This is a genomic window from Rhizobium sp. A22-96 (assembly GCF_053521805.1).
The window spans coordinates 687,435-802,777 of sequence record NZ_JBNWDQ010000001.1; the positions used below are offsets into that span (position 1 = coordinate 687,435).

Annotated in this window: 105 protein-coding genes, 1 pseudogene and 1 riboswitch (1 of these 107 only partly in view); of the genes and pseudogenes, 48 read left to right on the forward strand and 58 right to left on the reverse strand. The window is 59.7% G+C overall.

Features of this window, described 5'->3' with window-relative positions; all coding sequences use genetic code 11:
• Positions 1-695, forward strand: the 3' portion of a protein-coding gene (locus ACQZ6F_RS03095; RefSeq protein ID WP_449092604.1) for a GlxA family transcriptional regulator. Its footprint begins 244 nt before the window's first position; the window shows 695 of its 939 coding nt (coding positions 245-939); its start codon lies off the left edge, out of view; it ends in the stop codon at positions 693-695.
• A gap of 118 nt (positions 696-813) precedes the next feature.
• Complete coding sequence (locus tag ACQZ6F_RS03100; RefSeq protein ID WP_077467914.1) at positions 814-1,416, forward strand: inorganic diphosphatase; 603 nt, start codon at positions 814-816, stop codon at positions 1,414-1,416.
• Between the two features lie 678 nt (positions 1,417-2,094).
• Here the strand turns inward: ACQZ6F_RS03100 and ACQZ6F_RS03105 are convergent.
• The 6 genes from ACQZ6F_RS03105 to ACQZ6F_RS03130 form a co-directional block, all read right to left on the reverse strand.
• Positions 2,095-2,733 (reverse strand): hypothetical protein, encoded by a 639-nt coding sequence (locus ACQZ6F_RS03105; protein WP_449092605.1) that lies wholly within the window; start codon positions 2,731-2,733, stop codon positions 2,095-2,097.
• 494 nt (positions 2,734-3,227) lie between these two features.
• A complete protein-coding gene (gene fdhA, locus ACQZ6F_RS03110; protein ID WP_068393476.1) occupies positions 3,228-4,418 on the reverse strand; it encodes a formaldehyde dehydrogenase, glutathione-independent in 1,191 nt (396 codons plus the stop codon).
• Positions 4,419-4,643: 225 nt separating this feature from the next.
• A riboswitch (cobalamin riboswitch) is annotated at positions 4,644-4,845 on the reverse strand.
• Positions 4,846-4,960: 115 nt separating this feature from the next.
• Positions 4,961-5,965, reverse strand: a complete 1,005-nt coding sequence (locus ACQZ6F_RS03115) for an ABC transporter ATP-binding protein (RefSeq protein WP_449092606.1) — start codon at positions 5,963-5,965, stop codon at positions 4,961-4,963.
• A 45-nt stretch (positions 5,966-6,010) separates the two neighbouring features.
• Complete coding sequence (locus ACQZ6F_RS03120; protein ID WP_449092607.1) at positions 6,011-6,895, reverse strand: carbohydrate ABC transporter permease; 885 nt, start codon at positions 6,893-6,895, stop codon at positions 6,011-6,013.
• Between the two features lie 12 nt (positions 6,896-6,907).
• The gene (locus tag ACQZ6F_RS03125) at positions 6,908-7,795 is read right to left on the reverse strand and encodes a carbohydrate ABC transporter permease (RefSeq protein ID WP_136687300.1); all 888 of its coding nucleotides are present in this window, start codon (positions 7,793-7,795) and stop codon (positions 6,908-6,910) included.
• Positions 7,796-7,886: 91 nt separating this feature from the next.
• Complete coding sequence (locus ACQZ6F_RS03130; RefSeq protein ID WP_068393484.1) at positions 7,887-9,152, reverse strand: ABC transporter substrate-binding protein; 1,266 nt, start codon at positions 9,150-9,152, stop codon at positions 7,887-7,889.
• 187 nt (positions 9,153-9,339) lie between these two features.
• Between ACQZ6F_RS03130 and ACQZ6F_RS03135 the strand changes: the two genes are divergently transcribed.
• From ACQZ6F_RS03135 to ACQZ6F_RS03150, 4 genes are all read left to right on the forward strand, one after another.
• Positions 9,340-10,377: a Gfo/Idh/MocA family protein gene (locus ACQZ6F_RS03135; RefSeq protein ID WP_449092608.1), complete on the forward strand. Its 1,038-nt coding sequence runs from the start codon at positions 9,340-9,342 to the stop codon at positions 10,375-10,377.
• Positions 10,377-11,141: a GntR family transcriptional regulator gene (locus tag ACQZ6F_RS03140; protein WP_068393489.1), complete on the forward strand. Its 765-nt coding sequence runs from the start codon at positions 10,377-10,379 to the stop codon at positions 11,139-11,141. The genes ACQZ6F_RS03135 and ACQZ6F_RS03140 overlap by 1 nt, the downstream gene beginning before the upstream one ends.
• Before the next feature lie 128 nt (positions 11,142-11,269).
• Entirely contained in the window at positions 11,270-12,274 is a 1,005-nt protein-coding gene (locus tag ACQZ6F_RS03145; protein WP_449092609.1) for an SIS domain-containing protein, read from the forward strand.
• A gap of 12 nt (positions 12,275-12,286) precedes the next feature.
• Positions 12,287-13,198 carry an N-acetylglucosamine kinase gene (locus tag ACQZ6F_RS03150; protein WP_449092610.1) on the forward strand — a complete coding sequence of 304 codons (912 nt, stop codon included), beginning with the start codon at positions 12,287-12,289 and terminating at the stop codon, positions 13,196-13,198.
• A gap of 41 nt (positions 13,199-13,239) precedes the next feature.
• Here ACQZ6F_RS03150 and aptA read toward each other — a convergent pair whose 3' ends face one another.
• A complete protein-coding gene (gene aptA / locus ACQZ6F_RS03155; RefSeq protein ID WP_449092611.1) occupies positions 13,240-14,574 on the reverse strand; it encodes an omega-aminotransferase AptA in 1,335 nt (444 codons plus the stop codon).
• A 143-nt stretch (positions 14,575-14,717) separates the two neighbouring features.
• Between aptA and ACQZ6F_RS03160 the strand changes: the two genes are divergently transcribed.
• The gene (locus tag ACQZ6F_RS03160; protein WP_449092612.1) at positions 14,718-15,266 is read left to right on the forward strand and encodes a cupin domain-containing protein; all 549 of its coding nucleotides are present in this window, start codon (positions 14,718-14,720) and stop codon (positions 15,264-15,266) included.
• A 31-nt stretch (positions 15,267-15,297) separates the two neighbouring features.
• Here the strand turns inward: ACQZ6F_RS03160 and ACQZ6F_RS03165 are convergent, their stop codons facing one another.
• The 5 genes from ACQZ6F_RS03165 to ACQZ6F_RS03185 form a co-directional block, all read right to left on the reverse strand.
• Entirely contained in the window at positions 15,298-17,154 is a 1,857-nt protein-coding gene (locus ACQZ6F_RS03165) for a cytochrome c biogenesis protein DipZ (RefSeq protein ID WP_449092613.1), read from the reverse strand.
• A 17-nt stretch (positions 17,155-17,171) separates the two neighbouring features.
• On the reverse strand, positions 17,172-17,660 hold the full coding sequence (msrB, locus tag ACQZ6F_RS03170) for a peptide-methionine (R)-S-oxide reductase MsrB (RefSeq protein ID WP_068394058.1): 489 nt from the start codon (positions 17,658-17,660) through the stop codon (positions 17,172-17,174).
• Positions 17,661-17,813: 153 nt separating this feature from the next.
• Positions 17,814-19,052: a DUF2325 domain-containing protein gene (locus ACQZ6F_RS03175; RefSeq protein ID WP_449092614.1), complete on the reverse strand. Its 1,239-nt coding sequence runs from the start codon at positions 19,050-19,052 to the stop codon at positions 17,814-17,816.
• Positions 19,053-19,122: 70 nt separating this feature from the next.
• Positions 19,123-19,767: a pyridoxine/pyridoxamine 5'-phosphate oxidase gene (locus tag ACQZ6F_RS03180; RefSeq protein WP_449092615.1), complete on the reverse strand. Its 645-nt coding sequence runs from the start codon at positions 19,765-19,767 to the stop codon at positions 19,123-19,125.
• An 8-nt stretch (positions 19,768-19,775) separates the two neighbouring features.
• Complete coding sequence (locus tag ACQZ6F_RS03185; RefSeq protein WP_449092616.1) at positions 19,776-20,552, reverse strand: class I SAM-dependent methyltransferase; 777 nt, start codon at positions 20,550-20,552, stop codon at positions 19,776-19,778.
• A gap of 174 nt (positions 20,553-20,726) precedes the next feature.
• Between ACQZ6F_RS03185 and ACQZ6F_RS03190 the strand changes: the two genes are divergently transcribed.
• On the forward strand, positions 20,727-21,617 hold the full coding sequence (locus tag ACQZ6F_RS03190; protein WP_449092617.1) for a LysR family transcriptional regulator: 891 nt from the start codon (positions 20,727-20,729) through the stop codon (positions 21,615-21,617).
• A 14-nt stretch (positions 21,618-21,631) separates the two neighbouring features.
• Here ACQZ6F_RS03190 and ACQZ6F_RS03195 read toward each other — a convergent pair whose 3' ends face one another.
• From ACQZ6F_RS03195 to ACQZ6F_RS03225, 7 genes are all read right to left on the reverse strand, one after another.
• Positions 21,632-22,363, reverse strand: a complete 732-nt coding sequence (locus tag ACQZ6F_RS03195) for a molybdate ABC transporter substrate-binding protein (RefSeq protein WP_449092618.1) — start codon at positions 22,361-22,363, stop codon at positions 21,632-21,634.
• Positions 22,360-23,148: an ABC transporter ATP-binding protein gene (locus tag ACQZ6F_RS03200; protein ID WP_449092619.1), complete on the reverse strand. Its 789-nt coding sequence runs from the start codon at positions 23,146-23,148 to the stop codon at positions 22,360-22,362. Before ACQZ6F_RS03200 ends, ACQZ6F_RS03195 begins: the two co-directional genes overlap by 4 nt.
• On the reverse strand, positions 23,138-24,172 hold the full coding sequence (locus tag ACQZ6F_RS03205) for a FecCD family ABC transporter permease (protein ID WP_449092620.1): 1,035 nt from the start codon (positions 24,170-24,172) through the stop codon (positions 23,138-23,140). Before ACQZ6F_RS03205 ends, ACQZ6F_RS03200 begins: the two co-directional genes overlap by 11 nt.
• Positions 24,169-25,230, reverse strand: a complete 1,062-nt coding sequence (locus ACQZ6F_RS03210; RefSeq protein ID WP_449092621.1) for an ABC transporter substrate-binding protein — start codon at positions 25,228-25,230, stop codon at positions 24,169-24,171. The genes ACQZ6F_RS03205 and ACQZ6F_RS03210 overlap by 4 nt, the downstream gene beginning before the upstream one ends.
• A 217-nt stretch (positions 25,231-25,447) precedes the next feature.
• Complete coding sequence (locus tag ACQZ6F_RS03215) at positions 25,448-26,470, reverse strand: ABC transporter permease (RefSeq protein ID WP_068393508.1); 1,023 nt, start codon at positions 26,468-26,470, stop codon at positions 25,448-25,450.
• Complete coding sequence (locus tag ACQZ6F_RS03220; protein WP_449092622.1) at positions 26,454-27,989, reverse strand: sugar ABC transporter ATP-binding protein; 1,536 nt, start codon at positions 27,987-27,989, stop codon at positions 26,454-26,456. Before ACQZ6F_RS03220 ends, ACQZ6F_RS03215 begins: the two co-directional genes overlap by 17 nt.
• Positions 27,990-28,145: 156 nt before the next feature.
• On the reverse strand, positions 28,146-29,132 hold the full coding sequence (locus ACQZ6F_RS03225) for a substrate-binding domain-containing protein (protein WP_449092623.1): 987 nt from the start codon (positions 29,130-29,132) through the stop codon (positions 28,146-28,148).
• Between the two features lie 314 nt (positions 29,133-29,446).
• Here ACQZ6F_RS03225 and ACQZ6F_RS03230 point away from each other — a divergent pair, with 314 nt between their 5' ends.
• Positions 29,447-30,457, forward strand: a complete 1,011-nt coding sequence (locus tag ACQZ6F_RS03230) for a LacI family DNA-binding transcriptional regulator (protein WP_449092624.1) — start codon at positions 29,447-29,449, stop codon at positions 30,455-30,457.
• Here the strand turns inward: ACQZ6F_RS03230 and ACQZ6F_RS03235 are convergent.
• From ACQZ6F_RS03235 to ACQZ6F_RS03275, 9 genes are all read right to left on the reverse strand, one after another.
• A complete protein-coding gene (locus ACQZ6F_RS03235; protein WP_449092625.1) occupies positions 30,454-31,401 on the reverse strand; it encodes an isoaspartyl peptidase/L-asparaginase family protein in 948 nt (315 codons plus the stop codon). The genes ACQZ6F_RS03230 and ACQZ6F_RS03235 overlap by 4 nt on opposite strands.
• 132 nt (positions 31,402-31,533) lie before the next feature.
• On the reverse strand, positions 31,534-33,198 hold the full coding sequence (locus ACQZ6F_RS03240) for a Na/Pi cotransporter family protein (RefSeq protein WP_449092626.1): 1,665 nt from the start codon (positions 33,196-33,198) through the stop codon (positions 31,534-31,536).
• Positions 33,199-33,303: 105 nt separating this feature from the next.
• Complete coding sequence (locus ACQZ6F_RS03245; protein WP_449092627.1) at positions 33,304-34,947, reverse strand: NRAMP family divalent metal transporter; 1,644 nt, start codon at positions 34,945-34,947, stop codon at positions 33,304-33,306.
• A gap of 617 nt (positions 34,948-35,564) precedes the next feature.
• The gene (gene mnhG, locus ACQZ6F_RS03250) at positions 35,565-35,936 is read right to left on the reverse strand and encodes a monovalent cation/H(+) antiporter subunit G (protein ID WP_449092628.1); all 372 of its coding nucleotides are present in this window, start codon (positions 35,934-35,936) and stop codon (positions 35,565-35,567) included.
• Entirely contained in the window at positions 35,933-36,214 is a 282-nt protein-coding gene (locus tag ACQZ6F_RS03255; RefSeq protein ID WP_068393522.1) for a K+/H+ antiporter subunit F, read from the reverse strand. Before ACQZ6F_RS03255 ends, mnhG begins: the two co-directional genes overlap by 4 nt.
• Positions 36,211-36,687, reverse strand: a complete 477-nt coding sequence (locus tag ACQZ6F_RS03260; protein ID WP_077467889.1) for a Na+/H+ antiporter subunit E — start codon at positions 36,685-36,687, stop codon at positions 36,211-36,213. The genes ACQZ6F_RS03255 and ACQZ6F_RS03260 overlap by 4 nt, the downstream gene beginning before the upstream one ends.
• Positions 36,687-38,318 (reverse strand): monovalent cation/H+ antiporter subunit D, encoded by a 1,632-nt coding sequence (locus tag ACQZ6F_RS03265; protein ID WP_449092629.1) that lies wholly within the window; start codon positions 38,316-38,318, stop codon positions 36,687-36,689. Before ACQZ6F_RS03265 ends, ACQZ6F_RS03260 begins: the two co-directional genes overlap by 1 nt.
• Entirely contained in the window at positions 38,315-38,653 is a 339-nt protein-coding gene (locus ACQZ6F_RS03270; RefSeq protein WP_068393528.1) for a Na+/H+ antiporter subunit C, read from the reverse strand. The genes ACQZ6F_RS03265 and ACQZ6F_RS03270 overlap by 4 nt, the downstream gene beginning before the upstream one ends.
• Positions 38,653-41,574: a monovalent cation/H+ antiporter subunit A gene (locus tag ACQZ6F_RS03275; protein WP_449093126.1), complete on the reverse strand. Its 2,922-nt coding sequence runs from the start codon at positions 41,572-41,574 to the stop codon at positions 38,653-38,655. Before ACQZ6F_RS03275 ends, ACQZ6F_RS03270 begins: the two co-directional genes overlap by 1 nt.
• 78 nt (positions 41,575-41,652) lie before the next feature.
• On the opposite strand from ACQZ6F_RS03275, the pseudogene ACQZ6F_RS03280 reads away from it, so the two are divergent.
• Together ACQZ6F_RS03280 and ACQZ6F_RS03285 are read left to right on the forward strand one after the other, a co-directional pair.
• Positions 41,653-41,955 (forward strand): annotated as a pseudogene (locus ACQZ6F_RS03280) (helix-turn-helix transcriptional regulator); the annotation flags it as partial.
• A 289-nt stretch (positions 41,956-42,244) separates the two neighbouring features.
• A complete protein-coding gene (locus tag ACQZ6F_RS03285; RefSeq protein ID WP_449092630.1) occupies positions 42,245-42,802 on the forward strand; it encodes a cytochrome b in 558 nt (185 codons plus the stop codon).
• 31 nt (positions 42,803-42,833) lie between these two features.
• On the opposite strand, the gene ACQZ6F_RS03290 is transcribed toward ACQZ6F_RS03285, so the two are convergent.
• Both ACQZ6F_RS03290 and ACQZ6F_RS03295 read right to left on the reverse strand, forming a co-directional pair.
• A complete protein-coding gene (locus ACQZ6F_RS03290) occupies positions 42,834-43,712 on the reverse strand; it encodes an aminoglycoside phosphotransferase family protein (protein ID WP_449092631.1) in 879 nt (292 codons plus the stop codon).
• Positions 43,713-43,737: 25 nt separating this feature from the next.
• Positions 43,738-44,235 carry a GNAT family N-acetyltransferase gene (locus ACQZ6F_RS03295; RefSeq protein WP_449092632.1) on the reverse strand — a complete coding sequence of 166 codons (498 nt, stop codon included), beginning with the start codon at positions 44,233-44,235 and terminating at the stop codon, positions 43,738-43,740.
• A gap of 84 nt (positions 44,236-44,319) precedes the next feature.
• On the opposite strand from ACQZ6F_RS03295, the gene ACQZ6F_RS03300 reads away from it, so the two are divergent.
• Positions 44,320-45,240 carry an ornithine cyclodeaminase family protein gene (locus ACQZ6F_RS03300; RefSeq protein WP_449092633.1) on the forward strand — a complete coding sequence of 307 codons (921 nt, stop codon included), beginning with the start codon at positions 44,320-44,322 and terminating at the stop codon, positions 45,238-45,240.
• A gap of 40 nt (positions 45,241-45,280) precedes the next feature.
• Here the strand turns inward: ACQZ6F_RS03300 and ACQZ6F_RS03305 are convergent, their stop codons facing one another.
• A complete protein-coding gene (locus ACQZ6F_RS03305; protein WP_449092634.1) occupies positions 45,281-45,670 on the reverse strand; it encodes a VOC family protein in 390 nt (129 codons plus the stop codon).
• Between the two features lie 114 nt (positions 45,671-45,784).
• Here ACQZ6F_RS03305 and ACQZ6F_RS03310 point away from each other — a divergent pair, with 114 nt between their 5' ends.
• On the forward strand, positions 45,785-46,288 hold the full coding sequence (locus ACQZ6F_RS03310) for an NUDIX hydrolase (RefSeq protein WP_449092635.1): 504 nt from the start codon (positions 45,785-45,787) through the stop codon (positions 46,286-46,288).
• A gap of 123 nt (positions 46,289-46,411) precedes the next feature.
• The gene (locus ACQZ6F_RS03315; protein ID WP_449092636.1) at positions 46,412-46,942 is read left to right on the forward strand and encodes an adenylate kinase; all 531 of its coding nucleotides are present in this window, start codon (positions 46,412-46,414) and stop codon (positions 46,940-46,942) included.
• Positions 46,943-47,053: 111 nt separating this feature from the next.
• Here the strand turns inward: ACQZ6F_RS03315 and ACQZ6F_RS03320 are convergent, their stop codons facing one another.
• Together ACQZ6F_RS03320 and ACQZ6F_RS03325 are read right to left on the reverse strand one after the other, a co-directional pair.
• A complete protein-coding gene (locus ACQZ6F_RS03320) occupies positions 47,054-48,247 on the reverse strand; it encodes a phosphotransferase family protein (RefSeq protein ID WP_449092637.1) in 1,194 nt (397 codons plus the stop codon).
• 192 nt (positions 48,248-48,439) lie between these two features.
• Complete coding sequence (locus tag ACQZ6F_RS03325; RefSeq protein WP_449092638.1) at positions 48,440-49,126, reverse strand: GntR family transcriptional regulator; 687 nt, start codon at positions 49,124-49,126, stop codon at positions 48,440-48,442.
• A 180-nt stretch (positions 49,127-49,306) separates the two neighbouring features.
• Here ACQZ6F_RS03325 and ACQZ6F_RS03330 point away from each other — a divergent pair, with 180 nt between their 5' ends.
• The gene (locus ACQZ6F_RS03330; RefSeq protein WP_449092639.1) at positions 49,307-50,344 is read left to right on the forward strand and encodes a 4-hydroxythreonine-4-phosphate dehydrogenase PdxA; all 1,038 of its coding nucleotides are present in this window, start codon (positions 49,307-49,309) and stop codon (positions 50,342-50,344) included.
• A gap of 372 nt (positions 50,345-50,716) precedes the next feature.
• Positions 50,717-51,775, forward strand: a complete 1,059-nt coding sequence (locus tag ACQZ6F_RS03335; RefSeq protein ID WP_449092640.1) for an isopenicillin N synthase family dioxygenase — start codon at positions 50,717-50,719, stop codon at positions 51,773-51,775.
• On the opposite strand, the gene ACQZ6F_RS03340 is transcribed toward ACQZ6F_RS03335, so the two are convergent.
• A complete protein-coding gene (locus ACQZ6F_RS03340) occupies positions 51,759-53,441 on the reverse strand; it encodes an ABC transporter ATP-binding protein (RefSeq protein WP_449092641.1) in 1,683 nt (560 codons plus the stop codon). The genes ACQZ6F_RS03335 and ACQZ6F_RS03340 overlap by 17 nt on opposite strands.
• A 1,104-nt stretch (positions 53,442-54,545) precedes the next feature.
• Here ACQZ6F_RS03340 and ACQZ6F_RS03345 point away from each other — a divergent pair.
• Positions 54,546-55,550: a glycosyltransferase gene (locus tag ACQZ6F_RS03345; protein WP_449092642.1), complete on the forward strand. Its 1,005-nt coding sequence runs from the start codon at positions 54,546-54,548 to the stop codon at positions 55,548-55,550.
• A 170-nt stretch (positions 55,551-55,720) separates the two neighbouring features.
• On the opposite strand, the gene ACQZ6F_RS03350 is transcribed toward ACQZ6F_RS03345, so the two are convergent.
• Positions 55,721-55,972: a DUF1344 domain-containing protein gene (locus ACQZ6F_RS03350; RefSeq protein ID WP_449092643.1), complete on the reverse strand. Its 252-nt coding sequence runs from the start codon at positions 55,970-55,972 to the stop codon at positions 55,721-55,723.
• Positions 55,973-56,443: 471 nt separating this feature from the next.
• Between ACQZ6F_RS03350 and ACQZ6F_RS03355 the strand changes: the two genes are divergently transcribed.
• From ACQZ6F_RS03355 to ACQZ6F_RS03385, 7 genes are all read left to right on the forward strand, one after another.
• Positions 56,444-57,406, forward strand: a complete 963-nt coding sequence (locus ACQZ6F_RS03355; RefSeq protein WP_449092644.1) for an AraC family transcriptional regulator — start codon at positions 56,444-56,446, stop codon at positions 57,404-57,406.
• Positions 57,407-57,558: 152 nt separating this feature from the next.
• A complete protein-coding gene (locus ACQZ6F_RS03360) occupies positions 57,559-58,836 on the forward strand; it encodes an ABC transporter substrate-binding protein (RefSeq protein WP_449092645.1) in 1,278 nt (425 codons plus the stop codon).
• Positions 58,837-58,923: 87 nt separating this feature from the next.
• The gene (locus ACQZ6F_RS03365) at positions 58,924-59,790 is read left to right on the forward strand and encodes a carbohydrate ABC transporter permease (RefSeq protein WP_449092646.1); all 867 of its coding nucleotides are present in this window, start codon (positions 58,924-58,926) and stop codon (positions 59,788-59,790) included.
• Positions 59,787-60,608 (forward strand): carbohydrate ABC transporter permease, encoded by an 822-nt coding sequence (locus ACQZ6F_RS03370; protein ID WP_449092647.1) that lies wholly within the window; start codon positions 59,787-59,789, stop codon positions 60,606-60,608. Before ACQZ6F_RS03365 ends, ACQZ6F_RS03370 begins: the two co-directional genes overlap by 4 nt.
• A gap of 14 nt (positions 60,609-60,622) precedes the next feature.
• Positions 60,623-61,669, forward strand: coding sequence for an NAD(P)-dependent alcohol dehydrogenase (locus ACQZ6F_RS03375; protein ID WP_068393576.1), 1,047 nt, complete (start codon positions 60,623-60,625; stop codon positions 61,667-61,669).
• A 1-nt stretch (position 61,670) separates the two neighbouring features.
• Positions 61,671-62,777: an ABC transporter ATP-binding protein gene (locus tag ACQZ6F_RS03380; RefSeq protein ID WP_449092648.1), complete on the forward strand. Its 1,107-nt coding sequence runs from the start codon at positions 61,671-61,673 to the stop codon at positions 62,775-62,777.
• Between the two features lie 571 nt (positions 62,778-63,348).
• Complete coding sequence (locus tag ACQZ6F_RS03385; protein WP_449093127.1) at positions 63,349-63,957, forward strand: L,D-transpeptidase; 609 nt, start codon at positions 63,349-63,351, stop codon at positions 63,955-63,957.
• Positions 63,958-64,040: 83 nt separating this feature from the next.
• Here the strand turns inward: ACQZ6F_RS03385 and ACQZ6F_RS03390 are convergent, their stop codons facing one another.
• Complete coding sequence (locus ACQZ6F_RS03390) at positions 64,041-64,931, reverse strand: heparin lyase I family protein (protein WP_449092649.1); 891 nt, start codon at positions 64,929-64,931, stop codon at positions 64,041-64,043.
• A 412-nt stretch (positions 64,932-65,343) separates the two neighbouring features.
• On the opposite strand from ACQZ6F_RS03390, the gene serA reads away from it, so the two are divergent.
• Positions 65,344-66,582 (forward strand): phosphoglycerate dehydrogenase, encoded by a 1,239-nt coding sequence (gene serA, locus ACQZ6F_RS03395; protein ID WP_449092650.1) that lies wholly within the window; start codon positions 65,344-65,346, stop codon positions 66,580-66,582.
• Between the two features lie 11 nt (positions 66,583-66,593).
• Here the strand turns inward: serA and ACQZ6F_RS03400 are convergent, their stop codons facing one another.
• Positions 66,594-66,986, reverse strand: coding sequence for a hypothetical protein (locus tag ACQZ6F_RS03400; RefSeq protein WP_449092651.1), 393 nt, complete (start codon positions 66,984-66,986; stop codon positions 66,594-66,596).
• 169 nt (positions 66,987-67,155) lie between these two features.
• Here ACQZ6F_RS03400 and ACQZ6F_RS03405 point away from each other — a divergent pair, with 169 nt between their 5' ends.
• On the forward strand, positions 67,156-67,773 hold the full coding sequence (locus ACQZ6F_RS03405; protein WP_449092652.1) for an SMI1/KNR4 family protein: 618 nt from the start codon (positions 67,156-67,158) through the stop codon (positions 67,771-67,773).
• Positions 67,774-67,808: 35 nt separating this feature from the next.
• Here ACQZ6F_RS03405 and ACQZ6F_RS03410 read toward each other — a convergent pair whose 3' ends face one another.
• The 7 genes from ACQZ6F_RS03410 to ACQZ6F_RS03440 form a co-directional block, all read right to left on the reverse strand.
• Positions 67,809-68,363 (reverse strand): TonB-dependent receptor domain-containing protein, encoded by a 555-nt coding sequence (locus tag ACQZ6F_RS03410; protein ID WP_449093128.1) that lies wholly within the window; start codon positions 68,361-68,363, stop codon positions 67,809-67,811.
• A 131-nt stretch (positions 68,364-68,494) separates the two neighbouring features.
• Complete coding sequence (locus tag ACQZ6F_RS03415; RefSeq protein ID WP_449092653.1) at positions 68,495-68,617, reverse strand: hypothetical protein; 123 nt, start codon at positions 68,615-68,617, stop codon at positions 68,495-68,497.
• Between the two features lie 177 nt (positions 68,618-68,794).
• The gene (locus ACQZ6F_RS03420; RefSeq protein ID WP_449092654.1) at positions 68,795-69,913 is read right to left on the reverse strand and encodes a hypothetical protein; all 1,119 of its coding nucleotides are present in this window, start codon (positions 69,911-69,913) and stop codon (positions 68,795-68,797) included.
• Between the two features lie 156 nt (positions 69,914-70,069).
• Positions 70,070-71,191 (reverse strand): ABC transporter permease, encoded by a 1,122-nt coding sequence (locus ACQZ6F_RS03425; RefSeq protein WP_449092655.1) that lies wholly within the window; start codon positions 71,189-71,191, stop codon positions 70,070-70,072.
• Between the two features lie 2 nt (positions 71,192-71,193).
• Positions 71,194-72,345: an ABC transporter permease gene (locus ACQZ6F_RS03430; protein ID WP_449092656.1), complete on the reverse strand. Its 1,152-nt coding sequence runs from the start codon at positions 72,343-72,345 to the stop codon at positions 71,194-71,196.
• Positions 72,342-74,102 (reverse strand): ATP-binding cassette domain-containing protein, encoded by a 1,761-nt coding sequence (locus ACQZ6F_RS03435; protein ID WP_449092657.1) that lies wholly within the window; start codon positions 74,100-74,102, stop codon positions 72,342-72,344. Before ACQZ6F_RS03435 ends, ACQZ6F_RS03430 begins: the two co-directional genes overlap by 4 nt.
• An 11-nt stretch (positions 74,103-74,113) precedes the next feature.
• Entirely contained in the window at positions 74,114-75,124 is a 1,011-nt protein-coding gene (locus tag ACQZ6F_RS03440) for an efflux RND transporter periplasmic adaptor subunit (protein ID WP_449092658.1), read from the reverse strand.
• Between the two features lie 135 nt (positions 75,125-75,259).
• On the opposite strand from ACQZ6F_RS03440, the gene ACQZ6F_RS03445 reads away from it, so the two are divergent.
• On the forward strand, positions 75,260-75,922 hold the full coding sequence (locus tag ACQZ6F_RS03445; RefSeq protein WP_449092659.1) for a TetR/AcrR family transcriptional regulator: 663 nt from the start codon (positions 75,260-75,262) through the stop codon (positions 75,920-75,922).
• An 18-nt stretch (positions 75,923-75,940) separates the two neighbouring features.
• On the opposite strand, the gene ACQZ6F_RS03450 is transcribed toward ACQZ6F_RS03445, so the two are convergent.
• On the reverse strand, positions 75,941-76,861 hold the full coding sequence (locus tag ACQZ6F_RS03450) for a dihydrodipicolinate synthase family protein (protein WP_449092660.1): 921 nt from the start codon (positions 76,859-76,861) through the stop codon (positions 75,941-75,943).
• Positions 76,862-76,934: 73 nt separating this feature from the next.
• Positions 76,935-77,648: a FadR/GntR family transcriptional regulator gene (locus tag ACQZ6F_RS03455; RefSeq protein ID WP_068393616.1), complete on the reverse strand. Its 714-nt coding sequence runs from the start codon at positions 77,646-77,648 to the stop codon at positions 76,935-76,937.
• 212 nt (positions 77,649-77,860) lie between these two features.
• Here ACQZ6F_RS03455 and ACQZ6F_RS03460 point away from each other — a divergent pair, with 212 nt between their 5' ends.
• From ACQZ6F_RS03460 to ACQZ6F_RS03480, 5 genes are all read left to right on the forward strand, one after another.
• Entirely contained in the window at positions 77,861-79,804 is a 1,944-nt protein-coding gene (locus ACQZ6F_RS03460; RefSeq protein WP_449092661.1) for an ABC transporter substrate-binding protein, read from the forward strand.
• An 86-nt stretch (positions 79,805-79,890) separates the two neighbouring features.
• The gene (locus ACQZ6F_RS03465; protein ID WP_449092662.1) at positions 79,891-80,877 is read left to right on the forward strand and encodes an ABC transporter permease; all 987 of its coding nucleotides are present in this window, start codon (positions 79,891-79,893) and stop codon (positions 80,875-80,877) included.
• Positions 80,878-80,885: 8 nt separating this feature from the next.
• Positions 80,886-82,007, forward strand: a complete 1,122-nt coding sequence (locus ACQZ6F_RS03470) for an ABC transporter permease (protein ID WP_449092663.1) — start codon at positions 80,886-80,888, stop codon at positions 82,005-82,007.
• A gap of 7 nt (positions 82,008-82,014) precedes the next feature.
• Complete coding sequence (locus tag ACQZ6F_RS03475) at positions 82,015-83,736, forward strand: ABC transporter ATP-binding protein (RefSeq protein WP_449092664.1); 1,722 nt, start codon at positions 82,015-82,017, stop codon at positions 83,734-83,736.
• Between the two features lie 81 nt (positions 83,737-83,817).
• On the forward strand, positions 83,818-85,005 hold the full coding sequence (locus ACQZ6F_RS03480; RefSeq protein WP_449092665.1) for a galactarate dehydratase: 1,188 nt from the start codon (positions 83,818-83,820) through the stop codon (positions 85,003-85,005).
• A gap of 79 nt (positions 85,006-85,084) precedes the next feature.
• Here ACQZ6F_RS03480 and ACQZ6F_RS03485 read toward each other — a convergent pair whose 3' ends face one another.
• The 3 genes from ACQZ6F_RS03485 to ACQZ6F_RS03495 all read right to left on the reverse strand — a co-directional run bounded on the left by ACQZ6F_RS03485 (position 85,085) and on the right by ACQZ6F_RS03495 (position 87,470).
• Positions 85,085-86,395, reverse strand: coding sequence for an MFS transporter (locus tag ACQZ6F_RS03485; protein WP_449092666.1), 1,311 nt, complete (start codon positions 86,393-86,395; stop codon positions 85,085-85,087).
• 317 nt (positions 86,396-86,712) lie between these two features.
• Complete coding sequence (locus ACQZ6F_RS03490) at positions 86,713-86,919, reverse strand: KTSC domain-containing protein (protein ID WP_068393625.1); 207 nt, start codon at positions 86,917-86,919, stop codon at positions 86,713-86,715.
• Between the two features lie 122 nt (positions 86,920-87,041).
• On the reverse strand, positions 87,042-87,470 hold the full coding sequence (locus ACQZ6F_RS03495) for a VOC family protein (protein WP_449092667.1): 429 nt from the start codon (positions 87,468-87,470) through the stop codon (positions 87,042-87,044).
• Between the two features lie 69 nt (positions 87,471-87,539).
• On the opposite strand from ACQZ6F_RS03495, the gene ACQZ6F_RS03500 reads away from it, so the two are divergent.
• The 14 genes from ACQZ6F_RS03500 to ACQZ6F_RS03565 all read left to right on the forward strand — a co-directional run bounded on the left by ACQZ6F_RS03500 (position 87,540) and on the right by ACQZ6F_RS03565 (position 103,387).
• Positions 87,540-88,121 carry a TetR/AcrR family transcriptional regulator gene (locus ACQZ6F_RS03500; protein ID WP_449092668.1) on the forward strand — a complete coding sequence of 194 codons (582 nt, stop codon included), beginning with the start codon at positions 87,540-87,542 and terminating at the stop codon, positions 88,119-88,121.
• Between the two features lie 168 nt (positions 88,122-88,289).
• Complete coding sequence (locus ACQZ6F_RS03505) at positions 88,290-89,276, forward strand: BMP family protein (RefSeq protein WP_449092669.1); 987 nt, start codon at positions 88,290-88,292, stop codon at positions 89,274-89,276.
• 12 nt (positions 89,277-89,288) lie between these two features.
• On the forward strand, positions 89,289-90,713 hold the full coding sequence (locus ACQZ6F_RS03510) for an amidase (protein ID WP_449092670.1): 1,425 nt from the start codon (positions 89,289-89,291) through the stop codon (positions 90,711-90,713).
• The gene (locus ACQZ6F_RS03515; RefSeq protein ID WP_449092671.1) at positions 90,710-92,236 is read left to right on the forward strand and encodes an ABC transporter ATP-binding protein; all 1,527 of its coding nucleotides are present in this window, start codon (positions 90,710-90,712) and stop codon (positions 92,234-92,236) included. Before ACQZ6F_RS03510 ends, ACQZ6F_RS03515 begins: the two co-directional genes overlap by 4 nt.
• Positions 92,226-93,275 (forward strand): ABC transporter permease, encoded by a 1,050-nt coding sequence (locus ACQZ6F_RS03520; RefSeq protein WP_449092672.1) that lies wholly within the window; start codon positions 92,226-92,228, stop codon positions 93,273-93,275. The genes ACQZ6F_RS03515 and ACQZ6F_RS03520 overlap by 11 nt, the downstream gene beginning before the upstream one ends.
• Entirely contained in the window at positions 93,272-94,213 is a 942-nt protein-coding gene (locus ACQZ6F_RS03525; protein WP_449092673.1) for an ABC transporter permease, read from the forward strand. The genes ACQZ6F_RS03520 and ACQZ6F_RS03525 overlap by 4 nt, the downstream gene beginning before the upstream one ends.
• A 15-nt stretch (positions 94,214-94,228) precedes the next feature.
• Positions 94,229-95,521, forward strand: a complete 1,293-nt coding sequence (locus ACQZ6F_RS03530) for an amidohydrolase family protein (protein ID WP_449092674.1) — start codon at positions 94,229-94,231, stop codon at positions 95,519-95,521.
• Positions 95,522-95,643: 122 nt separating this feature from the next.
• On the forward strand, positions 95,644-96,528 hold the full coding sequence (locus ACQZ6F_RS03535; protein ID WP_449092675.1) for a dihydrodipicolinate synthase family protein: 885 nt from the start codon (positions 95,644-95,646) through the stop codon (positions 96,526-96,528).
• 21 nt (positions 96,529-96,549) lie between these two features.
• Complete coding sequence (locus ACQZ6F_RS03540) at positions 96,550-97,206, forward strand: GntR family transcriptional regulator (protein WP_068393646.1); 657 nt, start codon at positions 96,550-96,552, stop codon at positions 97,204-97,206.
• Positions 97,207-97,257: 51 nt separating this feature from the next.
• Complete coding sequence (locus ACQZ6F_RS03545) at positions 97,258-98,589, forward strand: ABC transporter substrate-binding protein (RefSeq protein WP_449092676.1); 1,332 nt, start codon at positions 97,258-97,260, stop codon at positions 98,587-98,589.
• The gene (locus ACQZ6F_RS03550; protein ID WP_449092677.1) at positions 98,589-99,524 is read left to right on the forward strand and encodes a carbohydrate ABC transporter permease; all 936 of its coding nucleotides are present in this window, start codon (positions 98,589-98,591) and stop codon (positions 99,522-99,524) included. Before ACQZ6F_RS03545 ends, ACQZ6F_RS03550 begins: the two co-directional genes overlap by 1 nt.
• A 1-nt stretch (position 99,525) precedes the next feature.
• Positions 99,526-100,341 (forward strand): carbohydrate ABC transporter permease, encoded by an 816-nt coding sequence (locus ACQZ6F_RS03555; RefSeq protein ID WP_449092678.1) that lies wholly within the window; start codon positions 99,526-99,528, stop codon positions 100,339-100,341.
• A gap of 141 nt (positions 100,342-100,482) precedes the next feature.
• Entirely contained in the window at positions 100,483-101,442 is a 960-nt protein-coding gene (locus ACQZ6F_RS03560; protein WP_449092679.1) for a sugar kinase, read from the forward strand.
• Positions 101,443-101,665: 223 nt separating this feature from the next.
• A complete protein-coding gene (locus tag ACQZ6F_RS03565; protein ID WP_449092680.1) occupies positions 101,666-103,387 on the forward strand; it encodes an ABC transporter ATP-binding protein in 1,722 nt (573 codons plus the stop codon).
• 45 nt (positions 103,388-103,432) lie between these two features.
• Here ACQZ6F_RS03565 and ACQZ6F_RS03570 read toward each other — a convergent pair whose 3' ends face one another.
• From ACQZ6F_RS03570 to ACQZ6F_RS03600, 7 genes are all read right to left on the reverse strand, one after another.
• Positions 103,433-104,731, reverse strand: a complete 1,299-nt coding sequence (locus ACQZ6F_RS03570) for an LLM class flavin-dependent oxidoreductase (protein WP_449092681.1) — start codon at positions 104,729-104,731, stop codon at positions 103,433-103,435.
• Between the two features lie 31 nt (positions 104,732-104,762).
• Positions 104,763-106,103, reverse strand: a complete 1,341-nt coding sequence (locus tag ACQZ6F_RS03575; protein WP_449093129.1) for an MmgE/PrpD family protein — start codon at positions 106,101-106,103, stop codon at positions 104,763-104,765.
• 11 nt (positions 106,104-106,114) lie between these two features.
• Positions 106,115-106,903, reverse strand: a complete 789-nt coding sequence (locus ACQZ6F_RS03580; protein ID WP_449092682.1) for an amino acid ABC transporter ATP-binding protein — start codon at positions 106,901-106,903, stop codon at positions 106,115-106,117.
• A gap of 10 nt (positions 106,904-106,913) precedes the next feature.
• Positions 106,914-107,687 carry an amino acid ABC transporter permease gene (locus tag ACQZ6F_RS03585; RefSeq protein WP_449092683.1) on the reverse strand — a complete coding sequence of 258 codons (774 nt, stop codon included), beginning with the start codon at positions 107,685-107,687 and terminating at the stop codon, positions 106,914-106,916.
• Positions 107,684-108,433 carry an amino acid ABC transporter permease gene (locus tag ACQZ6F_RS03590; protein WP_449092684.1) on the reverse strand — a complete coding sequence of 250 codons (750 nt, stop codon included), beginning with the start codon at positions 108,431-108,433 and terminating at the stop codon, positions 107,684-107,686. Before ACQZ6F_RS03590 ends, ACQZ6F_RS03585 begins: the two co-directional genes overlap by 4 nt.
• Positions 108,434-108,462: 29 nt before the next feature.
• Complete coding sequence (locus ACQZ6F_RS03595) at positions 108,463-109,299, reverse strand: transporter substrate-binding domain-containing protein (protein WP_449092685.1); 837 nt, start codon at positions 109,297-109,299, stop codon at positions 108,463-108,465.
• A 168-nt stretch (positions 109,300-109,467) separates the two neighbouring features.
• Complete coding sequence (locus tag ACQZ6F_RS03600) at positions 109,468-110,880, reverse strand: helix-turn-helix domain-containing protein (RefSeq protein WP_449092686.1); 1,413 nt, start codon at positions 110,878-110,880, stop codon at positions 109,468-109,470.
• Between the two features lie 207 nt (positions 110,881-111,087).
• On the opposite strand from ACQZ6F_RS03600, the gene aceA reads away from it, so the two are divergent.
• On the forward strand, positions 111,088-112,377 hold the full coding sequence (gene aceA / locus ACQZ6F_RS03605) for an isocitrate lyase (protein ID WP_068394078.1): 1,290 nt from the start codon (positions 111,088-111,090) through the stop codon (positions 112,375-112,377).
• A gap of 27 nt (positions 112,378-112,404) precedes the next feature.
• The gene (locus tag ACQZ6F_RS03610; protein ID WP_068393668.1) at positions 112,405-112,650 is read left to right on the forward strand and encodes an SMc00767 family acetate metabolism repressor; all 246 of its coding nucleotides are present in this window, start codon (positions 112,405-112,407) and stop codon (positions 112,648-112,650) included.
• 84 nt (positions 112,651-112,734) lie between these two features.
• Here ACQZ6F_RS03610 and ACQZ6F_RS03615 read toward each other — a convergent pair whose 3' ends face one another.
• Together ACQZ6F_RS03615 and ACQZ6F_RS03620 are read right to left on the reverse strand one after the other, a co-directional pair.
• Positions 112,735-113,697, reverse strand: coding sequence for an asparaginase domain-containing protein (locus tag ACQZ6F_RS03615; protein ID WP_449092687.1), 963 nt, complete (start codon positions 113,695-113,697; stop codon positions 112,735-112,737).
• The gene (locus ACQZ6F_RS03620) at positions 113,694-115,145 is read right to left on the reverse strand and encodes an amino acid permease (protein WP_449092688.1); all 1,452 of its coding nucleotides are present in this window, start codon (positions 115,143-115,145) and stop codon (positions 113,694-113,696) included. Before ACQZ6F_RS03620 ends, ACQZ6F_RS03615 begins: the two co-directional genes overlap by 4 nt.
• Positions 115,146-115,343: the final 198 nt, after the last annotated feature.

The following is a 115,343-nucleotide window of genomic DNA, read 5'->3' on the forward strand; positions in this document are numbered from 1 at the left end:
CGACGCTCGATTATATCCGTCAGTCGGCGAAAGTCTGCCGGCGTGTCGCGGCCCCCTGCACGGGCGCGTTCACTTTGGCGGAAGCCGGCCTGCTTGATGGGCGCCGCGCCACGACACATTGGGTCTACGCGCGGGAATTGCGCGATCGTTTCCCCGCTTTGAAAGTCGACGAGGACAAGATCTTCATCATCGACGGATCTATCTGGACATCCGCAGGCATGACCGCCACCATCGATCTCGCCCTTGCGATGATCGAGAAAGACCACGGCGAGGAACTGGCCCGCGCCGTTGCTAAGAAGCTGGTCGTCTATCATCGCCGCGCCGGCGGACAGTCGCAATTCTCAACCCTTCTGGAACTGGAACCGAAATCGGACCGGGTTCAGCGCGCCCTCGATTTTGCAGGACGAAACCTGCGCAAGATCGTCTCGGTCGAGGAACTGGCGGAAGCGGCCAGCCTCAGCCCTCGCCAGTTCAACCGCGTCTTTCGCAGCGAAACCGCGCAGTCGCCAGCAAAGGCGATCGAGAACATGCGGGTCGAGGCAGCCCGGCTGATGATCGAGGACGGCCGCCATTCGATGGACGAGATCGCCATCGAAGTCGGCTTTGCCGATCGCGAACGCATGCGGCGAGCCTTCCTGCGCGTGCTCGGCCAGCCGCCTCAGACAATCCGCCGCAATGTTCGCGCCGTCGCTTGAGTTTCGAGATCAGGCTTGGGCTGAAGCGCGATGACCTGTGCATTCGCTGATTTATGTCACAAGCTCGTAACAACCCCTGATTAGGTCGATAGCGTTCAACCTTAACGCGGGGGCGTTTATGAAAAAGCTTATCTCTGTCATTGCATTTGCCATGCTGTCCGGCACGGCTGCGTCGGCTTCCGATTATGTATCCTATATCGATTATCCTCAGCCGAAAGACGAAAGCCGCGAATTCTATACGGCGATCGAGATCCCTGCCGGCAGCTTCACCAAATACGAGATCGACGCCAAGACCGGTCACATCGTTGTCGACCGCTTCCAGTCCATGCCGGTCGCCTATCCGGCGAACTACGGCTCGATCACTAGCTCGCTCGGTGGTGACGGCGATCCGCTCGACGCCATCGTCTATTCGCGCGAGCCCATCGTTCCCGGTGCTATCATCCGCGTTCGAGCGATCGGCGTTCTGAAGATGATCGACGGCGGCGAGGTCGACAACAAGATCGTCGCCGTTCCGACGACGAAGATCGATCCGACCTATGACAACGTCAAGGAGATCTCAGATCTTCCAAAGCTGGAACAGGACCGCCTGCAGGCGTTCTTCCGCGTCTACAAGCAGCTTCCGGACGCCCGTAAGGTCGTCGAAGTCGGCGGCTTCGAGACGGCAGAAAACGCTCGCAACGAAGTCGCTGCAGCGATCAAGGCCTATAGCGAGAAAAAGTAAAGTCAGCAGAAGGGAGCGGCATCTGCCGCTCCCTTTGAAACACAGCCTTCTCAAAGCCGACCGATCGCGCCCCCACGATCGGTCGGCAAATCTAACGAGAAGCGCTCACCAATTCATTGACCTGCTCCAACCCGTAAGCGGCGGTATCCCCTTCAGCACGGCAGGCTGGATCTCACCACGCGCGCTCCTGCCGATATCAGGCGCCGAGGTCATCACTTCATGGATGGCGAAAGAGGTCTATAGGCTGCATATCAACTCATGGAAGTCTTCTCGATTGATGATGCGGGCTTGTCACCTCTGCAGCCGTCAAACTACAATCTACCTATGCCCCGAAGACATTCTAGTCAATTGCGCTTCCAATACCGGTTATCGATGCAATGACTTGGAGAGAACCGCGGCAATTGCACCTATTATTGATGCACTTTGAATAGATAAATTGCTTCATTAATCAAATCGCATCACGATACTGAACTGCTATGAAATGATGGTATCGAATTTTTTGTACCGTATTGATGCAAAATATCCGTTCTAAAAAGGCTTTGTTTCGATAGTTGAGAAAACCTCCACCAACTCATCCTCATGTTGAAGGCAGCATAGTGGATATGTGCAGGTGGTACGATGGTGAATTGGTTGATATCTGACAGATAAAATAAAGCCCGCTCGAAGCGGGCTTTATTCTTATTCGGCGGCGGCCTCGGTCTTCGGCTTGCGGCTTCGTTTCGGCGTTGCCACCTCCGTCGCAGCAACGGCAGCCGGTTTGGCCTTGGCGGCCTTTGGCGCCGGTTTACTTGGGGCAGACTTCGCAGCAGCCGGCTTGGCTGCAACAGCTTTTGCTGCGGCAGGCTTTGCTGCGGCAGGCTTCGCTACAGCGGCTTTGGTCGCAGCAGGTTTAGCAGCAGCCGGCTTTGCCTTTGCCTTCGAGGCCGCCGCGCTTCCTTTTGCCTTGCCCGCATTCAGCGATGCGACACGTCGCAGACGGTTTTTCTCAAGCGCCTGCTGAAAGCCGGAATCCTTCTCCGCGTGATGCGCGAGATCGTCGAGAAACTCTGACACCTGCTTGATGGATTCAACAACGATATAGTTCAACCCCGCGCCTGCATTGATAGAGTCGCGGCCGACCGTGACTCCGAAGCCGCCGGGAACACGCTGAAACCATGTGGAACGCCACTTCTTGAAGCCGGCGATGTCTCGCTCATACTCCTCAAGATATCCCTTCTGTTCTTCTACTCTTGCCCGAAAGGTATCAACTACATTCCGCGCTCCAGCCTTCGGCTTTTCAGCCTTCTTTGAAGACCATTTCTCCAGAAAGTTTGCCATTGTGTGTTTCCCTTCAAGTTGGCGTTCCGTCCAAGCGGCCGTTTGCTTCGAAAAAGCGAAACGGTACTCCTCCACGTGGATAACGTGCTATATGTATAAGATACGTATATAATGGCAATATTGTCCGCCATAATTGTCGGCTAACGGCTTTCTCGCTTAGGCAGCTTTCAGCCCTCCAGCCGCGATGACAATGGTGGCGATGTACATCCGACCGCTGATGATAGTGTCTCGTTGATCTTTTGCTCCACACTCTGCAGCGCCCTCTAAGACGCAGGAAGGCTACCGAGCAGATGCGGCGGTCCGAAACCCTCCTCTTCTACTGCATCCATACATCATGAGATCTGCAAGGTGCACCTAGATGATTTCGCATTGAAGTGGCGCGCATCTGTCAGTTCGTTGTTCGGCAAATTCATGATCGGCTGCTTGAAACGACACTGGGAACCGAGAGGTTTTCTCGGTTCCCAGCATCATGCTTGTTGGTTGTCACTATACGCTCAGGCAGCCTTCAGCAGATCGCCATGCGGATCGAGGACGAATTTCGTCGCAGCGCCCTGATCGAAGCTCTCATAGCCTTGGGCGGCATCATCGAGCGAGATGATCTTGGCATTGACGATATCGGCAATCGGCAACCGATCATGCAGGATCGCCTGCATGAGCTGCCGATTGTACTTGATAACAGGTGTCTGGCCCGTGTGGAACGACTGTGCCTTCGCCCAACCCAGACCGAAGCGCAGCGACAGGCTGCCCTGCTTGGCCGCAGCCTCGGCAGCGCCGGGATCTTCCGTGACGTAAAGTCCGGGAATGCCGATCGAGCCGGCCGCGCGCGTGATCTCCATCATCTGATTGAGCACGATCGCCGGCTGTTCGCCGCCCGCATGACCGCGCGCCTCGAAACCAACGGCGTCGATGGCACTGTCCACCTCGTTGACGCCGACGACTTGCGCGATCATGTCGCCAAGACGATCACTCTTGGAGAGATCAATGGGCTCGAAGCCGACATTGGCCGCATGTGCAAGCCGATCCTTGTTGAAGTCGCCGATCATGACGACAGCAGCACCCAGGATGCGGGCGGAAGCAGCGGCAGCGAGACCAACCGGACCGGCACCCGCGACATAGACCGTGGAGCCTACGCCGACGCCGGCGCGAACCGCGCCGTGAAAGCCGGTCGGCAGGATGTCGGACAACATCGTGAGATCGCGGATCTTGGCGAGGGCCTGATCGCGATCGGGGAATTTCAGCAGGTTGAAATCTGCATAAGGCACCGTGACGTAGCGCGCCTGACCGCCGATCCAGCCGCCCATATCGACGTAGCCATAGGCACCGCCGGCGCGCGCCGGATTCACCGTCAGGCAAACCCCGGTATCCTGCGATTTGCAGCAACGGCAACGGCCGCATGCCACGTTGAACGGCACAGAGACGATATCGCCGATCTCGAGCATCTCGACATCGATGCCCTTTTCGATGACCTGGCCGGTGATTTCATGCCCGAGTATCAGGCCCGGCATGGCCGTGGTGCGTCCGCGCACCATGTGTTGGTCCGATCCGCAGATATTCGTGGAGATCACCTTCAGGATCACGCCATGCTCGATGCGGCGGCCATCCGGCGCCTCCAGTTTCGGGTCGTCGATATCGCGAACCTCGACTTTGCCGGGCCGCATATAGACCACGCCTCTGTTCCCAGTCATGCCATCTCCTCCTTGGTTTAACGCTTGATCATCATTGCCCACAATTCCTCATGGGCATGTTCGGATCGGCCCGCTCCTCAACGGGCTGAACAGCAGCAAATCGGTCACGGCGACCGCATCGGCGGCGCCCTGTCCGGCACGTCCATGACTGATGCGATATGGCGAGACGTGAACGGAGTGATCTTGCGGCCCCTCCCTTCGCCTCCCGATCACCCTCCGCGATCAATCGAGTCTGTCGTCAAGGCTGGTTTCCGGGCTTCGGACCTATCCTTCTGGATGGCCTCGACACCTTCCCGGTCAATAGACCAGTGGCATTGGTCGAGACTTTCGGTCCGCTACCGTTGCGGGGGCAGCACCGGCCTATGACCGGTTTCCCAATTATCCATCCGGACTCTATCCGGATGGCACCTTGAACATGTCCAGAAGATCACGCCCGGTGATGTGGCGCGCACAGGAAAACGACATCAGCGCCCTGTAGGACGACATGAAGCGTTTTCGTCTCGCATTGCCGCCCCAGCCGGATTTTGGCTCAGAGCTGACTCTCAGGAGAGCGGATGTCCGCCGGCGTCGAAGAGATGGTACCGATCGCCCTTCGGCGAAAAGGAAAGGCGCGCGCCGGCTCGGTAGTCGGATTTGCCTTCCTGGCGGATGATGACCGGCTTCAAGCCACCCATATCGATATAGATGTAGGAGTCGGAACCGAGGTTTTCCGAGTGCATGACCGTGCCCGACCATACCCCGCCTGACTGCTCTATGGTCAGATGCTCCGGGCGGACGCCAACGGTCTCGGCCTTGTAAGCCTTGGCATCCTCGCCCGTCATGAAATTCATCTCGGGCGAGCCGATGAACTTGGCGACGAAGAGGTTCTGCGGGTTTTCGTAAAGCTCCAGCGGCGAACCGACCTGCTGCACGATACCGTCTCGCAGCACGACGATCTTGTCCGCCATGGTCATGGCCTCGACCTGATCGTGGGTCACATAGATCATGGCCGTGTCGGAAAGGTTCTTGTTGAGCTGGGCGATTTCGATGCGCATCTGCACGCGCAGCGAAGCATCGAGATTGGACAGCGGTTCGTCAAACAGGAAGACCTTCGGATTGCGAACGATCGCACGGCCGATGGCGACGCGCTGGCGCTGGCCGCCCGACAAGGCCTTGGGCAGCCGCTTCAGATAGGGCACGAGCTGCAGCTTTTCCGCGGCCGCCATAACCATCCGGTCGATCTGGTCCTTCGGCAGCTTCTGCAGCTGCAGCGAATAGGCCATGTTGTCGTAGACCGTCTTGTGCGGATAGAGCGCATAGGATTGGAACACCATCGCAATACCGCGTTGCGACGGGCCGATATCGTTGACCACACGGCCACCGATCTCGAGCGTTCCGTCGGAAATCTGCTCCAGACCGGAAATGCAGCGCAACAAGGTCGACTTGCCACAGCCGGAGGGCCCGACGAAAGCGACGAACTCGCCCGATTTGATATCGAGATTGATGTTCTTCAGGACTTCGACCGCGCCATAGCGCTTGTAGAGATTGCTGATTTTGACATCGGCCATGGGGTACTCCACTTCAAAATTTTATGAGGATGACGATGCGGGATGCTACTTGCCGACACCCTGGCTCAGGCCCTTGATGAACTGCCGCGAGAAGATCACGTAGAGCAGGATCAAAGGCACCGCGCCGAGCGTCAGCGCCGCAAGCAGCGCCGGATAGTCGCTCAGAAATTGCCCAACGAACTGCTGGACGCCGAGGGTAACAGTCTGGTTGCTCTTGCTGGGCGCCAGCACGAGCGGAAACCACAGGTCGTTCCAGACAGGCAGCATCGTCAGCGTCGCCACTGCGGCAAGCCCCGGCTTGACGACAGGGAGTGCGATCAGAAAGGTGCGGAATTCGCCTGCGCCATCGATACGCGCCGCCTCCTTCAACTCGGTGGGAACCGTGCGGAAATAGGCAACCATCAAGGTGACCGCGATCGGGATGCTCATCGCGGTATAAACGAGGATCAGCGCGGTCAACGTGTCGATCAGGTTCCACGAGATCATGATCTCAAGGATCGGCACGGTGCCAAGGCGTATCGGCAACATGATGCCGACGATGAAAAGGCCGGCAAGTATAGGCGCGAGCCGCACCTTGTATTCGACGAGGCCGTAAGCAGCGAGTGTCGCAGTTACGATCGTGAGTACGATCGTAACCACCGTAACGATCAGGCTGTTCTGATAGTTGAGAAGGAAGTTGCCGCGCGTGAAGACACGCAGATAGCCATCGATGGCGAAGGTCTTGGTCGTCGGCAGATCGAACGGACCGCCGAAGATCGCCGGCGTCGTCTTGAACGAATTCATGATGACGAGAAGGATCGGGCCGATGGCCAGCAGGACAAAGAAGATCAGCAGCGCATGCACAACGATGCGGTCAGCGGTCCATGCCCGCCCATCTTTGCTTTTGCGTGCGGTGTGCACGGCCTTGTCGTCGGATAATGTCATGGTCATGCCTGATCCTCCTCAGATCTGGTGGGGCTTCAGGCGGCGCTGGACGAGCCAAAAATAGATCGCAGTCACGACGAGGATGATCAGGAAGATCACCGTCGCAACCGTTGCACCGAGGTCGATATCGGCGACCTGCCCACTCGACCCGAAGAAGGTGCGATAGAACAGAGTGCCGAGAATATCAGTGCTGTAGTTCGGCCCGGGTGCTGCGCCGTTGAGTGCGAAGACGAGGTCGAAACCGTTGAAGGTCCAGATATAGGTCAGGATGACGATCAGCCCGAATTGCGGTGCGATCAACGGAAACTTGATGCCCCAGAAAATGCGCCAGTTGCTGGCGCCATCGATGCGGGCGGCCTCGACGATATCCTCGGGCACCGCAAGCAAGGCGCTGTAGAGAAAGATCATCGGAATGCCGACATATTGCCAGACCGACATCAGCGAGATCGTCGGCAGCGCTGTCAGCTCATTGCCGAGCAATGGAAAATGCACGAGACCCCAGAGCGGATTGATGATCAACCGCCAGATAAAGCCGACAATGACGACGGAGAGTGTGGCGGGAATGAAGAGCAGCGTGCGATAGACACCTTCGGAACGGCGCAGCAGACCCGAGGTCAATAGTGCGGCCATCAACAGGCCGATCGGCACCTCAACGATCAGGTGGATCGCGAAATATTCGATATTGTTCAGCAGCGCATTCCAGAAGCGAGCACTCGTGACGGGATGCGTGAACAGATAATAGTAATTCTGCAGTCCGACAAAGATACGCCCCGTGGAGCTTTTGGTATCGAAGAAGCTCATCAGGATGGAAAGAGCCAGCGGCAACACGGCAAAGGCGACATAGATCGTCAGAGCCGGCAAAACGAACAGCACCAAGCTGATGCGCGCGGTTGTTGGGCGTATCACTCGGAAGGCCTCCCATTCCTGTATGAACGTCGTAGATGCGAAAAGGGCCCGCATGTCTTCCCGCGAGGGGCGACACGCAGGCCCAAGAGATTTACTTCTGTGGCTTGTACCAGGAATCGAGGCCCTTCTGCAGCTCGGCGGTGGCGGTATCGGGCGTCAGCTTGTCGCTGGTCATCATGACCTGCAGCACGCGCCAGATCTCGTCGTCAAGCGGCGGATTGCCGGCACTCAGGCGATCGAGAGCGAGACGCGGCGTAAGCTCGGCACCCTTCTTCAGATCGGCGAATTTCTGCGCCAACTCGTTCTTGTAGGTGACCGGCTTCGAGCCCATGGCGAAGAAGCCAGGCGCCTCGTTGACATAGAGCTCCTGAAACGCGGGGCTGGCAAGCCAGGTCAGGAATACCTTGGCGGCATCCTTATGCTTGCCGGCGGCATTGAGGCCGATTGCCATATCGGGCATTTCCTGCAGATAGCGCTTGCCACCGGCCGTCGCCGTTGGCGGACCGAAGACGCCGACATTGAGGCCGGTTGCCGTCACCTGATTGATATTCCAGGAACCGTCGGGCAGGATCGCGGCGCGGCCGATCGTGAACAGCTGCGTCATGTCGGCATATTGCAGGCTGGCCTGACCATCGGGCATGAACGGCCGCCAAGAGGCGAAGGCCTTGAAGGCGGCGACAAAATCCGGATCGGTCAGTTTTTTCGTGCCGTTGATCAGACCCTGGCGGCCCTCCTCGCCCTTCCAATAGGAAGGACCGATATTGTAGAGGCCGTTATAGGCAAGCTGCCAGCTCTCGGCGGAGCCATAGGCGAGCGGCGTATATTTGCCGTTGTCCTTGATCTTCTGAAGGACTGCGGTGAATTCATCCGCCGTCTTTGGCGGCTCAATGCCCAACTCCTTGAAGATGTCGACATTGTAGTAGAAGCCGGCGAGTACGGCGGCAATCGGCAGGCAGAAGGGCTCGCCCTTGGCATCTGCCCAGGCAGCCTTCGATGTATCGCTGAAATCCTTGATCGGAGCGAAATCCTTCAACGGCTCGAAATAGCCGCGACGGATCCATTCGCGGTTCACGTCGAATGGCCGGCAGGTCATCAGATCCGGACCAGCGCCGGCGTCGATCTGCGACTGGATGGCGGCATTGTATTCATTGGTATTGATCGGAGCGAACTCGACCTTGATCTCCGGATGCTCCTTTTCGAAGGCCGGGAGCAGCTTGTCCTGCCAGACGGCAATGTCTTCCGTGCGCCAGCTTCCCAATTTGATCGTCACGGGATCCGCGGCAAGCGCGCTGCCGGCCATAAGTGCCAGGCCCAGCGACGCGACGGCGCCCTTGATGCATGCATGCTTCGAACGCATCTGAAATGCTCCCCTCTTTTTGTGCTTGGATTGCGCAACGCCGATTGGCACTCGCAATGAACGATAAAAAGATACATCTCAATACAATATGTGACAAGAAGTTTTTTCTCTTCCCATTTTTGTCTTATGTGGTATTCATTTGTCGCATGTGATGGTTGGCGATATTGGTATCCAGGGGGAAGTTTTTATGATTGGCGTAGGGATCTTGGGGTCGGGCTTCATCAGCGATTGCTATGCGGATGCGCTTCTTGACGTCCGCAATGGCCAGCTGGTGGCCTGCTATTCGCGCAATGGCGAGCGCGCCGCCGAGCTTGCCAGGAAATGGGGACCCGGCGTTACGGCTTATCAGGATATGGATACGCTCTGCGCCGATCCGGCCGTACAGCTTGTGGTGATCGCGCTGCCGAACGAAGTGCATCTCGAAGCCGTCAGGATCGTCGCCCGTCACGGCAAGGCCGTGGTCTGCACCAAGCCGCTGGCGCGCACCGAAAAGGAAGCCGCCGAAATGCTGAAGGTGGTGATCGACGCCGGCATCTGGCATGGCTACGCCGAAAGCTCGGTTTTCTCGCCCAATATCGCCAAAGCCTATCAGATGGTGCAGGCAGGCGGCATTGGCGATCTGCTGACCATGCGGGCGCGCGAGGCACATTCGGGACCGCATGCCCCGCATTTCTGGGACGCCGAGACGGCAGGCGGCGGCGCCCTGCTCGACATGGGCTGCCACACGGTCGAATCGGCGCGGCATTTCTTCGGCAAGGACAATCCGGTCGTCGAGGTCATGGCCTGGGGCGCAACGCTTGCCCATTCCGACAAGACGACCGGAGAGGATACGGCAATCGCTCTGTTGAAATTCGCAGGCGGCCAGCTTGCGACAATCGAATCCTCCTGGATCGAAAAAGGCGGCATGCAATTGCGCCATGAACTTGTGGGATCGGCCGGCCGCATCGTCACCGACAGTTCCGTCGGCCCGGTCTGGGGTTTCATTGAGAAGCCGGTCGGATATCTTGTGGAAAAGGCGAATGCCGATACCGGCTGGGTCTATCCCGTTCCCGAGGAAACGCGTGCTTATGGATTCTCGCAACAGATGCGCCACTTTGTTGATTGCTTTGCCGCTGGAACTCAGCCAGTGGAAACCTTCGAGGACGGCGTCGTGGTCAACCGCATCCTGGATGCCTGCTACCGTTCGATGCGGACGAAAATGTGGGAAAAGGTGACGATAAGCTGATGGTCAGGATGGACGGCGCAGTCGCCCCACTTCAATCGGACTCCCCCGAACCGCTCTGGCAGCAGGCTGCCAAGGCGATTACCCGAGAGATCACAGCCGGTAAACTTTCACCGGGCAGCCGCCTGCCGCCGGAACGCGATCTGATCGACAGACTGGCGATCAGCCGCGTAACACTGCGGCGCGCCTTGCAAAGCCTGGTCAGCAGCGGTGTGCTGGTGTCCTCCCATGGCCGCGGCTGGTATGTGGCGACCGAGGCCCATCAGGAATTCCCACAGACGCTGGAGTCCTTCAGCGAGACCGCAGCCCGGCTCGGCCTCAAGTCATCGTCGGAAGTCCTGAGGGCCGAGGAAGCCTCGGCCACGCTCGATCAGGCGGAGGAGCTTTCGATCGCCCCGGGCTCAAGGCTGTTTCACCTCGTGCGTATCCGTAAGCTCGACGGCGTACCCGTTGCTGTCGACAGTTCCTATTTCCCAGCCCTGAGCGAATTGAACCTTTCGTCAGCGGATTTCGGCTCGGCCTCACTCTTTCGCCTGATGAGCGATGCCGGCATCGAACTCAGCCGGGCAGAATCGACCATCGAGGCGCAGGAAGCGGATCTGGTGACCGCCAAACATCTGGGGATCGAGGCCGGAATGCCGATCCTCACCATGTACCAGCTCATCGAGGATAGCGCGGGCAAGCCGCTGATATCCTCGACCATACGTTATGCCGGCGATCGGTATCGCCTTCGGACCTCCTTCAGCCGCGTCAAAACGGGCGGATAGGCTGAGGGAAGGAAGAATCAAAACCATGGCAGGGTGAAGCCTGCCTTCGCAACAATCGACGACGGATTGCCGCTGACGCCCTGCGCCCGTGGAAGGCCTCGTTTTGTCTATAAGCAAGGAGAGACCAGTTGCCCAAAGGATATATCCCGCTCGCAGAAGCCCGCGCCGCACAGGCCGATGCTCTGGCCAAAGCCATCGCTGCGATTTCGGCAGATATTGAGCTTTTGCAAGGTCGTGGCGTCCTCGAAGGCGCAGGCCCCATATTTCTCGGCATCGGCGCAAGCTTTGCCGCCAGTGCCGCTGCCGTATGGACGTTGAGGAGCCGCGCCATTCACAGCTGGCGTCTCAATGCTGGCGAGCACCCGCTTCCCTTCCCTGCCACCTCCCATCCTCTGATCGGCGTTTCGCAGAGCGGCAAGAGCTCGGAAACGCTGGCAACACTGAATACGGTCGAAGAGCACTTGCGCTTCTCCGTCGTCAACGCCAAAGATTCGCCGATCGAGGAAACCTCCGCCGTCAGCATATCTCTGGGCAATATCCCGGACAGCTATGCCTCCACCATCGGTTATACCGCGACGATCGCTGCTCTCGGCATGATCGCCGAAGCCTGGGATGGCGGCTCGATCGATCTCAGCTGGCCGGCGGTTTCCGATGCTCTTCGCGCTGCGGAGAAAAACCTCGCCGGCCGGATAGCTGCCTTGATCGCTCCGCTGCAAACAGCCCAATATGTCGATTGCGTCGGAGCCGCGCCGTCCGTGGGGTCAGCAGAGGTCGGCTCTCTGTTGCTGCGCGAGATCGCGCGCATCCCATCGACAGGCATGGCCACACGCCAATATCTACATGGCGCGATGGAATCGGCCGGCCAGGGCGTGCACATCATCTTCGGCGAGGAGCGCGAACTGCAGCTTGCCCAGAAGCTCGCCCGCGCCGGTCACGGCGTCATTTTCGTAAGCCCGCTCGATATCGATGAGGAAAACCATCTGGCACATATCGCCATCCCCTCCCTCACGCCGGCGCAGCGTCCTATTATCGAGGCATTGGTCATGCAGACCATTGCGGTCGAAACCGCGATCGCACGAGGGCTCGATCCCGATGCTTTCGTGTTCGAAAACAACGATACCAAAGTCGCCTGAGGGGGCTCGGACATGACGGATTGCCTGCTTGCGCTCGATATCGGCGGCACCAAGACCCATCTGGTCATCGAGGATATCCACGGCGCTCGTCTCCTCGACACCGTCCTGCACAGCCGCGAATGGGATGCCGAACCGGCCGACCTTGCCGCTGAATGGATCGCGGAGCGTATCACGCCGCATATCCCGGCAGGCGGGCGCGTCGCCGCCATGGCCTTCGGCGCCCAGGGCATCAATCGCGCCGAGACGGCAGAGGACCTGCAGAAAGCGCTTGCCGCCCATGGTCTGCACGCAAGCATCGTCAACGACGCCTCCCTGATCGCGTTGGCCGCCGGCTTTCCCGACGGCATCGGCATCATCGCCGGCACCGGCGCCATCGGCGTCGGAAAAAATGCCTCCGGTGCGCATCTCGCAACCGGCGGCTGGGGGCCGGTGATCGGTGACGAAGGTGGGGCCGCCGCCTTGGTGCGCGAGGCCACCCGCGCCGCCCTACGCGCCCTCGACGAGGGCAAGCCCGATGACGGTCTGCTTGGCGCACTGATCCGCGATTTTGGAGTTGCCGATGCCGAGCGGCTGACACGCAAGGTCAATGACGAGCCGACTTCGGACAATTGGGCGCCGCATTGCCCGGCCATCTTTGCCGCCGCCGCCGCTGGTTCGGTGCTGGCCGCCCGCGTCATCGATGAAGGCGCGCAATATCTGGCAGCGTTGGTTGATCAACTACTGGCGCGAGGTGCTGTTGGAACAGATGTCGTTGTCGCCGGCAGCGTCATCGTCAATCAACCGCCGCTCTTCGAAGCCTTCAAGCATCACGTATCCGCGCGGCATAACCATCTGCGGATCCACAAGCTGACGACCCCGCCTGTCGAGGGTGCAGTGTTCCTCGCACGTCGGACGTTTGAGGAGGCAGCCTACTCAAATCACTGAATAACCTGGCCGGCCCAAACAGGCCGGCCAGATCGCAAGTATCAATCGGCACGTTTCAGGGCGTCGCCGAGCTTGGACACGATCGTTTCGATCTCGGCCCGTTCGATAATGAGGGGCGGCGACAGCGCGATGATATCGCCGGTTACTCGGACCAACAGCCCCTTGTTGAAGCAATCGACGAAGACGTCATAGGCGCGCGTGCCAGGCGCACCATCACGCGAAGCAAGCTCGATCGCGCCGACGAGGCCGAGATTGCGGATATCCACAACATGCGGCAGGCCCTTCAAGGAATGCAGAGCGTTCTGCCAGTCGTCCGCCAGTTCGCCGGCGCGGGTCAGCAGACCCTCTTCCTCATAGATTTCCATCGTCGCGAGACCCGCGGCGCAGGCGACCGGATGGCCCGAATAGGTGTAGCCATGGAACAGTTCGATCTGGTTTTCCGGGCCGTTCATTAAGCCATCATAGACCTTGCGGCTGGAGAAGACCGCACCCATCGGGATGGTACCGTTGGTGATGCCCTTGGCGGTCGTGACGAGATCGGGGATGACGCCGAAATACTCGGTCGCGAACGGCGTGCCGAGACGACCGAAGCCGGTGATCACCTCATCGAAGATCAGCAGGATGCCGTGTTTATCGGCGATCGCCCGCAGCCGATCGAGATAGCCCTTCGGCGGCAGAATAACGCCAGCGGAACCGGACATTGGCTCAACGATGACGGCTGCGATCGTTTCGGCGCCATGCAACGCAACCAGCCGCTCCAGATCTTCCGCAAGCTCGATGCCATGAGCCGGCAGCCCCTTGCTGAAGGCATTGCGTTCGACATCGAGCGTGTGGCGCATGTGATCGGCGGGGATCTGCGGGAAAACGCGGCGATTGTTGACAAGGCCGCCGACAGAAATGCCGCCAAAGCCGACGCCATGATAGCCCTTTTCACGACCGATGATACGGGTACGGGTGCCCTGCCCGATGGCGCGCTGATAGGCGATGGCAATCTTCAGCGCGGTGTCGACGGATTCGGAACCAGACCCGGTAAAGAATACACGATCGAGCCCTGCCTCAGGGCCGCCCGGTGCGTGCGCGGCAAGCTTTGCAGCGAAATCGAAGGCGATCGGGTGCCCCATCTGGAAGGTCGGGGCGAAATCCATCGTCGCCAGCTGGCGCTCGACCGCCTGGGCGATCTTTTTGCGACCGTGGCCAGCATTCACGCACCAGAGACCAGCCGTGCCATCCAGCACCTTGTTGCCGTCGACATCGGTGTAATACATGCCGTCGGCCGCAGCCAGCAGTCGCGGCGCCGCCTTGAACTGGCGATTGGCCGTAAACGGCATCCAGAAATTGTCGAGAACCGGGGTATTGGGGTGGGTGATCTTGTCCATGGTTGCCTCCATTACGCTGCCATTGACATCAGTGATTTTCGCTTGTCGAACAAGTCCTTTTCTATGTGAATTTAACGTATTGATATTATTGGATTTCGATGTAAAGTTTTCGATATTTCGAACACCTGAAACCCGAGGCCATGATGTCCGTCGATATTGGCAATCGCCTGCGTCATCTGCGCTTGGCGCACAATCTTTCCCAGCGTGAGCTTGCCAAGCGCGCGGGGGTGACCAATTCGACGATTTCGTTGATCGAGTCCAACTCCTCCAACCCTTCGGTCGGCGCGCTGAAACGCATTCTCGACGGCATCCCGATCGGCCTTGCCGAGTTCTTTGCCTTCGAACCTGAGGCGCCGAAGAAAGCCTTCTACGCCGCCGAGGAACTAGTGGAGATCGGCAAGGGTCCTATTTCCTATCGCCAGATCGGCGAGAACCTCTTCGGCCGCAGCCTGCAGATCCTGAAGGAGTGCTACCAGCCGGGTGCCGATACGGGCAAAGTGCCGCTGGTGCATGAGGGCGAAGAAGGCGGCATCGTTCTATCAGGCCGCCTCGAAGTGACCGTCGATGATGAGCGGCGCATCCTCGGGCCGGGCGACGCCTATTATTTCGAAAGCCGCCGGCCGCATCGGTTTCGCTGCGTTGGGCCGGTGCCATGTGAGGTCATCAGCGCCTGCACGCCGCCCAGCTTCTGATGAGCGGCGTGCGAGACGCTGACGATCGCCGTCAGCCGAAGGTAAAGGCGAAGGCCTGAGCGCCGGGATCGAGGAACTTGATCTCGAACGTATGATCCGCGACCGCACCGTTTGTGCGGACGAGCTGGTAAAGCCTCTGTCCCGTCACCACACCATTGCCATTCGCATCCGTGTCGACGCCGTGATTATCCCCGGGCGGCTTGCCGTCGATGGTAATCTGGAAGCGGATGGGCTTTCCATCGGCCGCCGGTCCAAGCACCAGATGCAGGTCGCGGGCGTGGAAATGATAATACAGGCTGGTATCCGCGCCGTTTGAAGTTGCCTGCTGTCCACCAACTGTCCAGTTGCCGGCAAGACCCCACTCGTTGAGCTTCGGCGTTGCCGCAACATAATCATGGGCGGCGTCATTCACCGTGCCAGCATCGTCCACGAAATTCTGCGACCGCAGATAGCCGACATAGGTTTCCGGCGATTGGACATCGGCGTCGCTTGAGGCAGCGGCCTCCGCACCCGTCGCCTTTACAGCGACAATATCGCTGGAAACATTGGTCTTTCCGGCCTCGGCAAGCAGCTGTTGGATTACCCGCTCGGACTGATCGTAATCGCCTTCGCCGAAGTGGTGGTGGCGCACCTGGCCTTTGGCGTCGATAAAGTAATGGGCCGGCCAGTACTCATTGTCGAAGGCACGCCAGATCGCATAATTGTTGTCGATGGCGACAGGATAGGTGATGCCGATATCCGCAATGGCCTTCTTGACGTTGTCGACATTTTTCTCGAAGGCGAATTCCGGTGCGTGTACGCCGATGACGACGAGGCCCTGATCCTTATATTTCTGCGCCCAGGCTTCGACGTAAGGGATAGCACGCAGGCAATTGATGCAGGAGTAGGTCCAGAAGTCGACCAGAACGACCTTACCCTTCAACCCGGCTGCGGTCAGCGGCTCCGAGTTGAGCCATTGCACGGCGCCATCGAGCGAGGGAGCCGCACGTTCGACAGGCAATTGCTCCGCCGCAGGCTTCGCCGTCATCGCCATCGCCATGGAGCCTCCTGCCCCGGCTGCTGCATCGGGCTTGGCGCTCATCATCATGGTATTGGTGGCGCTCATCATCGCGCCGCCATCGTTCTTCATGACTACGGACGAAGGCTTGTCTTGATTCAACGGATGGAAGCGATCGACCAGGCCCTGCTCCAGCGAAGCGGTGCTGGCGAGTGAAGCCTGCGTCAACAGACCCGTATCAAGTCCCAAAGCAATCGCAACGACGGCGAGCAGCACGGCGACACCAACGCCACGGCGCAGCCACTCACCAACGCCGAGCGAGCGCTTCATGACCTGATAGACGCGGCCGCCGATGATGAGCGCAAGCGCAAGCGAGGTAGCAGCACCCAGCGCATAAGCCAGCAGCAACAATGTCGTGCCGACGCTTGCTCCCTGCAAGGCGGCACCCGTCAGGATAAGGCCGAGCACCGGACCCGCACACGGCGCCCATAGCAGCCCTGTGGCAACACCGAGCAGCAGCGAGGCTGCGATCGCCGAGCCACCGCTGCGGCTCGAACGATCCGCCGACTGCGACAGGCGTGCGCCGAGAGATACCAGCGGCCGTGTCAGATAATCTGAAAGCGATGGAAACAGGAGGATGACACCAAAGATCGCCAGCAATACCAGCGCCGCATAACGCCCATATTCATTGGCTTCGACCGCCCAGCCACCGCCGAGCGCAGCCAGTGTCGCGACGGCGGCGAAGGTCGCCGCCATGCCGATCAGCATCGGCAGCGTGCTACGCAGAAAGGGCTGGCCGGCCCGCGCAAACACGAACGGTAGGACCGGCAGGATGCAGGGGCTGACAATGGTCAGAACGCCGCCGAGATAGGCTAGGATAAACAGGATCATTGGTCAGTCTCTGATCTTCAGGCCGAAGCCGGATGGAATTTCATGGCAACACCATTCATGCAGTAGCGCAGGCCGGTCGGTTTCGGCCCGTCGTCAAAGACATGGCCGAGATGGCTACCGCAACGACTGCAATGCACCTCGGTGCGCACCATGCCGAAGGACGTGTCGCGCGACGATTCCAGAGCGCCATCGATCGGCGCCCAGAAGCTCGGCCAACCCGTGCCGCTTTCGAATTTCGTGTTTGACGAGAACGCGTCCTGCTCGCAGCCAAGACAGGCAAAATTGCCCTTCCTATGCTCGTTCAGCAGTTCGCTGGTGTACGGAAGTTCGGTCCCCTCCTCCCTAAGCACGGCATATTGGTCTGATGTCAGCATCTTGTGCCACTCCGCATCGCTATGGGTAACAGCGAAACTCGTGGCAGCCTTGGCTGCCGTGCCGCCAATACCCAATCGCCAACCAACGGCACCAAGCGCAACGGTTAGAAGTAACAATCGTCTGTTCAGCATCGCACTCTTCTCCCTGGGCGGATAGGCCGCCAACGCGCAGAACGTCCAGCCGCTGTTCTTCGGCACCGCATACGTCCTGTCGCTATGAACTACGAGATACAACGCTATCTTGTTACACACATGCCAGTGAAAACACCGAAACGTGATCAGCCGCTATTCCGCCACAGCCAGCGGCTGTGCAATCGCGGCTGCAAAACTGGCCAGACTTGCGGATCGCAGCGGCAGATAAGGCTTCTCATTTTCGCGGCAAAGGCGCTTGACCATGTCGGCGGCCGAATGGCTGATGCAGTCGACCGGGAAAATCGCCCATGAGACCCGACCGACCATCGCCGGCAGCAGCGAGAGATTGTCCTCAACGCCGCCATCGTGAAGCACAAGATCGATGTTCCGGCTCTCGGCCAGCTTTCGCAACCGGTCGAACAGGTTGGGACGACCACCGACATAAAGAAGCGCTTGAGGCTCGTTCGAATGGATAGCGCCGGATGCATCGGGCATGGTCACGACAGATTCGAGCAGATCCAGTTCACGCCGCAGCGCTTTGTTCTCCTCTGCGAGCGCGACCGCACGCCTGTCAGCCTCGGCAAGCTTTGCTTCCAGTGCCGTAAGACGGTCATCATATTCATCTGCGCGCTGATCGGCAGCCTGCAGCCGTTGCAGCAATCTTGCCTCCTGCCGCTGATCTGCGCCCATCGGTGCGGGCTCGCCGGTCACCGCCTGTTTCCTCAACAGGCTTACTTCCAGCTCATCGACGCGCTTCTGCAAAAGCGCATGATCCGTGGCTGCCGTCTGAAGCCGAGTCTCCTGGCGAGCGATCTTTTCATCCCTGGCTTCGATATCCAGCTGCAATTTGCGAAGGCGCGCCAGATCGAGCCGACTGGAGCTGCCGACCAGATGCGAGAGCATATGCACCTCGCCAAAGACCTCATTGACAAGCGCGCGTTCGCTCGCGGGATGGCTCAGGACCGCCCAATATGCCCCCGATATGTCGCCTTCATCGACGGCCTTGTTCCATTGCGCCTTGATTTCGGACGGACTCGAAAGCCTCGAAAACTGCTTAAGGATGCGCTCATGGCGGCGATCAAGCGCCTTGTTCAGCAACTTGCCGCTGATATCGCGCTGGCCGGCGGCCCTGACACCGCGGCTGTGCAGCGCATGGTCGGTCGCGACCTTGGCATCGATATCTCCGACCTTGGCAAGGACTTGCCGCAGCTCTGAGGCCGTCAGACAGGTCCCAACGATCGAGCAATGGAACATCGGTGCCAGATCCCAGGTCTTCAGTCGCTGGCTCTTTGCCGCCACAGCCTGATCCGGTGCCGGTTGCTGTTCCAATCGCTTGGCAGCATTCGGAAGTGCGAGCGGAAGCGGCTGTTTATGGTTGAGCAGAACTGACATATCCGCACTAGCGTTATATTTCACTGAATATCACGCTAGTGCGTCTTCCCCTATCAGGCAAGCCCGCTTGTCAGGGCCAGAGCTGCTCCTTGATCCAACCAGCCTTTTCGCGCTTATAGCGCAAACGATGATGGCGGCGTTCGCTGTCGCCCTGCCAGAACTCGACGTCATGCGGCATGACGATGAAGAGCGCCCAGCTCGGTGAAACAAGGTCGGGCTCTTCCTGCAATCGGCGAGACTGGAGGAAGAGCGCATCGTCCAATTCCTGTCGGGATCCCATGACCTCGCTCTGCCTGCCGACCATGGCGACGGCTTTGGCGCCTGGCGCACGGGCGCGAAAATCGGTATCGCGCTCATGGACCTCGGCTTGCAGAGCCATCCCGCGCAGACGAACCTGCCGCCCAAGCACCGGCCAATAAAAGGTCAAGGCCACTGTGGGGTTCTGGGCGATCTGCCGCCCCTTTGGCCCGTTGCCCGTCGTTGCGAAATGCCAACCGCGATGATCGAGGTTCTTCAGAATGAGAACACGCGCATCCGGCACGCCATTTTCATCGACGGTGGAAAGCACCATCGCATGCGGTTCCCGGATGCCGGCCGCGATGGCGTCCCGAAGCCAATCGGAGAACAGCTCGCGCGGCTCGTCAGGGGTAAGATCGACATCGAAGGCGGGAAACGGTCCCGCCAATGATGTCAGCAAGCGCAATTCATCCTTCATCGCGCACCTCATGGTCTTCCTATGATGAGCCGCAGCGATCCTTCGAAGAAGGGCTGCGTACGAAGCTCGCCATAGCGGCGGTCCCAGCTTCCATCCGCCAGATCGCGGCCTAGCTCCGCAACGAAACGCTCGCCGACCGATGGATCGACAAAACTCCAGGCCGAATTGGCCAGCCGCGCGCCGGGGTCGAGCATCCGTTCGGGCCGACCGTAATAGGCCTCGCCAAAACCATCGACGCAATTCAATGGGATCGGCACAGCCTTGACCTCGGCATTGCCGCCCAGCCCCTTAACGATCGCCGCTATCGACGGATAGCGGCGTGCTTCGACGGTGATCATCTCAGGTGCATAGGCATGCAGCCAGGAGCGTTCGAGCAGATCGGGGTCGCAGCTAAGAATGAGCACAGGTCCGAGAGTAACTCGGCGCATTTCGCTGAGCCCGCGCTCCAGATTCGACCATTGATGAACCGTAAAGGTCGCCATGGCGGCGTCAAATGCCTGATCAAGGAATGGCAGGCTTTCCGCTGTGCCATCGATCGCCACAGGCAGATGAGCCGGTCGCTGCGCCCGCATCGAAGCCGACGGCTCGACGGCTGTGACCTTGCGATCGACCGGTTCATAGGAGCCAGCACCCGCACCGACGTTCAAGACCGTCGCCGCATCGCCGAGCGCCTGGCGGATGAATTCTGCGATATGAGGATCGGGCTGGCGGTAGCGGGTGTAGCCCGTTCCGATCACACCATAATTCGCGTCGCCGGCGCTGCCATCCTGATGTCTGCTGTTCATTCCATGTCTCCGTTGCTCATTGTGGGCAAGGCTTCGCCATGCATGAAAATGCTTGTGGCATCATCACGTCATTGTTCTGCAATCGCATTGTCCGTTCGTTTCGACCGCAAGAAACACGCTATCTTGGCGAAAGAAAATCGATATGATCGAACAGTCAATGTTCGGAAAATGCACATGGCCAGACGTATTCCCTCTTTGAATGCCCTGCGCGCCTTCGAGGCAGCCGGCCGGCTTGGCCGCATGACCCTTGCGGCCGAGGAATTGAATGTAACGCACAGCGCGGTGAGCCGGCAGATACAACATCTGGAGGAGGTGCTTGGCATTCCGCTGTTCGAAGGACCGAAGAACAGGTTGCGGCTCACGGAAGGCGGCGCGACCCTGCTTTCGGGGCTGACGACGGCATTCGACCAGATGGACATGTCGGTGCGCTCAGTGGCCGATACCGAAGATGGTCAGCTTGACGTATCCTGCCCCGGCACCTTCACGATGCGCTGGCTTATCCCGCGCCTTTATCGCTTTCAGGCGCAATACCCGAATATAGAAGTGCGCCTCTCCGCCTCGTCAAAGCCTGTCGACTTCAGTCGCGACGGTTTCGATGTCGCGATCCGCGTCGGCACTGCGCCGTGGCCAGATGGCGCCGATGTGATTTCGCTGTTTCCCGAGCAGACAGGGGCAGTGCTTTCGCCAGCGCTGCTTGCTGAATCCACGCCGGAGTTCGACGGTCTGCCGCAACTCCACACCCGCACGCGGTTGCGCGCATGGGGAGACTGGCTTGCCCGCTCCGGCAGAGCGGTCGCCACCGGTCCGCGTGTCGAATACGAGCATTTCTATTTCATGCTCGAAGCCGCCAGCGCCGGGCTTGGCGTCTGCGTGGCGCCCTGGCCCTATGTCAGCGACGATATTCGCTTCGGCCGTCTAACGGCGCCCTATGGCTTTCTCGAAAGCGGCCACGAGTATGTGGCGCTGCGCCGTGCCCGCCGTAACAGGAAATCGGTTCTCTTCTGCGAGTGGCTGCATAGCGAGGCCGAGGCCTACGCAGGTGCCAGTACCCCTCCAATCGGCTGATCTTTGAGGAAAGATTAGCCGATTGGAGAAAAACCCGCCTCGCTCAGAATTCTCTGCCCATCGGCCGACAGCAGAAAATCCTGCAGAAGCCTCGTTTCGACATCTGCGCCCCGGCGAACAACGACGCCATATTCGATACGCGGTTGAAACGCGTCGGGGATATCGACGACAGCGAAAGCCGGATCGGCCGCCAGCAGGCGTGCGTTCGAAGAGTAGCTCATCATCAGATCCACCTCACCGTCGGTGATCAGATAGCCAGCACCCTTGCCCGGCGGCGTCGGTGGAGAGTTGCGGCCGCCGACCAATAGACGTGCCCGGGATTTTATCGCCTCGCCTCTCGCAGGGTGGCGCGCTTCGATAAGATCAAACACCTCGAAAGCATAGTCGCCACCGGGATCGTCGCCGGGCGTCGATGTGCCGATCTTCACAGCGGGGTCGGACAGAACGGTAAGAAAGTTTTCCGTGTTGAGGCCAAGATCGGCGCGAGCAAGCACGCAAAGCCGATTTCGGGCAAAACATACGGCATCCTCCGCAAGGCCCATGGCAGCAAGGCGCCGCGGATGCGCCATGTTGGCGGAAATGAAGAGATCGAAGTGTGTACCTGTCTCAATGCTCTCCCGCAGCAACCCTGCCGGCCCGAGGGTGAGCGACATTGCGATGCCGGTTTCGTAAGCAAAAGCGGTGATGATCGGCGGGAAAGCATGCCGCATGCTGCCGGCGGACAGAACCTCAACTGCATTACTCACGAACGATTTCCCTTCCTATCCCTTTGCCGGAACAACGGCACGAAAGCGGTCTCCATGAGTTCACCAGTACCAAGCGTCGCCGACCGGACCGGGATACCATAAAGCGCTTCGAGATTGGCCTCGGTCATCACATCGTCGGTCGCACCGAACACTGCCTTGGCCTGGTCGAGCATCAGCAGCACCGTGTCGGCCACAGCCACGGCATGGTTCGGCTGATGCGTGGTGAAGGCAATCGCCAATCCCTGGCTATCGGCCAGCGTTCCGAGCAATGAAAGCACCACATCCTGGTTCTTGAGGTCAAGCGCTGAGGCCGGCTCATCGAGCAGCAGCACGTCATTCTCGCCGGCCAGCGCCCGGGCAATCAGCACGAGCTGACGCTCGCCGCCGGAAAGAGCATCGATGTTGCGTTGAGCATAGTCGGTCATGCCGGTGGCAGCGAGCGCATCCATCGCCTTCTCGACATCAATCTTGCGCGGCGTTTGAAATAGGCCAATGTGGCGGGCACGACCCATCAGCACAACGTCGAGTACCGAATAGGGAAACGAGCCGGAAAATTCCTGTGGCACAAAGCCGGTGCGTTCGTTCAACTGGATTGCACCTGAGGTCGGCTTCTGCAAACCCGCCAACACGCGCAGCAACGTCGATTTGCCTCGACCATTCGGCCCGAGGATCGCAACGATCTCGCCGGCGCAGAGATCAAAGTCGAGATCGCGGAACTGCCAGCGCTCGCCGTCATAGGACTGGCTGGCCTTCGTCATATGCAGCTTGACCGGATCAGAAGCCACGCGCGCCTCTCTGGGTCTGTTTCAGCACAAGCGCGAAGACGGGCGTGCCGATCAATGCCGTGAGGATTCCGAGCGGGATTTCGGTGCCGGTGACGGTGCGCGCGACCGTATCGATGATCAGCAGGTAGAGCGCGCCGATCAGCAACGAGGCCGGCATCATCACGCGGTGATCGGGGCCAACGAGCATGCGCGCCATATGCGGCACCACGAGGCCGACCCATCCGATGATGCCGCTGACGGCAACCTGCGCCGCGACGATGCAGGAGACCAATATTAGGATCAGCCAGCGCAGTGGCTCGACATTGACGCCGAGCGCGCGGGCGTCCTCGTCACCGATCGACAGGAGATTGATGCGCCAGCGCAGGCCCAGCAATAAGAGGCTGCAGATCACGACCGGCCCGATCACCAGCGAGAATTTCTCCCAGTTGGCCGTCGCAAAGCTGCCAAGCAGCCAGAAGACCATGGCGGGCAGCTTATCCTCGGTGTCGGCAAGATATTGGACAAGGCTGACGAGTGCCCCGAAGAAACCGCTGACCACGACACCGGCAAGCACCAGCGCCAGGATGTTGCGGCGCGCAACGATGCCGTTCAGCGCATAGACGATAATGAGAGCAGAGAGCCCGAACGCAAAGGCCGAGGCCAGCAGGCCATAGCGCGAAAAGCTCAGAAGAATGGCAAGCGTGCCGCCGAAAGCGGCCCCGGAGGAAACACCCACCACCTGCGGCCCGACCAGTGGATTGCGAAACACGCCTTGCAGTGTCGCCCCCGACAGCGCGAGACCCGCTCCGGTCAGGAGAGCCAGCAGGATGCGCGGCATTCGCACCGTGAAGACGACATTGGCCTCCGTCGGCGTGACCGGCACCGCCGGTGCGGAAATCAGCGCCCAGAGAATCTGCACGACCCGCACAAACGGAATGTCATAACGACCGATGCCGAGGGAAACGACTGCAGCCAGCACCACGAGGATCGCCAATACGGCAATGATCACCCGCGGTGCCCGCCGCTGAAGGGCATCCGCGCTCATTGCGCCGCGCGATAATCGGTGCGGTAGAATTCCTTGTAATAGGCGTCGGCTTCCTTCTGCATGTCGATGTCCTTGAAGCGCTCGGGATAGAGCTCTTTCGCCATCCACAGTTCGCCGAGCGCCATGGCCTCCGGCATCGGATAACCCCAGGCCTTGGCATATTCCGGCATCAGGTAAATGCGGCCGTTCTTGACGGCATCGATGGTCTGCCAGGATGCAGCCTTCTTGATATCATCCACGACAGCGGGATAGCGCTCCTGAACGAAGATGACGGCGGGATCCCACTTCAGCACGTCCTCCATTGTCACCTGTTTGAAGCCGGTAATCGAACTGGCAACATTGCGGGCGCCGGCGCGCTCCATCATCAGCCCGGTATATTTGCCACGGCCATAGGTGGTGAGGTCAGGATTGGCCATATAGACGGGCACGCGCTTTTCCTGAGGAATATCGGCAAGGCGATCGGCAACCAGTTTGCGGGTCTTCTTGGTGACCGCAATCATCTCCTCGCCCTTGTCCTTGCGGCCGAGAACGTCGGCGATCAGCCGCACGCCGGTCGCAAAGCCGGCATCGATCGCGGCTGGCTCGTCCTTGACGGAGGGATTGAGTTTCGTCGCCTCTTCCGGCGGCACGTCCAGAAGCGAGATCGCGACGACGGCAAGGCCTGAATCCTCGATCTGCTTGACCATATCAGCCGGCGCATAATTGGTGACGAAGACGACGTCCGGCTTCAGCTTCAACAGCTCTTCGATATTCACCTTGGTCAGCCCGCCCGGCATCGGCAGATTGGGCAGTTGCGGCGCTAGCCGAACATAGTTGGCGCCGAGCTGCTTCTTCCACTCGTCGAGAACGCCGACCACCTTGTCCATCGCATCAAGCTGAACGGCGATATTGAGCGTCTGGTGCTGCAGGATCACGACGCGGTTCACGGCATCTGGAATATGCACCTGTCGCCCGATCTGATCAGTGACGACACGGTCGGCCCAGGCGGGCGCGGAAAACAGCAAGCTGGCGAAAAGAATAGCAATTTTCGCAATGAAGGACAGATGGCGGCGGCGCATGGAATTCTCCTGAAACGGTGCCAATCGCTACCATTATATTTTCACGGATACAACGGTCCGGCCGCGCGGAACACACTCTCGCGCCGCGGCCACGTTGCGAGCGAAGCCTTGGAAATATTTCGACTTTCTGAAATATTGCGACAGGCCCTTCCCGGAATGACGAAGGCGCGAGGTGGACCCCGCGCCTTGTTGGTAGCCGCCCAAATCCCGCAGCAAATTACCGTGTTTCCAGTATCCGCATCAACCGGCCTCGATAACTGTCGAGAATGACCGCCAGCACGATGACGGCGCCGATGACGATCGGCTTGATGTTATCGTCGGCGCCCAACAACTGCAGGCCCGTGGACAGCACCTGCAGAATGCACGCGCCTACCAACGTTCCGATGATCGAGCCCTTGCCGCCCGAAAGGCTGGTGCCGCCGATGATGACCGCCGCGATGGCATTCAGCTCATAGCCGATACCGGCGACCGGGCTACCGACATTGAGGCGCAGCAGATAGACCATGGCGGCAATGCCCGCCGTCAGCCCGGAGATCGTGAAGACTGCAATTTTGATCTTTTTCGGCTCATGACCCGAGAGCCGGACCGCTTCCTCATTGGTGCCGACCGCGAAGACGAAGCGGCCAAACACCGTGTAGCGCAGCACGAACCAGCCGATGAGGACAACGACCATCGCAATCAGAAAGATCGATGGGAGTATGTCCCAGAAGATCAGGTTGCCAAAGTCGACGAAAGGCTGCGGCAGGCCGGTGATGGTGGAGTTATCGCTGACGACGCGCGCCAGGCCGCTTGCGACATTCAGCATACCGAGCGTGACGATGAAGGACGGCAGCTTCCACTTCTCGCACACCCATCCGTTGACCGCACCGAGAACGGCACCCGTACCCATAGAGGCGAGCGACGCCAGTACGATCGCCTGCCATGGCGTGAATCGCGGATCAACCATGATCGTCGCGCCGATGACGGTGCAAAGGGCCAGCAGCGAGCCGACCGAAAGATCGATGCCGCCAACGAGAATGACGAAGGTCATGCCCGAGGCAAGCACGGTGTTGATGGCGATCTGCACGAAGATCTTCAGAAAGTTCTCCGGCGTCGCGAAATATGGCGCGGTCGCCGAGAAGAAGATCAGGATCAGAACAAGCGCGATGGCAACGCCCGCTTCTTTCATCGAAATCCGGATGAGCTTGTCCCAGACGCTGCTCTCTTTCGCCTCGGTCTTTTGTTCAATGCTGCCGGACACGACTGTACTCCTTATAGGCGAGTGAGAGGATCCTGCTCTCTTCGAATTGGTCCCGGGCTATTTCTCCGGCGATCTTGCCATCCGAGAAAACGATGATGCGATGGCAAATGCTGATGAGTTCGGGAAGGTCGGAGGAAACGACCAGAACACCCTTTCCTTCGGCGGCAAACTTCCACAGAAGATCGTAGATCTCGGCCTTCGCCCCCACGTCGATCCCGCGGGTCGGCTCATCGAAGATCAGCACCTTCGGGCCGCGGAACAGCCATTTGGCGATGACCACCTTCTGCTGATTGCCGCCGGAAAATGTCCGGACCACCTGATGGACGGACGGTGTCTTTATATGCAGTTCCCGCACGAGGCGTTGCGACTGCTCGTCCTCGGTCTTTCGGCTCATCAAGCCCTTGCGGGAGACCTTGCCGAGATCGGTAATGGTGGTGTTTTCGGCGCAGCTCATGTCAAGCATCAAGCCCTGCGTCTTGCGGTCTTCGGTTGCCAGACACAGCCCCGCCGCAACGGCATCCTTCGGTGAATTGATGTCGACCGGCTCGCCGTCTATGCGAATTTCGCCGGCGGCCTTCACATCCGCGCCGAATATGGCGCGAACCGCCTCCGTTCGACCGCTGCCCACGAGGCCAGCAATACCGACGATTTCGCCCTTCGCGACGGAAAATGAGAGTTCCGGGCTGCTTCGCGTCACCTTCAAGCCAGAAACACCGAGCGCCTCGCCCGAGACGGTGCTGTCGCCACGAAAAGCATTGTGATCGGAGAGAGCCCGCCCGACCATCAGCTCAACGATTTGCGGAATACCCAATCCTGCCAGCGGCCGCGTGATCACATGCTGACCATCACGCAGGATGGTGACGTCGTCGCCGACCTCGAAGATCTCCTCAAGCCTATGGGAGATGTAAAGCGTCGTGACGCCCCGCGCCTTCAAACGCTTGAGAATTTCAAACAGGCGATCAACCTCTTTGGAGGTGAGCGTCGCCGTCGGTTCGTCGAGAACCAATAGCTTGCTTTCGTAGCAGAGCGCCTTGGCGATCTCGAGCAGCTGCAGCTGCGCGACGCTCAAGCGGCTCGCCAAGGTCGTCGGCGCCACGTCGAGGCCGACCTCGGCCAGGAGTTCCGCCGCCCTGGCGTTCATCTGCTTGTAGTTTACCAGGCCATATCGGCGCGGCAGATGCTCAAACAGGAGATTTTCGGCAACGCTGAGATTGGAAAGAGGATGCAATTCCTGATGGATGACGCGGATGCCGGCCTTGAACGCCTCCAAGGGAGACGCCGGATCATAGCGCGCGCCGTCGAACAGGATTTGACCATCATCAGGCTTGAAGACGCCGCCGAGCAGGTTGATGAGGGTGGACTTGCCCGCACCGTTTTCACCCAGAAGAACATGCCCCTTGCCGCGACCAATGTTTATCGAGACATCCCTGAGCGCAACAACACCCGGGAAGCGCTTGCCGATCCCTTCCAGCTTCAGGATGTAGTCATCTGCCGCCTCTGACACGTCCACCTCATGCATGGTCTATTGAAATAGAAAATGGCCATCTGCCCACTGGTGACGCCCACGCGAGCCAAAACGAGTTTTGGCGGGCATCCCATGGGAAAGTTATGGCTTGGCAGTCAACGCCGGCCAAATAGCCGGCGTTTCCTTTAGCCACGAAGCCAGGAGCCTGGATTATTTGAGGTCCTTGGCGGTGATGAGCGTGACGTCCGTCTTGACCCAACCAGTGAACTTTTCGCCGGCATATTCGCGAAGGCCGTACTTGATGCCCATGGCCGCCATTTCCGCGCCATACTGCTCGACGGTGGCCAGCATCTTGCCGTCCTTGATCAAGGGCTTGACGGACGGAATATTATCGAAGCCGACGACCTTGATCTTGCCGCTTTGGCCCGACGCATCGAGAGCCTTGACGACGCCGAGAGCCATGGAGTCATTTGCAGCCATGACGCCCTGAATATCCTTATACTTGGTCAGGAAATTGGTCATGACGGTGTTGGCTTCTTCCGTCTCCCAGTGCGCGGTCTTGCTATCGAGAAGCTCAAGCTTGCCGTTCTTGATGGAGTCCATGAAGCCTACCTTGCGCTCCTTGGCGTTGTCGGCCTCAGGATTGCCTTCCAGGATCACGACCTTTGCGCCCGGACCCAGATCCTTGGCAAGCGCATCGCCCGAAAGCTTTGCGCCCTCAGTGTTGTCCGGTCCGAAGAAAGCGAGATCGATACCGGCTGCCTTCTTGGCATCGGCATCGAGCGGCACGTCGATGTTGATGACCTTGACGCCGGCCTTCACCGCCTTTGCGAGCGGCGTGGCCATGGCCTTCGAGTCCGCAGGCGCCACGACGATGATGTCGTATTTCTGCGTCACGAAGTTTTCGACCGCATCGACCTGCGAAGCAAAGTCACGTTCGTCCTTCATACCAACGGCTTTAAAGTCGAACTTGTCCTTGTTTTCAGCCGCATATTTGTCGGCGCCGGCCTTCATCTGCTTGAAGAACTCGTTGGACAGGGACTTCATGATCAGGCCGACCTTGGGCTTGCCGGCCGCGAAGGCGGGCGAGACGCCGCCGGACAGCGCAAGCGCCAGCGTCCCTGCAAGACCAATCTTCAGCGCGGCACGGCGCGGTGCGTTGATCAAAACGGATTCATGCTTTTTGAAATTGGACATTTTTCTCCTCCCGAACGGTTCTGAGCTCAGCTCCACCTGAGTTGTCAGCGACAATGAACCGTTTCCACGTCTATTGGGTAGCAACGCTCCCGGAGATTGTCAAGGCGCCAGAAACGGCGCAAAATCCAGCATGGATTGCAATTTACAGCGCTTGCGTCAGAATGCACGATGAACCGGTTCCATGCCTCACGATCTATGCGGCCAGATTTAAGATGCGCCGCTTCGACTAAGACGATAGAGACCACTAGCTGAAAGCATGAATCACGCGCCTTTGGGGCGGCTGACGGCCAAGAAAAAGGACTTATGTTTCTGTTATGCCAAAGGTCGGAATTCGAGACGTTGCCAGGCTCGCAGGCGTTTCTACCGGGACTGTTTCGAGGGTCTTGAATGACCACCCCTCCGTTACCCAGGAATTGAGGACGCGGGTCAGCGGCATCATCAATGACCTCGGCTATATGCCAGATCCGTCCGCAAGAAGCATGCGCAGCAAGGTCAGCCGCCTCATCGGCATCGTCATTCCGGATCTGACCAATCCCTTCTTTTCGGAACTTGTCCAGTCTGCCGAGCAAGCCGCCGCTGATCACGGCTACAACATCATCGTCATGACGTCTTTCGACCACGCAGCCAAGGAAGCCGACCGTATCAGGCAGCTGACCAGCCGAAAGGTGGATGGCATCATCCTCGTTCCCAGCAACGATTTCCATACGCTGAAACTGCCAAAGGGGCTGCCGATCGTCGTCGTCGACCGCCTCATGCCGGGATATTCAGGCATCGCCTCCGATCACCGCAACGGGGTCCGCCTTGGCGTCGAATATCTTCTCAAGCTCGGCCACTGCCGCATCGGCTTCATTTCCGGCCCCAAACACTCAGTCCCAGCCAATGATCGCCTCAAGGGCTATCTGGAAGCGATGGAACATGCCGGCGGCGCCGTGCAGAAGATCGGATCGACGCTAATTGCCGAGGCCGCGTTCGACTATGAGAGCGGCCGATCCGCCGGAAACTATCTTCTCGCGCGAGCACGCAATGAGCGCCCGACCGCCATATTCGCAAGCTCCGACCAGCAGGCAATTGGCTGCATGAGGGCGGCCTATGACCTAGGAATCCCGATACCCGCAGCCCTTTCCATCGTTGGGTTCGACGGCATCCCGCTCTCCAGCATGACAATCCCGCGCCTGACGACAGTGAAGCAACCAATTCAAAAGATCGCGGCGGCGGCAGTGGCGGTTCTGTTGAACGAGCAACCCGTGCCGAGCATCGGCAACTCCACCCTATTCCCCTGCGAACTGTCGGAGGGCGAAACGACCGCCGCTCCTCAGCCCGACTAGAACAACTCTACTTCATGGACCTCTTCATGAGTGGCAACGAAGGCCCTACCCTCCGGCGTCACCCAGCCGCGAAACATCCCCGGCGTGTTATAAGGCGCGACGATGACACCCTCGGCGTCGATCGCAATCAGCCCGGCGCCGATTTGATGGGGCGCCAGATCTTCATTGATAAGCCTCTCGGCTGCTGTTGCAATGTCCTGCTTTAGATAAGCTATACGAGACGCGATCTCGTGTCCCAGCACATAGCGAATGAAGAACTCGCCCTTGCCGGTGCCTGAAACGGCGCAGACGCCATCCCTTGCGTAGGTTCCGGCTCCGATCACCGCGCTGTCGCCTACACGTCCGTCAGGCTTGTTGGTGTAGCCGCCCGTCGAGGTCGCCGCGGCAAGATGGCCGGCGACATCGAGCGCCACCGCGCCGACCGTTCCATGCTTCTCGTTTTCGCTCGCTTCCGTTCCTTCCGCTGCGTGACGCTTCATCGCAGCCAGAGCCTCGACCCGCTTTGGCGTGGTGAAATAGGATTGCGGCTCGAGCTGCAAACCCTTTTCCTCCGCAAAGCGATGGGCTGCGGGGCCGGTCAGATAGACGGCACGACCATCTTCCATCAGGACACGCGCCGCCTTGATCGGATTGCGGATCGCGCGTGACGCGCTGATGGCGCCCGCCTCCAGTGTCGCTCCGTTCATGATCGACGCATCGAGCTCGTGCACGCCGTTTTCATTGAGAGCAGCGCCGTGGCCCGCATTGAAATGCGGGCTGTCCTCCATCACAAGGACAGCGGCCTCGACCGCATCAATCGCATGGCGACCGGCCTTGAGCTGTGCATAGCCGGCGCGCAAGGCAGCGGCCATGTCGCGGCGGGCGCCATCCCATTCTTCCGCGGTCATAGTGTCTTGCGACATGACCCCGCAGCCACCGTGAATGGCAAGTGCAACTCCAGTCATTTCCTTCTCCCATTCCGCATCATTGCGCCACCAGCGCTCATTGCCGGACCGGCGAATAGCATCTGGCCGAAAAGATAGGGAGCTCTCAGCGCATGTCCCACCTTATCCGAACGAGAACCGGCACCTTCGGTATCAGACAAGGCTGGCCTTGTCCGTATCTTCCTGCAGCGCACGGCTAGCGCCGCTGTCTTCGGCCCCCAGCACAGCGTAGCCAATGCTTGCAAGATGGGAGTTCACCAGCTTGAGATCGCGCAGCGTCGCCAGAAACAGGCTGCTTGAACCGAGCACGGCGGGATTGGCGCCGCCAAGACGGACAAGGTGATCCCTTGCCGCGGTGCGCTCCGCTTCATTGAGGTGCCGCTTGGCATCCACCAATTCCTGCGCCGAGCGTGGATCTTCCGTCGTCAATGTCGACAGTGCCAGCCGCAGATCCGAGGCGACCTCGGCTTGAATGGTCTGCAAGGCAGCGTGGTCGGCCGCATTGATGGAGCCTTCGGGCCGGCGGGCGACCTGATCGAGGCAGCGCTCGAGAATATCGCCGGCATGGCCGAGATTGACGGCGAATTCGATGACATCGGACAGGCGGCTGGCGTCACGATCTGTCAGTTCCGATGGTTCCAGCCGGGCCAGATAGGCCTTGACGGCCTCGTGCAGCATATCGAGCTCTTTGCCAAGCCGAACGGCCTGCGACGTCGCCTGCTTGTCCGGCCGGGAAAGATCGGCCGGAACCAGTCGCAAGAGCGCCTCGACGAGATCACCCATGCGCAGGATTTCACGCGCCGCGCTGGCAAGAGCAAGATAGGGGGTTTCGAGCACAGACTTATCGAGGAAAAGCGGGCGCGCCGCGTCGCCGGCCGGCTTGATCTTTTCGGGGTACAGCTTGATCAACAGGGACTGAGTTGGCGCGAGTAGACCGACGCAGACCACCGCCAGAACCACATTGAAAGCGAGATGAAAATCCGTAAGCACCGAGGCCGGATCCCCGACATACCGCTGGAAAAGATCTGCCAGGGGCTGCAGAAAAGGCAGCGCGACAATGCAGCCGATCGCACGGAACAGCAAGTTGCCGACCGGCACGCGGCGGTTGGCGGGGTTGGTGCCGTTCGTTTCAAAAACCGGAGGCAGTGCGCCTCCAAGGTTGGCGCCCAGCACCAATGCAAGGCCGGCGGTCGGCGTTATGACGTCACCGGCCGCAAGCCCCACCAGCAGCAGCATAACGGCAACGCTGGAATGCGCCGCAAATGTCAGGGCAGCCGCCAGCAATACATCGAGTACCGGATCACCGGTGATCGCATCGAGGATGCTGCGGAGAACCGGAGCCGTGCTGACCGGTTGGATCGTCTGCACGAGACCATGCAGCGCAAGCAGCATCAGGCCGAGCCCGATACCGACGCGTCCCAGTTGCCGCATGCGGCCCTTGGGTCCACGTTTGAACGCGACATATCCGGCCAGCAGCAGCAGAGGCGAAATGAAAGAAACGTCGAAGGAAAGCGCCTTGACGATCAGCGCGGTCCCGACATTGGCGCCGAGCATCACCGCCAGGGCCGGAATAAGCGCGACTGCGCCACGCGCGGCAAAGGATGTGACCATCATGACCGTCGCCGTGCTGCTCTGGAGCAGCATGGTGACGCCCGCACCGGCAGCAACGGCAACCAGTCGGTTGCGCAAGGCGCGTCCGAGCACACGTCTCAGATCCGAGCCGAAAGCCTTTTCGATGCCGCCCTGAACCATACGCATGCCCCAAAGCAGCAGCGCGACGTGTCCCATGAGTTCCAAGATGACGAGACTGCCGGTCATGACGAATATCCGGTTGGTGTTGAAACGTTTGGCAGCACGACGCCGGCGGGCCGACCCGCCGGACGTCATCATTTGTATGGCGGGATATCTCCGCCATGACTAGGCTCAGCCCTGGCCGAATGCAAGCTGGACCACACGCACAAGTACCATGCCGACCGCGACAACAAGATAACCGCGCAGCACGATCATCCACACTCTCCTCGAAAGCGAGAGCTGTATGGGCTCCAAAGCGGAAAGCGGCGGCATGCGCCAGGTGGGACGCAGGGACCTGTCTTTGACACGCTGCCGTATTTCGCCTCGGTTGACGGATCGGCTGTTCAGCAGGCCGGTCGCAGCAAGACCGATGATACCGATCAATGTGCCACCTGCGAGGATCCACAGGATCTGTCCGCCCGTGATCTCCGGATAAAGAACTGAGGCCGTAAGAATAATCGACAGCATCACTAGCACGGCGATAACAGCACCAGTGAAGAGGTTCATGACCTTACCATTGACCCATGGGCCCAGCACGGCCTTGTCGTTGCACAGCAGCAACAGGAACACGGTCGCGCTGGGCAGCAGCACGCCGGCCAAAGTCTGCACGGCAAGCGTGATGAGACCGAGCGGCGAACCGGGGATCAGGACGAGAGCAGCTGCCGCAGCGATCAAGCCGCAATAGACGAAGTAAAAGCCCTTTGCTTCGCTCGCCTTGCGGTGAAGCGAATGGTTGAGCGAAAGAACATCGCCGATCGCGTAGGCGGTTGCGAGCGAGACGGCAGCGGCTCCAATGATCGCCGCATCGATAAGTGCGATGGCAAACAGCACGCCCATCGTCGGGCTTACATATTTGCCAAGCCCTGCAGCAATGCCACCGGCGTCCGTAAAGTTGCCGAACTCGGGCTGACCCTGGAAGATGGCTGCGCAGAACACCATCATCGCGACGGCACCGATCATGACCATGACGATGCCGAGCCAGAGGTCGGCCTTTTCATAGCCGATGAAGCGCGGCGTAATGCGCTTGTCGATCACATAGCTTTGCTGGAAGAACAGCTGCCACGGAGCGACCGTCGTGCCGACGATGCCGATGATGAGAAGCAAGATGTCCGACAGCTTGCCTTCAGGCAGATTGGGGATCGTCAGGTCCCGCACGATCTGGTGGCCGGACACATGCGCAACCAACACGATCGGCACGAGCAGCAGGCTGCCAAGGCACAACATCAGGGCGAAACGTTCGAAACGGCGGAAGCTGCCGGTGCTTGCGGCAATCATGGTGAGTGCTGCCGCGATCGCAACGCCGGCAACCTTCGATACGCCGAGATAATCAAGCGCCAGGCTGATGCCGATGAATTCGGTGACGATCGTCAAACCGTTCAGAATGAACAGGTCAATGACGCTGAAGGCACCCCAGAACTTGCCGAAGCGCTCCAGAATGAGACGCGCATGACCGACGCCGGTCACCGCGCCTAGCCGCAGAACCATCTCCTGGTTCACATAGAGCACCGGTACCAGCAGCAACAATGTCCACAGCAGGGATGTGCCATAGTTTTGTCCGGCCTGGGTATAGGTGGCGAACGCACCGGCATCATTATCGCCAACCATGACGATAAGGCCCGGTCCGAGAATAGCCAGCAACGTCATCAGACGTGCCCGCCAGGTGGTGCGTGCGGCAATATCGCCGTGGTTGATGGTACCGAGCGCGCCGTTGATGTCGCCGACATGCGCCGTGTCGAGAACAGCTGATGCCGTCCCGTTTGCTTGCAAATTATCCATAGTTTTACTCCCACGCAGGCCAATGGCCGCGCTGCGATCGATTATCGAAGAGCCGCCGACATTGGCGGCCTGAATGAGCATCTGTAATGAGAAGCCGGATCGAGCGGCTTAGTCCGGTGGCGTCGCCGACGCAGCATCCCGTTCCCGAAGGAGAAACGATCGGAAGCCCGCCCCCGCTAACACGCAGCTAGGCCAGACAGACATGGGATAACGCCCCTCGACGCGATGGTGAGAGATTGGCGTGGTCGAGCCACCCTTCATGACGGCAGGTTCGAAGATGATGGTCATGCTACTGACCTCCTCCTGGTTCGATAGTTGCTCGAACCCGGGAGGCCAGTGCCGCGGGTCAACGCCGGCGGCGGTGGCCCTCGCGGTCACATGGTCTTCCCGGGCGATGGGTCAGCACAGCGATAAGGACAAACGACGAGCGTCGACTGTCGCATTCCGTGTGCTGGCTACTAGATCGCGGGTTCATGTGGTCCTCTATGACGTTGCACGTCCGGCCAAACCGGACATCCCGAGATGTGAACATTCGGGATAGTTTGGTGTATACGCCGCTCCGAACAAGGATCAATCGATACCTTGGTATAATGGATCGCAACAGGTACCCGCGAAGGCTACTCGGCCGGAGGCTCAGTCGGTGTGTTCTTCGGCGGAACAATGCCGTTCTGCTCGGCACGATCACGATGCAGCGCCGCACGAGCCAGCAGCATGAAGGTGATCGGTGTTGTCACGGTCACGAAGATCCCGATCAGAAGCTCGTGGATGACGAGCGATTCGGTCGATATCGAGAAAAAGATCATCGATGCCAGCATGATCGCGCCGATGCCGCCGCTCGTCCCCAATGTCGGGGCGTGAATGCGCTCGTAAAACGTTCCGAGCTTCAGGAAGCCGATGGCGCCGACGAGGGTGAGAAAGGCGCCGATGACGAGCAATCCGCCGACAGGAATCGCGGCCCAAAGCGGCAAGGTTTCAAACGAGGTGCTCATTCGATCACCTCCCCACGCATCAGAAATTTCGCCAGCGCGACGGTTGCGACAAAGCCCAGCATGCCGATGACGAGAGCAGCTTCGAAATAGACGACACGCCCGGTCCCGATGCCGAAGGTGAGCAGCAGCAGCATGGCATTCACATACAGCGTATCGAGCGCGATGATGCGATCCTGGGCGCGCGGACCACGAAACATGCGAATGGACGCAATCGCCATGGCGGCCACGATCATCAACTGCGCTGCAGCGACGGATATCTGGATGATCATTGCACTCATGCAAATATCTCCATCAGCAAACTCTCGTATCGATTGGCGACGGTGTCACGCCATTGTGCCTCGTTCTCGAGATCGAGCACATGAAGCAGCACCGTATTGTCGTTGGAATCATATTCGAGCCATGCAGACCCGGGCGTGCTGGTGAGAATGACGGCCAACAGCGCCAGCGGAATCTGATCTCGAACCCTAAGCTCCAAGGTCACGAAACCCGGCGTCGTCTTTCGCGAACGGCCCCTCAGAATGATCCAGGCCACCTGAACATTCGACTTCAGGACATCGAAGACGACACGAAAGAACAGCTGTGGCAGCAGATACCATTTCCGCAGTTTCGGCTTCTCGGGACGCAATGACGCCATGGCCCAGGAGGCAAAGACGGCGACAATGATGCCGAGGATAAGATGGCCGAGCGTGAAGCCGTTCAGCAACAGCCAGGTCAGGATCAAGCTTAGCGTCAGAAGCGGATATGGCAGCATCACGGACCTCCCGCCTGGCTCGACGCGGCCGCGGAAGCGTCCGAGATAACAGCCGCATTGTGGACCGCATCGACATAGATGCGCGGATCGCTCAGCGTACGGATGGTCGCTTCCATATATTGCATGACCGGGCCGGCCCAGATGGTCAGCGCCAGCGTCAAGGCAAGCAAGCCCATGACCGGCAATATCTCGATCACGAGCACACGCGGAACCGTGCCTTCAAGAGAACTCCAGAATGTGCGTATGCCGGCACGCGTCATCGAAATCAGTGCGGCAATACCCGAAAGGATAACGAGGAAGATCAGCACCCAGACGGCAGCACTTGGCGGCACGCCGATCGCACCGGTCCCCATCATCGCCGACAGCATCGCGAATTTTGCGATAAAACCCGAAAGCGGCGGCAAGCCGGACAACAATATTCCGCAAGCTGCAAAGCAGATGCCGAGCATCGCCATGGTGCCGGGCATGGTGACGCCCTCGCCCTCCGCAGGCTCTTTCTCCTCGGCGTCGCCATAGGCTTCCATGGTGACCGCCAGGACGCTGGCGCCCGCATCCTGCCCGCGTTCGACAAGCTCGATCAGCATGAAGAAGGCACTGATCGTCAGCGTCGAGCTGACAAGATACATCAGAGCGCCGGCTGAGATGGAGCCGTCATTGATGCCGATCACCATCAGCAAGGTTCCAGACGAGACAAGCACCGAAAAGCCGGCCAGCCGGCCGAGCGCCTGCGATGCCAATACCCCGACGGTTCCGAAGATCAGCGTCGCCATGCCGCCATAGAGAAGCACGGAGGAGCCGAAACCGGCGGAAGGCCCTTCGCCAAAAAGAAGCATGGTCAACCGCAGGATGACATAGATCCCGAGCTTGCTCAGAATGGCAAATACGCCGGCGACCGGCGCGGATGCCGCGCTATAGGCCGTCGGCAGCCAGAAGCAGAGCGGCCACATGCCGGCCTTGATGAGGAAGGCGATGCCGAGCACGCCGGCCCCTGCCTGCATCAGCATGCGGCGGTCGGCGGACATTTCGGGAATGCGCACCGCCAGATCTGCCATGTTCAGCGTACCCGCCGTGCCATAGATCAGGCTCACACCGATCAGGAAGAGCAGCGCTGCGGCAAGATTGACGGCGATATAGTGCAGGCCGGCCTTGACGCGAAGCGGACCGGATCCATGCAGCAGCAGGCCGTAGGATGCAGCCAGCATCACCTCGAAGAAAACGAAGAGATTGAAGAGGTCGCCGGTCAGAAAGGCGCCGTTCACGCCCATGAGCAGCAGCTGGAACATGGTGTGGAAATGTGCTCCCACAGCATGCCAGCGCGCCAGCGAGAATATCAACGCGGCAAGAGCGACGATGGAGGTCAGCAACAGCATGAGCGCCGAAAGACTATCGAGCACCAGCACGATGCCGAAGGGCGCGCTCCAGTTGCCGAGCAGATAGGCGCGCTCCTGGCCCGCCGATCCACCTTCAGCGCGAAAAAGTGCAAGCGTTATTCCGACCAGCAGAAGCGTGGCCGCCAAACTGACAAGCGCCTTCCACGTCCGCTCGCGCTCGTCGATGAACAATAAAACAGCGGCAGCCACCAGCGGCAGCAGGATCGGCGCGATGATGAGATGATGCGACCAACCTGTCACTTCCGGTCGCTCCTTCCGTCCACATGATCGGTGCCGGTCATGCCGCGTGAAGCAAGCAGCACGACGAGAAATAGAGCTGTCGTCGCAAAGCCGATGACGATCGCCGTCAGCACCAGCGCCTGCGGCACTGGATCGGCCAGTGCGGGCGCCGCGCTGCCGTCCGCCAGCACCGGCGGCATATTGGTTTTCACGCCACCGACGCCGAATATGAAGAGATTGACCGCATAAGACAGCAGCGACAGGCCGATGATGACCTGGTAGGTGCGCGGACGCAGGATCAGCCAGACGCCGCAGGCCGTCATCACACCGATCGCAACGGACAAGATGAGTTCCATCAATCCCCCTTTGCCTTTTCCGCCTCGATCGTACGGAGGCGATTGATGCGGATCGATTGGTGGGCGAGCGCAACGAGGATCAGAACCGTGGAGCCGACAACCAGCATGAAGACGCCGAGGTCGAACAGCAGCGCGCTCGCAGCCGGCACCTTGCCGATCAAAGGCACGTCCAGATACTGGAAGTGCGATGTAAGGAAGGGATAGCCGAAGAACCAAGCGCCGATGCCCGTCGCGGTCGCCACGAGAAGGCCGGCCCCCATCCAGCGCAACGGCAGGATACGAATGCGATCCTCCGCCCACCGCGTGCCGCCGGCCAGATATTGCAGCAGGAACGCGATCGACAGCGTCAAGCCAGCCGAGAAGCCCCCACCGGGCAGATCATGCCCGCGCATGAAGATATAGACCGAGAGCGTGATCACGAACGGGAACATCCATTGCATGATCACCGACGGTACGAGAATATAGTCACGCACCGTATCCCCAGCAGAGCGCTCCGGCCGCTCCTCGTCGAAACGGTTCTGGATCCTCTGTTGTTCGGGCATTTCCATGCTATCGGGTGCCGGGCGGAAACGACGCAGCAGCGCATAGACCGTCAAGGCGACAATGCCGAGGACGGCGATTTCCCCCAGAGTGTCGAAACCGCGGAAATCGACCAGGATGACATTGACGACATTGCGACCACCGCCCTTCGAATAGGCATTCTCGAGGAAATAATTGGCGATGGCGTCAGGCACCGGCATGGTCATGACGGCATAAGAGATGAACATCATGCCGACGCCGCAGGCGACCGCAAGCGCAAGGTCGCGAAAACGGCGGAAGCGGGCACGGAAATCGACGGTATCATCGATCCCCTCCGTCCGCTTCGGCAGCCAACGCAGTCCCAGCAGAATGAGAACCGTTGTGACGACCTCAACGAGTAGCTGTGTGATGGCAAGATCCGGTGCCGAAAGCCAGATGAAAGTCATGCAGACGATCAAACCGACGCCGCCGAGCATTACCAGCGCCGCGAGCCGGTGATATTTGGCAACGAAGGCAGTGCCGATAGCGAGGCAGATGCCGATCGCCCAGATCGATGCAAAGACAGGATCGGCGCCGGAAAAGGCAAAATGCGGCGCTTCGAAACCGGACAGATAGAGCGGCAGCAGGCCCGCCGCAAAGCCTGTCACAACCACCCAGCGAAGCTGGGGCTGCAGCTTGCGCGTGCCGATCCGCCGCTCGGCCACTCTGGCCCAATGCCAGGAGACCTCCACCAGGACGCGCTCGAATATGCGCTGGCCTCTCAGGCGCCGAAAAATCGGCGGGCCATCTTCGCATCGCGAAAGATAGTCCTTGAAGACGAAATAGAACACCGTCCCGCCGACGAGAGCGACCACGCTCATCAAAAGCGGCAGATTGAGGCCATGCCAAAGGGAGAGGCTGTATTCCGGCGTCTGCCCATGCAGAACGCTGACAACGGCCGCATGCAGGAATGGAGCGACCGACAGAGCCGGGACGATACCGACCACCAGGCAGACGACGACCAGAAGCTCGATCGGAAAACGCATCCAGCGCGGCGGCTCGTGCGGCTTGGCGATCGGCAGATCGGTCGGTGCCGGCCCGAAGAATACCGTCTGGATAAAGCGCAAGGAATAGGCAACGCTGAAGGCGCTCGCCAGAGTTGCCACATAGGGCAGTATCCGGTCGAGAATGGAATCGGCATGCGTCTCGATGGCTTCCGCGAAGAACATTTCTTTCGACAGGAAGCCGTTCAGCAGGGGGACGCCGGCCATGGCCGCGCTTGCGACGATGGCAAGCGCCCCGGTAAATGGCATGTAGCGGAACAGACCGCTCAAGCGGCGCATATCGCGCGTGCCGGTTTCATGATCGATGATGCCGGCAGCCATGAACAACGAGGCCTTGAAGGTCGCGTGGTTCACCATGTGGAAGATCGCCGCGACGGTCGCAAGCGGGCTGCCCAGACTGAGCAGGGTAGTGATGAGGCCGAGATGACTGATCGTCGAATAGGCCAACAGTCCCTTGAGGTCCTGCTGAAACATCGCGAAATAAGCGCCGAGCAGCAGGGTCGTGATACCGGCCGCGCCGACGATGTAGAACCATTCGTCCGTGCCCGCCAGAACCGGCCAGAAGCGGGCAAGCAGGAAGACACCAGCCTTCACCAGCGTGGCGGAATGCAGATAGGCCGAGACGGGCGTCGGCGCCGCCATGGCATTCGGCAGCCAGAAATGGAAGGGAAACTGCGCGCTCTTCGTCAGCGCACCCAGCAGGATCAGCACCAGGGCCGGCGAATAGAGCGGATGATTGCGAATGATGTCGCCGGACGCCAGGATCTTGTCCAGATCATAGCTACCGACAATGTGGCCAAGCAGGATCAGTCCAATCAACAGGCAGAAACCGCCGATCCCGGTAATCGTCAGCGCCATGCGCGCACCATCGCGGGCCGCAGCGCTGTTGTGCCAATAGCTGATCAGCAGGAAGGAAAAGATGCTTGTCAGCTCCCAGAATATCGAGAGCAGGATGACATTGCCTGACAAGACGATGCCGAGCATCGCACCCATGAAGGCCAGCAGGAAAGAGAAGAAGCGGGGAACGGGGTCCTCTTCCGACATGTAATATCGGGCATAGACGATGACGAGAAAGCCGATGGCTGTTATCACGACCGAGAAAAGCCAGGAAAACCCATCGAGCCGCAGCGTGAAATCAAGCCCGAGTTGCGGCAGCCACTCTATGCTGTATCGCACCACACCCCCATCCACGATGGCGGGGTAGAAGCTTGCGGCGATCAGGAGCGCCACGAAGGTCACTGTGCCGGCGATCCAGGCGGGAACGCGTCGCGACTGCGTGCGCAGAAGGCATACGGATAAGAGACTTCCGATAAACGGCAGAGCCAAAAGTACCAGGATAAGAGTAGGCCCGCTGGTTATCCCAAAACGTCGTTCCTTTCCTCGGCCGAATCACCGTGGCCGCCATGGCGGCAAACACCTCTAGCAAACCGGCGCAATATGCCCTATATGATAGATATTGCCCAATATGGGCAGCTTGGAGCCGCGCGTCAAGGTAAGATGGCGATGATTTTAACACCAGCGCTCTGTCGCGCAGCCCGGGGCTTTCTCGACTGGACCCAGACGGACCTTGCCGACCGATCCGGCGTGTCGCGTAGCACGATACGCGACTATGAGGGTGATCGCCACAGCCTGCACCGGGCAACGGAAGCGCAATTGCGATTGGCTCTGGAGACGGGTGGGATAGCCTTTTTCCGTATCGACGGACACGAGGTCGGAATCTGTTCCAAGATCCCCACCGCAGATGCGGCGACGGCGGTACACACCGAAAGCTGCGAAATCTTGTCGGCCTCCGGCGATCAGGGCCAGACGACGACGCGCAAGCCCGGAAAGTAACGCACGGAGGCCCTAAGACGGCAATGGCTTTGCGACGTCTGCGCTAGGCATCTCCAGCAACCATTTCCGAGCGCGAAAAACGCTTCTAACCTGGATGGCCCGCTCGCGAGAAGGTGAACGGAGAGGCCCTCAAATCAGCCATATTTCGACCGATCACCGCATCCGCGCCGTACCCCCAGACGACCCGGAGAAGCATATGTCCGCCACTTTAGCGCCTGAAGAAGACGCGCCAAACACCCGATACCGACCATCGCAGCGGATCCTGCATTGGCTAATGGCTATCGTCATTATTTCCGCCCTCGCCATCGGCCTCTACTGTTCCTACCTCGTGCCGGGCACGCCGGTACGCCAAGCCCTTCTCGATATACATAAATCACTTGGCATGACCGCACTCTTCCTCATCGCCATCCGCCTGCCGCTCAGGCTTTCGCTTGGCGAGCCTGCCTATCGGCAGCCGCTCGATGGCTTCAACCACTATGCCGCGCGCGGCGCGCATATCCTGCTCTACGCATTGATGATCCTGATGCCGCTGGCCGGCTACACCACCTCGGCCGCCGGCGGGCGTGATCTCCCCTGGTTCGGCCTCTTCGAATGGCCAAATCTGCTGCCGCTCAACAGGCCGCTGGCGAGAGCCGCTGCCGAAGTCCACGAATATGGCGCCTATTGCCTCTATGCGGTCGTCAGCCTGCATATTCTGGCGGCTCTCTGGCATCATTTCTTCCGGAAGGATGAAGTGCTGCGACGCATGCTGTAGCGAGATGACTGCCGAAACCGTGTGGACGGGACTAGCGCATGTTGAGGCGTGAGAGGGTGAGGCGCGATTGCTCGCATAGCGCCTCGTTTCGCCCGCCCCGATAATAGCTTAGCGCGATGACGGCGCCATAAAGTGCCCAGCCTTCGGCCCGCAGCCAATCGGCATCACTCACGTCGCAGGCCGCACGAAAGGCCTCACGCGCAGAAGGCTCCACCCAGGACCACGCAGCCGCATAGTCCGCGGCCGGATCGCCCACAGCGCAAAGGCCCCAGTCGATCACTCCCGTAAGATGCCCGTCTCTCGCGATCAGATTGTCCGCCTTGATGTCCCCATGCAGCCAGACCGGCGGGCCTTGATGCACAGTCGCGCACGCTTTCTGCCAAAGCCGCCGCGCAGCCTCTGCATCGATCTCGTCCGCCAGAATATCGATGGCCGGCAGCGTAACGGAAGACAAAACCTCCAGCGCCACACCGCGGCGATGATTGAGTTCGCCCGCATGCGGCGCCCCACTGATATCCACCTGATGCAGCGCTTTCAGAAAGGCCGCAAGTGCGAGCGCGGCTGCAGCCGGATCGGCAATGGCTTGTGGGGAGGCAATATCCCCGTCCATCCATTCGAAAATCCCGAAATCGCATTTCAGGCCGAAATCGGCACTCCCCCGGAACAGCAATCTCGGCACGTCGAGTGGGAGGTTTGTGAAACGGGGCAACCAATCGAGTTCTTTGGCGACGAGATTCGCCGCAGCCTCGCGGCGCGGAAGGCGCAGCAGCAATTGCTCTCCGATGCGATAGATCGCATTATCGGTACCCGAGGATATCAGCCGCCGAACGGGAAGATCAGCCCATTGCGGCGTCATTTCCCGCAGCAGGCGTTGGATGGCGGTTTCTTCAGGCGCAATATCATCGTGCATCATAAAAGCCAGATAGCATATTTCATCACCGTAGAAGCCCGACAACATCATCGGTCGAGCGCACATCGCCAGAGCTACGGTAACGGAGATAGTGGGTAAAGCCATTCCTCGGCTCGTGCCGAAAGCCGATGGCTTCCCAAAATGCAGCCGCCTCAGCGCTATCGGTGTTCACCGTGATAATCGTCCCGCTCGGAACCGGCCGGTTCAAGATCGCCGCCGCCAATTGGCGACCGAGGCCATGTCGCCGGTATGCCGGACGCACAAAGAAGCGGCGCATACGCATGGCGGAAGATATAACGGGATCGATTGTCATCCCGCCGATCCCCGCCAACTCGCCATTCACCCTGGCCGCCAACAGAGCTTCATGTGTCCCGCTGAAACGCTGTTCACCGCTCTGCCACTCAACATACAGCCGCTCCAAAAACCGCTTGCCCTCCGCAGCAGCATCCCGGCGCAGCACATCAAAATCCGGCGGAAGATGTTCCGTCAGCTGCTCGAATTTGAGACCACGCAAGGCTTGCATCCTCATTCTCTATCGTTTCGGCTCAACAGCTTGACCTCAACCGGGCTTGAGGTTGCAAACTCGGCTTTGAGTTGGAGATTCCCGATGATGAAAATACTGCAAGACCAGGATTTGGACAGTATCGCATTGATGCCCGTCGCAATCGACGCGATGGAAGCGGCCTTCCATGCCAAAGCAACGGGCAAATTTGTCTCCCCGCCTCGACATCATGTCCCGTTTCCCGGCCAAGGCGATCTGGTGTTTACCGTTGGAGGCATCCTTGGAGAGACGCCGCTTGCCGGTTTCCGCGTTTATGAAACGTTCAACGGAACGGAGCACACGCAGATTGTCGCCGTTTGGTCTGCGGATGATGCCAAACTCATAGGGATCATCATAGGTGAGCGGCTGGGCCAAATCAGGACGGGAGCAATCGGAGGCCTCGCCATACGTCATCTCAGCGCCCCAAACGCCAGAACCGTTGGTATTTTGGGCAGTGGCGCTCAAGCGAGAACTCAGCTGATTGCCGCAGCCGCGGTTCGAGACATAACAGGCGTCCGCGTCTTCAGCCGCGACGAGAGAAGCCGCACCGACTTTGCCGAAGACATGCATAGTGAGTTGGGTATAGCGATCGACCCCGTCGAAAGCGCTGCCGAGGCCGTAGCGGATGCCGATATCGTGCTTTGCGCAACAAGCAGCGATGCACCGCTCATCCATGCGGCGGATTTGAAGCCCGGGGTGCATATCAACACGGTCGGCCCGAAAACACGGCAGGCAAATGAAATCGGTTTGGACATAGCAGATGTCGCCAACATGATCGTCACCGATTCCCTGGAGCAGACACAGGCTTATGCCTCGCCCTTTTTTCTTGCCGGATCAGGTCACGAACATCGCATGAAGGAACTGGCCGACGTTGTCACCAACACCGTCCCCGCTCGAATATCTGCACTCGACATGACGCTTTTTTGCTCTGTTGGTCTGGCAGGGACGGAAGTCATGGTGGCGTCAGCGATATTCGACAGGCTTTGAGAGCGCAGACGCAATAGAAGTGTTCTCACATCATGTACCTTTAGCCTTCAGCGATCCCGACAGACTGCGGCTCGCCGATCTCCACCGCATGACCGTCGGGATCGTGGAAACGGAAGACCCGCTGTCCCCATTCCTGGCGCTCGACGGGATGAATAAGCTCGGCATGCGGCGCTATTCTCTCAAAGGCCGCATCCACATCGTCGTCCTCGAAATAGAGAAGGATGTTGCGGCGGCCATATGGCTCCAACATTTCGGCAGATGTCTTCCAGACCGTCTGCTCGAGCGCTTTTCCGTCATGAATCGCAAAGCCTGTCTCGAACAGAACGAAGCTTCCGAAATCGCTCAGGACTTTGAGCCCCAAAACGTCGCGATAAAACATCTTTGAGCGTTCGATATCGCTGACGAAAGGGATTGGGTTGACGAAGCGCATTTCAAATCACTTTCGAAAAGTGCATCTACCATCGTCTCACCGTTTCCAAAGGCCGGGCTGATGTCAATTCTTCGGGCTCGGCGATCTCGATAAGAACCTATGGAGGATCGAACAATGACGGATACTGCACGCACCATGATCGTCGTGGACGCCGGAGATTCACGCTTCCAATTGCGAGCCGGTGCATTGATCCGTTCCAACGGCCACATCCTCATTCATCGGGCCGTTGGAGACCGGTTCTGGGTTCTGCCCGGCGGTCGGGTGGAGTTTCACGAGGCGAGCGCCGAAACGCTGGCGCGCGAGATCGAGGAAGAGATCGGCTGTCCGGCAACGATCGGTCCGCTGCGCTTCATCATCGAAAATTTCTTCGAATTCGCGGGTACGCGCGTACATGAACTCGGTTTCTACTATGAGGCGGAGCTGTCGCGGCCATTGCCCTTCCACGAGAACGAGATCGTGCATCGGATCAGGGACGGCAATGCGGAACTCGAATTTCGATGGGCATTATCTACCCGAGCCGCCCTGGATCAGTTCGATCTGCAGCCCTTGCCTGTGCGAGACCTCATCGAAACCATGCCCGCCGGTATCCAACATTTCGTGCGGCGCGATGCTGTCTGATTGTGCGACCAGTTGACCACAAGCTGCAAAATGGGTTGGTTGTAGTATGGGTAGGCAATCCGCCCAATCATGCCACATCAAACCCGGATCGCTCAGGTTGTTCATATTCAGGTTGTTCATATAATGTCGCGCATCGTCATTCTGGGAAATGCTGGCGGCGGAAAATCCACGCTCGCGCGCAACATGGCCAAGCAACGCGGCCTTGCCCATTTCGAAATCGACAAGCTCCTTTGGCGGGAAGGCTGGATCCCGGCGCCGATAGACGACTATTCAGAACAGCATCAGCGGATCATATCCGAGGAAAGTTGGATCATCGATGGGCTCGGGCATCGGGATTCGATACCTGCTCGTATAGATCGGGCGACCGAGATCATTCTCATCGACATGCCGCTCTGGATGCACTTCTGGCTCGCCGCTGAGAGGCAAATCGCCTGGCATTCGGGCACGCTGAAGCATTCTCCCGGCGGCCTCTCAGCCATGCCGCCGACGCGAGATCTTTTCAGAACTATATGGGCGATCGAGCAAGACTGGGTGCCTGACATCCGAGCCATGTGCATGGCCGCCGAGAAAGCCGGCAAAAAGCTAACGCGCATTTGCGACGTGTGTGAGCTGGAGAGATTGACACAAGGATCAGGCGTAGCCCAACGGCCCTGAAAGTCACATGAGACCGCAGGCGATCAACTCCGCCGGCAAAGCCAAATTGGTGAGAAGCTGGCAGCAGTTCATCGCGCAATCCGCGAATGCATACCTTTCGCCGCCCCTCGCTCAATCCGCCTCCATCACCAATTCCGCGGTGCGGCGCAACCAGTCGGCCGGGTCGCCTTGATGATAGATCCGCTCCGAGGGTTCGATATTGTCGAGGAAATGCTGATAAATCACGGCCCTTCTGGCTGTCGCGAGCGGGGCCAGCAGATCGGCGGCGCGTGTCGGGTTACAGCCGGGCACGCGGGTCAACCATTGCCGGTTCCAGTGATCCTTGACCATCTGCAGATGCTCCGGTGGGACCGCATCGAGAAAGGCCGGCTGGTCGAGCAAAGGATGGCCGATGCCGCTATCGCCCCAGTCCAGCAGCGTCAGCTCCAATTCGGTCCCGCGAAAATTGCCGGGATGGCAATCGCCATGGACAAGCGTGTCCGGCAATCCACAGGCATCGACTTCGGCAAAGCGGGCGGCAAGACCTTCGACAAAGCGGGATAGCGCCGCATGCTCGTCCGCGGACAATTCCTCGCGTGTCCGTTGCACGACATCGGCGATCGCCATGGACAAGCCCGGCCCACGCCAATCGGGCAACCCCATCCCGCGCAATTCTTCGACGCGGCCAATCCATGAGGCCTGTATGTCGACAAGGACAGTCACCATGCCCAGCAATTGCGGTAGATCGGCCTCAAACATGTCCTCGCCGGGAATCTCCCCGAGCAAAATGCGCCCGTCTTCGTCGTGGCCGAATAGTGTTGGAACATGCTGGCCCGCCAAAGCTGCAATGACACGGCCCTCATGCCCGAAGAACGGCGGCACGACTTTCAGCCATGCTGATTGATCGCCGATGGGTATGCGCCAGACACTGGAGAGATTCCAGGTACGAACCTGCACGGGTTTGGCCGTAGGTGTCAGGCCATGCCCGGCCAACACCCGCTCTGCCCAAGCAAGATCGGCGGCGGGACCGCCGGGCTGCGCATAGGCTTGACGCAGCGGATGAGCCTCGATCTTCCCCGTCCAAACTTCGGCCGGTACGGGCTCGGCAATCTCGGCCAAATAGGTGACTTCCACCCCATCGGGCCTCTCGGGAGAGACTTCGAGCAGGCGCAGGATGGTTACGTCAATGCCATAGTATTCGCGCGCGGCGCGTATGACGGATTCCACTTCCTGCCGCCACGGGACGTCGACAGGAACCGGTGGCCAGCATCCAACGACCGCACCATCAGGTGTCATCAAGACGAGACGTGCCAGACGCTTCGGCACGGGTGCTTGTTCCTGGCTTCCTATCTTTTTGCCCTCTCGTCAAAAATGCCCTGCACAACTCGCCGGTTGTGAAAGGTTCGGAGCCCGATATACGCGATGTCGCTCTGGAATTCTACCGAGAGATGCTCTTGCGAGCGGGTGGCGGCCGGCGACTGTGGCATCCACAGTTCTCTTACCGAGCAGGGGAGTAAGTCACACCACGTCGCGAACCCGCTCCCAGGCATTGGCGAGATGACGACCGAGAATCTTTGAAAGCCGCGCCCCGTCGCGCGCCTCCAAAGCCGCGATCATCTCCTCATGCTCGGCGACGGCAGCTGCCCATTTTTCCGGGCCTTCGTGGCCGATGAAGCGGATCCGTTTCAGCCGCGTCTGCAACATATGATGCATCTCGGACAGGGATGAGTTTTGGGTCAGCCGGACGATTGCCGTGTGAATGGCCTGATTGAGCTTGTAATATTGCAGACGGTCGCCCACCCGATAGCAGCGGACCATTTCGTCATGCAAGGCCCGAACTTCCGCGATCTCCGCATCACTGCCGAGCTGGCAGGCGAGCTTGCCCGCCAGTTCCTCGAGCGTGCGCAGGACGATCAACATGTCCTCAACATCCTTGCCGCTGAAGCGTTTGACCGACGCTCCACGGCTTGGGGTCAGTTCGACGAGGCCTTCGCTCGCCAGAAACTTGATCGCCTCGCGCAACGGCGTACGCGATACGCCAAGCCGTTCGCCGAGTTGGCCTTCGTGCAGACGTATGCCGGGCTCCAGAATGCCCTCGATAATCATGTCGCGCAGATGGCTGACGATCGTATCATGCAGCACGGTGCGCTGGATGGGGCCCGGACCGCCTTCGGCTTTCCAATCCAACCTGCCGGTCTCATCCATTCTCGATTCCCACTGCAATGGCTCTCGCAAATCGCCGCGAGCCGACCCTCTTCCACGATTCCCTGAGCATGGCGATGGCGCATATCCGCGTCAATGTAAAATTCTGTATACAGAATACTTGATGCAGAATTTTGAATGCTATATCAGAAACCATTGGGTTTAACGAGGAGGAAGATCATCATGGCCATCAATGACGCAGCAAATATCCGCCCCGTTATAGCGCTCGCCATGGGTGATCCCGCCGGCATTAGTGCTGAATTGGCCACGAGGGTTCTCGCCCTCCCCGAAATTAAAGAGGCCGCTCATATCGTCGCCATCGGCGATCGGCGCATTCTCGACGAGGGAGCCAAGGTGGCGGGTCTTTCACTCGAGCTGCAGGATGCTTCACTCGAAAGCATCGGTGACGCCGGCACGGATAGTCATGTCTTCATCGATCTGCAGAATCTGGACCCGGCGGACGTTACACGCGGCGAAGCGACGCTTGCCGGCGGCAAATTTGCGACGCGGAACTTCCGCGAGGCGCTGATGCTTGCCCATTCGGGGCATGCGCAGGCCGTCTGCTTCACCCCCTTCAACAAGAAGGCGATGCGGCTTGCCTATCCGGGCTATGACGACGAGATCCGTTTCGTCTCCGATGTCCTGGGCTTCACCGGCAGGTTGCGCGAGTTCAACGTTCTGGAAAAGGTCTGGAATGCCCGCGTCACCTCGCATATTCCGCTGTCTCAGGTTGCCTCGTCACTCTCGATCGACGGCATTCTGGATGGGCTGGAGCTGACGATGGCCTGCCTGAAGAGCGCGGGCTATGACGATCCGAAGATCGCGGTCGCAGGCATCAATCCGCATGCGGGCGATGGCGGCAGCTTCGGCATGGAGGAGATCGACATCATCGAACCCGCCGTCGCCGCGGCAAAGGCGAGAGGCTACAATGTCGAAGGCCCCTTCCCGGCCGACACCGTGTTCTTGCGAGCGCTCAAAGAAGGTTTCCAAGCGGTGCTGACCATGTATCACGACCAGGGTCAGATCGCCATGAAGCTCATCGGCTTCGACAAGGGCGTGACGATGATGGGCGGCCTGCCCTTCCCGCTCTGCACGCCCGCGCATGGCACCGCCTATGATATTGCCGGCAAGGGAATTGCCGATGTCGGTGCGAGCCGGGAAGCGATCCTGCTGGCGGCACGCATGGCAAGACGAGCCGCAAGCCTGTCAGCCGCCACTTGACGGCGCAAAGAGCGTCGAAACGGACAAGCAACCGCCACGTCACCGCCTCATCGCCATGCAGAACGTCATTGATGGCCGAAGGAGGCGCACAAACTCGTGCAGCAGGACTTGCCTTTCAGACTCGCGTTTCCGGCCCATCCTCTGCCCCCGCTGCGGGAATGAGAAATCGAACACGATCGGAAGCGCCCCTGTTGCCGCCTTCGATCGCCACAGCCTGAGAATGGCAGCCGCAAAAAACATTCCCTGAGATCCGCAATCTTTGAGATGATCTTGTTTGCATCCGGAAATAATCGGCCATAGCGTCCCCTCAATCAGCAAGACGCATTCCGTCTTGCCCGGCTCAGCCACAAGATCCTGAGGGAGGAAACACCCGTGACCGTTCACACGACGCCGGCTGAAGCCGAAACATCGTTGCCGACCCTTGATCTCTCCCGCCTTCATGTTTCAGCCGAGGAGCGGCAAGCCTTCATCGCCGAGCTTCGCACGGTGCTCCACGACCATGGCTTCTTCTATCTGACCGGGCACGGCGTCGATCCGAAGTTGATTGAGGATGTCGTTGCGACGGCGAAGCGCTTCTTTTCCCTTCCCCTCGAAGAGAAGCTCAAGATCGAGATGGTGAAATCACCGCACTTCCGTGGCTACAACCGGGCCGGCCAGGAACGTACCCGCGGCGAACAGGATTGGCGCGAGCAGCTCGATATCAACACGGAAGACAAGCCAGCCGAGGTTGGCCCGGATACGCCTGCCTGGCGGCGCTTGCAGGGTCCCAACCAATGGCCCGAGACCCTGCCGGAGCTCAAACCGCTGCTGCTCGCCTATCAGGCTGAGGTCACGCGGATCGGCATTGATATTCTGAAGGCGATCGCCGCAGCCCTCGGCCAGCCGGAGAATGTCTTTGCCGACATATACCAGCCGCAGCCTTCCCAGCTTCTGAAAATCATTCGCTATCCGGGCCGCGACGTCGCCGAAACGGACCAGGGCGTCGGCGCCCACAAGGATGGCGGCTTCGTGACCGTGCTGCTTCAGGATACGACGCCCGGCTTGCGCGTGCGCACGGAAGATGGCGTGTGGATCAACGCGCCGCCGGTTCCCGGCACCTTCATCATCAACACCGGGGAATTGCTAGAGCTTGCGACCAACGGCTTCGTGCGCGCCGACGTGCACGATGTGATCGCACCGCCCGCGGGCGTCGAGCGATTTTCCGTGGCATTCTTCCTGGGCTCCCGCCCGGACGCCATAATCCCCGTCATCGAGTTGCCGGAAGACCTGAAACGCGCCGAGCGCGGCATTTCGGTCGATCCCCTCAATCCGATCTTCCGCGAAGTCGGCCAGAACCAGCTCAAGAGCCGGCTGCGTTCGCATCCGGATGTCGCCCGTGCTCATTATGCGGAGCTACTCGCTTCGGAACCGTCGGCTACGACTGCCCGGTAGGCAGCACTTCACCCAGCGTGCTCATATCCACCACCTTGTCGCTCGTCGCGATGACGGAGCGCCTGTGGGTGATGGCCAATACGGTGACATCGCGGGCAAGTGCGCGAATGTGCTCCATGATGTCACGCTCCGTTGCCTCGTCCAGTGCAGAACTTGCCTCGTCGAGAAAGAGGATGGCCGGATTGCCGTAGAGCGCGCGCGCAATGGCTATGCGCTGACGCTCGCCGCCGGAAAGCTTCAGGCCGCGCTCGCCGACCGTCGTTTCGAAACCATCGGGCAGCGCATCGACGAAGGGCAAGATCGCCGCCTTTTCGGCTGCAAGCTGCAGGCGCGCTTCATCTTTCGGACGACCAAGCAGAATATTTTCGGCCAGGCTTTCATTCAGCAGGATGGCATCCTGTGGCACGACGGCAATCGCCGAATACCAGTCAGCCCGGTCGATCGAGGCTATGTCGACCTCGTCGATGAGGATGCGCCCGGAATCCGGCTCGATCGATTTCAGCGCCAGCTTGAAGATGGTCGACTTGCCCGAGCCGGTTTCACCGACAAGAAATGTCATGCCGCCGCGTTGCGCCTCGAAACTGATCTCCTTCACGCCACGGCCGTTGTCATAGGCATGGCCGACGCGATCAAAAACGAGGCGACCGTTCTTCGTTACAAAGGATGTCGCCTGCGAAACCTGACGCTCCTCCGGCGCCTGCCACATTTCTGCCAATGGCGTGAGTGTCGAACGCGAACGCGCCACGTCGTCGATCGCATGAGCAATCATCTCGAACGGCATGTTGAGCTGCAGTAAAAGGGTATTGAACAGAACGATATCGCCAACCGTCACTTGGCCTGCGCTGTAGCGCGGCAGCAACAGCAGGAAGGTTACGGCAAACTGTACCGAGAGCGCTATTCCCAGCACGGCGATGTAACCGACTCGTTGCAGCACATAGCCACGCCAAGCATCCCGCACTTCCGCCGCCTTGGTTGCGAAGCGCCGCTTCATCCAGTCATGACTGCCGAAATGGCGCAGTGTTTCCATCGCATTCATAGCATTTCCCACGAAACGCGCATTTTCCTGACCGGCTTCAATCGCCTTGTCGAGGTAGACTCGGGCGCGGCGAACGGAAATCACGGTCAACGCAATGGTCATCGCGCCATAGAGTATGACGATGGTCATCACCTGCAGATCGATCAACGCGCCCAGCGTCACCAGTGTGAGCAAGATTTGCATGATACCGGGAATGAAGACGATAAGGCCAAGCTGAACGAGCATCGTCAACGCATTGCTTCCGCTCGAACTGGCGGTTTGAATTTCAGTCGGATTGTGCTCGATGAAGAAGACCGTGGTCTTCTTTAAAATACGCTCAAAGAAGCGAGTTTGCGCTATGAAACCAAGGTTTTCCGAACTCATGAACGAGAGGTATTGCATCATATGCTGGAGCGCCGCAGCAACGCCGACCAGTACCGCATAGATCACCAACCCCAACACGACGCCCATGACGGCACCATCCTGCGGCAAACGATCGATAATTCGCGAAAATATATAGGGCGCGGCGACGCTGCTGACGCTTGCGAGAAGCACCACCACGATGCCGATCAGAAGCATCCAGCGATCGGATTTCCAATAGGCCTTCAGAATTTCGGAAATGGGCTCAAGAACGCTGGTTTTTTCAGCCATCGAAATACCCTGATCTGTGAAATGGTGAGCTCGGCATGGAGCACCGGACTGTTTTCGGCGATCACGCAGAGGCTATTCGGAGTTGCGGGCACAACCTATATGCAGCAAAAATGTTTACCGCAACACTCATGAATTTTGCCGTGTTTCGAGTTCAAAAGGGCATTATCGGGAGCGATCCGACCTATGGCGGCTGCTGCCTTTGCACCATGCAACCTCGCCGCCGGATACTGTCAAAATAAGCGCATTTCCATTCGGCCCCTTTCCACCAGCAAAGGCTGAGCCGGCCCGGCAGTCAACATTCAATCGTCCACCTCCACACAACCTCCACATATAGCAAACACAAGCGTAACAATCTTCGGGTCATATCGTATTCGACAAAAAGCATGGGTTGTATCCGGCAAGCCCCGGCGGAGCCCATGCGTTTTCCTCCTTTCGATCTCGCCATGAAGGCGGGTAGCCAGGACATGCATCGATGCGGACTGCCCTTAGACCGACATGCCCGAGGGCTCATCTCCTCGCCTGGCTTCTTCTCGCCTCGATGGCCGGCATTGCCCACGCACGGGAAAGTGCGGAAGTGGCGACGCCCGCAGTCGGCGGCGTCAAGCTTGTCGCCCCCTTTATTCCCGTCGCAAACGAGCTTCCGGGCCACGCCGATCCTCGCCTGCTCATAGTGGGGCTTCGGAGCACGGAAGACCCTCCGCAGCACGCAAAGGCGGCGCAGCCGAAAGCCCATCAACGTTTGGCTCGACACATGCGCTTCGCAAGCAGAACACCGCGGCAAGCAGCGACCTGGCACAAGCCAACGCGGCTATGGCATTGGCGCAGGCGACGCTGGAAGAAACAATCCCAGCCTCCGCCACACCGAGGGACACGCTCCGACCAGAAGCTTCATCGAAGCGAAATCACTTTGGGGCTAGATCGTCGGGCCGACGCTGGCCTGTTTCGGGCCGAAATCAAAAACCTTGTTGCTGAATCAAGCGGTGGAAGCTTCTTCCCTGCCATGCAAAGAAGCTCCCCCCAGCACCATTGCCTGTCGCTACCTCGCCAAACCATGCGCCCCGCGGACTTCTCCGCACGGGCGGCACAACTGTGTAACCCTTGACCATGAATGACACTCTGAGCGAATGCTCACCGATCTACGATAGCCGCCGCATTTGTATCGGCACGATCACGCGCGGGAGGCCAGTGATGCTACGCGCGCTCCTGGCATCCTATGCCGAAATGCATAGTCCCCCGAATGCTCATTTGCATTTCATCATTGTCGAGAACAATGACAGCCCCACCTTGCAAGATATCATCGATGAATTTGACAAGCGGCTGCCGCAATGCACGATCCAGTACGAAATCGAGCCGCGTCTCGGTATCGCATTCGCACGCAATCACGTTCTGGAAGCCGCGCTCAGCGCCAATGGCCACCTGCTGACATTTGCCGACGATGACGAGGTCGTATCTAAAGACTGGCTTATCGAATTGCTTGCCGAGAGAGATGCCTCTCATCTCGATATTCTCGGATCTCCCGTCCGTTTTGCCTCCCCTTCGCCTGACATATCGATGTGGAGGAAAATGGTCTGGTCGGGAATGAACAAGGTAAACAGAAGCGGCGAGGCGAAAGCGCTGCGCAATCACAGCATCGGCAAATCTCACTGCATCAGGATTGCGACCGGGAGCTGGATGGCAAATCTGACATTTTTCCGCAATACGGGTTTGCGCTTCGACAATAGTCTCGGGCTATCTGGTGGTGAAGACTGGCAGCTCTGGTTGCAGGCGAAGAGACTGGGAGCAAAGACCGGATGGGCGCCGCGTGCCATTGTCTTTGAGACCGTTCCGATAGAACGGCTCACCCTGCGCTACCAATACCTGCGCAGTCGGGATCACAGCACTAACCTGATCAGCAAGAAATTGAAGGCCAAGCCGGCCATCGCGGCCGTCCATTTGGCCGGCTCGATCGCCGGCAGGATATTGAGGCTATCATTCTATGTTGTAGCCGCGCCATTCACCCGCGGGAACTCGCTTGTGCGAGCCGCATCATGCCTGGGCAGCATGGCGGGCCTTGTCCAGGCATGCCTTGGGCGGACTTCCGCGCACTATGACAGGATCCATGGATCGTAGAACGGTGCGGGAAAGTGAACCGGCTGTCCTGCGACCACAAAGGGCTTGGGATGCTGGCGAATGATAAACCGCCTGCATCCCATATTTTTCCGTGCACTCTATCGGGATCGGAGAGGGATCAATCCGTCAGCGCACGGTGTTGAATTACAAGCACCGTGCGCTTTCCCGCGCTACTTTATCGCGTCGATCTTCGAGACCACGGACTTTGTGCCTGCCTGATCGTATTTGATGGTAACCTTCTCGCCAATTTTCAGGCTATCAACCTTCTGGGTGACAGTAAGCCAATAAACTTTCCCATCGCTAAGAGTGATCGTTCGCTGCTTGGCATCGACGAATTTGATCTCGCCGGAAATGGTCGCAGCCGAAACCGCACTGGCCGCAAGAACAGTTGTCGTTGCTGCAATGATGAGTAGCTTTCGCATTCTTGTTGTCTCCTTGTTAACGAGCTTGCTAACAACAGACATGTAGCGTCACTGTGATGAGATAGCGTGGAGCCTCTGTGTAGTAAACGTGGATGTGTACACCCGTGATCGCCACCAACATTGATAATCATTACAGAACTGATCGCTGAGATACCAGCCGGCCATCTAAGTGACTGTTGCGCATTGTCACCATTCAGCGATTGAGGGAGATCAGCGACCTCAAGTCTCCAAACTGCAGGATCAGCCACGACAACGAGGTAGAGGCGGAAAATTCGAGTGGTCGGGATAGTTCTTGACCCGCCATGCGCGCGCGAACATCGATCGGCAAACAACAGATCTATCTGGATGTAGACGAGATCCTACTCGTGCAGTTAAATTATCACCTACTCGAGGGTATAGGCGACTTTGCTTGCGGCGGAGAGCGGAAAGACAGATGGATTGCTCAGCCAACAGCCCCGACCGGAAACCGTAATGCTGAAAAACGCGGGACCAGAGACGGCAAGGCGGATGGGTAGCGGAAAAAACGCATCGCTCACGGGCGATCTGGCGACCTTCGAGCACATCGTCACCGACGTCAACGAGACATTTCTCTGGCGAATGGACGACTATCCATGGGCAAGAAACGTCTGGAACTTTCATCCAGAGATCGAGATACATCTCCTGAGGAAGACACGCGGATTGGCATTCGTCGGCGATCATATCGGCGAATTCGATCCGGGCTATCTGACAATCGTCGGCCCCAATCTTCCGCATGACTGGGTGACCACGACCGAACCCGGAGAGATTATTCAAGGCAGGGATATCGTGATCCAGTTCGACCCCGCTCGGCTCCGGGCCATCACCCAGGCAATGCCGGAGTTCAATCAGCTCGAAGACTTCTTTCGCCGCACCGAACGCGGCCTTGTTTTCACAGGCAACACGCGAAAGGAGGGCGGCGAACTGATCGAGCGGATGGGGCATCTTAAAGGCTTTGCCCGCCTGTCTCTTTTCATCACCCTGCTCGAATTGCTGTCGTCCTCGAACGAGTACGAGATCCTGTCGTCATTGGAGTTTGCCCCCAAGCTCGACGCCGAGAGGCTGGACGTCCTTCAGCGATCTCTCATCTATATTTTCGAGCATCTGGCCTCCGACATTCACATCGGCGAATTGGCCGAACTGGCAGGAATGAGCGAAAGTGCATTTTCCCGGTTCTTCAAAAAGAACACCGGCAACAATTTTACGGATCACGTCAACAAGCTCCGGGTTTGGCAGGCCTGCAAATTGCTGTCCGAAACCGATATGCCAATCACGGATATCTGCTTCGAAGTCGGCTATCTCAACATCTCCAACTTCAACAGAACATTCCTTCGCCAACACAAGGTTACGCCATCGGCATATCGAAAGCTGACCAGCCAAAGACGGCCGGTTCGTACGATGAATAGCCAATCCAATTAGCGCATTAAAGTATAGAATCTTTGCATGACGCACGCTAGCAGCGCGTGTCAGGCTCCGTACTATTTGTGCCGGCGATCAATATCGCTTCGGAGGAGCAGATCGGATCGGGACATCCGCTATCTGCACAGTGGACCTTTAGGGGAGGAATTTCGATGAGAACCATGAAATCGCTCGTTTCGAGCATCGCGATCGCATGCGCATTCTTCGGCGCTGCAACATCATTCACATATGCAGCACAATGCTCAGGCACCATTCGCGTCCTAGCTCAGCCGCGCGACGGCCTGACCTTGCTGGAGCAATACAAGGATGAATTCAGCAAGCTGAGCGGCGGCGCCAGCTTCCAGATCGACTATCTCAACGAGAACGACCGTCGTGCCAAAACCAAGGCCGACGCTTCGACGATCGGCAAGTACAATGTGTACTATGTTGACGAAGCCAATGTTGCACTCTTCGCATCGTCCGGCTGGGTCGTGCCGCTGCTGGATTATTATCCGAAGGACTATGACTACGCCGATTTCGATCCGGGCCGGCAGAAGATTGCGACCTACGACGGCAAGGTCTGGTTCGCGCCGGTAACCGGTGGCGGTGACCTGATGATCTACCGCAAGGATTTGCTCGATGCGGCCGGCATTCAGCCACCGAAGACGCTCGACGAGTATATTGCCGCGGTCAAGAAGCTCAATCAGCCGGACAAAGGTATCTACGGAACGGCATTGCGCGGTCAGCGCGGTTCGGGCGCCAACGTCTGGCGCTGGATGCCGTTCTTCAAGGGCTTCGGCGGCCAGTGGTTTGACGGCAAGACACCGACCTTCGACAGCGATGCCGCCGTGAAGGCGACGCAGACCTATCTGGAGCTTTTCAAGTATTCCGCGCCGGGAAGCCAGACCGGCAGCTGGGATGAGGCCGTTGGCGCCTTTACCTCCGGACAGGTCGCGATCCTGATCGAGTCGACGCCGCTGGTCGGCATGGCGCTCGACAAGAAATCCTCGCAGGTCGCCGACAAGATCGGCTATCTGCCGCCACCGGCACCGTTGACCGGCGGCGGTTATGGCCACGGTCTTGCGATCGGCACGAAGGCCAACAAGGACGAGGCTTCGAAGCAGTGTGCGGGCCTGTTCATCGCCTGGGCGACATCCAAGGAGAATGAGGAGCGTCGTCTTGATGCGGGTCAGTTCAGCGAACTTAATCGCACGAGCATCATGACGAGCAAGAAATTCGCCGACACCTACGGACCGGCGCTTGGACAAGCCCTTGCAGACACCGGCAAGGTGACCGCCGTCAACTTCTGGCAGAGCCCACAATGGCCGGATCTCGGCGACCGCTGGGGCATCATCCTGGAAGAGCTGATCACGGGCACGCGCACCGATATCAAGGGCGGTCTCGACGAACTCAACGACTTCGCCAAGGATCTGGTGGCCCGCAACCAATAGCACTGCGATCTCCCTCTCCCGTCCCGATGGGTGTTTCACCCATCGGGCTTTCCGTCCATCGGTGCGAAGGCCGCCGGAAGGTAAGTCATGAAAAACAAACGTATATTGCTACCGGCTGTCTTTTTGACGCCCGCCATGATCATCCTGGCCATATTGGCGTTCGTGCCGACGGTCTATGCGATCGTTATCTCGCTCGAGGATCGCGAACTCAGCAGGCCGGACGGCCGGTTCGTCGGCCTTGCGAACTATCTGTCGCTCTTTTCCGATCGGCGCTTTCTCAATGCCATTCAGGTATCGCTTACGTGGGAAGTGCTGACAGTCGCGCTGACCCTCGTCATCTCTGTCGGCCTCGGCATCCTTCTGTTTGAATGCACGACACCGAGAACGCGCAATCTGCTGTCGCTGCTCTTCCTCATCCCGGTCATCCTGCCCCGTGTTTCGGCGGCCTTTGTCTGGAAGTTCGCCTTCCATCCGCTCTATGGGATCATCACCTATCCGTACAAGGCAATCACGGGTCAGCCTTTGGACCTGCTTTCGAACGCTGCCACTGCGCTTGGCACGGTTGCACTGGTCGATGTCTGGCAATGGGGCCTCTTCTTTTCCGTCATCGTCCTCAAGCTCCTCGAAACTCTCCCGCCGCAGCCGTTTGAAGCCGCTCGCCTCGATCACGCGCGCAGCTGGGAAGTCTATGCTTATGTCGCCTTGCCGATGCTGAAGGCGCCGCTCATCTCGCTTGCATTCATTAAAATGATCGAGTCGCTGCGTGCCTTCGACCTGATCTATGTGATGACGCGCGGCGGTCCGGGCATCTCGACCGAGACCCTGGATATGTATGCCTTTTCTCAGGGCTTCATCGAATCCGGTCGCATTTCCTACGCGTCGAGCATGGCGGTCCTGATGATGATCGCGACATCCGTGGCATTCACCTTTATCTGGAAGAGGGCGAAGATATGAGCAATCGTCGCACGGGCCGTCTTGTCGGCAAGCTCATCCTGGCATTGGCAGCACTGTCGGCCGTTTTCCCGCTATTCTGGACAACGCTCAACGCGTTCAAGAACCGCGTCGACATCGTCACTCCGACACCGCTCTTCTTCTTCACGCCGACGCTCGACAATTTCGCCTATGTGCTGGGGCGCGACAGCGTCTTTGCCGGCCTGACGAACTCGGTGCTGATCTCGGGCATTTCCGTGCTCATCGGCACGATCCTCGGGCTGCCAGCGGCTTATGCAATCGCGCGTTATCCGAACCGCTGGTCGAAGGATATCCAGTTCTTCGTCCTGTCGCTCCGCTTCCTGCCGCCGGTTGCCGTCGCCATTCCGCTGATGGTGATCTGGCTGGATTTCGGCTTCTACGATACCAGGCTGTCGATGATCGTCACCTACACGCTGCTGACGCTCGCGACCATCATCTGGCTTAGTGTTCCGGCCTTTGCACGCGTACCGAAAGAGGTCGAGGAGGCCGGGCGCGTCGATGGCTACGGTCCCTTCGCCATCTTTTTCCGCATCGCGCTGCCGATTGCCTCGCGATCCCTGATCGGCGCGATCGCCTTCGCTTTCGTCCTCGTGTGGAACGAGTTCCTGATTGCGCTCATGCTGACGACCTCCGATGCCAAGACCCTGCCGATCGTCGCATCCGAGCTTACCCAGCTCGGCCGCGATGTTCCCTGGGGCATTCTCAACGCATCGGTCGTTCTTCTGTCCATTCCCCCGCTGCTCTTCATCGGAGTGCTGAGCGGGCTGCTCAACAGCGCCTTCAAGCGCAAGTCATCTTAAAGAGGATTATCGAAATGGAAGCTCTCGTTCTCGAGCAAAAGGGCCAGCTATCCCTGAGGGAGATCGACCTGCCGCTCGAACTCGGCCCAGGCGACGTCAAGATCAAGATCCACACCGTCGGCATTTGCGGCAGCGATGTTCACTATTACACCCATGGCGCCATCGGCTCCTTCGTGGTGCGCGAGCCGATGGTGCTCGGCCACGAGGCCGCCGGCACGGTCGTTGAAGTCGGCAGGAATGTCACGAACCTACAGCCGGGCGATCGTGTCTGCATGGAGCCCGGCATACCCGATCTGTCCTCCCGCGCCTCGAAGCTCGGCATCTACAATGTCGATCCGAGTGTCCGTTTTTGGGCGACGCCGCCAATCCATGGCGTCCTCACGCCCTTTGTCGTTCATCCCGCTGCCTTCACCTACAAGCTACCGGACAATGTAACCTTCGCCGAAGGCGCGATGGTCGAGCCGTTTGCGATCGGCATGCAGGCCGCCGCACGGGCACGGATCGTTCCCGGTGACGTCGCGGCCGTCATTGGCTGCGGTCCCATCGGCATCATGGTGGCTCTTGCGGCACTCGCCGGCGGCTGCAGCCGCGTCTACATCTCCGACTTCAGCGCCGAAAAGCTCGCAATCGCAGGCCGATACCCGGGGATCATTCCCGTCAATATAGGCAAGCAATCCCTGAACGATGTCATTCAATCCTCTACCGAGGGCTGGGGGGCGGATATCGTCTTTGAAGCCAGCGGCAGCCCGAAGGCCTATAATGGCCTGTTCGATCTCGTTCGTCCGGGCGGCGCGCTGGTTATGGTCGGCCTGCCGGTAGAGCCTGTGGTCTTCGACGTTTCCGGAGCAATCGCCAGGGAAGTCCGGATCGAGACCGTTTTCCGCTATGCAAACATTTTCGATCGCGCCCTCCAGCTCATTGCCTCGGGCAAGGTCGACCTGAACCCGCTCATCACCGAAACCTTCAAATTCAGCGACAGCATTGGGGCATTCGAGCGTGCGGCCTCTGGAAGACCCACTGATGTCAAGCTGCAGATCGTGATGGAAAGCGAGGGGAACTGAGATGTCGAATATCGTCTGTGCCAATATCGACAAGAGCTATGGCGCCATCAACGTCATCAAGAACTTCAATCTCGACGTCTCGGATCGCGAATTCATCGTCTTTCTCGGCCCCTCCGGATGCGGAAAATCCACTTTGCTGAGGATGATTGCCGGACTTGAGGAGATCTCCGGTGGCACGGTGTCGATCGGCGGCAAAGAGGTCAACGACCTCGAACCACGCGACAGGGGAGTGGCGATGGTCTTTCAGAACTATGCGCTTTACCCCCACATGACCATCTACGACAACATCGCCTTCGGCCTCAAGCGGATGAAGGTGCCGAAGGACCAGATCGACGAGCGCATCAAGGCCGTCTCGGCAACCCTCGGCTTGGAGCCCTATCTCGCCCGCAAGCCGGCGGAACTATCCGGCGGACAGCAACAGCGCGTGGCGATCGCGCGCGCCATGATCAAGACACCGAAGGTCTTCCTCTTCGACGAGCCGCTCTCCAATCTCGACGCCAAGCTCAGACATCACATGCGGGTGGAGATCGCGAGACTGCATCAAAAGCTCCAGACGACAACCGTCTATGTCACCCACGATCAACTCGAAGCCATGACGCTCGCCGACAGGATCGTGCTGATGCGGGCCGGCGCAATCGAACAGGTCGGCACGCCCGCCGAGATCTATGAAAAGCCCCGCACCCTCTTCGTTGCCGGCTTCATCGGCACGCCGAACATGAACTTCCTCAACGTCGTCATACATCAGGTGGAAGACGGCTGGCTTCTTGTCGGAGACGGCATCAATTTCAGGATCGAGGGCCACGGCTTCCGGCTGCAGCATGGCCAGAAGGCAACCCTCGGCATCCGGCCAGCCGATCTTCTGGTCTCGAACGGGACCGATGTGAATGTTTTGTCCGGAACCGCAAACCTGATCGAATTTCACGGCAATGACGCGCTGATTACCTTCACCCACGGCGATATCGAGATAGGAGCCCTCGTCAAGGCTTCTAGCCGTGCAAAACCGGGAGATCAGGTCAGCTTCTCACTCCTGGAATCGCGACTACATCTTTTCGATGCGCAGAGCGGTGTAAGTCTGAGAGAAGACGATGCTGAAGGAGCAACCTTGTGAGCTCAAGGCTGCAGACCGCTTCTGGAACGAACACAGCTTCGTCTTCTGCAAGTCTGACGGACTGCTCTGCCACGGAAAGGGGCACCCGTTGCCTTCGACAGCTGGACCGACCATGCGACCGATCTGACCGTCATTGGCGAAAGAAGCGTCAGTAAACATGGGGGAAGGCGGCAACCCCGCCTTCCCGCCAATGACCGTCTCGATCTGACCCTTCTCGCCATTTTGGCGTTCGCCCGATCAAGCAACGAAAAGCCAAATACTCCGAAAGCCATAAAATCTCAGCTCCAAAGCAGTATTGCCACAATTACGCCTGCCGTTTCCGGAATTGTCGGCGGCACATACCCCGTCGAGGCGGGGCGCAGACCCGTGCGTTCTTCGGGAAATTGGTTGTGACATGAAGACTGTGAAATTGGTTCTTTTGCCCGTTCTGGCCGTACTGATGACAGGCGTCTCGGTACATGCTCAGGAATGGAGATATCTGCCTGACTATGGCGACGAGCCGGATTATGGTTATGCACCTCCCCGCTATCTGCGTCAGGCGCCGCCGCCGCGCTATCGCGATGATCCGCGTTTGAACGATGACTATTATTACCGGGGCGATCGCTACGGCTATTATGACGACGAAGACGACGATTTCCCGCCGCCGCCCCGTTCACAGCGGCGAGGCTCGATCGGTTCGGGCGCGGCGTCTCCCCAGCTCAATTCCGGCCTCAAGGATGACAGGCGGGCGAGCCTGGCGCAGTCGCCCATTCCGCGAAAGGTTGTCCCCTTCTCCGGCTACGACCCCGGCACGATCGTTATTTCCACCAAGGAAAAGCGTCTCTACCTTGTGCTCGGCGATGGAACCGCCGTCAAATACGGTATCGGTGTCGGCAAGCAGGGTTTTGCGTGGAAAGGCACGGAGACGATCAGCCGCAAGGCGGAGTGGCCGAGCTGGACGCCGCCCAAGGAAATGATCGCGCGCCGGCCGGAGCTACCTGACCATATGGAGGGCGGCCTCAACAATCCTCTTGGAGCAAGAGCGCTTTATCTCGGCTCCACCCTCTACCGCATCCACGGCACCAACGAGCCGAACTCGATCGGCAAGGCGGTATCCTCCGGCTGCATCCGCATGGCAAATCCTGATGTGATGGACCTCTATGGCCGGGTCGGCGTGGGTACCAAGGTCGTGGTACTTTGATAGCGCCCCGGCGCTGCCGGGGACTGCCAATCCGGAAAGGTCACGCCGATTTCGCGCAAGATGTCGAAACCAGCCCGTGATACTCACTTGGCCGATACAGTTGATTTCGACCAAGCGGGATCACTGGACGGATCCGTCGACCAGAACTGAATATCCGCGAAGTCGATGGATTGCACCACATCAGGCAGAGTATCCCGATAGATCCCAAAACGCGGTTGAGTGTCGATGAAGGGGTGGCCGTCCTGATCCCGCATACCATGATCGAGAAAGCCAAGGCGTCCTGTATAGGAGATGTCGCAGTCGCGGCCGTTGAGATGGACCTGTAAGGCGCTTTCTCCCTCCGTCAGACTGGGTTTGAGCATCACGTTCACATCATTCCATTCACCCAGATTCAGGTGCCATGGCCCGCAGATTATCCGGGATTGACCGGCATTGCAGTCAGCGCTTCCCCTCACCTTGGCGACGAAGTTCGCGCCCGTCTCCGTCGGTATGGCTTCTATCTTGAAGAGCGGGTTCGCCGCCTGGCACATTCCGAGAGGTTTTGTCTCCTCAGTCGGAATATTCTGCTTCACCTGATGGATGACGGTGCGGTTACCGAGCCCTCGCCAGGGAGCTTCAAGCCGAAAGGCAAAGTGATACCAGGTCGGCCTGTCGAATTTGATGACCTGCTTCTTGATCTGGATTTCCACCCGTTCGGTCGGCGCATCGCCTACACTCTGGTCGGGGGCGTCTCCAGGATGCACGGTGATACGCAATATCGGCCTGGCAGGAGGAGAAAGATCGCAAACGATACGCGATCTCCAGAGAGCAGGATCCAGCCTGCTGCTGATCTTCCAAAGCTTCGATGGATGCTCGCTGTCGGCGGCACATAGGTCGGCAAAGCTGCCCGAGAGCGTGGACGTCGCATCCTGTGCCAAGGCCTCTGATCCATTCGAGGCGCCCAGGCATAATAAAACGAAGGCAAGCTGCAGCATCTTCAGGGGCATCATCATCAACCTTTTCCGGGAGAGAATGCGGGGTCTGCAAAGTGGTGGCTTCAGCCAGCTTTCTTGGACGACTCTCTGGTCGTGAAGCCTCGAATCCAGCTCTACCGGCCATGAAATACAAGTCAAGGGGCGCTTCAATTGGCCTGTTTATGGCAGGCATTGTGGGGGTGGATAGATTGAAGCCACGCGATCGGGAGATCACAATTCCCTCCCAGGGCAAATCCACCAGCTGCGCGCCCATGATCAAGGTGACGGGGCCCAAAGAGCATGTTCGCCGCCGGACTTGAGTTTGCTCTTGCACTGCCCGCCGGATGGTCGCAAAACGTTTTGAAATACCTGTTAGTACTACCGCCCCCAGGCGACCTTGGCCTTGTCGAATTCGAGACCCGAAAGCAATTCAATGACCATCCAACTTTCTCTTCCGCGCGATCGAATTTCCGTGCTTCTGCTCGAAGGCATCAGCCAGAGCGCCGTGGACTACTTTTCGTCGTCCGGTTACGTCAACCTCACGCACTTGCCAAAGGCGCTTGATGACAAGGATCTCAAAAACCTCATCGCCGAGGCGCATATTATCGGAATTCGCTCACGCACCCAGCTGACGGAGGAAATTTTCAACTCCGCCAGAAAGCTCATGGCGGTCGGTTGCTTTTCTGTAGGGACAAATCAGGTCGATCTGGATGCGGCCCGCCGACGCGGGATCCCGGTTTTCAATGCGCCCTATTCGAACACGCGCTCCGTCGCCGAGCTTGTGATCGGCGAGATCATCATGCTGACAAGGCGGATTTTCCCGCGGTCGACTTCGGCCCATGAAGGCGGCTGGGACAAGTCTGCCGAAGGCAGCCGCGAGATGCGTGGAAAGACGCTCGGCATCGTGGGCTACGGCAATATCGGTTCGCAGCTCAGCGTTCTTGCGGAAAGCATGGGCATGAACGTGCGCTACTTCGACCCCTCGGACAAGCTTCGCCACGGCAACTCCGAATCGATGGCGACACTCGGTGAGCTGCTCGAAATCTCGGACTTCGTGACGATGCACGTTCCGGAGACCAGCTCGACACAGAACATGATCACGGAGATCGAGTTGCGCCGCATGAAGAAGGGCGCCATTTTCATCAACAACTCCCGCGGGACCGTCGTCGACCTCGATGCACTTGCGAAGGTTCTGAAAGACGGTCATCTCGCAGGCGCGGCTGTGGACGTGTTTCCGAAGGAGCCGGCATCAAATAACGAGCGCTTCGAAACGCCGCTGCAGGGGTTGAACAATGTAATTCTCACGCCGCATATCGGCGGATCGACTGAAGAAGCCCAGGAGCGCATCGGAAGGGAAGTCTCCCGGAAGCTCGTGGAGTATTCCGACATCGGCTCGACACTGGGCGCCGTCAACTTTCCCCAGGTTCAGCTGCCGCCACGCTCGAACGGCACGCGTTTCATCCATGTTCATGAAAATCGTCCTGGCATGCTGAACAGTCTGAACACGATCTTTTCGTCCCGCTCGCTCAATATCGTCGGTGAGTTCCTGCAGACCTATGGCGAAACAGGCTATGTGGTCATCGAAGCCGAAGGCGTCGGCCAGACGGCGGACGAGATCTTGGATGCGCTTCGCAAAATTCCGGGCACTGTGAGAGCTCGGTTGCTCTACTGACGCCGGCGGATCTAACGCCGAGGATGATCGGGAACCTGCCATGCTGTCGGTAGATCGGCAAAATTGCCCCATCGCTCCCATTGGAGATCGTATCGACCATTGGGACGGGATGCCAAACCCCACTGCGGCGGATCGGGCCAGCCAAACCAGACGTTTTCGATCAGCAGTAAATCCTCACCGCCTGATGAGGCTATGAACTCGACCTCAGCTGAAACGAACCAATCCTTTCGGTGGCCGAAAATGCCATCGGAAGGAAAGCGTTTCCATGGGACTGGCTGCCATTTGATCGGCATCATCGCACGCTCACGAAATGCCCGCCTTTGAGCGTCCGCGGCGCTGGCGGCCATTTCCCAGGGATCAGGCTCCCATCCAGGCGTGAACTCATCTTGTCGATAAAGGCTCATGCTCCCAATCACAATTTGAACGGTGTCACTTCGCTCTTTGCAAAGAAGCGGTTTGCGAAACCATATTTATCCCAACCATGCGCCAGGTGGAAATCATGTGTTTCCCTCAATGTGTAGAGGCGGATATTAGTGATAACCGGGGATCTAGAACCACACGCTGCCGAACGGCTTGAACAATTTCCTTTATGCTGATGAACTCGTACAAACGAGAGCCGCAACCACGAGGACAGATATGATCTTTGCAGACTATGTCGAGGCTTTACGGCGCGTTTATTCCAAGCATGACGCCCATCTCAATCTTGCCGAGGGCAATGCGGAGACGGCGCTGGCAGAAGCAGAAGCGCGGCTTGACTTCGCCCTGGATCCCGACTTGCGTGAGGCATGGCGCATAGCTGACGGCAGTGAACATGAAGTGCGTGTTTTTCTAAGGCCGGACTTTCTGACAGGATACGATTTTCTGTCTCTGACTTCCGCCCAAAAGGCGCGAGCCGGTATGGAACGCGTATCCCCTCAGTATGCCGGATATTCCGAACCCTCACTCCGCGACCCACGCATCCGCGACGGCTGGTTTCAGCGCGGATGGCTTCCGTTTGCTGCCTTCGGCGGCAACTCGCTCCTGTTGATCCAGGATTATACCCCCACCGAGAAAGGGAAGATCGGGCAGATCATTGCCTTCACGCATGACCCCGATGAGATCAGCTACGTAGCGCCGGACTTCCGCACCTTTCTCAAGCTTTCGCTGCAGGCCATCAAGGACGATCCCGAAGAGTTCCTTGAGCTGTTTTAGAGCCGCAGTGAAAGGCCACTCGAATGCGACAGCGATCAGAACTTGACGCTCGCCGTCAGCACAGCGCTGAAGGGCTCGCCGATCTGGTTGCCGAGATTGGTCGATCCGATGGAGGAGGTGTAGTAGGTCTTGTTGAGGATGTTTTTCAGATTGAGCTGCAGCGTCAGCGGGCGTTCCATCCGGAAGGCGTAGGCGGCAAAGGCGTCAGCCACGACATAACCGGGCAGAAAATAGGCGTTGGTGTTGATGCCGGCGCGCTTGCCGGCTCCCCGCGCACCAAGGCCAACCTTCAGCGTATTGCCGTTGCCACCGACTTCGCCGAAATCATAGGTAAAGAACAGTGAGCCGGTATGACGCGGCACGTTGACGGGCCATTTGCCGGCGTAAGTCGGATCTTCGCGCACCTTGGCGTCGGTGAAGCCGTAGCCGGCAATCATGCTTAACTCGTCGGTCAATTCGCCCGCAACATCCACTTCCACACCCCGGGCGCGCACGAGGCCAGCAGTCTGGATATAGGTCTCGCCGTTGATGACTTCGGAATAGGCGACATTCTTCCTGTCGCTGGTGTAGAGCGCAACATTGGCCGTCAGCCCGTGCCGATCTCGAACTTGCTGCCGGCCTCGTAGGACACTCCCTCCTACGGCGTCAGCTTATAGACAATGCCGCCGCTCGGTACCCACTTGCTGCTATTGCTATCCGTATTGGTGACGAAGGGCCGCCCCTAGCCGGCCATCAGGTCATAATACTGATAGCGCAGGCCGCCGACGAGAATCCATTGGTCGGTCAGATGCAGGGAATCCTGCATGTAGGCCGAGGCGGTGGAAATGATCTCCGCCGACGACATATGAGATCGAGGTCTGTCGGTAAGCTGGGCGCAGTTCCGTCATTTGCCTTCCCTACAATGTAAAGCGTTGTAAAGGGCCCTTATTGCCTCACACAAGGCTTGCCTGGCATCATCAAGTTGATGGTAAATCCATATATTTGTCCCGGCACATTCACGCAGCCGAATACGGACTCGTTATCATTGCCTGGAGCCGGAGACCGTACGCTGCCAGCCATCGACCGGATGCGCGTTCTCAGCAACAATATGGCATGTCTTACCGCTTTTTTTCTCGCAATAGGCCTGCGCTCGCCGGCGGGCATCCTCGATGGAGCGAAGGCCGTACCACCAATAAAAGCCGGTGCCATCCTCAGCCATGGCCGCGGCTTTCTCGGTCACTTGCTTCAGGTAAAGCTCTGCGCTTGCGCGATCGACAGGCGTCAGCGCGGAAATCAAGGGCGCCAATTCGTCTTGGTTCATCGCGGGCAGATGATTGCGTCGCAGGAAGTCGTCAATCCTGGGTTCAAGCAATGGATTTGCGTTCCATTTGTACAATGTATGCCCATCCTGCCCGAAAGGCGGAAGCCCGACGAAATCGACGTTTCCACCCTCTGAACGATATCCGGCCAACAGTCGCTGAGCGAGATCCGGCCCGAAATAAGGATCATTGGCAGCGTAGAACCAGAGCGTCGGTGTCGGATTGTTGCGACCGAACCCGGTGAAGTCCCGCACAAGATCATCCTGGAAGAGCGAGCAATTGGGATCGGCCACCCCCACCGTCGTATAGTGATACACACCGCCGGAAATATTGATGACGGCCGTCAGCGGCCGGTCCGCGCGTCCCGCAAGATCGAGCATGGAAGCCCCGCCGATCGATATGCCGAAACCCAGCGTTACGGACGGATCGACATCCGTGCGCGTGCGAAGCGTCTTCAATGCCGCGGCAAGCTCATCGCCATGCGCGTCGAGAAACATGGAAACATTGGGCCTATAACAGTCTCCCGCTTTGTTCATGAAGGTTCCGGTGGACCGACCGTAACCAGGCCAGACGACCGATGCGGCAATCCAGCCCCGATGCGCAAAATCATGCGCGATATGCGCCAGCCACTCGGGATGCATCTCGGATGGATTGGCCCCGGCCGATCCGTTGACGATCAACACGAGCGGAAACCTGTCACCATCAACCGGCCGAACAACCAGCGTTTCAAGCTGTAATTTCTTGGAGCCGATCTGGATCGGCAGTGAAAGATTTTCTTCCTTCACCCGATCGGCGGCGCCAGCTTGCTGGAGGGACAGGAGCAGGCCAACAGAAGCCAACATGATCCACCGCCAGAACTGCATATCCGAACACTCCGCAATGAATACATTTCGCTGCTATGACGCCGCAATCTGGCAGGCTTTTCCAAAGATGCTGGCGTCAATGCCGCAGTCCGCCTCTTAGCACGAGGCGACGCGGGTTGGCAGTTCCGCATGTCCTTAATTCAATCGATGCCGGAACATCCATGCAGCGACCGGCATGGTCACGGCGGCTATCGCAACCAGCGCCAGCATGTCGGGTAGCAACGCATTCAGCCCGGCACCTTCGAGATAAACCCCACGGGTGATGTTGATCGCATATTTCAGCGGATTGATCATCGTCGCATATTGCAAGACCTCCGGCATGTTGTCGGTCGGAGACATCAGCCCGGACAGCAGCATGAATGGCATCAGGAAGACGAAACAGAGGATCATCGCCTGCTGCATGTTGGCGGCAATGGATGACAGGAACAAGCCGAAGCCTATGGCGGCGGCAAGGAAGAGGCTGAGCCCGAGATAGAGCGTCAGGAACGAGCCGGCAAACGGGATCCGGAACCAGAACAACGCCACCAGCAAGATAGTGGATGCCTGGGTGATGCCGACGATCATCGAGGGCACGGCCTTGCCGATCATGATCTCGGTCGGGGTGAAGGGTGCCACAAGCAGCTGGTCGAAGGTCCCCTCCTCACGCTCGCGGGCGACGGACATGGCGGTCAGCATCATCGTCATCAGCATGGTGATCGTTCCGATCAGCGAGGGAACCATGCTCCATCGCGTTTCCAGCTGCGGATTGTACCATGCGCGGGTCGTGACCCTGACGGCACTGCCGGAACCTCCCTTCCGTGCAAGCCAGTCGGATGTAAAATCGCCGACGATGGTATTGACGTAGCCTTGCGCTATGCCGCTGGTGTTGGAATTCCGGCCATCCGCGACGACCTGCACAGTGCCGGGGGTGCCGGCTTCCAATTGCCGCTCGAAATCATGCTCGATGACGATGATCAGGACGGCCTGTTTGGTGTCGAGCAGCCTGACGGCCTGACCCGTCTGCGTCAGCGTCGCCACTCTTTCGAAGATGCCGGACCCTTCGAGCTTCGCGACGAGGTTTCTCGATGTCGCCGTCCTGTCCTGGTCCACGAGCGCATAGGGGACGTTGTTGAGATCGTAGGTCGCGGCATAGCCGAAGATCAGGCATTGCAAGATCGGCGGGACGACAAGGCTCGCCCGGCTTCGCGGATCCTTCAGGATCACGAGCAATTCCTTACGGATCAGGGTCAGGATGCGCAGAAGCGACGCGATGAACATGGCTATGCGATCCTCTTGCGGGTCATGCGGACGGCGAGTGCCAGGAGCCCTGTCGCCATGCCGGCGAGCACCGCCGCGTTGGGCAGGATGACGCTCCAGATGTTGCCGGCCAGAAACAGGGTTTGCAGCAGAGTGACGAAGTACCGGCCGGGGAAGATGTAGGTGATGATCTGCACCGCCAAGGGCATGCTCCTCGGATCGAACATGAAGCCCGAGAGCATCATGGCTGGCAGGAAGGTGGCGAGAACGGTAATCTGGCTGGCGATGAACTGGCTCTTGGTGATCGAGGATATGGCAAGACCGAGCCCCAACGCGACCAGAAGATAGAGCATGGATACAACTGTGAGCACCAGCAGCGATCCCCGAAGCGGAACGCCGAAGAGGAGCCGGCTGCCGACGACGCAGAGCGCCAGGCCCGCCAGCCCGAGCACAAAATAAGGAACCGTCTTGCCGAGCAGGATTTCGGTCGAGCGCACCGGTGTTACGAACAGCGCCTCGAAGGTGCCGCGCTCCCATTCCCGCGCCATGACGAGGGCGGTGAGAAGCGCGCCGATCAGCGTCATGACGAGAACGACCAGACCCGGGACGAGGAAATAGCTGCTGTCATTGGCTTCGTTGAACCAAAGCCGGGATTGGATCGTCACGCCGCTGCCGGTGGATGCCCCCTGGCGCGATGCTTCCTTCGCGGCCCAGACGCCGACCGCTGCTTCCGCATAGCTGAGCGAGATACGGGCGGTGTTGGCATCGCTGCCGTTGACGACAACCTGGACCTCGCCATTGCCCACGGCGGCGTTACGAGCAAAGTCGGAAGGGATCCGCACGATCGCCCTTGCCTGCGATGAGAGAAGCATTGCTTCGGCCTCGGCCATCGTCTTGACGGGCTTCGGAGAAAAATAGCTGGAGAGTTCGAAGGCGGATGCGAGCCCGCGTGCCTCGGCCGAATTCTCCTCCATGACGATGGCAACGGGAACATTCTTGACGTCGAGATTGATGCCGTATCCGAACAGGATCAGCAGCGCCACGGGCATAACAATGCCGATCGCGATGCTGCTCGGGTCGCGCAAGAGCTGCCAGGTCTCCTTGCGGATGAGCGCGCGGATGCGGCGCAAGGCCGCGCGCAATCCTTGGCCAGGATGTTTGACGGGTTCGCTCATGCCGCCTTCTCCGCTTGTCTGTGGCGTTCCTTCTCGACGATCGCGATGAACGCCTCCTCCATGGTCGCTGCCGTCTCGCCATTCGCACCCGCATGGGCGCGAATTTCGACCGGCGTTCCCTCCGCCAGGTTGCGACCGGCGTCGAGGATGATGATCCGGTCGCAATACTCGGCTTCTTCCATGAAGTGCGTCGTGACGATGATGGTGACCCCCTGCTCGGACAGGGCGGTGATCCGCCCCCAGAATTGCCGCCTGGCGAGTGGATCGGCGCCGCTTGTCGCCTCGTCGAGAAAGAGAATATCCGGCTCGTGCAGCAGGGCGGCGGCAAGCGCCAGCCGCTGCTTGAACCCGCCGGGCAACTGCCCGCTCGGCAATCTTGAAAACTGGGCCAGTTCGAACTGGTTCTTCAGGGAGTCGATCCTCTCCTTCCTGTGCTTGCCGCGCAGTCCATAGGCGCTTGCGAAGAACTCCAGGTTTTCATCGACGCTGAGCTGCCCATAGAGCGAAAATTTCTGCGCGACATAGCCCAGCCGCTCTCTCGCCTTCGCGCCTGCCGTCAGCAAGTCGGAGCCGGCGACCATCAGGGTGCCGCTGCTAGCGGGAAGCAGGCCGCAGAGCATCCGGAATGTGGTGCTTTTGCCGGCACCGTTCGGACCGAGCAGACCGTAGACCTCGCCCTTGCGGACACTGAAGCTGACATGGTCGACGGCGGTGAAATCCCCGAACTTGCGGACGAGGTCGCGAACCTGCACAATCGTTTCGTCGCCGCTTCGCCTCTCTGTGTGCTGACTGACATGCGTCTGGCGCTCTCCATCACCGGCAACGGCAGCAAACAGCATCATGAAGGCATCTTCGAACCGCGGCGCGACGCTTTCGGTGTCGAGCTTCTCGCTATCCAGCTGCAGCGGCTCGTCCTTCTGGTCCGGCTTGCGCACGATCCGGACGCGCCCAGCTTCGGGGACGGCATCGACAATACCAGGCAATGCGAAGAGGCGAGCCTGCAGGGATCTTGCGGCCATGCCCTCGGGGGTATCGACCATGAAGCAGCATCCCTCTGCCTTCGCCGTGATCTCGGCCGGCGGTCCCTGATCGAGGATCTTTCCCGCATGCATCAGCACGGCATGTTCGCAGCGCTCGGCTTCGTCGAGATAAGAGGTCGCCACGATCACCGACAGCCCGTCCTCCTTTATGAGCCTGAAGACGATGTCCCAGAGCTCACGCCGGGATAGCGGATCGACACCCACTGTGGGTTCGTCGAGAAGCAGCAGTTCAGGCGCGCGCACCAGAGTGCAGGCAAGACCAAGCTTCTGCTTCATGCCACCGGACAATTTTCCCGCCGGCCTTTGCTTGAAACGCCCAAGCTGCGTCATCTCGAAAAGGCGTGGATAGGTTTCGTTGCGCTGGGATTGCGTGACGCCATGTAGGTCGGCGTAGAGATCGAGGTTCTCTTGAACACTCAGATCTTCGTAGAGGCCGAACTTCTGCGGCATGTAGCCGATGCGGTCCTGGACATGTTGCGGCTCCTTGGCTATGTCGACGCCGATTACCTCTAAACTACCGCCATCCGGCGCGATGAGGCCGCAGGCCAGGCGCAGCAATGTTGTCTTGCCGGCGCCATCCGGACCGACGAGCGCCGTCAATGCCCGTTTTCGGACGTCGAGCGAGACATCGGCAAGCGCTTCCACCGTTTCCCCGGTGTCCCGGCGAAACGTCTTGCGGAGATTGCGTGCGATTACCGAGAGATCGCTGTCGCTCATTGCGTCCTCGCCTATAGCTGCTGCGCGGTGGCAAGGTGTGCCTGCTCGCCCGGAAGCGGCGTCACGGTTGCCGGCATCCCCAGGCGCAGCATATTGTTGGGATCGTCGACGAAGACCCTGACCTCATACACAAGGCTGGTGCGCAGCTCCTCCGTCTGCACCGATTTCGGCGTGAACTCGGCAACCGAGGAAATGAAGCCGACCCATCCAGGGATCGTTTGCCCCGGAAGCGAATCCACCGTCACGGAGGCTTTCATGCCGGGGCGAAGCATGCCGAGCTGGGTTTCGGAGACATAGGCGCGCACCCATTTCGGGCTGATGGTCGCAAGCGAGAAGGCAGCCCGGGTCGGTGAGGCCATCTCGCCGGGTTCGATCAGCCTGGATTGCACGATCGCATCGACAGGCGCCTTGAGCTCGGCATCGGCGAGTTGCTGATTCAGCAGCGAGACATTGGCTTCGGCCGCATGCAGCTGCGCTTCCGCCTCGTCAATATCTTCCATGCGAGAGCCAACAACGAGCAGGTCCAGCGCCTTCTGGTTGGAGACGACCTTCGCGTCGGCAACGGCGGCCGCCGAGCGGGCCTCGTCCAGAGCCTGCTGGCTGACAACGGCCTTCGGCGCGAGTGCGTTCTGGCGTTCGAACTGGGCGCGGGCATTGACCGCCTCAGCCTTGGCGGATTCGAGATTGGCGCGCCCCTGGGCGATCTCTTCGGGACGGCTGCCGTTCTTCAGACGCGCCAGATTGGCGCGCTGGCTTGCCGCCTGCGCCTCGGCCTGAGCAACCTGCGGCTGGAGACGGCTGGTATCCAGCCTGGCAACTATCTGGCCTTTCTTGACTTGTGCGCCTTCTTCGACAAGGACTTCGGCAACGCGTTCGCTGCCGTTGAAGGCTAGGGTAAGCTGCCGGAAGTCGACGTTTCCATAGAGAACGAGTGCGTTAGAACCGTCGTCCCGATGGAGATACCACCAGGTACCGCCGGCTGCGGCGATCACGAGGATCAAGATGACTAAGACGCGCTGCATGGTTTATTTGAACTCCAAACGAGATGCCGGCTCTAGTGAGGCGAACGACGACCTAAAATCGATGCATGCCCGATTATAGCACTTGTGAAATTCAAATTTCAATTTAATATTTGAGTGAATGGAAAGGCAGAGAGAATGGTCGAGAGCAACAGACGATCATCGCGCTCCAGGGATCGGCAGGACGGCGCGGCAACGCGGATGAGCCTGCTCGAGGCAGGAGGCGCCGTCTTCGCCGAGCTCGGATTCGACCGTGCGACGGCAAAGGAAATTGCTCTTAGGGCCGGTACGAATGCCGCGGCGATCAACTACCACTTCGGTGGCATCGAGGCTCTATATGAAGACGTCCTTGCCGAAGGCCATCGCCGCCTCATGAGCTACGAGGTGCTTGCTCACGCGGTGGCAGCGGATATTGCCGCAGAGGAAAAATTGCGCCGGCTCATTGGCCTGCTGGTCAAGGTCGTGCGAGCCAACAGCGAGAATTCCTGGCCGGCGAAGGTGATCGTCCGCGAACTCATTGCGCCAACACCCCATATCGACAAGCTCCGTCGTGAAGAGATAGAGCCGAAGAAAGCATTGCTGTTCGGTGTCATCGCCGAGATCATCGGCGTCACCCCGGATCACCCGTTAGTCGCACAGGCCGCCCTTTCCACGATGGCGCCGTGCTTCATGCTGCTCGTGGCCGAGAAACGCGTATCCGAAATCATTCCGGCACTCGGCAAGGAAGTGACGACCGATGAGGAGCTGGCGGACCGGCTGGTTCGCTTCACCCTCGGCGGTATCAGTCGGCTTTCGTCATGAGTGGCCTAAGCCAGAACCTTAGAGCTTGAATGCATCCCCCGATCCCTGCCAGTCGCGAAGCAAGGCGAACAACTCGTCGCGATCCTTCTGGTCGAGGTGCGGCAAGCCCGGAACGCGGACGGGGCCGACATCAAGGCCCGAATATGTGACGGCTTCCTTGACGACGGTGACGTTGGCGCCGTTGCGGAATTTGGTACGCATGCGCTCGAAGGGCTCGAGCTTGTTGACGATCGCGCGGGCGCCAGCGAAATCACCCTGAGCCAAGGCAGCATGCACGGCAAGCGACAGCTTCGGTGCGACGTTGACGAGACCGGAGGTGAAGCCGCGTGCGCCGGCCGCTGCAAAACTCGGCGCCCAGCTTTCCGCAAGGCCACAGACGAAGAGCGCACCGTTCGGATCGGAAGCAGCAATCGCCTTCGAAAGCAGCATCAGATCCGTCGTGGCAAATTTGATGCCAACGATGTTGCCGTGACTGGCAAGGCGAACCATATCGTCGACGCCGAAACCATCGGCCCTGACATAGGCGACCAGTGGCAGCGGCGAAGCTTCCGCGAGGCTCCTGAAATAATCGATCTGCGAAGCCGGTGCTGCGAAAGGGTCCACCGGCTGATGTGACATCACGGCGGTCGCGCCGATCGCTTTGGCGTCATTGGCCATGCCGATCGCCTCGCGCAGCGAGCGGCCGATCGCCGCCGTCACCGGCGCCTTGCCGTCGACACCCGATATTGCAGCTTCATGGACGCGGCGGATTTCTTCCGGCGTCAGGGCATAGAACTCGCCGGTATTTCCCGCCGCGACGATATTGTGAATGCCGGCTGCGGCCACTCGCCCGTAAACCTGAGCCGTTACGCGTGGCTCCACTTCGCCGTTTGCATCATAGGCGGTTACCGGAACGCCGGATACGCCGGTCAAAGCCTGGCGCATGGTTTCAACACTCATCGTCTTACCTCTTCATCGATCTTCACAGGCATAGCGGCCAAACTTGAAAGCCGCCGTGTTGCCTTTGCCGACATCAAACGCCCTGGAACATGCGGGCGCGTGCATTCAAAATGTGCCTCTTCATGGCATCATGAGCCTCGGTCTCCTGCCGGGCAAAAATCGCCTCAACGATGACCGCATGCTCGTCCTGGACGCTGCGGATCTGTTCCGGCGTGCGCTTGAGACTAAGGCTCCGGGTTACCGAATGCCCGATGGCGAAATGCGGTTTGAACCATTCGCGGACGGTGATGTGGAACTGATTACCGGTCGCGATCGCGATGGCATCGTGCAGCTCCTGGTCTTCCTCGGCGCCGAGCCGACCCTCACCAAGACATTGTTCGAGGTTTTGAAGCGCCGCCGTGATGCGCTCTCTATCCGCCGGCTGCCAGTTGCGCGCGGCAAGCTCGGCTGCCTCGGCTTCAAGCCCTGCACGGAATTCGAAGAAACGCTGGACATCGGCGAGCGACCCAACAGGCACCATATTGAGCACCGATGAATCCGGCCGCTGCCGGACATAGGAACCGGACCCCTTGCGGGAGACGATCAGGCCATCGGTGCGCAACCGTTCAAGCGCATCACGCACCACGGGTCGCGAGGCGCCGAACATTTCCGCAAGCCTGGCTTCCGATGGCAGGCGCTCGTTCACCGGAAACTTTCCATCAGCGATCATGGCAACGATCCTCTCATAGATGATGTCGCCAAAGCGGGTCGGCCCCGTGCCGGAATCGTTGGCGACCGAGAGTTTCATGGTGGTCCTTCTTGATGCTGCCGAATGGCAAGCAATAGCACACGCCTACGGCTAGATAGGGCTACCTAATTTGTAAAAATCTGTCAACTCTTGTAATTATTTGAGAACGTAAATATGCTCGTCCCGCTGCACCAGGAGGGTGCGTGCGACGGGTTGGGAGCTTGTCGCGCCGAGGCGGAGAAAGCCGTTGGGCGTTCAAAGGGAGGGATTCGATGCGCGATAAGATAGTGTCTCGCGGCATGAGCCGGCGTGCAGTGCTCGGTGGCATGGCGGGAATGGCAGCCTTGTCTCTGGCCGGCCGTGTCAGTGCCGCCGACGGCGGCGAGGCTCCGGCGCTGGCCCAACTCGTCAAGGATGGCAAACTGCCGCCGCTTGCCGATCGCCTGCCGAAGAAGCCCATGGTCGTAACCCCTTACGAAAAGGTCGGCACCTATGGCGGCACGCTGCGGCGTGGCCTCAGGGGCTCGTCCGACCATAACGGTATCCTGCGCATGGTAGGCAACCAGAGCCTCGTGCGCTGGAACCTCGACTTCACCCAGGTCCTGCCCAATCTGGCCGAGCGCTGGGACGTCAACGCCGACGCCTCGCAGTTCACCTTCTACCTGATCCAGGGTGCACGCTGGTCGGACGGGCACCCGTTTACCGCCGACGATGTCGTGTTCGCCATCGAGGATTGCGTCAAGAACACCGATCTCTATAGCGCGACACCAGCCCAACTCGCCGTCGCCGGCAACGCGGTCGATGTCACGAAGATCGACGATTACACGGTGAAGTTCGCCTTCGCGGCACCGAACGCGCTCTATCTGGAAAACCTTGCCACCCCGCTTGGCCAGCATCCGACACTGTTTCCCAAGCACTATTGCAGCCAGTTCCTGCCGAAATATAATCCCAACGTCGCCGACGACGCCAAGAAGGCCGGCTCCAACAGCTGGCCGGAGCTTTTCCGCGCGCGCTGCGGCGATATCGAGATTCCCTCGCGCTGGGGCAACCCCGATAAGCCGACGCTCGACCCCTGGGTCGTCAAGGAGCCCTATACTGGTGGCGCTACCCGCGTCGTCATGACCCGTAATCCTTACTTCTGGCAGGTCGATACATCAGGCAACCAGCTTCCCTATGTCGACGAGATCAATTTCGGCATCTCGCAGGACGTGGAATCGCTGATGCTGAATGTCATTTCCGGCAAGATCGATATCCAGGAACGCCACATCAGCGTGCTGGCGAACAAGCCGACACTCTCGCAGAACATGAAGAAGGGCGACTATCGCCTTTTGACGCTCATTCCTTCCAGCTCGCAGCAATGCCAGATTTACTTCAACATCACCCACAAAGATCCCGCGATGCGCAAGATGTTTGCCGACAAATCGGTGAGGCAGGCGCTTTCGCTCGGGATCAACCGGCAGGAAATCATCGATATCGTCTATTTCGGCCAGAGCGAAGGCTATCAGGCGGGGCCGCGGCCGGAGCATCCCTGGTACAATGAAAAATACGCCCGCCAATTCACGAATTACGATCCGGACAAGGCCGGCGCGATGCTCGATCAAGCCGGTTACGGGAAGAAGGATGCGAGCGGCTTTCGCCTGAGGCCGGACGGCCAGAAAATGTTCTTCACCGTCGACGTCATTCCGACTCTCTATCCCGATCTGGTCGATGCTCTCGAGCTGGTAAAGGCGCATTGGGCGCAGATCGGCGTCGACATGAAAGTCAACACGGTCGAGCGTGCCCTTTATTACACCCGCGGCGACGACAATGCGCATGATGCCCAGGTATGGCCGGGACCTGGTGGCCTCGACCCGATGCTTGATCCCCGCGATTTCTTCGCCTTCCATCCGCAGGGCTCACGCTACGCAATCCCGTGGTCCGTTTGGTACACTTCGAACGGCAAACAGGGCGAAGAGCCGCCGGAAAGCCAGAAGAAGCGCATGAAGCTCTTCGACGAGGCGCGCTCGACAGCCGATCTTGAAAAGCGCGGCGCCGTCATGAAGCAGATCTTCGACATCGCAGCTGAGGAATTTGAAACCGTCGGGCTTTGCCTTGCGGTCGGCGGCTTCGGCATCATCCGCAATAATCTGCGCAATGTCCCGGAAAAGCAGCCGGATAGCTGGTCCTGGCCCAATCCGGGACCTGCCATGCCGCAGCAATTCTTCTTCACCAGCTGATTGGATTGATCAAGCGCCGCCTTCCATGGGCGGCGCCTTCCTTCATGCGGAGCTGCCCGGGGCAGCGCTCAACGCGAGACATAGCCATGCTGGTCTTCATCGGTAAACGCCTGTTGTGGATGATCCCATCCCTGTTCGCCATCAGCTTCCTCGCCTTCGTGCTGATCCAGCTGCCACCCGGCGATTATGTGACGACCTACATCGCCACCCTCGCATCTTCGAACGAGGTCGTCGACCAGAACACGGCAGCGCAGCTGCGAGAGCGCTTCGGCCTCGATCAGCCGATGCTCATTCAGTATCTGAAATGGATGTGGGGCATTCTTTCGCGCGGCGATTTCGGCATCTCGTTCGAATGGCAGCAACCGGTCTCCGGCCTCATCTGGGAGCGCATGGCGCTGACGCTGATACTGGCACTCGCCGCCCTGATCGCCACCTGGGCAATTGCGCTGCCGATCGGCGTCTATTCCGCCGTCAAGAAATACTCGATCGGCGACTATCTCTTTACCACCTTCACCTTCCTCGGCCTTGCCATACCGTCGTTCCTGCTGGCGCTGGTGCTGATGTATGTCGCAGCCGTGGAATTCGGCCAGGATGTCGGCGGCCTGTTTTCCTCCGAGTTCGAGACCGCGCCCTGGAGCATCGCCAAGATGATCGACCTGCTGTCGCATCTATGGCTGCCCGTCATCATCCTCGCCGTTTCGTCGACGGCAAGCCTCATCCGCGTCATGCGCGCCAACATGCTCGATGAGCTGCCCAAACCCTATGTGACGACAGCGCGGGCAAAGGGCCTCTCGGAATTCAGGCTGCTGGTGAAATATCCCCTGCGCATCGCGCTTAATCCGTTCATCTCGACCATTGCCTGGCTGCTGCCCAATCTCATTTCCGGCTCCGTGGTCGTCGCCATCGTGCTCAACCTGCCGACCGCGGCACCCCTGCTGCTGCAGGCCCTGATGGCGCAGGACATGTATCTCGCGGGCGCATTCGTGCTGCTGATTTGCGCACTGACTCTTGTGGGGTCGCTCATCAGCGACATCCTGCTTGCCCTCGTCGATCCCCGCATCCGGTTGGAGTAGAAGCACCCATGGCCGACATCGCCGTCACGAACCTGCGTCCCGACCGCGCCGCTGTGGCATCGCAATGGCAGCTGATCTGGTGGGCATTTCGCCGCCACAAGCTGGCCATGGTCGCTCTCGTCGTCACCGTCATGATGTATATCGTCGCCCTCGTTCCCGGGTTCTTCGCGATCAACGATCCCACCCTGCAGAATGCGCGGGCAACCTTCCATCCGCCGCAGAGACTGCATTTCATCGATACGGATAATGGCTTCTCGATCGGTCTCCATTACTACCCCCTGAAGCTCACCCGCGATCCGGAAACGCTGGCGGCGATCTTCAAGGAGGACACGACGAAGCGGGTCTCCGTCAGCCTGTTCGGGCGCGGCTACGAATATTCGGTGCTCGGTCTGTTTACGAGCAACATCCACCTGCTCGTCTCCTCCGACAAATCGACGCCGCTCCTGCTGTTCGGAGCCGACCGGCTGGGCCGAGACGTCTTCAGCCGCACCATTCAGGGCGCTCAGATCTCGCTGTCGATCGGGCTTGTCGGCGTCTTCTTCTCCTTGCTGCTCGGCATCGTTCTCGGGGGGATCTCCGGCTATTACGGCGGGAAACTCGATTTCTTCATCCAACGCTTGATCGACTTCGTGCTGTCGCTGCCGACGATCCCGATCTGGCTCGCTATGGCCGCCGCCCTGCCGCAAGGCTGGCCGGCGGCACTGCAATATATGATGATCACCATCATCCTGTCGCTCACGGGCTGGGCACAGCTTGCTCGTGTGGTGCGCGGTCGCTTCCTGTCGCTGCGCACGGAGGAATTCGTGGCCGCCGCGAGACTGGACGGCGCGAGTGAGGGACGCATCATCTTCCGCCACATGCTGCCGAGTTTCGCCAGCCATATCATCGCCTCCATCACGCTTGCCGTGCCGGCGATGATCCTCGCCGAAACATCCCTCTCCTTTCTCGGGCTTGGCCTGCAGCCGCCGACCGTCTCCTGGGGCGTGCTGCTACGCGAAGCGCAGAACATCCGCTCGATTGCCACCGCGCCGTGGCTGTTCCTGCCGGGTGTGGCCGTCGTCGTTGCCGTCATGGCACTGAACCTTCTTGGCGACGGCCTGCGCGATGCAGCCGATCCCTACAACAAATGAGGTGGGCATGACCGATATCGTTTCCATGGCCACCACCCGTCCGCTGCTGCAGGTCAAGAACTTGACGGTCGACTTTCCCTTGCGAACCGGCACCTTTCGCGCGGTCGACAATCTCTCCTTCGCCATCGAGCCGGGCAAAACGCTCTGCGTCGTCGGCGAGAGCGGTTCGGGCAAGTCGGTGACCGCGCGCTCCATCCTGCAGATCGTCGATGCGCCCGGGCGCATCAGTGGCGGCTCGATCATTCTGAACGCCGCCGATGGCAGCTCCATCGATCTCGTCAAACTCAATCCGCGCGGCCGCCAAATCAGGGCGATCCGCGGGCGCGACATCGCCATGATTTTCCAGGAACCGATGGCATCGCTGTCACCGGTTCATACGGTCGGCGACCAGATCATGGAAGCGCTTCGGCTGCATACGAAAATGAGCAAGGCGGAGGCGCGCGTCGAGGCGATCTCGCTGCTGAAGCATGTGGAAATCCCCTCCCCAGAAAAAGCCGTCGACCGCTACGCCTTCCAATATTCGGGCGGCATGCGCCAGCGCGCCATGATCGCTATGGCGCTTGCCTGCAAGCCACAGCTACTGATCGCCGACGAGCCGACAACGGCGCTCGACGTGACGACACAGGCCGAGATCCTCGACCTGATCGGCCGCTTGCAGAAGGCCTATGGCATGGCCGTACTGTTCATCACCCATGACATGGGCGTCGTCGCCCAGATCGCCGACGACGTGCTCGTCATGCACAACGGCCTCGTCAAAGAATATGGCCCGGTCGAACAGATCTTCCATGCACCGAAGGACGACTATACGCGCATGCTGATCGGCTCGGTGTTGAAGCTTGAGCAGAAGGCCGAGATACGGCTGGCGCGGCCGCCGCTCGACCGGGCGGTCGCTCCCATTCTCGAACTGCGCAACGTGTCGATGGCCTTCGGCGAGGTCCGCGCCTTGAACGAGGTCTCCATATCGCTACTGCCGCGCGAAACGCTTGGCATTGTCGGCGAGAGCGGCTCCGGCAAGACGACGATGGGCCGCTCGATCATGCGCCTCATCGATCCGAGCGCTGGCGAGATCCTCTATCGCCGAACCGATGGCGACGTGATCGATCTGGCAAGTGCCAAGGGGTCGACGCTTGCCGCAGCGCGGCGCGAATTGCGCATGGTCTTTCAGGACCCGTTCGGCTCGCTCAATCCGCGCATGACAGTCTCGCAGATCATCGGCGAGCCGCTGCTCGTCAATGGCATCGCCAAAGGCCGGGCGCTCGACGAGCGGGTCTGCCACCTGATGGAACAGGTCGGTCTCGACCCGAAGACGCGCGAGCGTTATCCGCATGCCTTTTCCGGCGGGCAGCGCCAGCGTATCGGTATCGCCCGCGCGATCACGCTCAACCCTCGCATCATCGTCGCCGACGAAGCGACCTCGGCGCTTGATGTCTCCGTCCGCTCGCAAGTGCTCGACCTTTTGATGCGACTGCAGGACGAACTCGGCCTCGCTTACATCTTCATCAGCCACGATATCGGCGTCATCCGCTACATGTGCGACCGCGTCGGCGTCATGTACAAAGGACGGCTGGTCGAAGTTGGCGATGCCGAAAAGGTCTGCAACGCCCCTGAACACGCCTATACCCAGGCATTGATATCGGCCATCCCGCGCCCCGATCCGCGCGACCGCGATCGCTCGCGACGCTTCCGCTATGTCGAGCCCGAGGTGCTGAAGAACGGGAGCGCGGCGTGATGACGACCCTCTCGGCAAAGATTTCCAAACCTGCGGCGCGTCCCACGCTGCATCCATAAGCATCGATAGAAGGAAATAGAGATGAAAATCGACCGCATGCGGGTATTCATGACCCGCGACAAGGACCGCCCGCGCGTCATCGTCGCGCTCGACACCGATGATGGACTGACAGGCTGGGGCGAATGCTACAATCACGGCCCCGACAAGGCGCTGCCGCCACTGCTCGACTATCTCTACGGCTTCATCGCCGGCCAAGACCCAAGCCGCATCGACTATCTCGTCAATCTGCTGATCCAGCAGAGCCGGTTCCCGCCGGGCGCGCTCGGATTGGCCGCAATCTCCGCGCTGGATCATTGCCTTTGGGATGTCTCCGCCAAAGCGCTCAATGTACCGGTCTACAAGCTGCTCGGTGGCGCCGTGCGCGATCGCGTCAAGGTCTATGCCGGCGTCTATACGGCACCGGACGCGCCGGCCGCGCGTGACGAATTCGACCGCCTGAATGCCGAATGGGGCTTTACCGCCTTCAAGCTCAGCCCCTGGCGCATCGACATGCACGCCCATCGCTGGGGCAATGTCGTGAAAGCTTCGGCGGACTACTTCCGCTCGCTGCGCGAAACCGTGCGCGACGACTATGAAATCGCCTTCGACGCCCACGCCAAGATCTTCGAACCGGTCGCCGCGCGCCAGCTTGGCAATGCGCTCGCGCCCTACGATCCGCTCTTCTATGAGGAGCCGCTGCGCCCGGAGAATATCGAGATGTGGGGCGAGCTGAAACAGGGGCTCAACTGCGTGCTGGCGACGGGCGAGTCGCTCTATAATCGCAACGAATTCCTGCGCCTGTTGCAGGTGAAAGGCGCGGATCTCATCCAGCCCGACATCTGCGTCGTCGGCGGCATCAGCGAGATGCGCCGCATCGCAACCCTTGCCGAAGCGCATTTCGTCGGCGTTGCCCCGCATAATCCGATGGGTCCGCTGGCAACCGCCGTCAATGTTCATTTCTCGGCCGCCGCGCAGAACTTCAAGATACTCGAATACCGGCTGCCGAAGGGCCAGGCCTATGTCTACGGCGGCAACGATATCGAACAGCGCCAGGGCGAAACCCGCTATGTCGTCGATCCCTATCTGCCGAAGGACGGCTATCTGGAACTCAGGCCCGACCGGCCCGGCTGGGGCGTCGAGATGGACGAGAAGGCGATGGAGGAAGAGGGCTATATCCATTGGCAGCGCCGCGTGCCGAAGCGCCCCGATGGCTCCTATGCCTTTGCCTGAACCTAGCCAAGCAATGAGATGGGGCGGCCGTCAGGCCGCCCCTCTGATTCATAGGGCAAGCACGCCAGCTTGGTGGGGATCACTTCACGCGGGCCGCATTCGGACCCCCGATATCCTCCCGCTTCGGCGCGCTTGGCACCATGCGTCCGATCACGAGAACCAGGAGAGCTGCAGCCAAGAGGCAGGCCGCGAGGAAGAACATCGGTGCAATCGTGCTTCCGGTGGAGTCCTTGATCCAGGGAACGACGTTCTGGGCGACGAAGCCGCCGAGGTTGCCGACCGAATTGATAGCCGCAAGGCCTGCCGCAGCTCCGGCCCCCTGCAGGAAGCGCGACGGCAGGCTCCAGAAGACCGGCTGACCGGCAAAAATACCGGCTGCCGCAATGCAGAGGAAGGTGAACTGTAAAGTATGGTCGGGGATCACGGCCGACAGCACCAGGCACACGGCGCCAACCAGGGCGGGAATGACGATGAACGGCGTCTTCGAGGTTGCCTTGTCCGCCGCTGTCGGCACGGCATAAAGCGCAACGGCAACGAGAAGCCAGGGAATGATATTCAGGAAGCCGTTGGTCGTGTTGCTGACGCCGAAATTCTTGACGATGGTCGGCAGCCAGTAGCTAAGCCCATAGGCGGCCAGCGGGAAGCCGACATAGCAAAGAGCCATCAGCAGCACGCGCGGATTGATCAGCGCTCGAAAACCGTCGGAGGCATTTTGCTCCATGCCCGAATTTTCCGCCGCCAGCCGATCCTTGAGCCAGGACTTCTCGCTATCGCTGAGGAAAGACGCCTTCGATGGCAGGTCGGGGAGATAAAACAGCGTGATGATGCCGGCAATGACGGCAGGCACGCCTGTGACGAGGAAGACCCATTGCCATCCGGCCATGCCATAGAGGCCGTTGAGATCCAGCAGCACGCCGCCAAGGGGCGCACCGATCGCATTGGCAAATGCGCTGAAGATCATGAAGAGGCCGACCATCGTGCCGCGATAGGCCGAAGGATACCAGAGAGTGAGCAGATAGAGCACGCCGGGAAAGAAGCCCGCCTCGCAGGCGCCGAGCAGGAAGCGTAGAATGTAGAACGTGGTCGCGTTCTGCGTATAGGCGAGCACGATCGTGACGATCCCCCATGACACCAGGATGCGGGCGAACCACTTGCTGGCACCGAACCTGTCGAGCAGCAGGTTGCTCGGCACTTCGAAGATGAAATAGCCGATGAAGAACAGCGAGGCTCCGAGACCATAGGCATATTCGCTCATGCCGAGATCGCCGACCATCTCCAGCTTTGCGTAACTGACATTCTGGCGATCGATATAGGCGATCAGATAAAGGATCCCCAGAAATGGCATGAGCCTCCAGGTGATCTTGGAGATAAGCTGCTTCTCATCCACCACGTTACGTCCTCCCCGTAAGTCGATATTGACGACTATAGATAGCGCAACTCAGCGTTTATCAATGAAGATCTGGACGGAAACGTCGCGGCACATCCGGTTTCACCTCGAACGTAGGTGTAAATACAGAACTGCGGATTTGCGCTGACGGTGCCGTCGGCGACGGCGACCGCATCAAGGCTAGCATCTAGGGCATCAAAGAGGAACGACGGCGCTATGGCGCGACCACGTCCTGGCAGCACGATCCAAGGTGGCTCGTGGCTTCGGCGCACCCCAAAAGCGCAGTTGGGAGCGAAGCGGCGCCCCGCTTCAGTCGTCCCTCAGGCGACGCGTTCGAACTGCGTACGGATGTGCTCAATATAATGCTGACCCGGCGAGGATGACTTTACCATCGCAAGCGCGGCCTTCTGCGGAACGCCAGTAAATTGGCGTTCCTCGCCGTTCTTGAAGCGAATGTAAAGCCGCCCATCATCGGGGCGGAAGAAGACGGATTTAATGATTTTCGACGAAACCTGGAGCTCTTGCATGGGTCACCTACCTTTGCTCCAGTTTGTGGCACGAAAACCGAAAATATTGAGTGAAATGACCTAGTTAACGAAAGATAGAATTGCTCCGGTGAATTTTATCTTTCGTCGATCAGCCACCGCAATCAGCCTTTCGGCAGGGCATCATCGGCGTATAGCGCTGCAAACTCGGCGCTTGGCGGTATCGGCTTTATAACGTCGATCAAGACGCCGTTCGGATCGGCAGTAATGAAATGACGCTGACCGAAAGCTTCGTCGCGGATGGCAAGCAGGATCGGCAGGCCGGCTTGCCTTATGCGCTCGTAAACGGTGTCCACGTCTTCCACTTCGAAATTGAGCAGAAGCCCCGCCACCCGACCACGGCCTTCGGCGGGGATCGTCTCGTGCCGTCCATCCAGAATGGCGAGGTTGATCCCGCTATCCTGCGCCAACTGCAGATGCACGTACCAATCGCTCGCGAAGTTTTCCTGAAAATCGAAATGCGCGATGTAGAAGGCTGCGGTCTCCTCGACACGCTCCGTCATGATGACGGGATAATAGCTGGTCACCTTCATGCTTCACTTCCTCCTTAAAATAACATACAGTCTGCCTGTATTTCTTCAAATAACATACAGGCTGCATGCATGCAAGACTATCGCTCCAATCGAGAAAGAACCGAAAAGACCAAGGCTGCCCTCATCGCCGCCGCGCGCGCATTGTTCGTGGAAAAAGGCTATGCGGAGACATCGACGCCGGAGATTGTCACGGCGGCCGGCATCACCCGCGGCGCGCTCTACCACCATTTCGAAGACAAGCGCGCGCTATTCCGTGCTGTCGTGCAAGATGAAGCGCTTGCGGTGACGCGCGCTATCGAACATGCGACACCGGAGCGCCTTGCACCGCTTGACGCGCTGATTGCCGGCAGCAACGCCTATATCGACGCGATGCGGGTCACGGGGCGCACCCGGCTTCTCCTCATCGAGGGCCCCACAGTGCTCGGTTTCAAGGACATGAAGGAACTGGACGAGGAAACGACGACCCTCTCGCTGAAACAGGGGCTTGAGGCAGCGCTTGATCCGGACCTCAGCTCGAGCGCAGCCGTTGACGCATTGGCAGACATTCTTTCGGCCGCCTTTGATAGGGCTGCGCTCGCGATCGATGCCGGGGGAGATGCCGAGCGCTACCGCACGGCGATCGCATATCTGATCAAGCGCATTGCGGGTTGAGAGCCGAAGCCTTCCATCGAAAAAGGCTGAATAGACTGTTTGAAAGCAGCAAAATTCTACAGATTTTCGCCGCCGACGCATAATAATTAAGCACGCCGATTGCTTGACACTTTTTTAGCCCTCTCCTATGATTTTTACCAAATGATCAAAAAAATAGGGGACTAAAAAATGACCAATGAAATCATGCTGTCACGCCGTGCCGTCATCGCTTCGGGTATCGCGCTTGGAGTGAGCGCGCTTGCGCCCGCCGCCCGTGCCGCCGCCCCTCTCAAAGTGGCGGGGATCCACGCTTCGCCGGTCGAAAATGCCTGGAACTCCTGTCTTCACAAGGCGCTCCAGGACGCGGCAAAAGAAGGCGTCATCGAATACGTCTTCTCCGAGGGCGTCTCGGGCACGGATTATCCCCGCGCCATGCGCGAATATGCCGAGCAGGGCAACAAGCTGATCATTGGCGAAGCCTATGCCGTCGAGAAGGAAGCGCGGCAGGTCGCTGCGGACTATCCGGACACGGCTTTCGTTCTCGGGTCGAGCGGTGAGGCAGCCGGCAGCAACTTCGGCGTCTTCGGCACCTGGAACTATGACGGCGCCTATCTCGCCGGCATGCTGGCCGGCAAGATGACCAAATCCAACGTCGTCGGCTCTGTCGGCGCAATCCCGATCCCTGAAGTCAACATGTTGATCAACGCCTTTGGCGCAGGCGCCAAGGCCGTCAATCCCGACTGCAAGCATCTGGTCTCCTTCATCGGCACCTTCTTCGACCCGCCCAAGGCGCGCGAAGCGGGCCTTGCTCAGATCGATGCCGGCGCTGACGTCCTTTTCGGCGAGCGCATCGGCACGGCAGACGCCGCCAAGGAGCGTCACATCAAGTCCGTGGGATCGCTCATCGACTATACGCCACGCTATCCGGATACGGTCTTCGCCAACGCCATGTGGTACTTCCGTCCCATCCTCAACGCGGCGATCGCCGATGTCGCCGCCGGCAAGCCGGTCGGCCGCAGCTACACGGCCTATGGGTTGATGAAGGAAGGCGGCAGCGACATCGTCTACATCAAGGGCGTTGCCTCGCCGGAAGCGGAGGCCGCGATGGAGAAGGTTCGCGCCGATATCAAGGCCGGCACTTTCGAAGTGCCGAAAGTCATGGACCAGCCGAAGTAATTCGGCTTCATCATGAGCACCCAGCCGTCCGCTGACGCCACCGATCTTGCCGTAGCCATCAAGTCCGGCAAGCTCTCCTGCGCGGATGCCATGCAGGCCTCTCTTGCAGCATGTGAAACACATCAAGATCTCGGCGCCATCGCCTATCTCGATGCCGCTTTGGGGCTTGCAACCGCGCAAATGCTGGATCGGGAAGCATCAGAGCAGCCTGAGCGCTTCGCCGCGCGATCCTTCGCCGGCGTACCCACCATCGCCAAGGATCTCGGCGGCCCCTTCGCGGGGCTGCCAGTGACGGCTGGCTCGCGCCTTTTCAAGCGCGAAGGCAAAGGCTCGGATAGCGACCTCGCAAAACGATATCGCGACGCCGGCCTCTGTCCGTTCGGGCTGAGCACGAGCCCGGAATTCGGCTTTTCGCTGGCCTCCGAGCCAGCCATCGGCCCGCTCTGTCGAAACCCGCTGGATCCGAGCCGCACAGCCGGCGGCTCTTCGGGTGGCGCGGCCGCCGCCGTGGCAGCCGGTATCGTGTCAATTGCTCATGCGACGGACGCCGGAGGCTCGATCCGCGTGCCAGCGGCATGTTGCGGACTGGTTGGCCTGAAGCCAACGCGTGGCGCCGTGCCTGCCGGTCCTTCCTTCGGCAATCATCTCGGCGGCATTGCCAGCGAACTCGCGGTCACACGCTCCGTGCGCGACACGGCTCGGATTTTCGATGCCATTCGCGGCAAGACCAGAGGCCCGTTCGCTGACATCGTGACACCCATCACACAAGCGGCCTCCCTCCAGGTCGGCCTGCTCCTGGACACGGGCGAGCGCTACTCGACTGCCGCCGACCGGCTCGAGGCCGTAGAAGCAGCTGCCGGACATCTTGAGAAGCAGGGACACCACCTCGTTGCGCTCGACTGGGCTCAATTCGAAGAAGCAGTTATGGCCAGTGGCCGTGCGTTCGCCGACATTATTTCCGTCAATATCGCCGGCTTGGTGGACGAGCTCAAACTGGATAGTCTCGCAGCCGAAACAATGACGCAGGCTTTCATCATGCGTGGACGCGCGACATCTGGAGCGGCACTTTGGAACTCCCTCAATGGCGCGGTGAGAGCAAGCCGCACACTGTGGGACCTGTTCGAAACGGTCGATGTCATCGTCATGCCGATGCTTGCGACAGCGCCGCCGCCGATCGGATCCTTTCCAACAGATCATGCCGATACCGACCTGCATCTTGAACGCATGACAGCCTTCGCACCGCTTGCATCACTCGCCAACGTCTCGGGTTTTCCAGCCATCACCCTCCCCTTCGGCATTGATAGGGATGGTCTGCCACTGCCGGTCCAAATCCTGGCGCCGATGGGTGAAGAGGCACTGTTGCTTTCGCTTGCAGCCCAGCTCGAAGTGGACGGCCGCTGGCAGCATCGCTATCCCATCGCTGGCCTTGCCGCATGAACACACCCGTTCTCACCATCGAAGGTGTCAGCAAAAGATTCGGTAGCACCATCGCCAACGACAATATCTCGCTGACACTGGCCAAGGGCGAGATTGTCGCCCTGCTTGGGGAAAACGGTGCCGGCAAGACCACGCTCATGAGCATTCTCTTCGGTCATTACGTGCCCGACGCCGGGCGTATTCTCGTCGATGGTTCCGAACTCCCGCGCGGCAAGCCCCGCGCCGCAATCCGCGCCGGTGTCGGCATGGTCCATCAGCATTTTTCGCTCGCGCCCAATCTGACCGTGCTTGAAAACGTCATGACCGGCACGGAAAAGCTCTGGTCGCCGCGATCGCAATCCGGCGCCGCGCGCAGAAAGCTGGTGGCAATTGCCGAGCGGTTCGGCCTGAAGGTCGATCCGGACGCGCGTCTCGGCGACCTCTCGGTCGGCGAGCAGCAGCGTGTCGAAATCCTCAAGGCGCTCTATAATGATGCCCGCATCCTGATCCTCGACGAACCCACGGCCGTGCTGACGCAAATCGAGGCGGAACGGCTGTTTGCGACACTGAAGCAGATGGCCGCGCAGGGCCTGTCATTGATCTTCATCTCGCACAAGCTCGATGAAGTCATGGCGACGGCCGATCGTATCGTCGTTCTGCGTGGCGGCAAGGTTGCGGCGGAGCGGCTGGCATCCGAGACCAGCAAGGCTGAGCTTGCGGAGCTCATGGTCGGCCATCGCGTGACGCGACCGACCCGCGAAGCAAGTGCGCCGGGTGATATCGCGCTGGAAGCGCGCGATATCACCGTGAAAATCGGCGGTGTCGAACGACTGAAGAAGGTCAGTTTCCATCTGCGCGCCGGCGAGATCCTCGGCATTATCGGCGTATCCGGCAACGGGCAGGCGGCACTGGGACAAGTTCTATCCGGCATATTGGACCGCACGTCCGGCGAACTTCTGCTGTTCGGTGAGCCCATCGGCGATCTCGATGTGGCTGCTGTCATCGACGCCGGCATCGGACGCATCCCGGAGGATCGCAACCGCGATGGCGCAATCGGCGAAATGGCGATCTGGGAAAATGCCGTACTGGAGCGCCTCCCTGCCTTCTCGAAGCGCGGATTGGTCGATCGCAAGGCCGGCATGGCTTTCGCGCAGGAGATCATCGACGCATTCGATGTGCGCGGCGGCAATCCGACGAGCCGCACCCGGCTTTTGTCCGGTGGCAACATGCAAAAATTGATCCTCGGCCGAAACCTGCGCGAACGCCCGCGCATCCTTGTTGCCGCCCAGCCGGCGCGCGGCCTGGACGAAGGCGCGGTGGCCGCCGTTCATGGCCGCATATTGGAGGCACGCCGACAGGGTACGGCCGTACTGCTGATTTCCGAGGATCTGGATGAGGTCATCGCTCTTGCGGACCGCATCCAGGCAATCGTCGGCGGTCAGCTTTCCTCGCCCATCGATGCGGGCAAGGCAGATGCCCGGTCGCTGGGGCTGATGATGGCCGGAGAATGGAACAGCAACAACAGGGACGGTCATGCGGTTTGAACGGCGAGAACATCGCCCCCTATACATGATGATCCTCGCCCCCTTGCTCGCGGTCGTTGCCGCGCTGGCACTGGCGGGAATCCTCATCGCCATTGCCGGCGCGCCGGTGCTCGAAGCCTATTGGCGCATTCTGATGGGTGCCTTCGGCTCGCGGCTTTCCGCCACCGAGACACTGACGCGCGCCACGCCACTCATCCTGACGGGGCTTGCGGCGGCAGTCGCCTTTCGCGCCCGGCTTTGGAATATCGGCGCCGAGGGCCAGTTCTATTTCGGCGCGATTGCCGTCGCCGCCTTCGGTTCGAAATGGCTCGCCGGACTGCCCGCACCCATCCTCATTCCGCTGCTTCTGGTGATCGGCGCCCTCGCCGGCATGGTATTGATCCTCGTTCCCCTGTGGTTGAGACTTCGCTTTTCCGTCGATGAGGTCGTGACCAGCCTCATCCTCAACTTCATTGCAGTACTCTTCGTCTCGATGCTGATTGATGGCGTGCTGAAGGATCCGACGGCATTCGGCTGGCCGCAATCCCAGGCCGTCGTCGATCACGCCATGCTGCCGAAACTGATCGCGCGCTCGCGTCTCCATATCGGCTTTGCGATCGCCATCGGGCTTGCTGCGGTCGTCTACTTCATCCAGTCGCGCACGGTGTTCGGCATGCAATCTCGCGCCGCAGGCCTCAATCCGTCCGGCGCCGCCTTTGCCGGCGTCCGGCTTGGATCGACACTGGTCAAGGTTGCCTGCCTTTCCGGCGGACTTGCGGGGCTTGCCGGGGCAATCGAGGTATTGGGCGTCAAGGGCTATGTCACGACGGATCTGTCGCCAGGTTTTGGCTATGCCGGCATCGTCGTTGCCATGCTTGCCAATCTCAATGCGCTCGGCGTGGTACTCGCCGCGATCTTCACCGCAACGATGTTCGTCGGCGCCGATGGAATGAGCCGAAGCCTCGGCATTCCCACCTATATCGCCGACGTCACGGTCGCCTTGTCGCTGTTGACCATGCTGATCGCACTGTTCTTCACGCAATACAGGATACGCCGATGAGCACGCTGATCGACATCATTGCATCAGCCGGACTTTGGGCAGCCGTGCTGCGCATAGCAACGCCGCTGATCTTCGGCACGCTTGGCGCACTCCTCTGCGAACGCGCGGGCGTCCTCAATCTCGGCATCGAGGGCATCATGACCTTCGGCGCGATGATCGGCTGGCTCTCTGTCTATCACGGCGCCGATCTCTGGACCGGGCTCCTTGTCGCGGCGATCGCCGGCGGCATTTTCGGACTGCTCCATTCGGCGCTGACGGTGACGCTCGGCCTGTCGCAACACGTCTCCGGCCTCGGTGTGACGCTCTTTGCCTCCAGTTTCAGCTACTATGTCTTCCGGCTGATCGTGCCGGTCGCGGGGACGCCGCCGACGATCACGCCCTTCCAGCCGATTGCCATTCCCGGGCTGTCCACTCTGCCGTTCATTGGCCCTGCCCTGTTCACACAGACGGCACCCAGCTATCTAGCGATCGTCCTGGCGCTTATCCTCGCCTACATCATCTTCCGCACACCGGTCGGGCTTGCCATTCGCATGACCGGTGAAAACCCGCACGCCGCCGAGGCACAGGGTGTAAACCCGATGAAGGTGCGCTATGGCGCAGTCATTGCCGGCAGCGCCTTGATGGGAATGGGCGGTGCGTTCCTGACGCTTTCAGCCTTCAACAGCTTCTTTCCGACCATGGTGCAGGGCCGTGGCTGGATCTGTATCGCACTCGTGGTCTTCTCGTCCTGGCGACCGGGCCGCGCGCTGTTTGGAGCGCTGCTCTTCGCCTTCTTCGATGCCTTCCAGCTGCGGCTGCAGACAGCGGTGCAAGGCATACCCTACCAGATCTTCCTGATGACACCCTACATCCTGTCCATCGTCGCGCTTGCCGTCATGAGCCGGCACGCCCGCGTGCCGCAGGCGCTGATGCAGCCCTACCGCCGCGGCGAAAGATAATCCGAGGAGCCTTCCATGTTCGACCTGATCATTCGCAACGCCAATCTCCCCGATGGCCGCAAGGGCATCGATATCGCTGTCAAGGACGGCAAGATCGCCGCGATCGAAGCCAAGATCACACCAGAGGCAAAAGAAGAGATCGATGCGACCAACCGGCTGGTGAGCTCGCCCTTCGTCGATCCGCATTTTCATATGGATGCGACCCTCTCGCTCGGCCTGCCACGCATGAATGTGTCAGGCACGCTCCTTGAAGGCATCGCACTCTGGGGGGAGCTGCGCCCGATCGTAACGAAGGAAGAGCTCGTCGACCGTGCGCTACGCTATTGCGACCTCGCAGTCACCCAAGGCCTGCTTTTTATTCGCAGCCATGTCGATACCTCCGACCCCAAGCTGGTGACGGCCGAAGCGCTGCTTGAGGTCAGGGATAGGGTCAAACCCTATATCGACCTGCAGCTCGTCGCCTTCCCGCAGGACGGCTACTACCGCGCCAAGGACGGTGTAGCTTCGCTGAACCGCGCCCTAGACATGGGCGTCGATATCGTCGGCGGCATCCCGCATTTCGAGCGCACCATGGACGAAGGCAAGGCTTCCGTCGAAGCGCTTTGCCGGATCGCGGCCGATCGCGGCCTTCCCGTCGATATGCATTGCGATGAGACCGACGATCCGATGTCGCGCCACATTGAGACACTTGCAGCTGAAACCATTCGCTTCGGACTGCAGGGCCGGGTTGCCGGCTCGCATCTGACCTCGATGCATTCGATGGACAATTACTACGTCTCCAAGCTCATCCCGCTGATGGCGGAAGCGAAGATCAACGTCATTCCCAACCCGCTGATCAACATCATGCTGCAGGGCCGACATGATACCTATCCGAAGCGCCGCGGCATGACGCGCGTGCGCGAACTGATGGACGCCGGCCTCAACGTTTCCTTCGGCCATGATTGCGTGATGGATCCCTGGTATTCGATGGGCTCGGGCGACATGCTCGAAGTCGGTCACATGGCGATCCACGTCGCGCAGATGGCCGGCATCGAGGACAAGAAGAAGATCTTCGATGCACTGACCGTTAATTCCGCCAAAACGCTTGGCCTGGAGGGCTATGGCCTGGCAAAGGGCTGCAACGCCGATTTTGTCATCCTGCAGGCCGTCGACACGGTGGAAGCACTGCGCCTGAAGCCAAACCGCCTGGCCGTCATCAAGAGCGGCAAGGTGATCGCCCGCTCGGCGCCACGCATCGGTGAGCTCTTCCTCGACGGCAGGCCTGCGCGGATCGATGGCGGGCTCGACTACGTGCCGGTTCAAAGCTAGCGGGCGCGCGTTCTCCATTCATCCACAACCAAACACGCACTTGTGATGCACTGATTACCAGTTGCCTTTACAACTAACATGTCAGCATGATACGCCTGATCTCACAAGATCGGGAGGATCGTATGAAAGAGCGTTTTGGCCTGTCGGCTGCCCTGGCAACCCCTTTTGACGCCAATGGCGAGATTGCCGTTTCGGGCGTGATCACCCAGGCCAAGCACTGCCTTTCGAATGGATGCACGAGCGTGACGCTTTTCGGCACCACGGGTGAAGGCGCCTCGATCGGCATGCAGGAACGGCAACAAGTGCTGACCGCGATGATCACGGCAGGCATCGCTCCCTCGCAGATCGTCATGGGTGTGCTTGTTGATGCCGCCGAAGACGCAGCGTCCCAGGCGGGCCAAGCCCTTGCCCAGGGTGTCCGCAGCATTCTTCTGGCGCCTCCCTCCTATTTCAAGAATGTCAGCGACGATGGGCTCTTCAAGTGGTTCGCGGCCGTCTTCACCATGCTTGGAACACATGCACGCGACGTCATCGTCTATAATATTCCATCGGTGACGATGGTGCCTCTCTCCGTTGCTCTGGTCGGTCGGCTGCGCGAGGCCTTTCCGGATGTCGTCGTCGGCGTCAAGGATTCCTCCGGTGACTGGCCCTATACCGAGACGCTGCTGAAGACGCATGGCGATCTCATCATCCTGATCGGTGACGAACGGCATCTGGCGCGCGGCGTGCGCCTCGGCGGACAAGGCGCGATTTCCGGTATGGCCAACCTGCTTCCGAGAGAAGTGCAGGCCATGGCGGAAAAGGGTGTCGACGACGCCAATGTCGAGCGCTTTGTCGAGGAACTGGTGCGCCATCCTGTCATCCCTTCCATCAAGGCCATCCTTGCTCGAGTGACGAATGACGAAAGCTGGCTTGCCGTGCGGCCACCTCTTGTGCCAATCAGCAGGCAAGATTGTGACAAGCTCTTTACTGACTTCGGCGCCTTGTTCCGCGCCAAGGCAGCCTAACCGAACTGTCCGGAGCCGCCGATGGATGGAACAGAACAGCCGACCTTGAGAGAGAAAGCCTATGAGAGCTTCACGCGCCATCTGCTGGCGCGCGACGTTCGGCCTGGCCAGTTCATCTCGCAAAGACGGCTTGTCGAACTGACGGGATTGACGCTCGGAGCCATCCGCGAGCTGATTCCCCGCCTGGAAGCCGAAGGGCTGATCAAGACGGTGCCGCAGCGCGGGCTGCAGATCGCCCATATCGATCTCGACCTGATCCGCGAGGCATTCCAGCTTCGCATCTTCCTGGAGAAGGAAGCCGTCGCGCTTTTTACCTATTCGGCTTCAGACGAGACGATTGCTAAGCTGATGAAAGATCATCGCGATATCGCCGATGCCATCCGTTCCGGCGATACATCGCAGGAACTCGAGCTTCACGCACAATCGGTCGATTGGGGTATGCACGACGCCTTCATTGACGCGCTCGGCAATACCATCATTTCGAATGCCTACCGGGTCAACTCCATCAAGATGCGCCTGATCAGCCAGGACAGGTTCCGCATCAACGGACATGTCGGACCCGTCATGAGCGAGCACCTGAAAGTGCTCGAAGCAATCCAGCGTCGATCGGCAGAGGAAGCCGTTGCCGCACTCGCCTCCCATATCAACGGAGCACGGGACCGCGCATTGAAATTTTGAATAAACAAGGCCGCGAATGAGGAGATTTTCGGCCAAAGGAGGAGGAACAGCATGTCATCGTCATTGTTCAATCCAACGCGTCGCGGCTTCATGGCCGGCACGGCAGCACTCGGCGCCGCAAGCTTGCTGGGCGTCCGCACCGCCGCGGCCGCCGTCGACTGGAAGCGCTTTTCCGGCACGACGCTCGAAGTCAACCTGATCAAGAGCCCGCGCAGCGACACTCTGCTCAAATATCTGAGCGAGTTCGAAGCGCTGACGGGAATCAAGGTCAACGCCGAGGCAACACCGGAACAACAACAGCGCCAGAAGACGACGATCGAGCTCAGCACCGGCAAACCAAGCTTCGACGTCGTCCACCTCAGCTATCACGTCCAGAAGCGCCAGTTCGAAAAGGGTGGCTGGCTTGCCGATATCAGCGGCTTCCTCAAGGACCCGTCCCTGACCGATCCGTCGTTGACGGAAAGCGATTTTGCCGAGGCGGGCCTGAAATTCGCCAAGGATTCCGCCGGCGTCATGCGCTCCCTGCCCTTCTCGGTGGATTACTGGATCGTCTACTGGAACAAGACCCTGTTCGAAAAGAAGGGCCTTGCCTATCCCGAGACCTTCGAGGACATGGCGAAGGCTGCCGAGGCGCTGACGGACAAGTCCACAAACACCTACGGTTTCGTCGCACGCGGCCTCAAGAACGCCAATGCGCCGGTCTGGACGACCTTCATGCTCGGCTACGGCGGCACGCCGCTTTCGCCTGATGGCAAGCTGCAGACGACCTCGCAGGCAGCGGTGGATGCCGCATCTCTCTATCAGCGCCTGATGACCAAATCGGCACCTCCCGGCGTTTCCGGCTTTAACTGGGCAGAGGCACAGTCGGCCTTCCTGCAGGGCAAGATCGGCATGTGGCTTGACGGCGTCGGCTTCGCTCCGCCGATCGAAAATCCGGAAAAGTCCCGCGTCGTCGGCCAGGTCGGTTATGGCGTCATGCCGAAGGGACCGAGTGCACAGGCTGCGGCAACCACCGGCGACGGCATTGGTGTGACAGCCGCCAGCCAGAAGAAGGAAGCCGCCTATCTCTTCTGCCAATGGGCGATCTCCCACGATATGGGCGCGCGCTTGCTGCAGGCCGGCGCCGGCGTTCCGTTCCGCCAGTCCATTCTCGAGGATCAGAAGGTCCGTGAGGGCGTCAAAATGCCTGGGCCGTGGCTGGACGCCGTTGCCGGCTCCGCCAAGGTCTCGCAGCTCGCTCTGCCCGTCATCATCCCGGTCACCGAGTTCCGCGATATCTACGGCGTGGCGCTGACCAACATGATCGGCGGCGCCGACCCGGCAAGCGAACTGAAGACGGCAACGGCGCAGTTCGAGCCGGTATTGGCACGAAGCGAGGGATAATGGCCTCTGTGAGCATCGAAGACACCAGAGCGGCTGCGGCTGAGAAGAGGAGCAAGCCGAAAAGGCTTGTTCCCAACTACTGGCCTTTCGTCATTCCGGCACTGATCGTCATTGCGGCCGTCATCGTCTTCCCCTGGGTCTTCACCCTGTGGATGAGCGTGAACAAATGGACGCTCGGCCAATCGCAGAGCTTCATCGGCTTGGACAACTACGTCCGCCTGGCAACCGATCAGCGCTTCTGGGAGTCGCTCTGGCACACGGTCCTCTATACCGTGCTGTCAGTCGTCGCTCCGCTGATATTCGGAACGCTGGCGGCCCTGATCTTCGATGCGAATTTTCCACTGCGCGGCTTCCTGCGCGGCGTCTTCGTCATGCCGATGATGGCGACACCGGTTGCTGTGGCACTCGTCTGGACTATGATGTTCCATCCTCAACTTGGCGTGCTCAACTACCTGCTGTCGCTTGTGGGCATCGGGCCGCAGGAATGGATCTACAATCAGATGAGCGTCATTCCCTCGCTCGTTCTGGTCGAGGTCTGGCAGTGGACGCCGCTGGTCATGCTGATCGTGCTCGGCGGTCTCGCCTCAGTGCCGCGCGAACCCTATGAGAGCGCCGAAATCGACGGCGCCAATGCCTGGCAGAAGTTCCGCTACCTGACACTGCCGATGATCTCACCTTTCCTGATGATTGCCGTCATCATCCGCGGCATCGACGCGATCAAGAGCTTCGACATCATCTATGCGATGACCCAAGGCGGTCCGGGAACGGCGTCCGAAACCATCAACATCTATCTCTACAACACCGCCTTTGCCTATTACGACATCGGCTATGGCTCGGCCATGGCGGTGGTGTTCTTCATCGTCATCGTCGCGCTGTCCTTCATGCTGCTGATGATGCGCCAGCGGACAAAATGGACCGACGCGGAGGGGCAATGATATGAAGCGCTCGACACTCAACCGCATCGGCCTCTTCTTCGTGGCCCTGGTCATGGTCTCGCCGGTCGTCCTGTTCTTCCTCTGGATGATCTCGCTGTCGCTGAAATACGAGATCGATAATGGCGCCTATCCGCCGATCCTCATTCCGGATCGCTTCGCCTGGTCGAACTACGTCCAGGTATTCCAGGAAAACAACTTCTTCCTCTATTTCTGGAACTCCATATTGGTGACAGGGGCGGCAACCCTGCTCGCGCTCATCATCGGCGTGCCGGCTGGCTATGGCATCGCGCGGCTGAAAGCTGAGAAGTCGGCGATCGTCATCATGATCGCCCGCATGACGCCGGGCCTTTCCTTCCTCATCCCGTTGTTCCTGCTGTTCCAATGGCTCAACCTGTTGGGAACGCTGTGGCCGCAGATCATCATCCATCTCGTCGTCACCGTGCCGATCGTCGTCTGGATCATGATCGGCTATTTCGAGACAACGCCGATGGAGCTGGAAGAGGCCGCAAGCATCGACGGCGCCACCCCCTGGCAGGTTTTTCGCCTCATCGCCTTGCCGATCGCGCGGCCCGGCATCGTCGTTGCCTTCATCCTCTCGGTCATCTTCTCCTGGAACAACTTCGTCTTCGGCATCGTGCTTGCCAGCCGCGAGACCCGCACGCTGCCCGTTGCCGTCTACAACATGCTTTCCTTCGAGCAAGTGAGCTGGGGGCCGCTTGCCGCAGCTGCCCTCATCGTGACGCTGCCGGTGCTCGTGCTGACGATGTTCGCGCAACGGCAGATCATCGCAGGCCTGACCGCCGGCGCCGTCAAATGACTGATCTCCCCTTTCTGACGAGATCGGATCCATGCTATCGGCCGATATAGAGAGCCTGCAGACCTGCCTTGGCGACAGGACCTATGTCGCCATCTGCCAGGTCAGCATGCGTGACTTCGACGAAACGAGTGGAAAGCGGCCTTGACCTTCTCAACTATTTTCGATCCGCCGGCGGGCACGCCGAAGCACGTTCTCTGCGTCGGAGCGGCCGTTCTCGATACGCTGTTTCGCGTCCGTACGCTGCCATCCGGCCAGGGCAAGGTCCTGCCTTATGACATGCTGCAGATCGCCGAGGGCATGGCCTCAAGTGCTGCCTTCGCAGTTGCGCGGCTTGGCGGCAAGGCAAGCCTGTGGGGAGCAGTGGGTAACGACGCGACGGGCGAACGCATCCTCCGCGAACTGAGTGGCGCCGGCATCTCCACCGAAGGCATGCTCCGTTCCGAAGGCGCACAATCTGCCGTGGCGACAATCCTTGTGGACGATGAGGGTGAAAGGCTGATCGTTCCGTTCTACGATCCGAAACTGCATCACACTCTCAAAACCTTCACACCGGAAGAGATCGCCGCTTTCGATGCCGTGCTTGTCGATGTCCGTTGGCCGGCTCTGGCGCTCAGGGTTCTGCGAGCGGCAAGAGGGATCGGAAAGCCGGCCGTCCTCGACGGCGATGTTGCGCCGGACGGCATCATCGATCAGCTGGCACCTGAGGCCACCCACATCGTCTTTTCCGAACCGGCGGCGCAACGCCTCACCGGGATCACCGATTTCATCGAGATGACCCGTCTTTTGAAGCAACGGTTCAGCCAGGCTTTCATCTGCGTTACGGCGGGCGCTGCGGGCAGCTTCTGGTGCGACGACCAAAGCAATGACATCAGACATAGCCCGACAATCGCCATCAAGGCTGTCGACACGCTGGCAGCCGGCGATATCTTCCATGGCGCCTTTGCGCTTGCCATTGCGGAAGGAAAAGCGCCTGCCGAGGCCATCCAACTGTCTTCGGTGGCTGCCGCAATCAAGTGTGAGATATTCGGCGGGCGATCGGGAGCACCGACACGCGCCGATGTTATCGCGCGCCTGGCGAGCATGGTACCGAATCTGTCTTAGATCACAGGCTTCACTTCGAGACATGGAGTGTCGTCATCCCTTGTTTCTGGGGGTGACACCAATGCACGCGTGGATTATAAAAATTCCGCGACTCAAGCAGGAGGATCGCCCGATGAGAAATTTCAGCACCCATTAGCGCTGGACGGCGACGCCGAACCCGGGCTGCTGTTCAGTCCCTTCTTCTCCCATCATATCCTCTTCAGTGTGCCCATGGAGGGCATCCATGCTACGTCGGTTCTTTTCCTATTATGCCCGTTACAAGCGGCTGTTTTTCCTCGACTTCGGCTGCGCCGTGCTCGCGGGCCTGCTCGAACTCGGCTTTCCCCTGGCGGTCAAGCTCTTCATCGATCAGTTGCTGCCGAGCCGCGACTGGGGCCTGATTTTCGGCACTGCCGCTTTGCTGCTCGTCGTCTATGCGATGAACACCGGCCTCTCCGCGATCGTCAACTACTGGGGCCATGCGCTCGGCATCTCGATCGAGTCCGATATGCGCCGCCAGGCCTTCGACCATATCCAGAAGCTGTCCTTCCGTTACTTCGACAACAACCGCACCGGCCACCTGATCACCCACGTCACCAAGGATCTCGAGGAAGTGGGCGAAATCGCCCACCACGGTCCAGAGGACCTGTTTATCGCGATCATGACCTTCATCGGCGCCTTCCTGCTGATGTTCAGCGTGCACTGGAAGCTGGCGCTGCTGACGACGACCATAGTGCCGTTCATGACCTGGCTGGTCAGCCGCTACGGCTCCAAGATGACCGTGAACTCCCGCAGTCTGTTCGGCAAGGTGGGCAACTTCAATACGCGAATGCAGGAAACGGTTGGCGGCATCCGCGTGGTCAAGGCTTTCGCCAATGAGCGATACGAAAGCCAGCTGTTTGCCAGCGACAACGAAGACTACAAGGCAACCAAACTGGATGGCTATGCCTATATGACGGCGAGCATAGCGCTCAGCTATTTCAGCACGCGCCTGGTGCAGCTCGTTGTCATGATGGCAGGAACCTGGTTCGTTATATCCGCCGAGCTGAGCTATGGCGGCTTCGTCAGCTTCCTGTTGCTGATCAACGTCTTCTTCCGCCCGATCGACAAGATTACGTCTGTCATCGAGACTTATCCCAAGGGCATTGCCGGCTTCAAACGCTTCCTCTCCTTGATCGACACCGAACCGGACCTTGCCGACAGGGCAAATGCAGTTACGGTCGAGCATCTGAAGGGTGATATCGCCTATAACAGCGTCGCCTTCGGCTACTCAGATCAGACCACGATCTTCAAGGATCTCAACCTGACAATCGCAGCCGGCGAGACCGTCGCCTTCGTCGGCGCCTCCGGCACTGGCAAGACGACCATCTGCTCGCTGCTGCCGCGCTTTTACGACGTGACATCAGGCAGCATCACCATTGACGGCATCGATATCCGCGACATGACGCAGGCCTCGCTGCGCAGCCAGATCGGCATCGTGCAACAGGACGTCTTCCTGTTCGGCTCGACCATTCGCGAAAACATCGCCTATGGAAGGTTGGGAGCGACCGACGAAGACATCATGAAGGCGCTGCAACGCGCTTCGCTTGACGAATTCGTGCGCTCCCTGCCCGCCGGGCTCGATACACCGACGGGCGAGCGTGGCGTCAAGCTCTCGGGCGGGCAGAAGCAGCGTCTGGCGATTGCCCGCATCTTCCTCAAGGATCCACCGATCCTCATTCTCGATGAGGCCACCTCGGCGCTGGATACGGCAACGGAATATGCCATCCAGCAGGCGCTGTTGGAGCTCGCGAAGGGGCGCACGACACTGGTAGTCGCCCACCGGCTGTCGACCATCCGCAATGCCGACCGCATCATCGTCATGGGCGACAATGGCATTGTCGAGCAAGGATCGCACGACGAGCTGCTTGCCCGGCGCGGAGCCTATGCCCGACTGCATAACGCCCAGTTCGGTCTGTACGCTTGATCTCAGCAAATGACCTGAAGCCGAGGCTTAACACCTCGGCGACCGTCACGCCCAGGCAGGCCGCTTGAGACCAAGATGATCGCGCAGCGTCGTGCCCTCGTAGTCGCGGCGGAAGAGGTCCCGATCCTGCAGGATCGGCACGACCTCACGGGTGAAATCCTCAAGGCCGGCCGGGAAGAAGGGCGGCATGACGTTGAAACCATCAGCAGCGCCATTCTCGAACCATAGCTGCATGCGGTCAGCGATCTCCTCGGCCGTGCCAAGCACGATGTGATGGCCGCGGCCGGCAGCAACGCGCAGGGCAAGCTCTCGGATCGTCAACTTTTCACGGCGGGCAAGTTCGGTCAACAATTCGGCGCGGCTGCGCAACTGATCCGAGATCGGCAGATCGGGCAACGGGCCGTCGAGATCATAATCGGTCAGGCTATGACCAATGCGTTCTTCCAGCAGCGGCATGGCGCTCTTGATATCCGTCCAGCGGTTCAGCACATCGAGCTTCTCGCGCGCTTCGGCGGCCGTCCTGCCGATAACGGGCAGGAAGCCGGGCATGACGGCGACATCGTCCGCACTGCGCCCGAAGCCGACGACGCGGCCCTTCAGGCTCTTGTAGAAGGCCTGCGCCTCGTCGAGGCTCTGCTGGGCGGTAAAGACGATATCGGCGGTACGAGCGGCAAGATCCTGGCCGGGGCCGGAGGAACCGGCCTGAATGAGGATCGGATGGCCCTGCGGCGAGCGCGGGATGTTCAGCGGTCCTTTGACCGAATAATATTTGCCGGCGTGATCGAGCACCCGCACCTTGGCAGGATCGGCATAGACGCCGCTTTCCTTGTCCTTCGGAAAGGCATCGTCGGCCCAGCTGTCCCAGAGGCCGCGCACGACGTCGACGAACTCTTCGGCCACGGCATAGCGCTCGTCATGCTCCGGATGGCTCTTGGAGAAATTGGCGGCGGTGCGCGCGTAGGAGGTCGTGACGATGTTCCAGGCGGCGCGGCCGTGGCTCAGATGGTCGATCGAGGCGAAGGCGCGGGCCAGATGATAGGGTTCGCCATAGGTGGTGGAGGCCGTGGCGGCAAGGCCGATCTTCTCCGTCACCATGGCAAGCGACGCAAGCAGCGTCAGCGGCTCGAAGCGGGCGATCATCGATGGATGCGCATCGAGGCCGCTCGTCAGGCCATCGGCCAGGAACAGCATGTCGAACTTGGCGGCTTCGGCGATCTGCGCGACCCGGCGCAGGAGATCGAAATTCTCGCTGCCGGCCTCCGCCTCCGGATGACGCCAGCCGGACACATGATGACCGGCACCCTGCAGGAAAAGGCCGAGATGGATCTTGCGTGTCGTACTCATGGATAGATGCCTTGCGTTTCTTGGAAGAAGATCAATTCGGACGGTGAGCCAAAAGCGCGATGAGACGATGAAGATCGTCCTCGCTGCGCATGGTCCTCACCAGTTCGGGAATGGCCGATACGGACGGGTGATTGCCCGTCGCATCGTGGAATTTTTCAGTCGGATCGCTCAAACCCGGCAAGCCCTTGAACTCGCGGACCAGCCGGCTTCCGTCCCTGAGCGTCACTTCGGCAATGACGAAGCGCGTCTTCGGATCGTTGGACATGCGCGGGGCCGTCTCATCGTGCCGGCGGCGAACGCGCCGTGCGATTGTCATCAAATCGTCGCGCACCGGCGTCTCGCCAAAATGGCTGATCTTCAGCGCACCATCGACCAACGCGGTGGCGAAGACATATTCGGCGCTGAAGCGAGCGTCGATACCGGTCGTGGGGTTTGTCACGACCAGCGCCGCATCGCCGCCCGGCGGGAAGGTGATGACCACCTCGTCGATCGTTTCGGCATTCAGCCCTTCGCCATGTAGCTGAAGGCCGATCATGCCGACCGGATGGCTGGCCGTGCAGCATGGAAACGCCTTGAGCGTCAGACCCGGAGCAACGATCTGCCAGGGAGTGCCCCAACCTTCCACCGCCGCCTGCGGTCGCTGTTCGCCAAACGCGAAGGCCGAGAAGAAGCCGATCGGATTGTCGAGAAAATCCCTGGCGCCGCCAAAGCCTGCCTTGGCGAGCTTGGCAGACAGCAGACCGGAGCGCGCCGCCATACCGGCGTGATAGGGCTTGGCGTCGTGGCCGAACTGCAGACGCAAGCCGCTCGAATGCGTGGCGGCAAGACCCAGCGCCGTTGCGGTTTCTTCGACCGAGTAGCCGAGCACATGCGCGACAGCCGCAGCGGCAGCGATGGTGCCGAGCGTCGCGGTCGCGTGAAAACCGTTCTCGTAATGGCGCATGCCGATCGCAAGGCCGAGACGCGCCATGGCCTCGAGACCGACGATATAACCGGCGATCAGCTGATCGGCCGACAGCCGCTCTTCCGATGCCAGTGCGAGCAGCACGGGCACGATCACCGTCGTCGGATGACCGCGCACGCTCGCATGCACATCGTCATAATCAAGCACATGGCCGGCATGGGCATTGATCAAGGCGGCGGTCAGCGCATCGGTGCGACGTCCCTGCCCGATAATCACAGCCTCGCCTGCGCCCGCCGGCAGCTGTTCCAGCAGGATGCGCGTCGTGCGATCATCAGCGCCACCGAAGGCACAAGCAAGCCAATCGACGATCGCCTTGCGCGCGGTGGCAACGGCAGCCTCATCCTTCAACGGTTCGGCAGAGACGATAGCCTCGGCAAAGGCGATGGTCAGCGGAAAGGTCTTTTCCATCATCGATCCCTTCAGATGCCTTCGCCGTCTTCAAGCGAGTTGCGGCCGCCGGCAAGTCCGTTGACGAAACGGCGGATACGGGCGTTCGTCGACTTCTGGAAGATATCCTCGGGCGCCCCCTGGTCAACGATAAGGCCATTCTCGGTGAAGACCACGGCATCGCTGATTTCTTCGGCAAAGCGCATTTCGTGCGTCACCAGGATGCTGGTCATGCCTTCCTTGACGAGATCACGAATGACGGCAAGCACCTCGCCGACGGTTTCGGGATCGAGCGCCGAAGTCACCTCGTCGAACAGCACAAGATCGGGTCGCATCGCTAAGGCCCGAGCGATCGCCACACGCTGCTGCTGGCCGCCGGAAAGCTGTCCGGGATAGACGCCCGCCTTCTCGGACAGGCGTACCTGCGCCAGCAGATCGCGGGCGTGACGTTCGGCTTCGGTCTTGCTGACACCGAGAATTCGTGTCGGCGCCAGCGTGATATTGTCGAGCACGGACAGGTGCGGAAAGAGATTATACTGCTGGAAGACGATCCCGATCTTCTGTCTGAGCTTGATACGCTCGGCCTCGCTGCGCATCTGGTCGACGCGCGCGCCGTTGACCGTGATGCGCCCGGTCTGCGGCGCAACCAGCGCATTGATGCAGCGCAGGATCGTCGACTTGCCGGAGCCGGACGGGCCGATGATCGAAACGGTCTGGCCGCGCGCAACCGTCAGATCGATGCCCTTCAGGACCTCGGTCGATCCAAAGGCGAGATGCACGTCGGCCAGTTCGACGATCGGATTGATCTGAGCTTGGCTCATGCCGGCTCCTTTAAGCTTTGAGGCGGCGCTCGAGGCGGCGCGTCAGGCTGGAAATGGGATAGCAAAGGGCAAAGAACGCCGCCATCACGACGAGATAGGCAAGCACGGTGAAATCCAGGCGGCGCACGGCGGTGCTGGCATCGGTCGCCGCATGCAGCAATTCATGGACGCCGACCAGCGAGGCGAGCGCGCTTGCCATGGTGATCGAGGCGAACAGATTCATCCAGGGCGGAAGCGAGCGGCGGGCGCATTGCGGCACGATGATCCAGCGCAGCGCCTGCATCCGGGAAAAGCCGAGCCCCTTCGACGCCTCCCACTGCGTTGTCGGGATCGACTGGATAGCGCCGCGTGTGATCTCGGCAACATACGCGCTGGCCGGAATGGCAAGCCCGATGACAGCCTTCACCCAATCGGGAAACGGCAGATAGTGGCCGAAGACGACGATTTCGAAGGGGAAAATATAGGTCGTCGCGAAGATCAACACGAGATGCGGCGCATTGCGGAAGATCTGGACGTAGGCAACCACCGGATAGCGGACGATCTTCAGCGGCGTCAGCTCGAGAATGCCGAGCGCCACGCCGACCAATGTACCGCCTGCCATTGCGAGCAGGCTGATGAGGATATTCATCAGGAAGCCGCTGCCGAGATAGGGCAGCCATTCGATCAGCACGTGCAGCAGCGAGAGATCGGCGAGAAGCCAGACGACAGCCGCCGCGACCAGAGCGCCAAACGCCCAGGGCAACCAGTTGCTCGAAGGAGCGGGGGAAAGTTTTGCAACGCTCATGTGCCGACCCCGAAGCCCGGCACGGCAAGCCGCTTCTCGACCCAGCGCCCGATCCTCGCCACGGCAAAATTGATGGCGCTGAAGAACAGCAGAATGACGATCATCAGCTCGACGACATTATCGCGCTGCGTCCAGACCATGATCGAGGCATAGGTGATCTCGCTGACCGCGATCGCATTGCCGACGGTAGTCAGCTTCACCAGATTGATCATGTTGTTGACGATCGCCGGCAAAGACGCCCTGATGGCAAGGGGTATTGCGACAAAACGCAGGATTTGCAGGCGGGTAAAACCGATCGCACGGGCCGCCTCGACAGTCTGGTCCGGCACAGCCTCGATGCCGGCGCGAAGCGCATCGGCATGGAGCGCGGCCACATGTAGCCCAACGACGGCAATCACCCAGAAGAACGGCGTCAAAGGATTATGCTGTGCGCCGCCAAGACCATTGGAAACGAGCGTGTTCAGCACCAGAAAGCTGAACATCAGCTGCACCAGTGTCGGCGTATTGCGGGTCACTTCGATGAACGCCCTGACCGGCGCGGACAGGGCCTTGCGGCCGGATGTCAGCATGGCGGCGAACAGCAGGCCGAGAATCAGGCTGACCGGAATGAGGATCGCAATCAAATAAAGCGTGGTGATGAAACCACCACGCCAGATCTGCGATTCATAGCCGCTGGCCAGGAACTCGTAGTGGAGCCCGATCTTGCCAGTCCAGTCGATGAAGGTCTGAAGAATCGAATTCCCCATGCAATCCGCTCCTCAAGCGACCGACAAGGTCACTTGCCCTCGAGCTTCTTGTGTTTCTCTTCCAGGAAGGTCGTGTTGAGCAGGCGGTTCGCCTTGGCGTATTCGAGGAGCTTGCCATTGGCATGCAGATCAAGAATTGCCTTGTCGAGCGCTTCGCGCGTGTCGCCATCGCCCTTGCGTAGCCAGATCACCGAATCCGAGGGAACGAGTTCGGTGGGGAACAGGATCTTGTAATCCTTCCAGTCTTCCGGACGATCTTGAAGAAGGAGACCGACGGTCGCGCCGACATGCACGGCAGCGACGCAATTGCCGCCCTGCAGTGCCAGAAGCGATTCCGGCTGGCTCGGGAGCGCCTTCACTTCGGCACCATATTGTTCGATCAGCGGCTGCGTGTAGTTCGAGCCCTGGGAGACGCAAACCGGCTTGCCCTTGAGGTCGCTCCAGTCGTTCAGGCCGCTATCCTTGCGGCCGACAGCGGCGCCACCGCTGCGGTCATAAGGCGTCGGCACGTAATCGAGGATCTTCGCGCGCTCTTCGGTGTACTGCATGTTGGCGATCAGGATATCGACCTTGCCCTGCTGCAGGAACTGCACCCGGTTCGGCGGCGTTACCGTCACCGTTTCCAGCTTGACGCCGAGCTTCTCGGCAAGCGCCTTGGCGATGTCGAGATTATAGCCCTTCTGCTCCTGGCTTGCTGGATCGATATAGCCGAAAGGCGCACCCGACAGAATGACACCGACCGTCAGCGCCCCGCGACCCTTGATGCGATCGAGCGTCGCATCAGCATGCGCGATCGTGGTAAAAAGCGCGCCGCAGGAAAGCGCGGCAGCAAAAATGGCAGCAGATGTTCGCCTGGCAAAATTCATGGGTGTCGGACTCCTTGTCTGCGCGGAACCTAGAGAGGGCGCGCGCGCCGCGCGAGGAATCCCATGCTATTTACTTCGGTATTGACGCAAGGATTATCCACATAAACGATAGATTTTAACATGCTATATCTGCTGTCAGGCCCGCCTCGTTATCGGCAGCCAATGCGATCATTGAAAATCAAATACACTAAGACCCGTCGCCATTTCGTCGAGACCAAGAGGGCGCGTCACCGGTGGCTCCGCTCTCGCCAGACAGCCCTGACGCTCGCACAGCCGACAGGCCGGACCGATCGCCACCGGTGCTGAACCGGTCACACGTCCGTAGGTGACTTCCTCGCGATGCGCAATATCGCAGCCGATGAGAAGCGCCGTACGGCGCACCCTTTCACCAAAGTCCGCCCGAGGACCTTCGACGCTGCGCGATATCGTCAGAAAACCCACCCCATCCGGCATTTCCGTCGCGTCGGCCAGTATCTGTCCCGGCTGAGCAAAGGCGGCGTGAATATTGAGCTTGGGACAGCCTCCGCCGAAGCGGGCTTGCGGAAAACCCTGTGCTCCCGCCTTTCGCAGACGATGGCCGGCACTGTCGATTTCCATCAGGAAAAAGGCGATGCCGAAGGCGCCGGGACGCTGCAAGGTGGTCAGGCGCGTGGCGGCCTGCTCATAGGAAACGCCGAAGCGGGCGCTGAGCCCGTCAATATCGTAATGCAGGCGTTGGGCGGCTGAAAGGTAGGCGCAATAGGGCATCAGCAGAGCATGCGAAGCATAGCGCGCCAGCTCGAAGCGAGCGATGCGCTTGGCTTCCGGCGTCGACAGGGCAAGAGCCTCCAGTTCAGAAGTAATCTCATCGCGCATCACAAGCAGCGAGACTTCGGTCGCGATCTCCCGAAGCTGATCGAAGGGCGACAAGCGTTCCGAAAGGAAGAGGCGCATGGAATGGCGGTCGTAGCGCCGGCGCAGACCCGGCATGGCACGCACCGGCAGCAGGCGCACGGCAATGCCATGCTCGCTTTTCAGCCATGCTTTAAGGGCGCTCGCCATATCATCGCCGGGTGCGAGGTGGGCGTGAAAGGCCTCTGCGGCATCCTCGATACGAGCAAAGAAATTCGCCCTGCCCTGCAGCCGATCGTGGACCTCGTCCAGAGGTAAGCGCGGGCCGGCCACATCAGCAACCCGCCCCTCGCGGCCAAGAAGTTCGGCGAGATCGGACAGCCGCGCCGCCTGTTCGCGATAGGCTCGGTAAAGCCGGATCATGCCATTCGCGGCATTGGGCGCAATTTCGGCAAGCTCGATCAGCTCCTGATCGGCGGGGATTTCGCCGACCAGTAGCGGATCGGCAAAGATCTCGCGCAACTGCCCGGCATTACCGCTCTGTTCACCCTGCAGTTCATCAAGGTCGATCTTGTAGACCGACGACAGCTTCAACAGCAGCTGAACGGTCAGCGGCCGTTGGTTGCGTTCGATGAGATTGAGATAGGACGGCGAAATCTCAAGGGCTTGCGCCATGGTCGTCTGCGTCAGACCAAGCCCCATACGAACGCGTCGAACCCGAGGGCCTGCAAAGATCTTGCGCTCAGCCATTTGTCATTCCTTTTACAAGAATCGTCCAAAGTTGAGATTTACAATATTTACAAATTTACCGAAGATTGCTGTCAACGATAGCACATCATAACCCTTTTATCTAATGGTCTCCTTTGGTTTTTCTGGCCTTTCGCGCGCATTCTTGTAAATCTAGTCATGTATCCCACAATGATCAAACGGCGGATAGAAGAGCATCAGGAGATTGTCATGACAGATTTTTACAAACTGATCCCAGGCGCGCCAAGCGGGCGTTTCGATGGTGTCGAGCGCCCCTATACCGCCGAGGATGTGAAGCGGCTGCGTGGATCAATCACCATTCGCCACTCGCTCGCCGAGATGGGTGCGAACCGGCTCTGGCAGCTCATTCACGAAGAGGATTTCGTCAACGCGCTCGGCGCGCTCTCAGGCAATCAGGCCATGCAGATGGTCCGTGCCGGGCTGAAGGCGATCTATCTCTCGGGCTGGCAGGTCGCAGCGGACGCCAACACCGCCTCGGCCATGTATCCCGACCAGTCCCTCTACCCCGCCAACGCGGGCCCTGAACTGGCAAAGCGCATCAATCGCACCCTGCAGCGGGCCGATCAGATAGAGACTGCCGAGGGCAAGGGCCTTTCGGTCGACACATGGTTCGCGCCGATCGTTGCCGATGCCGAAGCTGGCTTCGGCGGCCCCCTCAACGCCTTCGAGATCATGAAGGCCTATATCGAGGCCGGTGCCGCGGGCGTCCATTTCGAGGATCAGCTCGCTTCGGAGAAGAAGTGCGGCCATCTCGGCGGCAAGGTTCTCATCCCGACGGCTGCCCATATCCGCAATCTCGACGCCGCGCGTCTCGCGGCCGACGTCATGGGTGTGCCGACATTGGTCGTCGCCCGCACGGACGCGGAGGCTGCCAAGCTTCTGACCTCCGATATCGACGAGCGCGACCAGCCCTTCGTCGATTATGATGCAGGCCGTACGGTCGAGGGCTTCTACCAGGTCCGAAACGGTATCGATCCGTGCATCGCCCGCGCCGTGGCTTACGCGCCGCATTGCGACCTCATCTGGTGCGAGACGTCGAAGCCGGATCTCGAGCAGGCGCGCCGGTTTGCAGAAGGGGTGCATCGCGTTCATCCCGGCAAGCTGCTTGCCTATAATTGCTCGCCGTCCTTCAACTGGAAGAAAAATCTGGATGACGCGACAATCGCCAAGTTCCAACGCGAGCTGGGCGCGATGGGCTACAAGTTCCAGTTCATCACGCTTGCCGGCTTCCATCAGCTGAACTTCGGCATGTTCGAACTTGCTCGCGGCTACAAGGCCCGCCAGATGGCCGCCTATTCCGAATTGCAAGAAGCCGAATTTGCCGCAGAAGCCAACGGCTATACCGCCACCAAGCACCAGCGCGAGGTCGGCACCGGCTATTTCGACGCCGTGTCGCTGGCGATCACCGGCGGCCAGTCTTCCACCACGGCCATGCATGGCTCGACCGAGCACGCGCAGTTCAAGCCGGCAGCAGAGTAACACTCAATTCGACAGGAGGAGAATGACATGCCATCGATAGCACGCGTTCGCGAGAGAGCCGAGGAGCAATCTCTCACCATGAACACCGACCAGCAGGCCGTCATCCGTATGCTGGCGAATGAACTGCACCGCCTCAACCAGGCCGTCATGAATGCGGTCGAAGCTGGCGTCTCCGTCGAGCTCGTCCGCTCTTCCCGCCACCACGGTGGCGACGGCAATTGGGGCGATTTGCTGATCCCCGTCGTTGTCACCAATGCGGCGCGGCCGGCCTGACGATTGCACTCTCCAGTCAAACTTCGGGCCGCGCCGTCAATCGACGAGCGGCCCGCTTTTATGACTTCACGACACGGAGTGAGATCAGGATGGAGTGTCGCTTGAAAAATCGGAGAACGCCTGCGCGATGACCTCGGCACCAGCGCCGGACGCGACGAGGGCTGCCAGCAGGATTCTTGCCTGCCCGGGCCGCAGCGTCGAGGAATGAACTGCGCCGGCATCGGCGAGATCATGTCCGCCGCCGCCGCCGCCATAGCTCGAAACGAGCAGTCCGTCCGGCACCCGGCTCGACACCACGACAGGCACGCCGACACCGGCACAGCGCCTGACCGCTTCGACCAGACGCGGATTGGCATTGCCCGAGCCGAGAGCGGCGAGAACGATGCCATGGGCGTCGGCTCTGATACTGGCATCCACATGCACCGAGTCGCAACCCGGATAGATCGCCACAACGTCGACACGCACGCTATCGAGCGCTGCGGCAAGGCGCGGGCTCTGCGGATTTTCAAGCGGGCGTGATTGCCGGAAGGCATCGGCAACATCCGAAGACTGCTTGTAGAGCCCCCATGCAGGCAAAAGCCGACCGCCAAAACAGACAAGCACGCCGCGACCTGCATTCTCGGGATCGGTTGCGGCAACGACTGCGGCCGCAAGATTGGCAGGCCCGTCAGCCCTGGGGTGATCCGCGGTGAACTGCGCGCCCGTGAACAGCACGGGCTTGGTCAGTTCATACTGCAGATGGACGAGCAGCGCCGTCTCTTCCATCGCATCCGTGCCGTGCAGAACGACAATGCCGCTCACGTCGGCATCCTGCAGAAGCTCGCCAATCTTGTCGCTGATCCGCTGCATATCCGTGAGGGTCATGCTCGCGGAATCCTTTGCCATCAGTTCGATGGGCCGCAATGCGACCGGCATTTCGGGAAGAAGAGACAGCAGGCTCTTCCCCGACAGCGACGGCGTACTCGCGCCGTTATCGGCGCGCTCGCTCGCAATGGTTCCGCCGGTGGCGATGACTGCCACCAGCGGATTGATCTTTCCGGCCGTCAAGATTGGCCTCGCTCGGCGGCCAGCCGATGGATGCGGTCACGCAGCAGATACCAGCCGATCACCAAAGCCGGCACGATCAGGATCAGCGACGCGATCGTCCATGTCCCAACCGGATAATCCAATGCCATCAGCACCAGCACGGCAAACAGGAACAACAGCGTCAAAAGGCCGGTATAGGGCGCGCCGAACATGCGGAAATCCGGCCGCACCATCTCGCCGCGCTTCGACAGCTTCCAGAGTTTCAGCTGGCAGAGCACGATGACGGCCCAGGCCGAAATGATGCCCAGGGCTGAAAGGTTCAGAGCGATCTCGAAGGCCGACGAAGGAACAACGGCATTGAGCGCCACACCGATGACGGTCACTGCGGCGGTAACGGCAATGCCGCCATAGGGCACGCCGGCCTTGTTCATCTTCGCAAGCGCTGCAGGCGCCGAGCCGGAAACTGCCATAGAGTGCAGGATGCGACCGGTGGAGTAGAGGCCGGCATTCAGCGAGGACAGCACGGCGGTCAGCACCACAAGGTTCATGATGATGTCTGCCCCCTTGATGCCGACGGCGCCGAAGAAGGTGACGAAGGGGCTCTCACCGGACTTGTAGGCGGTGTAGGGCAGAAGCAGGGACAAAAGCAGGACAGAGCCGACATAGAAGATCAGCAGGCGGGCAACCACGGTGCGGATCGCGCGCGGCATGACCTTGCGTGGATCTTCGGTCTCGCCCGCTGTCGTGCCGATCAGCTCGATCGATGCATAGGCAAAGACCACGCCCTGTATGATGACGAAGGCCGGCAGGATGCCATTGGGGAAAAAGCCGCCGCTATCGCTGATGATGCTGAAACCAGCCGAATGACCTGCCACCGGGGTGCCGGAGACGACGAAATAGATGCCGATGACCAGGAAGCTGACAAGCGCCAGCACCTTGACCAGGCTGAACCAGAATTCGAGCTCACCAAAGACCTTGACCGACAGAAGATTCATGCCGAGCACGATCACCAAAGCAATCAGCGCGAAGACCCACTGGTCGATGCCGGCAAGCCACGGAACATAGTGCTTGAAGAAATTCATGTAGAGCGCAACGGCCGTGACATCGGCAACCGAGGTCATGGCCCAGTTCAGCCAATACATCCAGCCAACGGCAAATGCCATCTTCTCGCCATAGAACTCACGGGCATAGGAGACGAAGGAGCCGGAGCTTGGGCGATGCATAATCAATTCGCCAAGCGCACGCAGCACCAGAAAGGCGAAGAAGCCGCAGATCGCGTAGACGAAGATGAGGGCCGGGCCTGCCGCTGCGAGCCGACCGCCTGCGCCGAGGAAAAGACCGGTGCCGATAGCGCCGCCAATGGCGATCATCTGGATCTGCCGCGGCTTCAGCGCCTTGTGGTAGCCAAGATCTTCATTGGCCGGCGGCCGGCGGTCCGCCGGGATATTCTCAGTGGTTTCGACTGACATTGCTCCTCCCTTGAGCCGTTGTCTGTGGGCGGGTCCCGGGGTGCTCCATTCGCACCCGCCTGGATGCCTTCCGCTTCGATCGAACCATCGATCAAGACTTATGATCGGCGGCGATCCTGTAATGCTGTATGACAGATTTTTTCCTCTTAGTAATAGAACCACTGCGATGTCAAGCCGGCCATGAGCTTATTGACGCGC

Coding starts and splice junctions, on each gene's coding strand:
- ACQZ6F_RS03100 (WP_077467914.1), top strand. CDS start 814: ATGAAAAAGCTTATCTCTGTCATTGCATTTGCCATGCTGTCCGGCACG.
- ACQZ6F_RS03105 (WP_449092605.1), bottom strand. CDS start 2,733: ATGGCAAACTTTCTGGAGAAATGGTCTTCAAAGAAGGCTGAAAAGCCG.
- fdhA (WP_068393476.1), bottom strand. CDS start 4,418: ATGACTGGGAACAGAGGCGTGGTCTATATGCGGCCCGGCAAAGTCGAG.
- ACQZ6F_RS03115 (WP_449092606.1), bottom strand. CDS start 5,965: ATGGCCGATGTCAAAATCAGCAATCTCTACAAGCGCTATGGCGCGGTC.
- ACQZ6F_RS03120 (WP_449092607.1), bottom strand. CDS start 6,895: ATGACCATGACATTATCCGACGACAAGGCCGTGCACACCGCACGCAAA.
- ACQZ6F_RS03130 (WP_068393484.1), bottom strand. CDS start 9,152: ATGCGTTCGAAGCATGCATGCATCAAGGGCGCCGTCGCGTCGCTGGGC.
- ACQZ6F_RS03135 (WP_449092608.1), top strand. CDS start 9,340: ATGATTGGCGTAGGGATCTTGGGGTCGGGCTTCATCAGCGATTGCTAT.
- ACQZ6F_RS03140 (WP_068393489.1), top strand. CDS start 10,377: ATGGTCAGGATGGACGGCGCAGTCGCCCCACTTCAATCGGACTCCCCC.
- ACQZ6F_RS03150 (WP_449092610.1), top strand. CDS start 12,287: ATGACGGATTGCCTGCTTGCGCTCGATATCGGCGGCACCAAGACCCAT.
- aptA (WP_449092611.1), bottom strand. CDS start 14,574: ATGGACAAGATCACCCACCCCAATACCCCGGTTCTCGACAATTTCTGG.
- ACQZ6F_RS03160 (WP_449092612.1), top strand. CDS start 14,718: ATGTCCGTCGATATTGGCAATCGCCTGCGTCATCTGCGCTTGGCGCAC.
- ACQZ6F_RS03165 (WP_449092613.1), bottom strand. CDS start 17,154: ATGATCCTGTTTATCCTAGCCTATCTCGGCGGCGTTCTGACCATTGTC.
- msrB (WP_068394058.1), bottom strand. CDS start 17,660: ATGCTGAACAGACGATTGTTACTTCTAACCGTTGCGCTTGGTGCCGTT.
- ACQZ6F_RS03175 (WP_449092614.1), bottom strand. CDS start 19,052: ATGTCAGTTCTGCTCAACCATAAACAGCCGCTTCCGCTCGCACTTCCG.
- ACQZ6F_RS03180 (WP_449092615.1), bottom strand. CDS start 19,767: ATGAAGGATGAATTGCGCTTGCTGACATCATTGGCGGGACCGTTTCCC.
- ACQZ6F_RS03185 (WP_449092616.1), bottom strand. CDS start 20,552: ATGAACAGCAGACATCAGGATGGCAGCGCCGGCGACGCGAATTATGGT.
- ACQZ6F_RS03190 (WP_449092617.1), top strand. CDS start 20,727: ATGGCCAGACGTATTCCCTCTTTGAATGCCCTGCGCGCCTTCGAGGCA.
- ACQZ6F_RS03205 (WP_449092620.1), bottom strand. CDS start 24,172: ATGAGCGCGGATGCCCTTCAGCGGCGGGCACCGCGGGTGATCATTGCC.
- ACQZ6F_RS03210 (WP_449092621.1), bottom strand. CDS start 25,230: ATGCGCCGCCGCCATCTGTCCTTCATTGCGAAAATTGCTATTCTTTTC.
- ACQZ6F_RS03220 (WP_449092622.1), bottom strand. CDS start 27,989: ATGCATGAGGTGGACGTGTCAGAGGCGGCAGATGACTACATCCTGAAG.
- ACQZ6F_RS03225 (WP_449092623.1), bottom strand. CDS start 29,132: ATGTCCAATTTCAAAAAGCATGAATCCGTTTTGATCAACGCACCGCGC.
- ACQZ6F_RS03230 (WP_449092624.1), top strand. CDS start 29,447: ATGCCAAAGGTCGGAATTCGAGACGTTGCCAGGCTCGCAGGCGTTTCT.
- ACQZ6F_RS03235 (WP_449092625.1), bottom strand. CDS start 31,401: ATGACTGGAGTTGCACTTGCCATTCACGGTGGCTGCGGGGTCATGTCG.
- ACQZ6F_RS03240 (WP_449092626.1), bottom strand. CDS start 33,198: ATGACCGGCAGTCTCGTCATCTTGGAACTCATGGGACACGTCGCGCTG.
- ACQZ6F_RS03245 (WP_449092627.1), bottom strand. CDS start 34,947: ATGGATAATTTGCAAGCAAACGGGACGGCATCAGCTGTTCTCGACACG.
- mnhG (WP_449092628.1), bottom strand. CDS start 35,936: ATGAGCACCTCGTTTGAAACCTTGCCGCTTTGGGCCGCGATTCCTGTC.
- ACQZ6F_RS03255 (WP_068393522.1), bottom strand. CDS start 36,214: ATGAGTGCAATGATCATCCAGATATCCGTCGCTGCAGCGCAGTTGATG.
- ACQZ6F_RS03260 (WP_077467889.1), bottom strand. CDS start 36,687: ATGCTGCCATATCCGCTTCTGACGCTAAGCTTGATCCTGACCTGGCTG.
- ACQZ6F_RS03270 (WP_068393528.1), bottom strand. CDS start 38,653: ATGGAACTCATCTTGTCCGTTGCGATCGGTGTGATGACGGCCTGCGGC.
- ACQZ6F_RS03285 (WP_449092630.1), top strand. CDS start 42,245: ATGTCCGCCACTTTAGCGCCTGAAGAAGACGCGCCAAACACCCGATAC.
- ACQZ6F_RS03290 (WP_449092631.1), bottom strand. CDS start 43,712: ATGCACGATGATATTGCGCCTGAAGAAACCGCCATCCAACGCCTGCTG.
- ACQZ6F_RS03295 (WP_449092632.1), bottom strand. CDS start 44,235: ATGCAAGCCTTGCGTGGTCTCAAATTCGAGCAGCTGACGGAACATCTT.
- ACQZ6F_RS03300 (WP_449092633.1), top strand. CDS start 44,320: ATGATGAAAATACTGCAAGACCAGGATTTGGACAGTATCGCATTGATG.
- ACQZ6F_RS03305 (WP_449092634.1), bottom strand. CDS start 45,670: ATGCGCTTCGTCAACCCAATCCCTTTCGTCAGCGATATCGAACGCTCA.
- ACQZ6F_RS03310 (WP_449092635.1), top strand. CDS start 45,785: ATGACGGATACTGCACGCACCATGATCGTCGTGGACGCCGGAGATTCA.
- ACQZ6F_RS03315 (WP_449092636.1), top strand. CDS start 46,412: ATGTCGCGCATCGTCATTCTGGGAAATGCTGGCGGCGGAAAATCCACG.
- ACQZ6F_RS03325 (WP_449092638.1), bottom strand. CDS start 49,126: ATGGATGAGACCGGCAGGTTGGATTGGAAAGCCGAAGGCGGTCCGGGC.
- ACQZ6F_RS03330 (WP_449092639.1), top strand. CDS start 49,307: ATGGCCATCAATGACGCAGCAAATATCCGCCCCGTTATAGCGCTCGCC.
- ACQZ6F_RS03340 (WP_449092641.1), bottom strand. CDS start 53,441: ATGGCTGAAAAAACCAGCGTTCTTGAGCCCATTTCCGAAATTCTGAAG.
- ACQZ6F_RS03345 (WP_449092642.1), top strand. CDS start 54,546: ATGAATGACACTCTGAGCGAATGCTCACCGATCTACGATAGCCGCCGC.
- ACQZ6F_RS03350 (WP_449092643.1), bottom strand. CDS start 55,972: ATGCGAAAGCTACTCATCATTGCAGCAACGACAACTGTTCTTGCGGCC.
- ACQZ6F_RS03355 (WP_449092644.1), top strand. CDS start 56,444: ATGCTGAAAAACGCGGGACCAGAGACGGCAAGGCGGATGGGTAGCGGA.
- ACQZ6F_RS03360 (WP_449092645.1), top strand. CDS start 57,559: ATGAGAACCATGAAATCGCTCGTTTCGAGCATCGCGATCGCATGCGCA.
- ACQZ6F_RS03365 (WP_449092646.1), top strand. CDS start 58,924: ATGAAAAACAAACGTATATTGCTACCGGCTGTCTTTTTGACGCCCGCC.
- ACQZ6F_RS03370 (WP_449092647.1), top strand. CDS start 59,787: ATGAGCAATCGTCGCACGGGCCGTCTTGTCGGCAAGCTCATCCTGGCA.
- ACQZ6F_RS03375 (WP_068393576.1), top strand. CDS start 60,623: ATGGAAGCTCTCGTTCTCGAGCAAAAGGGCCAGCTATCCCTGAGGGAG.
- ACQZ6F_RS03380 (WP_449092648.1), top strand. CDS start 61,671: ATGTCGAATATCGTCTGTGCCAATATCGACAAGAGCTATGGCGCCATC.
- ACQZ6F_RS03390 (WP_449092649.1), bottom strand. CDS start 64,931: ATGCTGCAGCTTGCCTTCGTTTTATTATGCCTGGGCGCCTCGAATGGA.
- serA (WP_449092650.1), top strand. CDS start 65,344: ATGACCATCCAACTTTCTCTTCCGCGCGATCGAATTTCCGTGCTTCTG.
- ACQZ6F_RS03400 (WP_449092651.1), bottom strand. CDS start 66,986: ATGAGCCTTTATCGACAAGATGAGTTCACGCCTGGATGGGAGCCTGAT.
- ACQZ6F_RS03415 (WP_449092653.1), bottom strand. CDS start 68,617: ATGTCGTCGGCGGAGATCATTTCCACCGCCTCGGCCTACATGCAGGAT.
- ACQZ6F_RS03420 (WP_449092654.1), bottom strand. CDS start 69,913: ATGTTGGCTTCTGTTGGCCTGCTCCTGTCCCTCCAGCAAGCTGGCGCC.
- ACQZ6F_RS03425 (WP_449092655.1), bottom strand. CDS start 71,191: ATGTTCATCGCGTCGCTTCTGCGCATCCTGACCCTGATCCGTAAGGAA.
- ACQZ6F_RS03430 (WP_449092656.1), bottom strand. CDS start 72,345: ATGAGCGAACCCGTCAAACATCCTGGCCAAGGATTGCGCGCGGCCTTG.
- ACQZ6F_RS03435 (WP_449092657.1), bottom strand. CDS start 74,102: ATGAGCGACAGCGATCTCTCGGTAATCGCACGCAATCTCCGCAAGACG.
- ACQZ6F_RS03440 (WP_449092658.1), bottom strand. CDS start 75,124: ATGCAGCGCGTCTTAGTCATCTTGATCCTCGTGATCGCCGCAGCCGGC.
- ACQZ6F_RS03445 (WP_449092659.1), top strand. CDS start 75,260: ATGGTCGAGAGCAACAGACGATCATCGCGCTCCAGGGATCGGCAGGAC.
- ACQZ6F_RS03450 (WP_449092660.1), bottom strand. CDS start 76,861: ATGAGTGTTGAAACCATGCGCCAGGCTTTGACCGGCGTATCCGGCGTT.
- ACQZ6F_RS03455 (WP_068393616.1), bottom strand. CDS start 77,648: ATGAAACTCTCGGTCGCCAACGATTCCGGCACGGGGCCGACCCGCTTT.
- ACQZ6F_RS03460 (WP_449092661.1), top strand. CDS start 77,861: ATGCGCGATAAGATAGTGTCTCGCGGCATGAGCCGGCGTGCAGTGCTC.
- ACQZ6F_RS03465 (WP_449092662.1), top strand. CDS start 79,891: ATGCTGGTCTTCATCGGTAAACGCCTGTTGTGGATGATCCCATCCCTG.
- ACQZ6F_RS03470 (WP_449092663.1), top strand. CDS start 80,886: ATGGCCGACATCGCCGTCACGAACCTGCGTCCCGACCGCGCCGCTGTG.
- ACQZ6F_RS03475 (WP_449092664.1), top strand. CDS start 82,015: ATGACCGATATCGTTTCCATGGCCACCACCCGTCCGCTGCTGCAGGTC.
- ACQZ6F_RS03480 (WP_449092665.1), top strand. CDS start 83,818: ATGAAAATCGACCGCATGCGGGTATTCATGACCCGCGACAAGGACCGC.
- ACQZ6F_RS03490 (WP_068393625.1), bottom strand. CDS start 86,919: ATGCAAGAGCTCCAGGTTTCGTCGAAAATCATTAAATCCGTCTTCTTC.
- ACQZ6F_RS03495 (WP_449092667.1), bottom strand. CDS start 87,470: ATGAAGGTGACCAGCTATTATCCCGTCATCATGACGGAGCGTGTCGAG.
- ACQZ6F_RS03500 (WP_449092668.1), top strand. CDS start 87,540: ATGCAAGACTATCGCTCCAATCGAGAAAGAACCGAAAAGACCAAGGCT.
- ACQZ6F_RS03505 (WP_449092669.1), top strand. CDS start 88,290: ATGACCAATGAAATCATGCTGTCACGCCGTGCCGTCATCGCTTCGGGT.
- ACQZ6F_RS03510 (WP_449092670.1), top strand. CDS start 89,289: ATGAGCACCCAGCCGTCCGCTGACGCCACCGATCTTGCCGTAGCCATC.
- ACQZ6F_RS03515 (WP_449092671.1), top strand. CDS start 90,710: ATGAACACACCCGTTCTCACCATCGAAGGTGTCAGCAAAAGATTCGGT.
- ACQZ6F_RS03520 (WP_449092672.1), top strand. CDS start 92,226: ATGCGGTTTGAACGGCGAGAACATCGCCCCCTATACATGATGATCCTC.
- ACQZ6F_RS03525 (WP_449092673.1), top strand. CDS start 93,272: ATGAGCACGCTGATCGACATCATTGCATCAGCCGGACTTTGGGCAGCC.
- ACQZ6F_RS03530 (WP_449092674.1), top strand. CDS start 94,229: ATGTTCGACCTGATCATTCGCAACGCCAATCTCCCCGATGGCCGCAAG.
- ACQZ6F_RS03535 (WP_449092675.1), top strand. CDS start 95,644: ATGAAAGAGCGTTTTGGCCTGTCGGCTGCCCTGGCAACCCCTTTTGAC.
- ACQZ6F_RS03540 (WP_068393646.1), top strand. CDS start 96,550: ATGGATGGAACAGAACAGCCGACCTTGAGAGAGAAAGCCTATGAGAGC.
- ACQZ6F_RS03545 (WP_449092676.1), top strand. CDS start 97,258: ATGTCATCGTCATTGTTCAATCCAACGCGTCGCGGCTTCATGGCCGGC.
- ACQZ6F_RS03550 (WP_449092677.1), top strand. CDS start 98,589: ATGGCCTCTGTGAGCATCGAAGACACCAGAGCGGCTGCGGCTGAGAAG.
- ACQZ6F_RS03555 (WP_449092678.1), top strand. CDS start 99,526: ATGAAGCGCTCGACACTCAACCGCATCGGCCTCTTCTTCGTGGCCCTG.
- ACQZ6F_RS03565 (WP_449092680.1), top strand. CDS start 101,666: ATGCTACGTCGGTTCTTTTCCTATTATGCCCGTTACAAGCGGCTGTTT.
- ACQZ6F_RS03570 (WP_449092681.1), bottom strand. CDS start 104,731: ATGAGTACGACACGCAAGATCCATCTCGGCCTTTTCCTGCAGGGTGCC.
- ACQZ6F_RS03575 (WP_449093129.1), bottom strand. CDS start 106,103: ATGGAAAAGACCTTTCCGCTGACCATCGCCTTTGCCGAGGCTATCGTC.
- ACQZ6F_RS03580 (WP_449092682.1), bottom strand. CDS start 106,903: ATGAGCCAAGCTCAGATCAATCCGATCGTCGAACTGGCCGACGTGCAT.
- ACQZ6F_RS03585 (WP_449092683.1), bottom strand. CDS start 107,687: ATGAGCGTTGCAAAACTTTCCCCCGCTCCTTCGAGCAACTGGTTGCCC.
- ACQZ6F_RS03590 (WP_449092684.1), bottom strand. CDS start 108,433: ATGGGGAATTCGATTCTTCAGACCTTCATCGACTGGACTGGCAAGATC.
- ACQZ6F_RS03595 (WP_449092685.1), bottom strand. CDS start 109,299: ATGAATTTTGCCAGGCGAACATCTGCTGCCATTTTTGCTGCCGCGCTT.
- ACQZ6F_RS03600 (WP_449092686.1), bottom strand. CDS start 110,880: ATGGCTGAGCGCAAGATCTTTGCAGGCCCTCGGGTTCGACGCGTTCGT.
- aceA (WP_068394078.1), top strand. CDS start 111,088: ATGACAGATTTTTACAAACTGATCCCAGGCGCGCCAAGCGGGCGTTTC.
- ACQZ6F_RS03610 (WP_068393668.1), top strand. CDS start 112,405: ATGCCATCGATAGCACGCGTTCGCGAGAGAGCCGAGGAGCAATCTCTC.
- ACQZ6F_RS03620 (WP_449092688.1), bottom strand. CDS start 115,145: ATGTCAGTCGAAACCACTGAGAATATCCCGGCGGACCGCCGGCCGCCG.